Raw genomic sequence first — 115343 nt, forward strand, 5'->3', positions numbered from 1 at the left:
CTCCCTGGCCGAGCTGGCCGCCCTCGCGGAGACCGCGGGTGCGCTCGTGCTCGACGGAGTGATCCAGCGCCGCGACAAGCCGGACGCGGCCACCTACATCGGTTCCGGCAAGGCCAACGAGCTGCGGGACATCGTCCTCGACTCGGGCGCCGACACGGTCATCTGCGACGGTGAGCTGAGCCCGGGGCAGCTCATCCACCTCGAGGACGTCGTCAAGGTCAAGGTCATCGACCGTACGGCCCTGATCCTCGACATCTTCGCTCAGCACGCCAAGTCCCGAGAGGGCAAGGCGCAGGTCGCGCTCGCGCAGATGCAGTACATGCTGCCGAGGCTGCGAGGCTGGGGTCAGTCGCTGTCCCGCCAGATGGGCGGCGGCAAGGGCGGCGGCCTCGCCACCCGTGGTCCCGGTGAGACCAAGATCGAGACGGACCGGCGTCGGATCCGCGAGAAGATGGCGAAGATGCGCCGGGAGATCGCGGACATGAAGACCGGCCGCGAGATCAAGCGCCAGGAGCGCCGCAGGAACAAGGTGCCCTCGGTCGCCATCGCCGGCTACACCAACGCGGGCAAGTCCTCCCTGCTCAACCGGCTCACGGGCGCGGGTGTCCTGGTCGAGAACGCCCTGTTCGCGACCCTCGACCCGACCGTGCGCCGGGCCGAGACCCCGAGCGGGCGGCTGTACACGCTGGCGGACACCGTCGGCTTCGTACGCCACCTGCCGCACCACCTGGTCGAGGCGTTCCGCTCCACGATGGAGGAGGTCGGCGACTCCGACCTGATCCTGCACGTGGTCGACGGTTCGCACCCCGACCCGGAGGAGCAGCTGGCCGCCGTGCGCGAGGTCATCCGTGACGTGGGCGCGACGAACGTCCCCGAGATCGTGGTGATCAACAAGGCGGACGCGGCCGACCCGCTGACGCTCCAGCGGCTGCTGCGGATCGAGAAGCGCTCCATCGCGGTCTCGGCCCGCTCCGGCCAGGGCATCGAGGAACTGCTCGCGCTCATCGACGACGAACTGCCGCGCCCCTCGGTCGAGATCGAGGCGCTCGTGCCGTACACCCACGGCAAGCTCGTCGCCCGCGCCCACACCGAGGGCGAGGTGATCTCCGAGGAGCACACCCCGGAGGGCACCCTGCTCAAGGCCCGGGTGCACGAGGAACTGGCGTCCGACCTGGCGCCGTACGTCCCGTCGGCCACGACTGCCTGACCGTCCGGCAGCGCGCGCCCGTCCAGCCATGCCCGAAGGCCCGCCCCCTCCGCCTTCCGTTCTAGTGGTCGTCGCAACACCCCAGCTCAGGGGATGCGATGGACTTCAAGATCCGTGAGGACCGTACGCTGCGAGGCCGCCGGATCGTCGGGATCAACCCGAAGACCGGCAGGCGGTGGCGGAACGGACGCAACGCCTCCGGCAGGGACACGGCGGCACCACCAGTTCGACCGGTGGTGCCGTCTTCCGGTCCGTCCCGATATCTGTGTGAGGATGACCGGATCTACATCGCGGACCGACTGCGGGAGAAGGCCACAGTCCGGGCGATAGCCGCCGAACTGGGCCGCAGCCCATCGCCTGTCAGCCGGGAGATCCGACGCAACTGCACCGTCGTTCCCCGTGGCACCCGGCACAACCGCCCACACGCCGCCCAGACTCGCGCGAATGCCCGTCGGCCCCGCCCGAAGCCGGGGAAGATCAGCCAGAACCCGGAGCCACGGGACTTCCTCCAGGACCACCTGGACCTACGGTGGAGCCCGGAGCAGATCTGCCAGGCCCTGCGGGCCCGCTTCCCCGACCGGCCGGAGATGCACGTGGTCCACGAAACGGTCTACCAAGCCCTCTACGTCCAGGGCCGCGGCGAACTCCGCCGCGAGCTGGCCCGAGCCCTGCGCACCGGCCGTGCCCGGCGCAAACCCCGCCGACAGGCCCAGCAGCGCCAGCCCCGATACCGCGACCCCATGGTGATGATCAGCGATCGCCCCGCGGAGGCTGCCGACCGTGCAATTCCCGGCCACTGGGAGGCCGACCTCATCATCGGCAAAGACGGTGCCTCCGCCATCGGCACCCTCGTCGAACGCTCCACCCGCTACGTGCTGCTCTTGCACCTGCCCAATGGCCGGGGCACCGAGATGCTCTAGGGCGTGTTTCGGAAGTCCCTTCGTCGCCCGAAGGGCGGCTCTGCGGCGTCCGGTGCGTGCTCTCGGCGCGCCGGACGAAATGCCTCGTACTGGGTGTACTTGGCCTTTCGTCCGGTGCGGCGGTGGGGGTACCTCCCGGTCGAGCGCCAGCCGAGACCGGGGGAGCGTGCCGGGCGTCGCAGAGCAGAAGGGACTTCCGAAACACGCCCTAGTGGAGACCGTGCAGACCCTGCCGGCCCACCTGAAGCGGTCGTTGACCTGGGACCAGGGCAGCGAGATGGGACGGCACCGGGAGTTCACTCTCGCCACCGACATCCCGGTCTACTTCTGCGACCCGGCCAGCCCCTGGCAGCGCGGCTCCAACGAGAACACCAACGGCCTGCTGCGGCAGTACTTTCCCAAGGGCACCGACCTGTCCGCCCACACCCGCCAGGCCCTGGACGCAGTGGCCGCCGAGCTGAACGGCCGCCCACGCAAAACGCTCGGCTGGGAAACCCCAGCCGAGCGCCTGCTTGAACTGCTCGCGGCCTGATCAACCGACCACGTGTTGCAACGACCGCTAGAAAGCGCCCATATGGACGGCCCGGCGTCACTGCGAAGCGAACTTGCCGCTCACCGCCTTGTACACGCCCTCGGCCTCCTTGCCCAACCGCGGCCCCGCCAGCCAGCCGGCGCTCACCGGACCGATGGAGGTGTTGGACACCAGCGCGGGCTCACCGTCCGAACCGGTCGCCACCCAGCCCCCACCGGACGAACCGCCGGTCATCGAGCAGCCGATGCGGTACATCGTCGGGTCGGCCTCGACGAGCGAGAGCCGCCCCGGCTTGTCCGTGCACTGGTACATCGTCTCGCCGTCGTACGGAGCCCCTGCCGGGTAGCCGGTCGCGGTGATGCTCTGCACCTGCGGCACGGCAGGCGCGTCGAAGTCCACCGGCAACGCCGAACCGACCATCTCCTCCAGCGACTTGCCCCCGCTGCCCTCCTCCGGCGTCACATGGATCACCGCGAAGTCGTACGTCGCCCCGTCACCGCCCGTCTGCCCGCCCTGCTCGATCCACTGGTCCGAGGTCTGCGCCCAGTCCCCCCACCAGACGCCGTACGGAGCGACCTCCTCCTTCGTCGCCGTCTTCAGTTCCGAGGCCCCCATGGCACTGTCGTTGTACGAGGGCACGAAGGCGATGTTCCGGTACCAGCCGCCCGCCTTACCGGCGTGCACACAGTGACCGGCCGTCCACACGAGGTTGGACTTGCCCGGGTTGGCCGGGTCCTGCACCACCGTCGCCGAGCAGACCATCGTGCCCTCGGGCGCGTCGAAGAAGACTTTGCCCGCCTCGGGCACGTTCGCGTGGTACTGAGCCGCCACCGCCTTCGCGTCGACGGACTCCGGCGTCGGGTCGGTCACACCCTGGTCACCGGTGAGGTCGCCCTCGTCGACCTCCTTCTCCGGCTCCTCGGCGTCCCGCATCCGGTCCGGGTCCCACAGGTCCTTGATGATCGGGTTGACGTAGTCCTCGGCCTCGCGCAGCCAGTCGTCCTTGTCCCAGTTCTTCCAGGCCCCGCCCCGCCACTTGTCGAGGTCGATCCCGTGTTCCTTCAGCTTGTCCTTGATGTCGTCCGGGATCCGGATCTTGCCGTCGCCCCCGCTGCCGCTGTCCTGCGCGGACGCCGACGCCTCGGCGTTCGCCGTGGTGTCCCCCGAGCCGCATGCGGTGGCCGTCAACGACAGAACCGTGGCGAGGCCGACCACGGCCAGAACGGGGGAGGTTCTGCGGCGCGTGCTCCTCCCACGACGAGCGGCCAAGAGCGGTCGTATGGGTCGCATGGTCTGAACTCCCCCTGGGGCGTTGAGAATCTGTGGTGCCGAGACGGACAGCGCACGACTCTTCCGTGCGCCGGCCGCCTTCTTGTACGTGGCCGACACGACATTCGCGCGGTTCCGCACCCTTGTTTCTTCGTACCTACTACGTACGGAGTCCTCGTCCGCGTGGCCCGGCGACATCCACCGACCCGCGTCCTTCGGAACGGCACCACACACTATGCGGTCGGTGTGGGGGACATCCGATGGAACGGCAACGGTTTGGCTACGAGCCCCCCCGACCAGGCGATCGACCAGGCGCAGCCGACCAACCGCCCTGGTCAAATGCCTTTTCTCCTACGGTAGTTGAGCGAGTGAATCTAGGTTGGGGAAGAACTCGCCGCTATCTGGCCGAGGAAGCCGGTGTCCGGCAGTTCCTGGCATCGGCACCGGCCTGCCCACCGCGGACAACACCCACGAGGTGGCCCAGCGCGTCAACCCCTCCTGCAAGATCGTCTACGTCGACAACGACCCCATCGTCCTCGCGCACGCCCACGCACTGCTCAACAGCACCGCCGAGGGTGCCACCGACTACATAGACGCCGACGCCCACGATCCCGACACGATCCTGAGGGGCGTCGCGGGCACCCTGGACTTCCGGCAGCCGATCGCGATCCCCATGCTGGGCGTCCTGAACTTCGTCATGGACACCGACGAAGCGGCCGCTGTGGTACGGCGGTTGGTGGATGCCGTACCGCCCGGCAGCCATCTCGTGATCTCCCATCCCACCACCGAGGTCGACGGCGAAGCGATGACGCAGGCCGTGGAGTACTGGAACGGACAGGGTTCGGCGCCGATGACACTGCGCAGCCATGCCGACCTCGTACGCCTCTTCGGCGACGTCGAACTCCTTCCCCCGGGCATCGTCTCCTGTTCCCGCTGGCGCCCCGGAGACGACGACGAGGACATCGACGTCACCCACTTCGGCGGCTCGGACTGAAGCGGTAACCCACCACCGGAACCCGGCCGCACCGCTCCGGCCGTCCGGGCCCGACCGTAGGGACACGGGTCGAAGACCCGGTCGGCGGCACCCGAACGGACCGGACCGAACGGGCCAAGCATCCGCCGCGGCACATATTTTCGTCCGACCCGCTTCCCCGTACCGGTCTCGTCGTTGGTACGTGCGGGGGACCCGCCGGTGTTCGGTGACCCCTGCCGACTCGCCTCTGATGAACCGTGGGAGGAAGTGCAGCAGTGGCGGTGACCGAGTCCGCGGTGGCGCCGGTGGGACGTGACCCCGAGCGAGCGGGTCAGAGACCCGTGGGCGAACCGGCCCGCCCACGACGGGAGCACGACGGGGTACGTGCCGTGCGGTCGGGGCACGGAAGGATTCCGTGGCCGCAGGCCGCCCGAGACTCGGCGGCGCGCACCTACGCGCGCTCCCTGCCCGTCGTTCCCGTGCGCGCGCGCGGGCTGACCGTCGAGGACGCCGACGGTCGCCGCTACCTCGACTGTCTGTCCGGCGCCGGAACCCTCGCCCTCGGCCACAACCACCCGGTCGTCCTCGAAGCCATCCGCAAGGCGGTCGCCTCGGGTGCTCCGCTGCACGTCCTCGACCTGGCCACCCCCGCCAAGGACGCCTTCACCACCGAACTGCTCCGCACCCTGCCACCAGAGCTCGCGGACCGCGCCCGCGTCCGGTTCTGCGGCCCCTCCGGCACGGACGCGGTCGAGGTCGCCTGCAGACTGGTCCGGGCCGCCACCGGACGCTCCGGCCTGCTCACCTTCACCGGCGCCCACGCCGACCTGGACACCGGGGCCCTCGAAGCACCCGCGACCGCCCGCGACATCCGGGCGCCACGCCTGCCCTCCCCGCAGGACTACCGCTGCCCGTTCGGTATCGGCGGCGAACGCGGCGCCGAACTCGCCGCCCGCTGGACCGAGTCCGTCCTCGACGACGCCGAGCCCGGAGCACCGCTGCCCGCCGGCATGCTCCTCGAACCCGTCCAGGGCGAGGGAGGAGTCCTCCCCGCCCCGGACGGCTGGCTGCGCCGCATGCGGGAGATCACCGCCGCCCGCTCGATCCCGCTGATCGCCGACGAGGTCCGGACGGGTGTGGGCCGCACCGGCCGCTTCTGGGCCGTCGAGCACAGCGGCGTCGTCCCCGACGTCATGGTCCTCTCCCAGGCCATCGGCGGCAGCCTGCCGCTGGCCGTCGTGGTCCACCGCGACGACCTCGACGTCTGGCGGCCCGGCACCCACGCCACCCCCTTCCGCGGCAACCAGCTCGCCATGGCCGCGGGCGCCGCCACCCTCGCCCACGTCCGCGAGAACGGCCTCGCCGAACGCGCCGCCATCCTGGGCGCCCGCATCCTCGCTCAACTCCGCCCCCTCACCGAGCGGTTCGCCTGTGTCGGTGACGTACGAGGACGGGGGCTGATGATCGGCATCGAGATGGTCACCCCGGACGCGCCCCTGGACCCGACGAGACCGGTCCGCGCCCACCCGCCCCTTCCCTCGCCACCGCCGTACAGCGCGAGTGCCTCCGCCGCGGGCTGATCGTCGATCTCGGTGGCCGCCATGCGGCGTCGTACGCCTCCTGCCGCCCCTCACGATCACCGACGATCAGACAAACGCAGTGCTCGACCGCCTGACGGACGCGATCGCCTCGGTGGCGGCCACCGCGGCGACACGATTCCCGGCGCACCCGGCCCCGCGCGAGCCGGAGTCCTCGCCCGCACGCCGGGCGGCTGAACACCACCCACGACCGCCCACCCTGCCACGCCCCAGCCAACCAGCCACCCACCCACGGCACGGCCCCACCACCGCTTCCCACGCCTGCTCCCTCCAGCACCCGCCTCACCTCCGCTCGCCAGTACGAACCCGCGACTGCCCTCCCGCACGAGCAACCCCAGGAACCGCCGTGAACCCGCTGCCCGCCCCGGGGCCCGCATCCACCACCGCTCCCCGGAAGCCCACGTTCCTCAGCCCTCCGGCCCCTTGAACGCTGAACCACCGCTGCCAGGCCGTTCCGAACCGTCGCCCGGCCAGACCGAGCCGGGACAGCGGCGACCCGCACACGTCGAGCCGAGTGAGCCCGGGCCCACCCAGGCCGAGCCGAGGCAGCACAGGCCCAGCCAGGTCGAGCCGGGTGAACTTGGGCCCAGTCAAGTCGAGCGGGACAGCTACCTGACGGAACCGGGGCCCAGCCTGCTGGACCCACCGCGGTGTCAAGCCGGCCCCCCCCCGGAGTGCCCGCGCAGGTACCGTGCCCCGCCCAGCCAGTCCCTCGCCGACCCGTGCTTCCCGACCACCCGACGGGGCCGAGCCACGAGCGCGGCTGCCCGGCCCCACGCCAGGACACGGACAGCGGCCGGGCCCTCAGGACCTCGCCCGACCCCGACCTCGGTACTGACGCCGACCTCCTGCACCACCCCGACCCGCACACCGCCGCACAGGCGGCAGCGGCCGAGAACCTCTTGCGCTGCTGGGTACGCGAACACGACCTCACACCTGCCCAAGACCACGGCGGCGTCCTCCACATCCCTCTCCCTGCCACCGGCACGACCCTCCTCGCGCCGGTGCGCTACTGGTCTCCCACCGGCTGGCACCGCTTCGGCCGCCCCCACCTCGCTTGCCCCCGACACTGCACCCCTGTCGACGCGGTCACGCTCGCGGCCCTGCTGACCCGCGAGGCGACCGCACGAGGCACACAGGGCACGACCCCCGGCCCCGCCCCCGACCCACGGCCGCGCCCACCCCGCACATCCAGCCCACCCCGCACATCGAGCGCGGCCAATTGGACCTGGTGGGGAGGGTCGCCGACTCCGCCCGCCAGGTCGCTCTGTCCATCACCGAGCGCCGAGCTCAACCCGCCGACGACCCCGCCCGGTTCCTGGCCGCCGAGCAGGCCCTCCTCCTCGGCCATCCCTCCACCCCACCCCGAAGAGCAGGGAAGGGCTCTCCGAGGCCGAAGCGCGCCTGTACTCACCTGAACTGCGTGGCTCCTTCCCCCTGCACTGGATGGCGGTCGCACCCTCCGTCCTGTCGACCGACTCGGCGTGGACCGAGCGCGGCCGTGTCATCCCCGCCGGCCGTCTGACCGCGCGGCTGGCCGGGCCGGACCTGCCACTCCCCGACGGCTTCACCGCCCTGCCCCTGCACCCCTGGCAGCTCCGCGAGGTCCGCCACCGCCCGGCCGTCGCCGCGCTGCTCGACGCCGGCCTGCTGCGCGACCTGGGCCCGCACGGCGCTCCCTGGCACCCCACCTCCTCCGTCCGCACCGTTCACCGCACCGGTGCCCCCGCGATGCTGAAACTCTCTCTGGGCCTGCGCATCACCAACTCCCGCCGCGAGAACCTCCGCAAGGAACTCCATCGCGGTGTCGAGGTGCACCGCTTGCTGCGCACCGGCCTGGCCGAGCGGTGGCAGGCGGCCCATCCCGGGTTCGACATCGTCCGCGACCCGGCCTGGCTGGCGGTCACCGCACCGGACGGCGACCCCCTGGTGGGCCTGGACGTGGTCATCCGGCACAACCCGTTCGGCCCGGCGGACGACGCGTCCTGCGTCGCCGGCCTCGTGGCGCCCCGGCCGTACCCCGATGGCGAAGGCCATCCCGACGAGCGCCTCCTCATGCGGTCGCGGCTCGAGGAGGTCGTCAACCGTCTCGCCGGGCGGACCGGGCGTTCCCGGGGAGCCGTAGCCGTCGAGTGGTTCCTGCGCTACCTGGAACACGTCGTGCGGCCCGTGCTGTGGCTCGACAGTGAGGCCGGGATCGCCCTCGAAGCGCACCAACAGAACACGCTCGTCCTACTGGACCCCGACGGCTGGCCTATCGGCGGAAGGTTCCGCGACAACCAGGGCTACTACTTCCGTGAGTCCCGCCGTGCGGACCTCCGATCCCGGCTGCCCGGCATCGGCGAGCGCAGCGACACGTTCGTCTCCGACGAGGTCACCGACGAGCGGTTCGCCTACTACCTCGGCATCAACAACGTGTTCGGTCTCATCGGTGCTTTCGGCTCCCAGCGCCTCGGCGACGAGCGGCTCCTGCTCGCCGCCTTCCGCCGCTTCCTCACGGATGTGGCCACCGGTCCCGCCCGGCTGAACACCACCCTGCCCGCCCGACTGCTCGACTCACCCGTCCTGCGCTGCAAGGCCAATCTGCTGACCCGCCTCCACGGCCTCGATGAACTCGTCGGTCCCGTCGACACCCAGTCCGTCTACGTCACTCTCACCAACCCCCTCCTTCCATGACCGGCCACTCCTCCTCCGTACTGCGGTCCAGCCCACTCGTCCGTGTAGTCCGACTCCCTTCAGTTCCGAGGAACATGACCCACCCGATCTCCTGAGAGGAGCATCGCCGTGCCTCCCACCGACGCGAGCACCCATGCGACCACCGACACCGGCACCGCCTCGGCCCCCGGCAACGAGGACACCCTCGAACTGCGCCTGACCGACGACTTCCTCGCGCTCCTGTCCGAGGACACCGGCTCCGAGGACACCTTCGGCTCCAAGGACACCGACCCGTGCGACGGCGGTACCGACGCGGGGCAGAGGGGACGCCCGGCCAACGGCGAGTTGCTCGACCACCTCGCGGACTGGGGGCCGGTCGCCACCCCGGCAGGCACGCTGCACCTCGTCCCCGTGCGCCTCGGACGGGACATCCCGCTGATCTCCCGCTGGATGAACGACTCGGCCGTGGACTCCTACTGGAAGCTCGGCGGAGCCGAGGACGTGACCGCGAACCACCTACGTGCCCAGCTCGACGGAGACGGCCGCAGCATGCCCTGTCTCGGACTGCTGAACGGAACCCCGGTGAGCTATTGGGAGATCTACCGGGCGGATCTCGACCCCCTCGCCCGCCATTACCCCGCCCGTCCCCACGACACCGGGATCCATCTGCTCATCGGACCCGTGGCCCAGCGGGGGCGCGGTCTCGGCTCCACCCTGCTCCGCGCCGTCGCCGATCTCGTCCTCGACAGAAGACCTTCCTGTGCCCGCGTCGTCGCGGAACCCGACCTGCGCAACTTTCCCTCCGTCTCCGCTTTCCTCAGCGCGGGCTTCCGGTACTCCACCGAGGTCGACCTGCCCGACAAGCGGGCCGCCCTCATGTGCAGGGACCGGCTGCTGCGCGATCTGATGTAGATCCGATGTGGATCTGCTGTGACGCCGTCATTTCTGGTACACCGCCCGAGCCGCTCCGGTTCCCGGTCCGATCGCCCCGCCCTTCCCCGCCCCGACTCGTCTCGACTCGATGTCCGGGCGCCGAGACCGTCCCGTCGAAGAGAAGACGTCTTGATCCCGCCTCCCAGGCCCCACGCGTCCGCCGCGATCACCCGTTTGTCAGTGGTGACCCGTAGGGTGGTCGCGCTATGACGAAGCCCTCACTCCACGAACTCCTGCACGCAGCCGTCACCGCTGTCGGCGGCACGGAGCGCCCCGGCCAGGTGACCATGGCCGAAGCCGTCGCGGAGGCGATCGACGACGGCTCCCATCTGCTGGTCCAGGCAGGCACCGGCACCGGCAAGTCCCTCGGGTATCTGGTGCCCGCGCTCGCTCAGGGAGAGCGCGTCGTCGTCGCCACGGCGACCCTCGCCCTCCAGCGGCAGCTCGTGGAGCGGGACCTGCCGAGAACGGTCGACGCGCTGCACCCCCTCCTGCGCCGCCGCCCGGAGTTCGCGATGCTCAAGGGCCGGTCGAACTATCTGTGCCTGCACCGGCTGAACGAAGGCGTGCCGCAGGACGAGGAGGAGGGCCTCTTCGACCAGTTCGAGGCGGCCGCCCCCAGCAGCAAGCTGGGCCAGGACCTGCTGAGGCTGCGGGACTGGTCGCAGGAGACCGAGACCGGCGACCGGGACGACCTCACCCCAGGAGTGTCCGACCGCGCCTGGGCACAGATCTCGGTGTCGTCCAGGGAATGCCTGGGTGCCACGAAGTGCGCGTACGGCGCCGAGTGCTTCGCCGAGATGGCCCGGGAGCGGGCCAAGCTCTCCGAGGTCGTCGTCACCAACCACGCGCTGCTCGCGATCGACGCCATCGAGGGTGCTCCGGTTCTCCCGCAGCACGAGGTGTTGATCGTGGACGAGGCGCACGAACTCGTCTCCCGGGTGACCGGCGTGGCGACCGGCGAACTCACTCCGGGCCAGGTCAACCGCGCCGTGAAGCGGGCGGCGAAGCTCGTGAACGAGAAGGTCGCCGACCAGCTCCAGACCGCCGCCGAGGGGTTCGAGCGGATCATGGAGCTCGCTCTGCCGGGCCGGCTGGAAGAGATTCCAGAGGATCTGGCGTACGTCCTGATGGCGCTGCGCGATGCCGCTCGCGCGGTGATCTCGGCGATCGGCAGCACCCGCGACAAGTCCGTCCAGGACGAGGACGCCGTGCGCAAGCAAGCTCTGGCGGCCGTGGAGAGCGTGCACGACGTGGCGGAGCGGATCAGCAACGGCTCGGAGTGGGACGTCGTCTGGTACGAACGCCATGACCGTTTCGGCGCGTCCCTGCGCGTCGCCCCGATGTCCGTCTCGGGTCTGCTTCGGGAGAAACTCTTCGCGGACCGCTCCGTCACCCTGACCTCCGCCACGCTCAAGCTGGGCGGCGATTTCAACGGGGTCGGGGCTTCGCTGGGACTGGCCCCCGAGGGCGCCCAGGGCGACGCCCTTCCACAGTGGAAGGGCGTGGACGTCGGATCGCCGTTCGACTACCCGAGGCAGGGCATCCTCTACGTCGCCAAGCATCTTTCACGTCCCGCGCGGGACGGCGACCGGGCGGACATGCTGGACGAGCTCACGGAACTGATCCAGGCGGCCGGCGGCCGGACGCTCGGACTGTTCTCGTCGATGCGGGCCGCCCAGCTGGCGGCGGAGGAGCTGCGCGTCCGCATCCCCGAGTACCCGATCCTGCTGCAGGGGGAAGAGACGCTCGGTGAGCTGATCAAGGGCTTCGCGGCCGACCCGAAGACCTGTCTCTTCGGCACGCTCTCGCTCTGGCAGGGCGTGGACGTGCCCGGTCCCAGCTGCCAGCTGGTCGTGATGGACAAGATCCCGTTCCCCCGGCCCGACGACCCGCTGATGAGCGCTCGCCAGAAGGCCGTCGAGGAGGCGGGCGGCAACGGCTTCATGGCGGTCGCCGCCACACACGCGGCTCTGCTGATGGCGCAGGGCGCCGGCCGTCTCGTGAGAGCGCAGGGGGACCGTGGTGTGGTCGCGGTACTGGACCAACGGCTCGCGACCGCGCGGTACGGCAGCTATCTGAAGGCCTCACTGCCCGACTTCTGGTACACGACGGACCGTAACCAGGTCCGCAGGTCGCTCGCCGCGATCGACACCGCCGCGAAGGACCGGGAAGAGGCGGAGCAGCGGGAAGGAACGGTGAAGGCGGAGGCGTGACGAACGGCCGGTGACCTGTCCCCATGGCGAAGGGGCAGGTCACCGGCCGTCGCGCGCGGGCTCAGCCTCGGGCCGTGGCGTCCGGGTGGGCCCTGGACAGCCCAGGGCCCCGGAACCGGCGCAGTGGATTCCGGGGCCCGGATCAGGGGCGGGGACGGGCACGGGCAACCGTCCGCCGCTGGGTGTCAGACGCGGCGCAGAACGGCCACCACCTTGCCGAGGATGGTCGCGTCGTCACCCGGGATGGGCTCGTAGGCGGCGTTGTGCGGGAGCAGCCAGACGTGGCCGTCCTCGCGCTTGAAGCGCTTGACAGTGGCCTCGCCGTCCAGCATGGCGGCCACGATGTCCCCGTTCTCCGCGACGGGCTGGCGGCGGACCGTCACCCAGTCGCCGTCGCAGATCGCCGCCTCGATCATGGAGTCGCCGACGACCTTCAGGACGAAGAGCTCGCCGTCGCCCACCAGTTGGCGGGGAAGCGGGAACACGTCCTCGACGGACTCCTCGGCAAGGATCGGGCCACCGGCGGCGATCCGGCCGACGAGCGGCACGTACGAAGCGGCCGGCTTGCCCGCCGTGTCCGTCGGCTGCGCCGAGGCCTGGTCGGAGCCCCGGACCTCGTACGCACGCGGACGGTGCGGGTCGCGGCGCAGGAAGCCCTTGCGCTCCAGTGCCATCAGCTGGTGCGCCACGGAGGATGTACTGGACAGGCCGACCGCCTGGCCGATCTCCCGCATCGACGGCGGGTATCCGCGCCGTTGCACCGAGTCCCTGATCACCTCGATGACCCGGCGCTGCCGGTCGGTGAGCCCGGAGCTGTCCGCCCTGATGCCTGGAGGTCGGCCGGGCAGGGCGCGCTTGGGCCCTTCATGGTTCGTGGCTTCGTTCATCGCATGCACCGGCTCGAGTCGGCTCTGGGAGCGGTCCTGGGCAGTGATGGTGGCACTGTCAGCGGTGGTGGTCACGTCGGCCCCTCTCGATGGTCTCCCGTGCAGCACAACGGTAGTTGCTTTCGAAAGGTTGCGCCAAACACACGTTCGAGTGAAAAACCGTGGATTACCTGACGTGACCATGTGTCCGGGTGTAGAGCGGGCGGCTCCGACGGACAAAAGCGTTGATTGCTGTACTCTTCACCGCCGGGGCGAGGGGCCTTGTGGGCCGCTGTCGCCGCGTGGCCCAGTCTGCCATCCGGTACTCCGTCGACCGGGTACCGACCCCTTTCTCGTGGCGCCCCCGCCCTGCCTGCGTCCGTTCCGCGACGGCGCGGACGCGCTCCGCGACGGACTGCTCGTCCGGCACATGCCCATACGTGCGCGACACGCGCGCCGTGGGGGGATTTACGTGCCAAGCCCTACATCTAGTGCTTGGATTGCTGCAACGGCCCAGAAGTTGTGGTCCCCCGGGTCCTCGGGCTCATGGTCATCCCCTATGCTTGGGGCTGCTTCCGCGGGGCCCAAGTGGCTCGTGGGGCTTATTGAGTCGTGCTGTGAGGAGGGTTGGAGTTATGCACTGTCCCTTCTGCAGGCACCCCGACAGCCGCGTCGTCGACAGTCGTACGACGGACGACGGCACGTCGATCCGCAGGCGCCGCCAGTGTCCCGACTGCTCCCGTCGTTTCACGACGGTGGAGACGTGCTCGCTGATGGTGGTCAAGAGGTCCGGCGTGACCGAGCCCTTCAGTCGTACCAAGGTCATCAATGGCGTCCGCAAGGCGTGCCAGGGCAGGCCTGTCACCGAGGACGCGCTCGCCCAGCTCGGCCAGCGGGTCGAGGAGGCGGTGCGCGCGACCGGAAGCGCCGAGCTGACCACCCATGACGTGGGGCTGGCCATACTCGGCCCGTTGCAGGAACTCGACCTCGTCGCCTACCTGCGGTTCGCGAGCGTCTACCGGGCGTTCGACTCGCTGGAGGACTTCGAGGCCGCGATCGCGGAACTCAGGGAAGAGCAGGGGAAGCGCCCCGACGCGCACGACGAGGACGTCGAGAGCGCGGCCGGGGGGCGGGTGGAGAGCGACCGCGGGTCCGGAGGGACTGTTCAGGTCCCGGTGCCCGCCAACGCCGCCGACTGACGGCGGGCCGCACCGCCGGACCAGTGGGTGGTCCGGACGACCGGCGGCGATCCAGGCCTGTCGCGAACGGCTGTGTCAGTCGGGTCGCGACACAAGACAGAACACCGTGTCACGGGAACAGCGTGGCACTTCAGGGCGTTTTCGCCCGTACAGGGAGGCGGCATGACAGAGACGGCGAGCGGTCCGGCACGGAGTTCCCGCGCCAAGGGCACCAAGGCGAGCAAGGGCCTGCGTATCGAGCGCATCCACACCACCCCCGGCGTGCACCCGTACGACGAGGTGGTCTGGGAGCGGCGTGACGTCGTCATGACCAACTGGCGCGACGGCTCGGTCAACTTCGAGCAGCGCGGCGTCGAGTTCCCCGACTTCTGGTCGGTGAACGCGGTCAACATCGTCACCAGCAAGTACTTCCGCGGTGCCGTGGGTACCCCGCAGCGCGAGACCGGCCTGAAGCAGCTGATCGACCGCATCGTGAAGACGTACACGAAGGCCGGCGAGGAGAACAAGTACTTCGCCTCGCCCGCCGACGCCGAGATCTTCGAGCACGAACTGGCGTACGCCCTCCTGCACCAGGTCTTCAGCTTCAACAGCCCCGTGTGGTTCAACGTGGGCACGCCGCAGCCCCAGCAGGTCTCCGCCTGTTTCATCCTGGCCGTCGACGACTCCATGGAGTCGATCCTCGACTGGTACAAGGAAGAGGGCATGATCTTCAAGGGCGGCTCCGGCGCCGGCCTGAACCTCTCCCGCATCCGTTCCTCCAAGGAACTGCTCTCCTCCGGCGGCAACGCCTCCGGTCCGGTCTCCTTCATGCGCGGTGCCGACGCCTCCGCAGGCACGATCAAGTCGGGCGGTGCCACCCGTCGCGCCGCCAAGATGGTCGTCCTGGACGTGGACCACCCGGACGTCGAGGACTTCATCGCCACCAAGGTGAAGGAGGAAGAGAAGATCCGCGCCCTGCGCGACGCGGGCTTCGACATGGACCTGGGCGGCGACGACATCACGTCCGTCCAGTACCAGAACGCCAACAACTCGGTCCGCGTGAACGACGAGTTCATGACGGCCGTGGAGAACGGCACCGAGTTCGGCCTCCGCGCCCGTATGACCGGCGAGGTCATCGAGAAGGTCGACGCCAAGGCGCTGTTCCGCAAGCTCGCCGAGGCCGCGTGGGCCTGCGCCGACCCGGGCATCCAGTACGACGGTGTGATCAACAACTGGCACACCTGCCCCGAGTCCGGCCGCATCACCGCCTCCAACCCGTGCAGCGAGTACATGCACCTGGACAACACGTCCTGCAACCTCGCCTCGCTGAACCTGATGAAGTTCCTCAAGGACGACGGCCTCGGCCACCAGTCCTTCGAGGTCGAGCGCTTCGCCAAGGTCGTCGAGCTGGTCATCACGGCGATGGACATCTCCATCTGCTTCGCCGACTTCCCGACCCAGAAGATCGGCGAGAACACCCGCGCCTTCCGCCAGCTCGGCATCGGCTACGCCAACCTCGGCGCCCTGCTGATGGCGACCGGGCACGCGTACGACTCCGACGGCGGCCGCGCCCTCGCCGGCGCCATCACCTCGCTGATGACCGGCACGGCGTACAAGCGCTCCGCCGAACTGGCCGCGGTCGTCGGCCCGTACGACGGCTACGCCCGCAACGCGGACGCCCACAACCGCGTGATGAAGCAGCACTCCGACGCCAATGGCACGGCCGTCCGCATGGACGATCTGGACACCCCGGTGTGGGCCGCCGCCACCGAGGCATGGCAGGACGTTCTCCGCCTCGGCGAGAAGAACGGCTTCCGCAACTCGCAGGCGTCCGTGCTCGCGCCGACCGGCACCATCGGCCTCGCCATGTCCTGCGACACCACCGGTGTCGAGCCCGACCTGGCGCTGGTCAAGTTCAAGAAGCTGGTCGGCGGCGGCTCGATGCAGATCGTCAACGGCACGGTCCCGCAGGCCCTGCGCCGCCTGGGCTACCAGGAGGAGCAGATCGAGGCGATCGTCGCCCACATCGCCGACCACGGCAATGTGATCGATGCCCCGGGTCTCAAGCAGGGGCACTACGAGGTCTTCGACTGTGCCATGGGCGAGCGTGCCATCTCTCCGATGGGTCACGTCCGCATGATGGCCGCGATCCAGCCGTGGATCTCCGGCGCCATCTCCAAGACGGTCAACATGCCGGAGACGGCGACCGTCGAGGAGGTCGAGGAGATCTACTTCGAGGCCTGGAAGCTGGGCGTCAAGGCGCTCGCGATCTACCGCGACAACTGCAAGGTCGGCCAGCCGCTCTCCGCGAAGACCAAGGACTCGGAGAAGGCCGAGATCACGGCGAAGGCCGAGGACACGATCCGTACCGCGGTCGAGAAGGTCGTCGAGTACCGTCCGGTCCGTAAGCGCCTCCCGAAGGGCCGTCCCGGCATCACGACCTCCTTCACGGTCGGCGGCGCCGAGGGCTACATGACCGCCAACTCCTACCCTGACGACGGTCTCGGCGAGGTCTTCCTGAAGATGTCGAAGCAGGGGTCGACCCTCGCGGGCATGATGGACGCCTTCTCCATCGCGGTCTCCGTCGGCCTCCAGTACGGCGTTCCGCTGGAGACGTACGTCTCGAAGTTCACCAATATGCGCTTCGAGCCGGCCGGCATGACGGACGACCCGGACGTGCGGATGGCGCAGTCGATCGTCGACTACATCTTCCGCCGCCTGGCGCTCGATTTCCTGCCCTTCGAGACGCGCTCAGCGCTCGGCATCCACTCCGCCGAGGAGCGCCAGCGCCACCTGGAGACCGGCTCGTACGAGCCCACCGAGGAGGACGTCGACGTCGAGGGTCTGGCGCAGTCGGCCCCGCGGCAGACGGACCTGAAGGCCGTCGCCACCCCGAAGGCCGGAGCCGAGGTGGCCGTGCCCGCCCCGAAGCAGGCCCACACCAGCGCCGAACTGGTGGAGATGCAGCTGGGCATCCATGCGGACGCCCCGCTGTGCTTCTCCTGCGGTACGAAGATGCAGCGGGCCGGCTCCTGCTACATCTGCGAGGGCTGCGGTTCGACGAGCGGCTGCAGCTGAACGTGAGCGCCTTCCGGGCGTGAAGTGACTGCCGGAAGGGGGGAGTCGGCGACAGGCCGGCTCCCCCCTTCCGCTGTCGTGGCGATCAAGCTGACATGTCGCCCCCGGTGCCCGAGTGGGGGTGAGGGTCAGGCCTCGCGCGGGCCGCCCATGACGCGGGCGAAGGTCGCCGGGTCCTCGTCGAAGCCGGTGATGCCCGGGTGGAAGGTCCATTCGCCGGTGGTGTCGCGGACGAACTCGGCGACGGTCGCGGCCGTCGAGCCGAGGACGCCGCCGAAGTCGTCCTCCGCCAGGACGGTGTAGTCCTCACGGATACGCAGAGCGGGCTTGGTGACCTCGGCGAAGGTCCTCGGGCCCGATCCCTGCTGTATGGCGACACCGATCACGACCCGGCCGTACCGGCTGTCGAGGCGGTTCAGTTCGACCGTCAAGACCTCGTCCCAGCCGAAGCCCTGGCCGGTCTTGCTGTCACGGTTGAGGGTGATGGTGCCGTCGGGTGAGCGGCTGTCGAAGTGCACGACGTAGGCGGGGCTGCCGGTCGGATCGGTCGTCAGATAGGGGGCCGCGACGATGTCGAGATCCGTCGGCGGCTGTCCGGCAGGACTCGGGTCCCACTTGAGCGACACTTCTACCTTGCGGATGCCCTTGTTGAGGCCGTTCAACAGAACTCCCTCCCCCTCTTCTGTGCGTGCGGGCCGAACTGCCTGGCGGTCCAGGCCAGTTGTCCATCCTCGCATGCGCGCCGGGGCGCTCGCCCGGGTGCAACCGGCCGGAGAGTGACCGCCGCCACGTTCCGTGGCCTTACCATGGCGCGGTGCTGGTCAAGTGGATTCGCTGCACCGTGGTGGACCGCCGCGGTTTCGAACGGGGGCAGCGAAAGTGGGCGGGGCTACTGGGGAGCCGGGATTCCGTGGACAGGGCGGGGTTGGAGCCGGGGCGGGCTGGTGTGGCGCACATCTTCTCCTTCTGGGAGAGCCGTGCCTTCTACGACTCCTTCATGGCGCGCTCTCACGACCGGCTCGCCGCGTCGCAGTCGGGCACCTTCAAGGACATGCAGGCGAAGCTCTTCGACCACCGGTTCGACGTGAAGACCGGATTCGAGCCGCGCTTCACGGACGCCGATCTGGTGCGGGTGGCGCACTGCCGTGTCCACGAGGAGCGGGCCGAGCACTTCGCGCTGATGCAGGAGAAGGTCTGGAACCCCGCGATGGCCGGCTCTCCGGGCATGGTGCGCGGCCTCTTCGGTGAGGCACCCGCTCACGAGTTCATGATCCTCTCCATGTGGCAGTCGGCGGCCGAGCACGGCAAGTACCGCGTCGAACGCATCGAGCGCCTCGCCCTTCGGGCCCAGATCGAGGCCGACGTCGCCGCCATGACCGGTGACATTGTGGAGCTGGAGCCGAGCTGGACGGTTTGAGATTCCAACTCCGGCGAGTTTGATCTTCAAACCTTGGAGGTCGGCGGGCGGGAGCCGTGTGACCTACGCCGTATGGCACCCGGACGAGTGCTCGATCCGCCCTCGTCCCCCTTAGGGTCTTGGCATGGCACGACCACGGCGCATCATCCTTGTCCGACACGGCGAGTCAACGGGCAATGTTGATGACACCGTGTACGAGCGCGAGCCCGATCACGCCCTCGCGCTCACCGACCTCGGCTGGCAGCAGGCGGAGGAGACCGGCAAACACATCCGCGACGTCGTCGGCCGCGAGCGCGTCAGCGTCTACGTCTCCCCCTATCGCCGAACGCACGAGACGTTCCAGGCGTTTCACCTGAACCCCGAGCAGGTGCGGGTGCGCGAGGAGCCACGGCTGCGCGAGCAGGACTGGGGCAACTGGCAGGACCCGGACGACGTCCGCCTCCAGAAGGCCTACCGGGACGCCTACGGCCACTTCTTCTACCGCTTCGTGCAGGGGGAGTCCGGCGCCGACGTCTACGACCGGGTCGGTGGCTTCCTGGAGAGCCTCTTCCGCAGTTTCGAGGACCCCGACCACCCGCCGAACGTCCTGCTGGTCACCCACGGGCTCGCCATGCGTCTGTTCTGCATGCGCTGGTTCCACTGGACGGTCGCGGAGTTCGAGTCGCTGTCGAACCCCGGGAACGCGGAGATGCGGATGCTCGTTCTCGGGGAGGACGGCAAGTACGCGCTCGACCGGCCGTTCGACCGCTGGCGGGACCCGGAGTCGTACGGGGCCACCAGTTAGAGTGGCAGGGCGATGACCGCTGACTCCTCTCCTCACGGCCCCCTCGAACGGGCCCTGTCCAGCCTGCGCGGACTCGCGGTGGGGGACGCGCTGGGCTCGCAGTACTTCGTGCCCGTGAACTACCCGCTGCTCAAGCGTCGCGAGACCCCGCCCGGCCCCTGGCAGTGGACCGACGACACCGAGATGGCCTGCTCCGTGGTGGCCGTCCTCGCGGCCCACCACCGGATCGACCAGGACGAACTCGCCCGCTCCTTCGCCGTGCACCATGACTTCGACCGGGGCTACGGGCCCGCGGTCAACCGCCTACTGAGGCTGGTCCGCGAAGGCGGTGACTGGCGTGAGCTGGCCTCCGCGCTCTTCAACGGGCAGGGATCCTGGGGCAACGGCGCGGCCATGCGGATCGCCCCGCTGGGCGCCTGGTACGCCGACGACCCCGAGCAGGCCACCCACCAGGCGGAGATCTCGGCCTACCCCACGCACCAGCACCGTGAGGCCGTCGTCGGCGCCATGGCCGTCGCCGCTGCCGCGGCCCTCGCGGCCGATCCCGCCGGACCGCCGGGCCCCGGCGATCTGCTGGACGGTGTCATCGCCCTCGTCCCGAAGAGCGCCGTCGGCGCGGGCCTGCGGCGCGCGCGGGACATGCTCGACTACGCCGACGCGGACACCGTCGCCGCCGTCCTGGGCTGCGGACGGCGTACGACGGCGCACGACACCGTGCCGTTCGCGCTCTGGTCGGCGGCACGCGCCCTCGGTGACTACGAGGGGGGCTTCTGGACGACGGCCCAGGTGGGCGGTGACGTCGACACGACCTGTGCCATCGTCGGCGGAGTGGTGGCCTCTGGTAAGGCCGGGGCACCCCCCGAGGCCTGGACGCGGCAGACGGAGGCGTTCCCGGACTGGCTCCAGGTGGGATGAGCGACCGGGGACCACAGGGGCCGACCGCGGCTTGAGAGGCGTCGGGAGGCAGCGGATGCGCTTCCCCGGTCTCTTCGATCCCAAGCGCCTCGACTGTCACAGGAGTGACACAGTGCGCTCCCGGGCCGACCCCGTGCGCTCACCTGCGGCATACCCTGTCCGCCACGCTGCCTGTTGATCATGACGAGACGCGGCGATGAGCTACCGGTCACGAACCTTCTGCCGCAGCCGCGCGCTGCGTACGGTGGCGACGAGGGCCGGTCGGGGGAGGGGGTCCCATGTCCGAGACACCGTCAGCACCAGCCACGCCAGAACCCGAAGGCCCGCCGCAGAGGGCCCGCGCGGGAACCGGGAAGGACCGCAGCCGGCCGGCCGCCTTCGCGGACGCCACACCGGAGGGCAAGGCGGACAGGCCCGAACCCATACCGGGCGGGCCGGCGCGCACACCGTCCCGACCAGCGCCCTCACCGCCCGGACCACCGCCCTCACCGCCACTGAGAGACTTCGGCCCCGGTGAGCCCGCGCCGATCCGCACCGCGACCCTGTGGGCGGCCCTGGCCACCGGCCTGCTCAGCATGGTGCTGCTGGGCGACGGGCTGGCGGTCAACCTGGTCCTCGTCGCCGTGCCCGCCACGCTCGCCGTGTACGCCGCGGGCCGTCGGGCGGGGCGACGTCCGCGTCCCTGGGCCCTCGTCTGGGGCGCCGGAGGACTCGCCCTGCTGGCCGTGCCCGCACTGCGCGCCGCGGAGTGGCCCTCGTTCCTCGCCGTCGTCACCGCGTTCGCGGCGGGCTCACTGGCCCTGCACGGCGGCCGCACCTGGCCGGCCGTCCTGCTCGGACCCGTCGGAGTCTTCACCTCGCTGGTCACCGGACCGGCCTGGGCCTGGCAGGGTCTGCGCGAGCGGATGGGCGGCAATCGCGGCCGCCTGGCGCCTCTGCTGAGGGCGTTCGGCGTCGCCGCGGTCCTCCTCTTCGTCTTCGGTGCGCTGTTCGCCGGTGCCGACGCCGCCTTCGCCGATCTGCTCGGCGCCCTGGTGCCCGACGTCTCCGTGACCGACGGCCCCTGGAGGTTCCTGCTTCTCGCGCTGGGGCTGTTCGGCACCCTCGCGGCGGCCCGTACGGCGGCCGCACCCGCCCGTTGGGACCGCCTCCAGGTGCCGGTCGGCCGCGCCCGCGGCCGTGTCGAGTGGGCGCTGCCCCTGGTCGGACTGGCCGGGCTCTTCGCCGTCTTCAACGCCGTTCAGCTCGCCGTGCTCTTCGGCGGCTACGACGCCGTCCTGAAGGAGACCGGCCAGACCTACGCGCAGTACGCGCGCCAGGGCTTCTGGCAGTTGCTCATGGCCACGCTGCTCACCCTGCTGGTCATCGTGATCGCCCTGCGCTGGGCCCCGCGCACCCGCCCGAGCGACCGGTCGCTCGTGCGCGGGGTCCTGGGAACGCTGTGCGTACTGGCCCTCGTCGTCGTGGCCTCCGCGGTGCGGCGCATGGACATGTACGTGGAGGCGTATGGGCTGACGCGACTGAGGATCTCGGTGCTGACCGTGGAGCTCTGGCTCGGCCTGGTCATCGTGCTCATCATGGCCGCCGGTGTGTGGGGTGCCCGATGGCTGCCGCGCGCCGTCGCGGCCAGTGCGGTCGCCGTGGTGCTCGCGTTCGGGCTGGTGTCGCCGGACGGGCTGATCGCCGAGCGCAACGTCGAGCGGTACGAGACCACGGGTCGCTTCGACCTCCCCTACGCCAGAGGCCTGTCCGCAGACGCGGTGCCCGCCCTGGACCGGCTGGAGGAGCCCATGCGGTCGTGCGCGCTGTGGAACGTCAAGGAGGAACTGGACGAGCGGCGCCACGTTCCCTGGTACGCCACGGGCTGGGGCGAGGCCGAGGCCAGGCGCATCCTGGAGGAGCGTCCGCCGACGGGGGGCGCGAGCGGACCGGCCTGCGATGAGCTGGGACCGGAGTACTACCGCTGACAGTCGTCGCGGGCCCGCACACGGCCGGACCACGCCCGGGTCCACGGTTCCCCGGGCGTGGTCCGGCTGGTGGGCTTCCGGGGATACGGTCCCACGGGCGTGGTCCGGCCGTGTGCGGTCGGCTCCACGCTCTCCCGTGCGTATCCGGCTGGTGTGCGGCCGCTTCCTTGACCGTCCCGTCAGCCGGCGGTGGGTCCGGCCGCGCCGGAGAGGGCTTCCAGGTCGCTCTTGCGGACCCTGATCACCACCAGGGCGGTGGCCAGGGCGAGGACGGCCATCGCGACAGCGGGTACGAAAGCCGTCGAGATGCCCTGCGAGAGCACCTCGTGGCTCCAGGGAGCCGGCAGCTGTTGGGTCTTTGCGAACTCGGCCTTCTGCGCGTCCGTTGCCTGGGACATGAAGAGCTGGACCTGCTTCTCCGCCTCGTCGCGGCTGGCCGTACCGAAGACCGTCGTGAGGATGGACAGGCCGAGCGAACCGCCCACCTGCTGCGTGACGTTGAGCAGCCCGGACGCCGCGCCCGCCTCGTGCGGGGCCACCCCCGAGACCGCGGTCAGGGTGAGGGTCACGAAGTTCAGGCCCATGCCGAAGCCGAACACCACCATCGGACCGAGCACGCCACCGACGTAGGAACTGTCGGGGCTGATGAAAGTCTGCCAGGTCAGACCGAGCACCACGAGCGTGGAGCCGACCACCATGAACGGCTTGGGGCCGAGCACCGGCAGGAACCGCTGGGACAGACCGGCACCGGTGACGATCGCGACGGTCACCGGGAGGAAGACCAGACCGGCCTCGATCGGGGTGTAGCGCAGCACGTTCTGCACGAACAGCACGATGAAGCAGAACATCCCGAACATCGCCGCCGCGAGGCTCAGCATGATCACGTACGTGCCCGAGCGATTGCGGTCGGTGAACATCCGCAGCGGGGTGATGGGCTCCTTGGCGCGCCTCTCGATCAGGCCGAACAGCAGCAGGACCACCGCGGCCGTGAAGGAACCGATGGTCAGGCCGTCGCGCCAACCGTCCTCCGCCGCGCGGATGAACCCGTAGACCAGCGAGGCCATACCTGCGGTCGAGGTGAGCGCGCCCGCGATGTCGAACCGTCCCGGGTGCCGCTCGGACTCGCTGATGTACATCGGGGTGAGGACGGCGATCAGCACACCGATGGGCACGTTGACGAACAGCACCCACCTCCAGTCGAGCCACTCGGTGAGCATGCCGCCCGCGAGCAGGCCGATGGCGCCGCCACCGGCGGAGACCGCGGCGAAGACGCCGAACGCCCGGTTCCGTTCGGGTCCTTCGGGGAACGTCGTCGTGATGAGCGCCAACGAGGTCGGCGAGGCGATCGCCCCACCGACGCCCTGCAGCGCGCGGGCCGCGAGCAGCTGCCAGGGTTCCTGGGCGAGGCCGCCGAGCAGCGAGGCGAGGGTGAAGACGAGGATTCCGGTCATGAACACCCGGCGGCGGCCGAGGATGTCACCGGCCCGGCCGCCCAGGAGGAGCAGACCGCCGAAGGTCAGTGTGTAGGCGCTGACCACCCATGTCAGGTCGGTGGTGCTGAATTTGAGCGCGTCTTGAATGTGCGGGAGCGCGATGTTCACAATCGTCGCGTCGAGTACCACCATGAGTTGGCAGGCCGCGATGACGGTGAGCGCGATGCCGGGACGCCCCTCCCGGCGGGCGGCTCCCGGCTTCTGATCCTGAGTCAACGGAGAGGTTGTCACTATGGGTCCCCCACAAGTGCCTTAGTGAACGCTCGCGTTCACTGGCGCGTCCACGGTGATGAGTCCCCCTTAGTGAACGCAAGCGTTCATTGCAGTCGCCGCCGTGGTGCTCGTCGTCCGTCCGCTTCCGCTTCCGCTTTCGGTATCCCCGCCCCCTGGCTCAACGGAGAAACACAGATGGTCACTTCGCGCTGGACGGCCGCTCCTGCCCCGACGGTCTCCCCGCGTCGGCGCGGCGCCGTGCTCGAGCGCGCCATCCTCGACGCGGCGCTGGAGCAGCTCAGCACGGTCGGCTGGAGCGGCCTCACCATGGAGGGGGTCGCCGCGGGCGCCCAGACGGGCAAGGCGGCGGTCTATCGTCGCTGGCCCTCCAAGGAGGACCTCGTCGCCGACGCCCTGCAGGCCGGGCTGCCGCGTTTCGAGGAGGCGCCCGACCTCGGGAACGTGCGCGAGGATCTGTTGGCGCTGTGCCGTCAGGCCCGTGAGGCGATGTTCTCGCGTCCCGGGTTCGCTCTGCGGTCGGTGATTCACGAATGCGACACCATCCAGGCCGAACGCTTCCATGGTGTGATCATCGAGGGTGTCGTGGAGCCGACGGTCAAGCTGCTGCGCGAGGTCGTGGAGCGTGGAATCAGGCGGGGTGAGGTACGCCCCGACGCGGCCAACGGCTATGTCTTCGACGCGATTCCGGCCATGATGATGTACCGCTCGAAGATGTGCGGGAGCGAATGGAGTGAGCAGGACATCGAGGAGATGATCGACCAGTTGATGGTTCCGCTGCTCTGCCGGTGAGGCGCCCGGGCGGACTCGGCGAAGGGGCTCAGGTTGCCCCGGGAAACCTGGGTGTCGCGCGGGGGCGCGGGCGGCGTAGGCTAAGGGCGCCATGCCGTACGAACCACCAACCCACACCGTCGAGCGCTCTCTGCGTGCCACGACCGGAGCGAAGGTCATCGCCGGTGTCGACGAGGTGGGGCGCGGAGCCTGGGCCGGTCCAGTCACCGTCTGTGCGGCGGTCACCGGACTACGTCGACCACCCGAGGGCCTCACCGACTCCAAGCTCCTGACGATCAAGCGACGCGAGTCGCTCGCCGAGGAACTGCTGAAGTGGGTCACCTCGCACGCCCTCGGTCACGCCTCTCCGGAGGAGATCGACGACCTGGGTATGACGGCCGCGCTGCGGCTGGCCGCCGTGCGGGCCCTGGAGGCCCTTCCGGTGCGGCCCGACGCGGTCATCCTCGACGGCAAGCACGACTACCTGGGGTCACCCTGGCGGGTTCGGACGGTGATCAAGGGCGATCAGTCCTGTGTCGCCGTCGCGGCCGCCTCGGTGATCGCCAAGGTTCAGCGCGACAAAATGATGGCCGAACTGGGTGTCGACCATGCAGACTTCGGTTTCGCGGCCAACGCCGGGTATCCGTCGCCTGTCCACAAGGCCGCGCTGGCGGAGCGGGGCCCCACCCCGTACCACCGGTTGTCGTGGGCGTATCTTGATGCGCTGCCCCAGTGGCGGCACCTCAAGAAGGCCCGCACCTGGGCGGACGGAAGCGTTCCGGAGATCGAGGGTCAGCTCGGCTTCGATTTCTGACGGATTCGTTCGCACTCATGTGCCACCCGCCGACGCGAGTCGCGCCAGCGTTTGATAAATATCAGCTCATGCCTCTCATTCCCGAGGAGCCTCAGATTCACGAGAGTGCCCAGGGCCCGCGTGCCACTCCGGCCAGCGGCCGGGTCGCGCCGACCCCCCGTCCCGTACCCGGTCCCCGTCCCGCGGCTCCGCCGCGTCCTGGTCGTCCGGGTCCTGCCCGGCCGGTGCCGGCTCAGCGCGCGGCTCACGCCGCGGCCAAGCCCGGGCCGTCCGCCCCTGCCGCAACCCCGCAGATCCAACTGATCCCGGCCTCGACCGAGGGCGCGCTGGACGCCGCCGAGGAAGCCGTCGACCTGCTGTTGGAGTCGGGCCGCGCCCCCGGTGACGTGCTGGTGATCACCACCGGCGAGTCGCACCCGTGGGCCGACCACGAGCTCTCCTTCGGCGAGGCCGCCTACTGGGCGCAGCACGACGCGGGCGACGACGTCTTCTACGCCGATGCCTCGGCCACCGACCGGGCCGCGCCGCGTCCGGTCGTCGTGGTCGCCGTCAACGGCGGAACCGATGCCGTCACCGCCCAGGCGCTCCCCAAGGCCCTCGGCCGGGCCCGGGCCCTGTTGATCGTGTGCGGCGACCCGCAGACGATCAACTCGGTGCTGGGCGCCGGAGTCTGAGCGACTGGGGACCTGGCCCCGGTCGGCCCGCGAGGGCCCGCCGGGGAGCCGTGCCTGCCCGCGAACGATCCGGGCGGCACTGCGGCCACACCCCGTGACGGGGCGCTTCGGCGTGCCTGCGGGGTGTTTCGGCGTGTCCGGGGGGCGCTGCGTCGGACGTCGGCGGCCGGTTCCGCCGCGTTGCCGCGGCTCTGCTTGTCGGTGCGGTGCGGTGCGGTGCCGTGCCGTGCGGCGAGGGCGGGCTGCCCCACCCCGTGGCTTCGCGGGGTGGGGGCGGGCGTTCGCGGTGTCCGGGCCGGGCGTGCCGAAGCAACCCGGGGCTGCGGCTCAGCGCGCCGCGGCTCGGCGCAGTACCTCCGACGCGACGCCACCGGTGCGGGGCATGGGCGGCGGCGCGACGGCCGTGGCGAAGGGCTCGGCCGGTGAGTCCGCGTGCGGTCGACGGCCACCCCGGCCCTCGCCGAGGACCTGCCAGCCGTCACGTGTCAGCGTGATGTACGCCCCGCAGCGCAGCCCGTGCAGGGTGCAGGCGTCCCGCAGCCCCCACATCCACGCCCCGTCCTCCTCTGTCCAACGCGCGTCGCCGTCACGGCAGTAGAGCAGCACGGCCGTACGCACCGGGGTGCGCCGGCGCAGATCATGCGGAATGACCCTGCGCAGCTGCGCGAGGAGGGCGTTGCGGAACATCCACCCGTCGGCCGGGGCCGGGCGCCGGACGAACGAGGCGCTCGCCATCAACCGCTCGTCCGGATCCAGGACGGCGATGACCGCCGTCGCGGGCCGGGGCTGATGCCGCGCGTGCAGCCCGCTGACGACCTCCCGGGGATTGCGCAGCAGCGGAATCCCGGCGGCGGCCCATTCCGCGGGCTCGAGCAACCGGTTGGCGGAAGTGGCGGAGAGGTCGGCAGAGGTCGACACGGAGGCCGCCGAGGACGGAGCGAATCCGAAGGTCACGATCCTCCCTTCGGCTACGCGCCCACACAGCGGGGCGGGGGTCGGACTGGGGGAGCGCACGCCGCAGCAGAAGCCCTACCGATGAACGAGTGGGCCGTACGGGGAGCGGACTCCAATTCTTCCTGGCGAAGTTGGTTGCGGCAACGAGCAATTGGGGCCACTGACAGTTTTGTGGTGATCCACCGCTTATATCCCTGCGCATGGGACGCGTTCGCAACGCCCAAGCGGCACGGGGCTCACGCGCGGTTGACGGTCGGTCACCCCCGGACGGCGAGAACGAGCGGCAGCACCCCCTGCGCGCCCGCGCGCCGGAGCACGCGCGTGGCGACCGCGAGCGTCCAGCCGGTCTCCGTGGCGTCGTCGACCAGCAGCACGGGCCCGTCCGCCTCCGCGAGAGCGGCGGCCAGTTCAGGGGGCACGGTCAGCGCCCCGTCGAGCGCCTTGAGGCGTTGTGCGCTGTTGCTCCGGGTGACCTGGGAGACCGCGCCGGTGTACGCCACCGAGCCCAGCAGGGGCAGGCGGCCGATCTCGGCGATCCGCGCGCCGAGGGAACCGATCAACTGCGGCCGCGTACGGGACGCCATGGTGACGACACCCACCGGACGGGGCGGTGCGTCCGCCTGGCCGGAGGCCCAGCCGCCGGGGCCCTTCGCCCAGTCGGCCAGTACGGCCACCACCGCCTTCGCCACGTCGTCCGGCACCGGCCCGTCCGGGGCCTGGGGGGCGAGCATCGGCCGCAGTCGGTTGCCCCAGCCGATGTCAGACAACCGCCCCAACGCTCGTCCTGGAGCGGCCTGTTCACCGGCCGGAATGCGTCCCTTCAGATTGACGCCGACCGCCGGCAGCCCGGTCGGCCACATCTTGCGGGGCTCCACCTCGACCCCGGCCCGCCCCAACTCGCCGCGCGCCGCGTCCAGCGCGGCCGAGGAGACGGTCTCCGCGAACCGGGGCTTCGCGCAGGTGTCGCAGCGCCCGCACGGCGCGGCCTCCTCGTCGTCCAACTGCCGCCGCAGGAACTCCATCCGGCAGCCCGTCGTCGTCACGTAGTCACGCATCGCCTGCTGCTCGGCCGCGCGCTGCTTGGCGACCCACGCGTAGCGCTCGGTGTCGTAGGTCCAGGGGACGCCGGTTGCGACCCAACCGCCCTGGACGCGGCGGACCGCGCCGTCCACGTCGAGGACCTTCAGCATCGTCTCCAACCGGGAGCGGCGCAGTTCCACCAGAGGCTCGAGAGCGGGCAGGGAGAGCGGTCGCTCCGCGTGTGCCAGGACGTCCAGGGTCCGCCGCACCTGCTCCTCCGGAGGGAAGGCGACCGAGGCGAAGTACTCCCAGATCGCCTGGTCCTCCTTGCCGGGCAGCAGCAGCACCTCGGCGTGCTCGACGCCCCGGCCCGCGCGGCCCACCTGCTGGTAGTAGGCGATGGGGGAGGACGGTGAACCGAGGTGCACCACGAAGCCGAGGTCGGGCTTGTCGAAGCCCATCCCCAGGGCGGAGGTGGCGACCAGCGCCTTGACCCGGTTGGCGAGCAGGTCCTCCTCGGCCTGCTGCCGGTCGGCGTTCTCCGTCTTGCCGGTGTACGACGTCACGGTGTGCCCACACTGGCGGAGGAACGCGGTGACCTCCTCGGCGGCGGCCACGGTGAGCGTGTAGATGATCCCGGAGCCCGGCAACTCGTCCAGGTGGTCGGCGAGCCAGGCCATCCGGTGGGCGGCGTCCGGCAGTTCGAGCACGCCGAGGCTCAGGCTCTCGCGGTCCAGCGGCCCACGCAGGACCAAGGCGTCCGTGCCGCCGCCCGTGCCCAGCTGCTCCGCCACGTCGGCCGTCACGCGCGCGTTGGCCGTCGCGGTCGTGGCCAGCACGGGGACACCCGACGGCAGATCGGCCAGCATGGTGCGCAGCCGGCGGTAGTCGGGGCGGAAGTCATGACCCCAGTCCGAGATGCAGTGCGCCTCGTCGACCACGAGCAACCCGGTCGCGGCGGCCAGCTCGGGCAGGACCTGGTCACGGAAGTCCGGGTTGTTGAGCCGCTCCGGGCTGACCAGGAGCACGTCCACCGCGCCCGCCGTGACCTCCTGGCGGATGGTGTCCCACTCCTCTGTGTTCGACGAGTTGATGGTCCGGGCGTGGATGCCGGCGCGGGCGGCCGCCTCCACCTGGTTGCGCATGAGGGCGAGGAGCGGGGAGACGATGACGGTGGGGCCCGCGCCCCGCTGGCGCAGGAGCGCGGTCGCGACGAAGTAGACCGCGGACTTGCCCCAGCCCGTGCGCTGCACCACCAGGGCTCTGCGCTGCTCGGCGACGAGCGCCTCGATGGCGTGCCACTGGTCCTCGCGCAGCCGCGCGGAGCCCGCGGGGGCGCCGACGAGGCGGGCGAGCACGGTGTCGGCGGCCGTGCGTAGATCTTGGCGGTCCGTGGAGGGCAGGTCTTCGTCGCTCATGGCCCCATGCAACCCGATGCCTCGGACATCGCGCGAACGAGCGGGGCGAACTGTGGACAGCTTCTGACGTGATCATGGTCGGACTTATCCACAGGGCAAAGCGGAATCTCAAGATCCGCGAGATGGTCACCGCATGACGAATCACAGCGAAGCGGCCGGGAGCTCCGGCAACAGTGGCATCGGTGGGCAGAACGGATGCGGGCGCAGGAGCGAGCCCTCCGCCTACCCGGGACACGGCACGGCCAACGGACCCACCGACGGACAGCAGGTGACCCTCCGCACCCCGGCCGAACTCGCCGACGCCCTGCCCTACCTCCTCGGATATCGACCGGAAGACAGCATCGTCCTCGTCGCTCTGCACGACCGGGACGCACGGGGACGCTTCGGCGGACGCGCACGGCTGGGCATTCCGGCCCAGACCGACGACTGGCCGTCCGTGGCCCAGCAGCTGGCCCATGGACTGGTGACCGGAAGTGAGCGTCGAGGAGCCAGGCCGGAGAGCATGGTCGCCTTCCTCTGCCAGGACCCGGCGAGCGGTGAGTCGCCACACGACGTCATGGAACGCCTGCGGCCCCTCGCCCAACTGCTGCGCAGGGCCTGCGGCGCCCTGGACGTCCCGGTGGTCGAGGCCCTGTGCATCTCGGACGGCCGCTTCTGGTCCTACTGCTGCCCCGGCAACGGATGCTGTTCTTCCGACGGAGAGCCGATGGGGCTGCCGGGTACCTCCGTGCTGGCCGCCGCGGCGACCTACGCGGGCCTCCAGGTGCGCGGCACGCTGAAGGAGATGCGGGCCAGGCTGCTGCCCTGGGAGACCGCTGCCACGCTGCAGCAGGAGGCCGCCCTCGACGCCGCGCAGTCCGCGCTCGTCCCTCGCATTCTGCACGCGGAGAGCCGCGCGGACGTGGCCGAGGAGACCCTCGCCGTGGCACAGCGCGTCATCGGGCGACTGACCGCCGCTCCGGCCGTGCCCGGCACGCTGGACGCGGACCTGCACGACGACGAACTCGTCGGCCACGAGGACGCGGCCACGCTGATCCTCGGACTCCAGGACCGTGCCACCCGCGACCGCGCCGCCGAATGGATGGAAGGCGACGAAGCCGGCCCGGCTCTCCGGCTCTGGCGGGCCCTCGCCCGCCGCTGCGTCGGTCCCTACGGCGAGCACGCCGCCGCCCCGCTCACGCTCGCGGGCTGGGTCGCCTGGTCCTCGGGGGACGAACTGGAGGCACGCGAGGCCTTGGCCATGGCCCTCGCCGCAGACCCCGACTACCTTTTCGCCCGTCTCCTGCACCAGGCCTGCAACGAAGGCCTCGATCCCGAATCCGTTCGCCGCTGCCTGCGCGCCGAACGCAGGGGACGCGACCTGACACCTGACCCTGCCAGTGCCAGTGCCAGTGCCAGTGCCAGTGCCAGTGCCAACGGTGAGGAGGGCCCTTCCGAGCAGCGTCCGGTCCCGCAGTCGGCCTCGGCCGAACCCTGCATCGCGACCGGCCCTCGACGCCGACGCAGGTCCCACCTGGCAGGGAACGCAGACGGCCGCCCCGTTCGGCGGTCACCCGGCGCCGCTCCAACCCGTCGATCGCGCTCCGCCATCGGCAACGCACCCGCAGGCCGTCGACCGGGCAGCACGGCCGACGGAGCGAGCGCTCGGGCGCGGGCCCGCCGCGGTGGTGGGCAGCCCACGGAGGGGGAAACGTGAGCACGCCGATGCGGCACTGGGCGTGGAGCGTGGCGCTGTTCTGGTTCGGAGTGTGCCTGAGCGCGCTGCTGTCCTTCAGGTACGTCGCGGTCATGTCGCCACCCCGCTGGTCGCTCGGCTTCCCGGGCCAGGGGCGTGACCCGGAGCGGAGCCGCTCCGTTCACCTGAGTGGCGGTACCCGTGGCCTGGCCCCGCGGCCGTCGCCCCCCGTCCCTCTCCGGCTCCCCACCTGGTGCCGAGCGCACCCCACGCGCGCCGAAGACAGAAGAAGCCACCCCATGCCCCTGCCCTCCATGTCCGATGCCGACGACGTCCCGTCCTTCCTCATGCCGACCCAGCCCTCCGCCCGGGCCCGTGGCGAGAGAACGGGCGTTCCTTCGGACATACGCAGTCCGCTGCCCCGCGTCCCAGGCTCGCGTCCTGCGGTCGGGAGCGGCCCGGTGCCCGCCGTGCCCGGGGCGGGCGTCTCGACCGGGCTGCCGCACCCGGCCACCGGAAGCCCGTCGCCCTCGCAGGCGCCGCACCCCGGTCCCCGCCGTCCCACGGAGCTGCCACCGGCCCACACGACCCTGATCTGTGTCGCCCTGCCGGGCCTCGCGATCTCGTCGGAGCAGGGCCAGTTGAACGGCCGAGGACTGGAGGGCTTCTACCGTGCCGGACGGCGCATGCTCTCCCGCTGCCAGGTGAGGGTGGCCGGACGGGAACCGCTCGCCGTGCAGGCGCGGATGCTCTCCGCCGACCGAGCCCGGTTCATGGCGACACTGCGCATGTCGACCGTGGCCGGACCGGACCCGGACGTCATGGTCGAGCGCACGCGTCATGCGGACGGCACCGAGCGGATCACCCTGCACAGCACGGCCCGCCGCCCACTGCGCCTGCCCGTCGAGGTGTCGCTGGGAACGGATCTCGCTGAACTGGGCGCCGTCGCCTCCGGCAGAGCCGGCCCGGAACTGTCGGCGAGTGTGTACGACTCCGGCCTCCGCTGGTCGAGCGCGCACGGGCACTCCACGGTCACCGCGCATCCGCCGCCGGCCGACGCCCTGGCCTCCGCCGGTCTGCTGCGCTGGGAGCTGGAGCTGCCGCCCGGCGGCACACGGAGCGTGGAGCTGCGAGTGCGCCCGAACGGCGCGGGCCCCATCAGGCCGGTGGGGCGCGGGGCCACGAGCCCTCTTTCCCAGGCCGGTGCGGCGGGCGACGACCCGACGGCGCAGCCCTTGCTGCACACCTGCCTGGAGGACCTCGAAGCCCTGCTGCTGCGCGATCCGAAGAATCCCTCGGACGCACACCTGGCGGCGGGCGCGCCCTGGCGCTGCGGCATGGCCCCGGCCGACGCGCTGGTCGCTGCCAGGATGACCCTGCCGCTCGGGACCCGCCTCGCCGCGGGCACACTGCGTACCCTCGCCCGCACCCAACTCGTGGGCCGGGAGGCACAGTCCGGCATGATCCCGGGCCCGCGGCGGGACGCGGGCCCGCATCTGCCGCCGGGCTGCACCGGCACCGAGGCGACCCTCCTGTTCCCCGTGCTCCTCGCGGAGGCCAGGAGATGGGGACTCCCCGAGCAGGAGACGGAGGAACTGTTGCCGGCGGCCGAGCGCTGCCTGCGGTGGCTGCGGGGGGCCGCCGGAAGGGGTGTCTGTCTGCCCGACCCGCGCCCCGGGGGACCGCTGCGTTGCGAGACCCAGGCGCACGCCCACCGCGCCGCGCTGCTGGGCGCCGACCTCCTCGACGCCTACGGCCGACCGGGCGGGGCCGAGCTGCGGGACTGGGCCGCAGACCTGCGGGCCCGGTTCGCGGCGGATTTCTGGGTCGAGGACCGGGGCGGCGGAAGACCCGCGGCCGCCCGCACCCCGGACGGGCGGGTCGTGCCGCACCTGGGAGCCGGTGCCGCCCACCTCCTCGACACCGGCCTGCTCGGTGCCGGGGAGCAGGCCCCGGGACTTCTCGACAAGGTGCGGATCGAACAGCTCGCGCGGCTGCTCGGAGGGCCCGCCATGGACTCGGGGTGGGGACTGCGGAGCCTGGGGGCGAAGGAGGCGGGGTACAACCCCTTCGGCCATCGCAGCGGTGCCGTGCGCGTACAGGAGACGGCGATCGCGGTCGCGGGGCTCGCGGCGGCCGGGTACGAGAAGGAGGCGAGCGCGCTTCTGCGGGGGGTGCTGGCGGCGGCGGAGAGCTTCGGCCGTCGGCTGCCCGAGATGTACGCGGGGGAGCAGCGGACGGCGGGGAGTGCTCCGCTGCCTCACCCCGCCGCCTGCAGACCGGCCGCGACGGCGGCGGCCGCGGGCGTGCTGCTGCTCACCACCCTCGTCGGCATCCGGCCCGACGCTCCCGCTGGGACGGTGACCCTGCGGCCGGTGCGCAGCGCGCCGCTGGGAGAGGTCTGCATGACGGGACTGCGCGTCGCGGGCGCACCCTTCGCCGTACGTGTCAGCAGGCTGGGGCTCGCGATGGTCGAGGAGGCGGCGGACGGGCTGCAGTTGGGAGTGTGACCTCCTGTGACGAGCTGGGAACGGCCGGCGGAGCGCGGTGCACGGGGTGGGCGGCCGATCAGCGAAGACCGGTAACGGACAGAAGTGGATCAAGTGGGGAAGTGACCAGCGAAGGGAGTGTTTATCGTCAGGCAGACGACTATGATCGCGGCATGCCCTACGACCCGTCGGACTACCCGCCCTTCGCCGTCACAGTGGACCTGGTCGTGCTGACCGTCCGTCGCCATGCGCTCTGCGCGCTGACGGTACGGCGGGGCGAACAGCCGTTCCAGGGGCGGTGGGCGTTGCCCGGTGGCTTCGTCCGGCCGGACGAGGATCTGTCACAGGCGGCGGCGAGGGAACTCGCGGAGGAGACCGGGCTGACTGCCCACGAACCGTCCGAGCCCGCGCAGGACAACGGCGCGCACCTGGAGCAGTTGGCGACCTACGGTGACCCGAAGCGCGACCCGAGGATGAGGGTCGTCAGCGTCGCCCATCTCGCCCTCGCCCCGGACCTGCCCGCCCCCCGGCCGGGTGGGGACGCCAACAGTGCGCGCTGGGCACCCGTGGAGGAGCTGTTGGAGCAGGGCGGTTACGGACGTGACGGCGAGCCGGTGGCGCCCTTGGCCTTCGATCACGCGCAGATCCTCGCGGACGGGGTGGAGCGCGCTCGCTCCAAGATCGAGTACTCCTCGCTGGCCACGGCCTTCTGTCCGCCGGAGTTCACGGTCGGTGAGCTGCGGCGTGTCTACGAGGCGGTGTGGGGAGTGGCCCTCGATCCGCGCAACTTCCATCGCAAGGTGACGGGTACGCCGGGCTTCCTCGTGCCCACCGGCGGCACCACCACGCGGCAGGGTGGCCGTCCCGCCCAGCTCTTCCGGGCCGGCGGCGCCACCCTCCTCAACCCGCCGATGCTGCGCCCCGAGGTCTGAGCACGCGCGTGACCGGAGTCCTCTCCGCCGCGTTCGGCTGTCTTGGCCGTGCGGTGCGCCTCGAGGTGCCCGAAAAAACGGACATACCGCGCTATCTTGCCTAGGGTGATCCAGGCCATCGGATTGACCAGCAATCCTCGCAAGGAGCTTCCGCCCGCCATCGACGATGTGTCCTTCGAGGCGCACTCCGGTCGCGTCACCGCACTCCTCGGGGCTCCCAGAGTGGGCAAGTCGACAGCGCTGAGACTCATGCTCGAACTCCAACAGGGTCGTGGCATCGCCTACTTCAGGGGGCGCCCCCTGCACCGCATCGCCCACCCCTCGCGTGAGGTGGGGGTGCTCCTCGGCGATGTGCCGGGCCACCCGGCCCGCACGGTCCGAGGGCATCTGCGCATGCTGTGCGCGGCCGCGGGGCTGCCCACGCGGCGGGCCGACGAGGTCCTGGAGGTCGTGGGTCTGGTCAGTCTGTGCGAGGCGCGGCTCGGCACCCTCTCGCGGGGCATGGACCGCCGCCTCGGTCTGGCCTGCGCGTTGCTGTCCGACCCGCACACCCTCGTGCTGGACGAGCCTGCCGACGGGCTGGCGGTCCGTGAAGGCCGGTGGCTGCACGGGATCATGCGGGCGCACGCGGAGCAGGGCGGCACGGTCCTGTTCACCACCGGCGACCCCAAGGAGGCCGCACGGAACGCCGACCGGGTCCTCACCCTCGAACAGGGGAGGCTCATCGCCGACCAGGAGGTCGCCGACTTCTCCCGGACCCGGCTGCGGCCCAGGGTCGCCGTCCGCACCCCGTACGCCGCCCGACTCGAGGCCCTGCTCACCAAGGAGGCCCGCACCGCACGGCGTTCCGTGGAGATCGTGTCGGAGGGAGGCAACCGGCTGTCGGTGTACGGCAGTACGTGCGCGGAGGTCGGTGAGGCCGCGTTTCGGCACGGCATCCTCGTGCACCAACTCGCGGACGAGGTAGGGGACATGGGTCCTGTGCCGACGATGCCACCGGCGGCGGTCGAGGACGCTCAGGCGTGGGCCGACGGCGCGACCGACCCGGAGGAGGCCCGATGGTTCGAGGCACACCGGATGGCCGCCGAGGGGCCTCGAACGAGCGCGTTCGCGCCCCCGACCGTGACCGAGCCGCGAGCCCCGGCGTTCGCCCACGGCTCGGCGGAGGGCGACGCCGAGCCCGGAGCCGTCCGCACCACCCTCGCGACCGATGCCGATGCCGATCCCTCCGACCCCGCGCCACTGCCCTCGGCGCCGCCGTCCGAGGCCCACCCGTCCGAGGTCGACTCGGCGCCGTTCTCCCCGGCCCACCCGTCCGACGCCGACTCGGCGCCGTTCCACCCTGCCCACCCGTCCGACGTCGATGCCGACCCGGCGCCGCTCTCCCCCGACCACCTGTCCGGGACGGGCCCGCTGCCGCCGTCGCCGTCCCTGCCGGCGCTTCCGCCGCCCATCACCGTGCGGTCGGCGCCGAGCCCGCTGCGTCCGCTGCGGTACGAGCTGCGGCGGGCGGGCGGCGTCAGCACCACGTACGTCACCGCCGCGGCCGTGCTCGTCACCTCCGCCCTCGTGGCGGTGATCCTCGCCAGGGTCGGGCACACCCCCCAGCCACGACTGCTGGCCGCGTGGCCGCGGGAACTGCCGCTGCCGCCCGCCGCCATCGGCGCGGGGCTGCTCGGGGCCATCGCCTTCGGTGACGAGTTCCGCCACCCCGCCCTGGCCGCGGACCGTGGCACCGTGCCGCGCCGCCTCGGACTGCTGGTCGCGAAACTCCTCGTGGCGGCGGGCACCGCACTGCTCCTGGCGGTCCTCGCCGTGGGCTGCGACCTGGAAGTGCTCTACCTCGTCTACGGGCCGGAGCTCATCTCCGTCCCCGCAGACTGGCTGCCACTCGGCGCGAGTTGGGTCGGGCTCGTCGTGGGATGCGCCTGGGCGGGGGTGCTCGCGGCGGGGGTCTTCCGGTCCACGTCGGCGGGGCTCGCCGCCGTGGTCGCCGTGCCCCTCCTCGTCGTACCCCTGGTGCAGAAGGTGCTGGAGGGGTCGTCCGTGCGCAGTGCGATCGGGTTTCCGATGCGGCTGCGCGAGCTCGTGATGGTGCAGTGGCCGTTCGGGGGTGAGCGCTATCTGGAGGCGGTGGCGCGGGCCGTCGTCCAACCCGTGGGTGGGGCGCTGCTGTTGTCGCTGACCGTTTTGCTGGGTGCCTACGTCCTCACGAACCTGCGTGCGCGGGTCCGCGGATGATCGTCGTCATCCTTTCGTGCTCACCGTCCGTGCTCTTCCGCCGACGCAATGCACGCAACTCCTCGTAGAACGCCCATTTCTTTCCGATAAGGCGTCAATTGCGACGGGGTGAGCGATCACCCTTTCGTGTGCTTTTCACCAAAGACCTCAAGGGAGTTGAGAACGCAGCCGACAAAGGATGCGTGAGTACCCTTGCGCACACCATGATGACCGCCGCCCGCTCCGCCGACTCCGGCCTCGCCGGACCGGGCGAACTCGACCGCTACCCCTACGCCGAGCGCCCCGGTGTCGACCGCGTGGGCCTCCCCGCCTGGGACGGCGCGGACCCCGAGCTGGGACGCGTGGGCCGACGCGCCGCCGGGAGTCGCGGCCGCGGACTGCACGGCCAACTCGTCCAGCAGCTCGGCCAGATGATCGTCTCCGGGGACCTGGGCGCGGATCGCCCGCTCGTGCCCGAGGAGATCGGCCAGCGATTCGAGGTCTCCCGCACCGTCGTCCGTGAATCCCTGCGCGTCCTGGAGGCCAAGGGCCTGGTCAGCGCCCGGCCGAACGTCGGCACGCGCGTCCGCCCCGTCAGCGACTGGAACCTGCTCGACCCGGACATCATCGAGTGGCGGGCCTTCGGTCCGCAGCGTGACGACCAGCGGCGCGAGCTCAGTGAACTGCGCTGGACGATCGAGCCGCTCGCCGCGCGCCTCGCCGCCGGGCACGGTCGCGACGACGTCCAGCAGCGCCTCGGGGACATGGTCGAGCTCATGGGCCATGCCATGGCCCAGGGCGACCCGCTGACCTTCTCGCGCGCGGACGCCGAGTTCCACTCGCTGCTCATCCAGGTCGCGGGCAACCGCATGCTGGAGCACCTCTCCGGGATCGTCTCCGCCGCCCTCCAGGTCTCCGGCGGGCCGGTCACCGGATGCGACCGGCCGACCGAGTCGACGCTGGCGCACCACGGCCGCATCGTCGACGCGCTCGCCGCAGGCGACGGAGGGGCGGCCGAGGGGGCCATGCGGCAACTGCTCACCGTCCACCCCGAGGTGGAGCGTGTGGTGCCCGCGCCGCGCGAGCACTGACGGCGCCCGGAGCGGGACAAGGGCGCCGCGGTCGGGGTGTAGTTCCCCTCCGGGGCGTCGTTCCACCGGCGGACCGTGCCGCCGGGCCCCATCGGATCCCCCTGGGATTCGGCGGGTCCGGCGGCGCGACGCCGGAGCCATGAGGCGGCCCGTCGTGCCGGGGCGCCTCGTCTCGTCGTGGCCGGGCGGTGGGTCGGCCGGGAGCGGTGTGGCCCGGCGCGACGGGTGTTCCCGTAGGGGCCCGCGGATCCCGCCGAGGGCGGTGATCCACATTGAGGAGTTCATTCGGGAATCGTTCGGGTACCTGTCTGAATAGAACCGATTGTGGCCTTGATCGATTACCTCTGGCAGTGTCTGACCGCTTTTGAGTGCTTACGGGGTGTGACTCGGGCCACGCAGATTGGGCGTAACGCTCGTGGGAACAGCGCGATGACCTAAGAGGTGACAGCCGCGGAGGGAATACGGACGCCGTTCACGGCGCTGTGCCTCTTCCCGGCCCCCGCCCGCACCGTCGGCCCACTCCCAAGCCGGTGGTCGGCTCCTGTCCGCAGTGGACGGGGCCGGAAGCCGTTTTCCAACGTTCCGAGAGGTTGTTCGTGTCGGCCAGCACATCCCGTACGCTCCCGCCGGAGATCGCCGAGTCCGTCTCTGTCATGGCGCTCATTGAGCGGGGAAAGGCTGAGGGGCAGATCGCCGGCGACGATGTGCGTCGGGCCTTCGAAGCTGACCAGATTCCGGCCACTCAGTGGAAGAACGTACTGCGCAGCCTCAACCAGATCCTCGAGGAAGAGGGTGTGACGCTGATGGTCAGTGCCGCGGAGCCCAAGCGCACCCGAAAGAGCGTCGCAGCGAAGAGTCCGGCCAAGCGCACCGCCACCAAGACGGTCGCGGCGAAGACGGTGACCACCAAGAAGGCCACCGCGACAGCCGCCCCCGCGGTGCCTGCGGCCGATGCCTCCGCCGAGGACGCCGCACCCGCCAAGAAGGCCGCCGCCAAGAAGGCGGTCGCCAAGAAGGCGGCCCCCGCCAAGAAGACCGTCGCCGCCAAGAAGACGGCGGCCAAGAAGACCACCGCAAAGAAGGACGACGTCGAGCTGATCGACGAAGAGGTCCTGGAGGAGACCCCGGGCGCCAAGCCGGGCGAGGAGCCCGAGGGCACCGAGAGCGCCGGCTTCGTCCTGTCCGACGAGGACGAGGACGACGCGCCCGCCCAGCAGGTCGCGGCCGCCGGTGCCACCGCCGACCCGGTCAAGGACTACCTCAAGCAGATCGGTAAGGTCCCGCTGCTCAACGCCGAGCAGGAGGTCGAGCTCGCCAAGCGTATCGAGGCCGGTCTGTTCGCCGAGGACAAGCTGGCCAACGCCGACAAGCTCGCCCCCAAGCTCAAGCGTGAGCTGGAGATCATCGCCGAGGACGGCCGCCGCGCCAAGAACCACCTCCTGGAGGCCAACCTCCGTCTGGTGGTCTCCCTGGCCAAGCGCTACACCGGCCGCGGCATGCTCTTCCTGGACCTGATCCAGGAAGGCAACCTCGGTCTGATCCGCGCGGTCGAGAAGTTCGACTACACCAAGGGCTACAAGTTCTCCACGTACGCCACCTGGTGGATCCGTCAGGCGATCACCCGCGCCATGGCCGACCAGGCCCGCACCATCCGTATCCCGGTGCACATGGTCGAGGTCATCAACAAGCTGGCGCGTGTGCAGCGTCAGATGCTCCAGGACCTGGGCCGCGAGCCCACCCCGGAGGAGCTGGCCAAGGAACTCGACATGACCCCGGAGAAGGTCATCGAGGTCCAGAAGTACGGCCGCGAGCCCATCTCCCTGCACACCCCGCTGGGCGAGGACGGCGACAGCGAGTTCGGTGACCTCATCGAGGACTCCGAGGCCGTCGTCCCGGCCGACGCGGTCAGCTTCACGCTTCTGCAGGAGCAGCTCCACTCGGTGCTGGACACCCTGTCCGAGCGCGAGGCGGGCGTCGTCTCCATGCGCTTCGGCCTCACCGACGGTCAGCCGAAGACCCTCGACGAGATCGGCAAGGTCTACGGCGTGACGCGTGAGCGGATCCGCCAGATCGAGTCCAAGACGATGTCGAAGCTGCGTCACCCGTCCCGCTCGCAGGTGCTGCGCGACTACCTCGACTAGGGGGTGTTTCGAAAGTCCTGTGCGGTGCCCGCGGTGTCCGGTGCGTGCTCTCGGCGTGCCGGACGAAAGCCCTCGTACTGGACGTACTTGGGGTTTCGGCCGGTGCGGCGAGAGTGCGTGCCGGGCGCCGTGGGTGCTGTGCGGGACTTTCGAAACACCCCCTAGGCTTGTTCTTTTTCTTTCGGTCTCGAACGGTGTCTCGAACTGGGTCGCTCACCTGGGGATTCGCCGGACGTGGGGGCGGCCTTCGTCTGATCCTGTGCTCCGACCAAGGTGCACGTGACCACGACGAAGGCCGTGAGGGTGAGTCTGCTGCGTGATGCTGTCCGGAGTGAAGCGTTCGCGGAAGCGTCACGCTTCCGGGGCGAGTTCTACGAGTGTCTGACGGCTCGGCGCGACGAGTTGTTCGAACTCACCGACGCGGTGCTGTGTGCGGAGGGGGCGGTGAAGTCCCCGGTGGATCTGACGCTGCTGCCCGAGCATCGTCGTGGGCACGGCGCGATGTACGGCGGACTGAACCACGGACGGATCGATGTCGGCCGGCTGCGGACCGTGCTGGCCGGGCTGTCGCTGCCGCGTTTCGACGGCGGGCGCCTGGTCCTGGCGGTCGACGTGTCGCCGTGGCTTCGCTCGGACGCGCCGTGCTCGGCCGAGCGGCTGTTCTGCCACGTATACGGCCGCGCGAAGACGGCGTCACAGTTCATTCCGGGCTGGCCCTATTCCTTCGTGGCCGTGCTGGAGCCGGGCGCCACGTCCTGGACCGCGATCCTGGACGCGGTCCGGCTCGGCCCGGCGGACGACGCGACCGCCATCACCGCCGCCCAGCTGCGGGGCGTCGTGGAGCGGCTCGTCACCGCTGGCCAGTGGCAGACCGGGGACCCGCATATCGTGATCGTCAGCGACGCCGGCTATGACGTCACCCGCCTGGCGTGGGTCCTGCGTGACCTGCCCGTCGAGCTGGTCGGCAGGGTCCGGTCCGACCGCGTCATGCGGTTGCCGAAGCCGTCCCGCCGGCCGGGGACGAATGGCCGGCCGCCCAAGCACGGCCCGGAGTTCCGCTTCACCAGGCCGGAGACCTGGCCCGAGCCCGCGATCACCACCGTCACCGACACCAGCAACTACGGCAAGGCCGAGACTCAGGCATGGGACCGAGTCCACCCAAGGCTCACCCACCGCTCGTCCTGGCTCGACCACGACGGTGAACTACCCCTGGTTGAGGGCACGTTGATTCGACTGAAGGTCGAGCACCTGTCAAAGGAACGAGACGCGCCGCCGGTGTGGTTATGGTCCTCGAAGACCGGCGCCACCCCGGACGATGTGGACCGTTTCTGGCAGGCATTTCTCCGTCGATTCGATCTGGAGCACACCTTCCGCTTCGCAAAACAGACCCTCGGCTGGACCACCCCGAAGCTCCGTACTCCCGAGGCGGCGGACCGCTGGACCTGGATCCTGATCGTCGCTCACACCCAGCTCCGGCTCGCCCGACCGCTCGCTACGGACCTCCGCCGGCCCTGGGAGAAACCCACCACCCCGGACCGGCTCAGCCCGGCCCGGGTCCGCCGGGGGTTCAGGAACATCCGCGCTCACCTCGCCTGCCCGGCCCGCGTTCCCAAACCCCAAGGCGCCGGCCCCGGACGCCCACCCGGCGCCAAGAACAGACACCGGGCACCCCGCTACGACGTCGGCAAGACCGTCAAACGCCCCGAGACCCTCAAGGCCATCGGCAAGCCCGGAAGATCTTGGTAGATAAAGAACAAGCTAGGCGCGCGCCACCGGCTCGCGCGGTCGGTCCGAAGGCCCGGTTCCCTCGAAGGGGCCGGGCCTTCGGCGTGTGTGCGGCATGCGAAAGCCGGTCCTGTGGATCACTCTGGGTGTGCCACCCAAAGACCCGGAGTGAGGAGCGCGCATGCGTCGATCGTTCGCCCGACTGCTGGCCGTCGCGGCCACCACGGCCGTCATACCGCTGGTGTCACCGCCACCGGCGACGGCCGAGGTCGTCATCGGCGGTCATCCGGTCGAGATCTCCCAGGCGCCCTGGACGGTGGCGCTCTCCAGCCGTGACCGGTTCGGAGGTACGCGGGCCGGACAGTTCTGCGGCGGTGTCCTGGTCGGCCCCACGACGGTGCTGACGGCCGCGCACTGCCTCAGCGAGGGCGTCCTGGGGGGACCGCCGGAACGCGTCCCCGACCTGCGGGTCATCTCCGGTCGCGCCGAGCTGCAGTCAGCCGAGGGCGCGGAGATCCCGGTGAGCGGCGCCTGGGTCAATCCCGAGTACGACCCCTATACGAACGCGGGGGACTTCGCGGTGGTCACCCTCGCCGCGCCGCTGCCCGAGAGCTCCGTCATCGCACTGGCGGGCGCGGGGGACGCGGCGTACGCGCCGGGCACGCCGGCGGCGGTCTACGGCTGGGGGGACACCACGGGCGCCGGGGACTACACACAGGGTCTGCGGGCCGCCTCGGTGCAGGTACTGGCCGACGCCGTCTGCGAGCGGGCCTATCCCGGCAGCGCCGAGGGCCGGTACCAGTCCGACTCCATGGTGTGTGCCGGGGAGCAGAACGGCGGCCGGGACGCCTGCCAGGGGGACAGCGGAGGGCCGCTGGTCGCCCGGGGGAAGCTGATCGGCCTCGTGTCGTGGGGCAGCGGCTGTGGGCTCGCCGGGAATCCCGGCGTCTACACCAGGGGCTCGTACGTGGCCCGGGTGCTGGCGGTAAGCCGCTGAGACGGCGCTGAGGCGCCGTACGCGGTCACGCGCCCCCGCGAGGGCGGGACGAGAGCGGGCGGCCACCCCGTGGGTACGGGAGTGGCCGCCCGGTCACCGGCCTCAAGCCGGTGGCGGCTCGTCGTCAGGTGCGAAGCGTCAGCGCTCGTCCTCTTCTGCGGTCGCGGGAACGGCCGTGAGCCGCTCCGTCTCGTCCTGTATCTCCGCGGCGATCTTCTTGAGCTCCGGCTCGAACTTGCGGCCGTGGTGGGCGCAGAACAGCAGCTCTCCACCGCTCAGCAGGACGACGCGCAGATAGGCCTGGGCGCCGCAGCGGTCGCATCGGTCAGCGGCCGTCAGCGGGGTCGCGGGGGTCAGAACAGTAGTCACGTCGCCTCTTCTCTAGCTCGACGAGCTGTCGTACCAGGGTCAACATCCAACCAGGCCGAAAACGTTCCCGCTCGCGGCTTTAACTCGAAAAAATCTTTCCGGGCCGGCTGTCTGCTGCCGGTTGGCGGCGAATGGGCCGTAGTGCGTGTCTTCGTGTCGTACGGGTTCGCGCTGTCTGTCAGTCGTTCTTCGGTGGTTCTGGCGGTTGTTCTTTCGGTTGTACGGTCCTCCCGGCTGGGTTGCCGGTTGTTCATGAGGACGTGCCCGGAGCCTAAATGGTTCATGCCTGGAAGGGAACGTGATATGTACTTCACCCCATCGAGGGATCGAACGCGTATGCGACTCTGGACTACTCTGAGTTTCGGACGAGGGTTGCGTTACAACGGCTCTACCAGGCCTCGGTACCCTCGGAGCGGCAACAGAGCCCGGCCCCTTACCCAAAAGGGCCTCACCTGAAATTCAGCGAGGAGCGAACCGCGTGACCGCCGATACGTCCGTGCCGTCCACAGCGCTGCTGACCGGAGCAGACCGGGACGGTTCCAACTACACCGCGCGGCACCTGCTCGTCCTCGAGGGGCTCGAGGCCGTGCGGAAGCGCCCCGGCATGTACATCGGCTCGACCGACAGTCGAGGCCTGATGCACTGCCTGTGGGAAATCATCGACAACTCCGTGGACGAGGCCCTCGGAGGCTACTGCGACCACATCGAGGTGATCCTCCACGACGACGCCTCCGTGGAGGTGCGGGACAACGGCCGTGGCATCCCGGTCGACGTCGAGCCCAAGACCGGCCTGTCCGGTGTCGAGGTCGTCATGACCAAGCTGCACGCCGGCGGCAAGTTCGGCGGCGGCTCGTACGCGGCCTCGGGTGGTCTGCACGGCGTGGGCGCCTCCGTGGTGAACGCGCTCTCCGCCCGCCTGGACGTCGAGGTCGACCGCAACGGCGGCACCCACGCCATCAGCTTCCGGCGCGGCGTCCCCGGCGCCTTCGCGGGCAACGGACCGGACGCCAAGTTCGAGGCGACCGGAGGTCTGCGCAAGGGCAAGCGGATCCCGAAGACGCGCACCGGCACGCGCGTGCGCTACTGGGCCGACCGCCAGATCTTCCTCAAGGACGCCAAGCTCTCACTGGAGAACCTGCACCAGCGCGCCCGCCAGACCGCCTTTCTCGTGCCCGGTCTGACGATCGTCGTCCGGGACGAGTTCGGCCTCGGCGAGGGCGGGAGCAAGGGCGAGGAGTCGTTCCGCTTCGACGGCGGCATCAGCGAGTTCTGCGAGTACCTGGCCTCCGACAAGCCGGTCTGCGACGTCCTCCGCTTCTCCGGGCAGGGCACCTTCAGGGAGACCGTGCCCGTCCTGGACGAGCACGGTCAGATGACGCCCACGCAGGTCACCCGCGAACTCGGCGTCGATGTCGCCATGCGCTGGGGCACCGGCTACGACACGACCCTCAAGTCGTTCGTGAACATCATCGCCACCCCCAAGGGCGGCACCCACGTCGCGGGCTTCGAGCAGGCCGTGGCCGCCACGATGAACGAGGTGCTGCGCGCCAAGAAGATGCTGCGCGTGGCCGAGGACGACATCGTCAAGGACGACGCCCTCGAAGGCCTGACCGCCGTCGTCACCGTGCGGCTCGCCGAGCCGCAGTTCGAGGGCCAGACCAAGGAGGTCCTGGGCACCTCGGCGGCCCGGCGCATCGTGACGCAGGTGGTCGCCAAGGAGCTCAAGGCGTTCCTGACCTCCGCCAAGCGGGACGCCGCCGCCCAGGCGCGGGTCGTCATGGAGAAGGCCGTCGCCGCCGCTCGGACGCGCATCGCCGCACGTCAGCACAAGGACGCGCAGCGTCGGAAGACCGCGCTGGAATCGTCCTCGCTACCGGCCAAGCTGGCCGACTGCCGCAGCGACGACGTGGAGCGCAGCGAGCTGTTCATCGTCGAGGGTGACTCGGCGCTCGGTACGGCCAAGCTCGCCCGGAACTCCGAGTTCCAGGCGCTGCTGCCGATCCGGGGCAAGATCCTCAACGTCCAGAAGTCGTCCGTGACCGACATGCTCAAGAACGCCGAGTGCGGCGCGATCATCCAGGTCATAGGGGCGGGCTCGGGGCGGACCTTCGACATCGACGCCGCCCGCTACGGCAAGATCATCATGATGACCGACGCCGATGTGGACGGGTCGCACATCCGGTGTCTGCTGTTGACGCTCTTCCAGCGGTACATGCGGCCGATGGTCGAGGCGGGACGCGTCTTCGCGGCGGTGCCCCCGCTGCACCGGATCGAGCTGGTCCAGCCGAAGAAGGGCCAGGACAAGTACGTCTACACGTACTCGGACCGTGAGCTGCGCGACAAGCTGCTGGAGTTCCAGAGCAAGGGCGTCCGGTACAAGGACTCCATCCAGCGCTACAAGGGTCTCGGCGAGATGGACGCGGACCAGCTGGCGGAGACCACGATGGACCCGCGCCACCGCACGCTGCGGCGGATCAACCTGTCGGACCTGGAGGCGGCGGAGCAGGTCTTCGACCTGCTGATGGGCAACGACGTCGCACCGCGCAAGGAGTTCATCTCCAGCTCCGCGGCGACGCTGGACCGGTCGCGCATCGACGCGTAGCCGCCGCGCCGCGCCGGACCCGGGGCACCTGTCCCGGCCCGGCGGGCGCGTCGGGGGCGCGCTCCCTCGGCCCGTACGTGAACCCGGTGGGCCTCCTGCGTCGCAAGTGCGGGAGGCCCACCGGGGTTTCACCTGATGGGGTGAACAATCGGGAAGAGGTACGTCAGGGGTCCTTCCGTTCTGTCCATGCTTGGGCATGCAGTCAAGCACCGGCCGTCCCCGTCGAAGCGGGGGTGGTTCTGAGAGCCCGGTTGAGCAGCACGAGGGGCACGGCCTCGCCAGCGCGGACGTGCGGTTCGACGATCCCTGGTACGACGCGCTGGCCTCCGGCTGGGGGGAGTTGGACGGCGCAGGCGGACCGGCCGCGGTCACGGCCGACGCGCGGGAGAGCCGCGGCGAGGGCACGGCGGACGTCTATCTGGAGGTCCAGCGGAGCGCGGCCTTCCAGGAGGTGCGCAGTCGCTACCGCAGGTTCGTGATCCCGGGTGTCGCCGTCTTCTTCACCTGGTACGTGGCCTACGTCGTGGCGGCGACCACCGCCCCGGAGCTGATGGCACGCCCGGTGGCGGGAGCGGTGAACGTGGCGATGCTGGCGGGGCTCGGGCAGTTCCTCACCACGTTCCTGTTCACCTGGGCCTACGCGCGCCACGCGAGGCTGCGCCGGGACCGGGCGGCGCTCGATCTGCGCTGGGACACCCAGGAGTTGACGCGCGGTGTCCGAGGGGGTGCGCGGTGACCGCTGATCATCAGACGCTGGCACTGGTGCTGTTCAGCGCGTTCGTGGCGGTCACGTTGGGCATCACCACGTGGGTGAGCCGCCATCGGCATGGCTCCGCCGAGGAGTTCTACGCCGGCGGGCGGCTCTTCTCGCCCATGGAGAATGGTTTTGCCATCGCGGGCGACTACATGTCCGCCGCTTCCTTCCTCGGCATCTCCGGGCTCATCGCGCTCTTCGGGTACGACGGGCTGCTCTACTCCGTGGGCTTCCTGGTGGCCTGGCTCGTGGTGCTGTTCCTGGTGGCCGAACTGGTGCGCAACTGCGGGCGGTTCACACTCGCCGACGTCGTCGCGGCGCGGATGAACGAGCGGCCGGTGCGGATCGCCGCGGGGACCTCCTCGGTTGCCGTGTCCGTTCTGTACCTGGTGGCGCAGATGGTGGGCGCGGGCACCCTTGTCGCGCTGCTGCTGGGGGGAGAGGGTGAGGCGGCGCAGACCTGGACGGTCATCGGGGTCGGCGCGCTCATGGTCGTCTACGTGTCGTTGGGCGGAATGCGGGCCACCACCTGGATTCAGATCGTGAAAGCGGTCCTGCTGATGGGCGGGGCGATCGCCCTGACCGTGCTCGTACTGGTGCGGTTCCACGGCGACTTCGACCAGTTGCTGCGGACGGCGGCCGAGCGCAGCGGACACGGCGACGCGTTCCTCGCACCCGGGCTGCGGTACGGCGGGGACTGGACCGCGCGGTTCGACTTCATCAGCCTCGGGCTCGCCCTGGTGCTGGGCACCGCCGGGCTGCCGCACATCCTGTCCCGCTTCTACACGGTGCCCACGGCGCGAGCCGCACGCCGCTCGGTCGTCTGGTCGATCGGTCTCATCGGCGGCTTCTATCTGATGACGATCGTGCTGGGCTTCGGCGCGGCCGCCATCGTCGGCCCGGAGGCCGTGCGGGGCTCCAACGCCGCCGGGAACACCGCGGTTCCGCTGCTGGCCCTGGACCTGGGCGGCGGTGCCGACTCCACCGGTGGAACGGTTCTGTTCGCGATCGTCGCGGCCATCGCCTTCGCCACGATCCTCGCGGTCGTCGCCGGGATCACCCTTGCGTCGTCGGCGTCCGTCGCCCATGACCTGTACGCCTCGTTGCGGCGCAGGCGTTCGAAGCCGCGCAGTGAGGTCGCGGTGGCACGGACGGCCGCCGTCGGTATCGGCGTGGTCGCGATCGGGCTGGGGCTGCTGGCCAAGGATCTGAACGTGGCCTTCCTCGTCGGCCTGGCCTTCGCGGTCGCCGCCTCCGCCAACCTGCCCGTCCTGCTGTACTCGCTGTTCTGGCGGAGGTTCACCACACGGGGGGCGGTGTGGTCCGTCTACGGCGGACTGATCCCCTCCGTGGTCCTCGTGCTGCTGTCGCCGGTGGCTTCCGGAGGCGCCGACTCGTTGTTCCCCGGTCTCGACTTCCAGTACTTCCCCCTGCAGAACCCCGGGATCGTCTCCATCCCGCTGGGCTTCCTCGCCGGCTGGCTCGGCACGGTCACCTCCGCCGAGCCGCCCGACGCGGCGAAGCACGCGGAGACGGAGGTGCGGTCGCTCACGGGCGCGGGGGCGGTGTGAGCGCTCCGGAGACCACGCCCGTTCCTCAGGCGCGCGTCGCCCACTCGTAGCGGTGTTCCGGGCGGCCGGCGTCACCGTACTTGAGGGTCAGCCGGGCCCGGCCGGTGCGTTCCAGGAGCTTCAGATAGCGCTGGGCGGTCTGGCGGCTCAAGCCCGTCCGCTCGGCGATCTCCTGGGCGGACAGCGCGCCCTCGGCGCTCATCAGGGCACGGCGCACGAGCTCGGTGGTGGTGGGGGAGTGCCCCTTGGGCAGGTCCGGTTCGCCGCTTGCCGAGAGTGCGCCGAAGATCCGGTCGACCTCGGCCTGTTCGGCCTCCCCGCCGCCGTCCAGGGTGCGCCGCAGCTCCGCGTAGGCCTCCAGCTTCGCCCGCAGCCCGGCGAACGCGAACGGTTTCACCAGGTACTGCAGCGCGCCCTGGCGCATCGCGGCCTGGACGGTCGAGACGTCACGGGCCGCCGTCACCATGATCACGTCGGTCTCGTGGCCCCGACGGCGCATCTCCTGCACGACCACGAGGCCCGTGCCGTCCGGCAGATAGTGGTCCAGGAGGACCAGATCCACGTGCGGCGACGTCTCCAGCAGGTGCAACGCCTCCGCCGCGCTGTGGGCCACACCGGCGACGTGGAAACCGGCGACCTTCTCCACGTAGGCGGCGTTGACGCGGGCGACCCTGGCGTCGTCGTCCACGATCAGGACCTCGATCATCGCGACTCCTTGTCGGCGACAGTGACGGCGGCTTCGGTTTCCTGCTGCGGGCCCGGCTCGGCGAGTGCGTCCGGCAGGACGACGGTGAACTCGGCGCCGCCGCCCTCCGCCTCGCCGACCCGGGCGCTGCCCCCCTGCCGTTCGGCGAGCCGGCGGACCAGGGAGAGCCCGATGCCGCGTTCGCGATGGGTCGGCCGCGTCTTGGTGGACCAGCCGTCCGCGAAGATCAACTCCCGTTTGTCGGGCGGGACCCCGGGGCCCGTGTCCCGTATCCGGAGGATCGCCGTGCGGCCCTCGGCGCGCAGATCGACCTCCACGCGTGCGTGCGGTGTGCCCGCGACGGCGTCCAGGGCGTTGTCGACGAGGTTGCCGACGACGGTGACCAGCCCTCGGGGGTCGATCAGCCGGTCCGGAAGCATCGTGCCGCCCGCGATCGACAGGGCCACCCCGCGCTCGGCCGCGACGGTCGCCTTGCCGACCAGCACCGCTGCCAGCAGCGGATCGTGAATCTTCTCGGTGACCTGCTCGGCGGTCGCACGGTGGTCGCCGACCACCTCGCCGACGAACTCCACCGCCTCGTCGTACATCTCCAGTTCGAGCAGGCCGAGGAGCGTGTGCATCCGGTTGGCGTGTTCGTGGTCCTGGGCACGCAGGGCGTCCGTCAGGCCGCGCGTGGAGTCGAGTTCACGGCCCAGCTGCTCCAACTCGGTGCGGTCGCGCAGGGTGGCGACGGCGCCCCCGTCGTCCGTGGGCATGCGGTTGGCGACCAGCACGCGGTGGCCCCGCACGGTCAGCAGATCGGTGCCCGTGACCCGGCCCGCCAGCACGTCGGTCGTACGGCCGGGCCCGAGCGCGTCGTCGAGCGACCTGCCGACCGCCTCGTCACCGATCCCGAGCAGCCGTCGAGCCTCGTCGTTGAGGAGGCGCACGCGTCCGGCGCGGTCCAGCGCGACCACGCCCTCCCGGATGCCGTGCAGCATCGCCTCGCGCTCCGCCAGCAGCCCCGCGATGTCGGAGAAGGCCAGGTCACGGGTCTGGCGGTGAACTCGCCGGGAGATCAGATACGCGGCCAGCGCCCCGACCGCCATGGCCCCGCCGGCGTACGCCAGGAGCCCGGGGATCGCGTGGATCAGCCGGGCGCGCACACTGTCGTACTCGATCCCCACCGAGACGGCGCCGACGATCGTCCCGTCGGTGTCGCGCAGCGGCACCTTGCCCCGGGCCGAGCGCCCGAGGGTCCCCGAGTCGATCTCCATGACCTCGTTCCCTGCCAGGGCCCGGCGCGGGTCGGTGGAGACGAGCCCGCCGATCTCCGCGGGGTCGGGGTGGGACCAGCGCACCCCGTCCCGGTCCATCACGACCACGTACTCGGCCCCGCTCGCCTTCCGGATCCGCTCCGCCTCGACCTGCACGGGACCGTTCACGGACGGTTTCGTCGAGAGCAGGTCCTCCGCGATCTGCGGTTGGGCCGCCGTGGTCTGGGCTATGGCGAGGGCCCGGCGCATCGCCTGGTCGTCCAGCTGGTCGCTGAGCGGTGCGAGGAACAGCCCGGTCGCGAGGACGGCGACACCGGCGGCGATCGCCACCTGCATCAGCAGGACCTGCGAGAACACCCGCCGCGGCATACCGAGACGCAGACGACGCGCGGGTGGAGGGGGGCTCATACCCATGACGGTACGTGGACGGGGTGCGCCGGACGTAGTGGGGTGTGGCGCGGATCTCATCCGCCCGGTGTTTGCGCGACGACGTGACCTGGAACGGTTCGCCGGGGAGGGGCCGGGTTCTGCGGATGGACCGTGCCGCGGGCTGGCCGTGCGCCGGTCGGCTAGCAGAGGGCGCCCGCCGGTGTCAGCTCGCTCACGGTCAGCACGTCCATGCGCGCCGGGGAGCCCAGCGCGGAACCGCAGCTCTCCTGGCGGGGCGGCTCGGCGGTGCCCCGGGCGACGGTCACGGTCCAGCGGCGGCCGTCGGTGTGGGCGACGACGACGTCCCAGCGGGGAGCCGCGCCGTCCGTGCGCACGACGGTCAGCGCGCCGGCGGTCTCCTCGCCGACCTCCGTGCGCACCGCGAGTTCGGCGGCCTGCCCGGGGCGTCCCCAGGCGGAACTGCCGCGGCACCCCTCGGTGACGACGCGGCCTTCCCGCACGCCTTGGAGGACCTCCTTGACGTGATGGGCCTCGGCGCGGCCGTACACGTATCCGAAAGGCAGTACGAGCAGGGTCGGGGAGAAGCGGTGACCACCCAGATGAGTGACTTCCCAGGTGCCCTCGACCCCGGAGGCGGCCAGTTCGGCGGCGAGCGGTCGGCCGAGGACCGCGCAGCAGCGGTCGCGCTTGCCGTTGGTGCAGACGAGTGCGAGAGGGTCGCCCGTGTGGGGCCGGCCGCGCAGAACCGTCCCGACGGTGTGGTGGTCCCCCCGGCCGAGTGCGGCGAGATCGAGGTCGAGCAGCCGCTCGGGGGCGGACGTCGTGGCGCTGTGCAGCCAGATGTTTCCGGGTGCGGTGTGGGCCACGAACACCTGGCGCTCACGGACCTCGCGGCAGTCCGCGTGGCGGCCGGGGCGCCGGATGAGCGCCACGCGTACGCCGGTGCCCTCCGCCGCGGCTTCGAGGGCGCGGCCGAGCACGGGGTCGAGATGGCTGGAGGTGAGCGCCTTGGCGCCCCAGGGACCAGGCTGTTCCAGCAGCAGCCATGTCCTCGCCGTGGCGGCGGTCCCCGCGAGAGGCTCGTCGAGGTGTCGGGACGCGGATGTGCACGTACTCACAGAGGTGAGCCTAACCTGACTTGCTCGCGGCCGAACTCCGGCTGGGCCGAAGGGGGAATGCATGGCGTCCGCAAGGGTTCGCGAGGGGCGGCGGCCCGAGGGGCCCGCGCTGTAGTGCAGGCGAGCCCCCGTTCAGGATCAGGCGTCGGGGATGTCCGACTTTGCCCGGATGAGAGTCTCGCGGCTGATGACCACGATCCTCTCGTGGTCAGCGCGCGAGGCGTCGGCAGGGAGCTCGGGGTCGAGTTTCTCTGTCCGATCTGTCCCGATTACTGCGAAGTTACCGTCCTGCAGTTCGAAGATGTCTGGGCACGTCTGCCCCGCGGCACTGCCCCTCTCGCGGGGCGACGCACCGATGCGGCGCACGATTTTCAACGGGTCGATCCTTGGGTCGTTGGTAGTGATACGAGCGGGGTTAACTCTGCCCCAAGAACCCGGTTGTTGCGCATGCATCGAAGGTGCGATGGAGTGAAGTCGGGGGTGGGGGTCGCGCTGTGTGACGCGAGCGCCGTGCGAGGTGAAGTGCCTTACTCGGCGGGAGGTTCGCCCACGACCCACCACTCGTCCGTGCTCGCTTCCTCCAGGTCGTTGATCAGCGTGTCGACCATCCTGCCGATCTCCGACTCCTCCGAGTCCTCCTTCAGGCTCGACCGGTGGTGGCGCGTGGCGGCCCAGTAGTCGCGCATCAGCGTGCTCTGGAAGATGCCGCGGAGGTGCCCGTACAGCTCGGCCCGGCTGAAGACGCCCACCCGGTAGCCCTGGAGGACGTGGGTGTACAGGAGATTGGCGAAGAGGTACTGCCGTTGCCGGTCCGTGGACAACTCCTCCTCGTAGGCGTTCAGGACGGGTAACAAGGTCGGATCCGCGGCAGCCTTCATGACCAGGTCGAAGTTGTGCCGCTGGTAGGCGATCAGTGCCGCGCGCTGGTCCGTCTCGCGTTCCAGCCGTTCCAAGCGCCGAAGCAGGGTGCCGATGCGCCGCTCCACGACGAACGCGCTCAGCGCTCCCGCCGCGAAGGCGAGACCCGCGGCCGCGGCGGGGCCGAGTCCCTGCGCCCCATGATTCTGTGTGGTCATGTCAATCCCCGATTCAGGCGGCCGTCCGCCGGTCGTCGGGTGTGGGTCGACAGGTTGGGGACCGGCGAGCGGTGGGCGGCGCTTGCCGTCTCCCAGTGTCGCCGAGAGGTGCTCGTCCACCGGGAGGCGGAGAGGAGGCGCACGGAAGGATGCGTGGGTCGCGCGACCCGGCGCCATGCCCATCGTGTGCCCCACGGGCGCCGCTGACAACCGCTCACTCGGCGAGGTGCGCGGGCCCCCTCGTATCCTGGTGCGGCATTCGATCGACCCCTGAGGGCAACGGTGTGGGAGAGGGCGCGTGTTGAGCCAGTCGTCGTGCCGGGAGGGCGCGTGTTGAGTCCGTCGTCGAGCCGGGTTCAGGGGCCGAGGTCACAGCCGCGGCAGATCCCCGTGGTCGTCCTCGCCGGGTTCCTCGGTTCCGGTAAGACCACCCTGCTCAACCACCTCCTCCACCGCAGCGGAGGCAGCCGTATCGGCGCCGTGGTCAACGACTTCGGCGCGATCGAGATCGACGCGATGGCCGTGGCCGGGGCGCTCGGGGACTCCACCGTGTCCCTGGGCAACGGGTGTCTGTGCTGTGCCGTCGACGTCAGTGAGCTGGACGTGTATCTGGAGCGGCTCGCCCACCCCTCCGCCGGGATCGACGTCATCGTCATCGAGGCGAGCGGGCTCGCCGAGCCGCAGGAACTCGTGCGGATGGTGCTGGCCAGCGAGAACCCCCGAGTGGTGTACGGCGGGCTCGTCGAGGTCGTCGACGCGGCCGAGTTCACGCGGACGCGGCAGCGGCATCCGGAGATCGACCGCCATCTCGCCATCGCCGACCTCGTCGTCGTCAACAAGCTCGACCGGGCCGAGGACGGGGAGGGGGCCCTGGCGCTCGTCCGCTCGCTCAGCGAGCGTGCGGCGGTCGTGCCCGCCACCTACGGGCGCGTCGATCCCGAGTTCCTGTTCGACTGCAGGCCCTCCGAGGAGCGCATCGGCCAGCTCTCCTTCGACGACCTGCACCGGCACGACCACGACGGGCAGCACCAGGACGGGGCCGACCACGCCGGGCATCTGCACACCGGCTACGACAGCGTCTCCTTCGTCTCCGACGTGCCGCTCGACCCCCGACGGCTCATGGAGTTCCTGGACGGGCGTGCCGACGGGCTCTACCGCATCAAGGGGTACGTCGACTTCGGGCCGTACGACCCGCGCAACCGCTACGCCGTGCACGCCGTCGGGCGGTTTCTGCGGTTCTATCCCGAGCCGTGGGCGAGCGGTGAGCGGAGCCGTCTCAGTCGGCTCGTGCTCATCGGCGCCGGAATCGACACCTCGGCCCTGACCAAGGAGTTGGAGGAGTGCAGAGGCGAGAAGGACGCCCCGCACGCCGACGAGCACGGCATGTGGGGCGTCCTTCGCTACGTCCGGGAGGCAGAGGCCGACGAACCCGAAGCCTCCTACGAACCCGAAGCCTCCTACGAACCCGAAGCCTCCTACGAACCCGAGGCCCCCTACGCTCCCGAGGCCTCATACGAACCCGACGCGTCTTACGACGGCGTCTGAGGCATCGGCCTCACACCGGCCCCGCCACCGAGGCCACCGTCTTGCCCAGGGAGACACCCGAGCCGTCTCGGCGCGGGTCCATCTCCGGGAGGTCCGCCGGGGTGCCGTTCTTCTGCGCGGCACGGGCCGGGGCCGGGCCCGCCCAGGCGACGGACAGGCAGTCCTCGCCCTTGAGGAACCGCTGGCAGCGGACACCGCCCGTGGCGCGTCCCTTGCGGGGGTACTGGTCGAACGGAGTCAGCTTGGCCGTGGTCTGGACGGAGTCGTCCAGGGTGCCCCGGGAACCGGCGACGGTGAACACCACCGCGTCCACGGCCGGGTCGACGGCCGTGAAGGAGATGACCTTCGCACCCTCGGTGAGCTTGATGCCCGCCATACCGCCGGCCGGGCGGCCCTGCGGGCGGACCTGGGCGGCCTGGTAGCGCAGCAACTGGGCATCGTCCGTGATGAAGACCAGATCCTCCTCGCCGGTGCGCAGTTCGATCGCGCCGACGATCCGGTCGCCCTCCTTGAGGGTGATGACCTCCAGCTCCTCCTTGTTGGACGGGTAGTCGGGGACCACGCGCTTGACGACACCCTGCTCGGTGCCGATGGCCAGCCCGGGCGAGGACTCGTCGAGCGTCATCAGACAGATGACCGTCTCGCCGTCCTGGAGGGAGAGGAACTCCGCGAGCGGCGCGCCGCCCGAGAGGTTGGGGGCCGCCGCCGTGTCCGGCAGCTGCGGCAGGTCCACCACGTTCAGGCGCAGCAGACGGCCGGTGGAGGTCACCGCGCCCACCTCGCCCCGGGCCGTCGCCGGGACCGCCGAGACGATGACGTCGTGCTTGGTGCGCTTGCCGTCCTCGTCCGCCGCGAAGGGCTCACCGCTGGCCGTACGGGCCAGCAGCCCCGTCGACGACAGCAGCACCCGGCACGGGTCGTCCGCCACCTGGAGCGGAACCGCGGCCACCTGGGTGCCCGAGGACTCCAGCAGCACCGTACGGCGCTCGGTGCCGAACTTCTTCGCCACCGCGGCCAGTTCGCCGGAGACCAGCTTGCGCAGCTCCGCGTCCGACTCCAGGATCCGGGTCAGCTCGGCGATCTCGGCGTTGAGCCGCTCCTTCTCGGACTCCAGCTCGATGCGGTCGAACCGGGTGAGACGGCGCAGCGGGGTGTCGAGGATGTACTGCGTCTGGATGTCCGACAGCGCGAAGCGCTCCATCAGGCGCTCCTTGGCCTGCGCGGAGTTGTCGCTGGAGCGGATCAGCCGGATGACCTCGTCGATGTCCAGCAGCGCGGTGAGCAGACCCTCGACCAGGTGCAGACGGTCGCGCTTCTTGCCGCGGCGGAACTCCGAGCGGCGCCGGACGACCTCGAAACGGTGGTCGAGGTAGACCTCCAGCAGTTCCTTCAGGCCCAGGGTGAGGGGCTGGCCGTCGACCAGGGCCACGTTGTTGATGCCGAAGGACTCCTCCATCGGCGTGAGCTTGTACAGCTGCTCCAGGACGGCCTCCGGCACGAAGCCGTTCTTGATCTCGATGACGAGACGCAGACCGTGGGCGCGGTCGGTGAGGTCCTTGACATCGGCGATGCCCTGCAACTTCTTCGCGCCGACCAGGTCCTTGATCTTGGCGATCACCTTCTCCGGGCCGACGGTGAACGGCAGTTCGGTGACGATCAGGCCCTTGCGGCGTGCCGTGACGTTGTCCACCGTCACCGTGGCACGGATCTTGAAGGTGCCGCGGCCCGTCGCGTACGCGTCCTTGATGCCGGAGAGGCCGACGATCCGGCCGCCGGTGGGCAGGTCCGGGCCCGGGACGTGCTTCATCAGCGTGTCCAGGTCGGCGTTCGGGTACCGGATGAGGTGGCGGGCGGCCGCGATGACCTCGCCCAGGTTGTGCGGCGGCATGTTGGTGGCCATACCGACGGCGATCCCGGACGCGCCGTTGACCAGCAGGTTCGGGAAGGCGGCGGGCAGCGCCACCGGCTCCTGCTCCTGGCCGTCGTAGTTGGGCGCGAAGTCGACCGTGTTCTCCTCGATCGACTCCGTCATCAGGCTCGTCGCGTCGGCCATCCGGCACTCGGTGTACCGCATGGCGGCCGGCGGGTCGTCGTTGCCCAGGGAGCCGAAGTTCCCGTGGCCGTCGACCAGGGGGAGCCGCATGGAGAAGGGCTGGGCGAGGCGCACCAGGGCGTCGTAGATCGAGGAGTCGCCGTGTGGGTGCAACTTACCCATGACCTCGCCGACGACGCGGGCGCACTTCACATAGCCGCGGTCGGGGCGCAGGCCCATCTCGTTCATCTGGTAGACGATCCGGCGGTGCACCGGCTTCAGGCCGTCGCGGGCGTCGGGCAGGGCTCGGGAGTAGATGACCGAGTACGCGTACTCCAGGAAGGAGCCCTGCATCTCGTCGACGACGTCGATGTCGAGGATCCGCTCCTCGAACGCGTCGTCGGGCGGCGGGGTCTTCGTGCTGCGGCGGGCCATCGCTGCCGGCTCCTCTTTTTCTGGTCGCTCACCTACGGGGCGCTCACGTCTCCAGTTCACTCTCACCGAGAGGTGAACGGGATCTGACGCGCACCATTGTGGACTGCCGCACTGACAAGCCCGACACGACCCGGCGCCGACCGCCGGGCACGCCCTCCCGAGCCGCCGCTTCAACAGCGTGGGCCGACTTTAACCAGTGACCGTCGCCCGCAACCCCCGTCTCGCTCTCGGCGTACCGGCCCCGGGAACTTCTCCAGGCCTCCGCGCGCTTGCATACAGTGGCAGGACCGGCAGGAGAACAGCGGATTCCGCGACGATTCCACGACGGACAGACCACGGATTCCGCGACCACAGCACAGCGATCGAAGGGACGTACCGCCCATGGGTCACACGGCCACAGCCGAGGCCGGCTCCGAAGGCCTGACAGTGAGGGAGCACCGCCTGGACAACGGCCTGCGCGTGGTGCTCTCCGAGGACCACCTGACCCCGGTCGCCGCGGTGTGCCTCTGGTACGACGTCGGATCGCGCCACGAGGTCGCGGGCCGCACGGGCCTCGCCCACCTCTTCGAGCACCTGATGTTCCAGGGCTCCGGCCAGGTCAAGGACAACGGCCACTTCGAGCTGGTCCAGGGCGCGGGCGGTTCGCTGAACGGCACCACCAGCTGGGAGCGCACCAACTACTTCGAGACCATGCCCACCCACCAGCTGGAGCTCGCGCTGTGGCTGGAGGCCGACCGCATGGGCAGTCTGCTGCTCGCGCTCGACCAGAAGAATCTGGACAACCAGCGGGCCGTCGTCAAGAACGAGCGCCGCCAGCGGTACGACAACGTGCCCTACGGCACCGCCTTCGAGAAGATCTTCCGCCTGGCCTACCCCGAGGGCCACCCCTACCGGCACACGCCGATCGGTTCGATGGAGGACCTGGAGGCGGCCAGCCTGGAGGACGCCCAGCAGTTCTTCCGGACCTACTACGCGCCCAACAACGCGGTCCTGTCGGTCGTCGGCGACATCGACCCCGAGCAGACGCTCGCGTGGATCGAGAAGTACTTCGGCTCCATCCCGTCCTACGACGGCAAGCCCGCGCCCCGTGACGGCGCGCTGCCCGACGTCATGGGCGAGCAGCAGCGCGAGGTGGTCGAGGAGAACGTGCCCGCGCGCGCGTTGATGGCCGCCTACCGGCTGCCGGAGGACGGCACGCGCGCGTGCGACGCGGCGGACCTGGCCCTCACCATCCTCGGCGGCGGAGAGTCCTCCCGCCTCTACAACCGGCTCGTACGCCGTGACCGCACGGCCGTGACGGCCGGCTTCGGGCTGCTGCGGCTCGCCGGAGCGCCCTCCATGGCGTGGATGGACGTGAAGACCTCCGGCGACGTCGAGGTGCCCGTCATCGAGGCCGCCGTCGACGAGGAGCTCGCCCGGTTCGCGGCCGAGGGTCCCACGGCCGAGGAGATGGAGCGCGCCCAGGCCCAGTTGGAGCGCGAGTGGCTGGACCGGCTCGGCACGGTCGCGGGCCGCGCCGACGAACTGTGCCGCTACGCGGTCCTGTTCGGCGACCCGAAGCTCGCCCTGACGGCCGTCGACCGGGTCCTGGAGGTGACGGCCGACGAGGTCCAGAAGATCGCCAAGGCCCGCCTGAGGCCCGACAACCGCGCGGTGCTCGTCTACGAGCCCGTCGCGGGCGACGAGGGAGCCGAAGAGGAGACCGCCGCGGCCGAGGCCGCCGAAACCACCGACGAGACCGAGGAGTCGGCGAAGTGACCGAGCTCGCGACCATGGACTTCCACCCGCAGCCCCAGGCCGGCGAGGCCAGGCCCTGGGCGTTCCCGGCGCCCGAGCGCGGCGCCCTGGACAACGGCATGACCGTGCTGCGCTGTCACCGCCCCGGCCAGCAGGTCGTCGCCGTGGAGGTGCTCCTCGACGCTCCCCTGGACGCCGAGCCTGCCGGCATCGAGGGCGTCGCCACCATCATGACCAGGGCCTTCTCCGAGGGCACCGACAAGCACACGGCGGAGGAGTTCGCCGCCGAGCTGGAGCGGTGCGGCGCCACTCTGGACTCGCACGCCGACCACCCCGGTGTACGGCTGTCCCTCGAAGTGCCGGTGTCGCGGCTGGAGAAGGCCCTCGGCCTGCTCGCCGACGCCCTGCGGGCCCCCGCCTTCGAGGACGCCGAGATCGAGCGGCTGGTGGCCAACCGGCTCGACGAGATCCCGCACGAGACGGCCAACCCGGGCCGGCGGGCCGCCAAGGAGCTCTCCAAGCAGCTGTTCCCGGCCACCTCCCGGATGTCACGGCCCCGCCAGGGCACCGAGGAGACCGTCGAGGGCATCGACTCCGCGGCCGTACGCGCCTTCTACGAGCGCCACGTGCGCCCCGCGACGGCCACCGCCGTGGTCGTCGGCGACCTCACGGGCGTCGACCTCGACGCTCTGCTCGCCGACACCCTGGGCGCCTGGACCGGCTCCCCGGGTGCGCCGCGACCCGTGCCGTCGGTGACCGCCGACGACACCGGGCGCGTGATCATCGTGGACCGCCCCGGTTCCGTGCAGACCCAGTTGCTCATCGGCCGCGTGGGCGCCGACCGGCACGACCGCGTGTGGCCGGCGCAGGTGCTCGGCACCTACTGCCTAGGCGGCACCCTCACCTCCCGCCTGGACCGCGTCCTGCGCGAGGAGAAGGGCTACACGTACGGCGTGCGGGCGTTCGGCCAGGTGCTGCGGGCCGCGCCCGACGGTTCGGGCATCGCGATGCTCGCCATCAGCGGCTCCGTCGACACCCCCAACACCGGTCCGGCTCTCGACGACCTGTGGACGGTGCTGCGCACCCTCGCCGCCGAGGGCCTGACCGACGCCGAGCGCGACGTCGCCGTGCAGAACCTCGTCGGTGTGGCCCCCCTCAAGTTCGAGACGGCCGCGGCCGTGGCGAGCACGCTGGCCGACCAGGTCGAGCAGTACCTGCCGGACGACTACCAGTCGACGCTGTACCGCCAACTCGCCGCCACCGGCACCGTGGAGGCCACCGCGGCGGCCGTGAGCGCCTTCCCGGTGGACCGTCTGGTGACCGTCCTCGTCGGGGACGCCGCGCAGATCGAGGAGCCCGTCAGGGCCCTCGGAATCGGCGAAGTCACCGTCGTCCCGGCCGAGTAGAGGGCGACCGGACGGACGCGTGTCAGTGGGGCCCTGGTGACGGAAGAGTCACCAGGGCCCCTGTTTGTCCGTATTGATGGCGGAGGTTGTGTGTCTGCCCTGTGGCGTAGTTAACAAATCCTGTGATCCGTTTGTTATTTCGAAGACGGCCCACTTAGCGTCAGTCCGGCTGTTCGTCAGAAGTTCGCCGCAGCCGCGGCACCGGACAGTCATCGCCGAGTCCCCGCGTGGCGCGAGCCAGGGGAGCCGGGGACCCATCACAGTCCCTGGGGTGAATCGGGTGCCCTTCGCGGAGCGACGCGAAACGGGGGGTAGCCGTAGGAGACCTTCCTGCTCCGAACCCGTCAGCTAACCCGGTAGGCGAGAAGGAAGGAAAGGATCAGCCACTTCATGGCGTTCACCCGCGCCCCCGGGAAGCACCGCCGTCCCAGCCGTGTGCAGCGCACGACCACGCGAAACGTGGGCGTGGCCGCTCTCACCACCACCGGCGTCTTCGGCACCCTGGCCGGCCCCGCGCTCGCCGCGGAGGAGCCCGCGGTCGAGCAGACCGGCCTGAACCAGATCATCACCCTCGGCGACACGGTCGCCGACCAGGTCGACGCGCAGGCCGCCGCCCAGGAGCAGGCCGCCGAGGTGGCCGCCGTCAAGAAGAAGGCGCAGGAGGAGGCCAGGAAGGCCGCCGCCGAGAAGGCCGAGCGGGAACGTGCCGCCGCCAAGGAGCGCGAGGAGATCAAGGCCCGCGCCGCCCGCGCGGCCGAGCGTGAGCGCCTCAACGCCTACGTCGCGCCCATCAGCGGCTCCTACATCTCCACCGGCTACAAGACCGGCGGTGCCGTCTGGTCCTCCGGCAGCCACACCGGTGTCGACTTCCACGCCGCGTCCGGTACGGCCGTCCTCGCGGTCGGCTCCGGCACCGTCGTCGAGGCGGGCTGGGGCGGTGCCTACGGCAACAACATCGTCATCAGGATGAACGACGGCACCTACACCCAGTACGGCCACCTGTCGTCCATCGGCGTCTCCGTCGGCCAGACGGTCACCCCCGGCCAGCAGATAGGCCTCTCCGGGGCGACCGGCAACGTCACCGGGGCGCACCTGCACTTCGAGGCCCGGACGACGGCCGAGTACGGCTCGGACATCGACCCCGCCGCGTACCTGCGCTCGCACGGCGTGAACGTCTGACGCGTCCCCGACGCTTCCAGGAGGCCCCGGCTCACCGAGCCGGGGCTTTCCTCGTTCATGCATACCCACTGTGTGACGCAGCTCCTGTCCAAAAAATATCCTCGGATTCCGGTCCGTCATCGGAAATTCCCGCTCGCTGCAATAGAGTCGCTGGAACACGCGTCAATCATCGACGTTTCACGGGGATTAAGGCGGAGGTCGGTCATGCGTATTCCGGCGCACTCGGTATGCACGGCGATCCGTGATGACATCGTCGCGGGTGTCTACGAGCGCGGCAGCCGGCTCACCGAGGAACTGCTCGCCCGCCGGTACGGCGTCAGCCGGGTGCCCGTGCGCGAGGCCCTGCGCACGCTGGAGGCCGAGGGGTTCGTGGTGACCCGTCGGCACGCGGGCGCGTGCGTTGCCGAGCCGACCGAGCAGGAGGCGGCCGACCTGCTGGAGATGCGCATGCTGCTGGAGCCCCTGGGGGCCGCCCGCGCAGCGCAGCGCCGTACGGAGGCGCACCTCAAGGTGTTGCGCGGCCTGGTCAGGCTGGGCCAGGAGCGGGCCAGGAGGGGCAACAGCGAGGATCTGCGCTCCCTGGGCGGCTGGTTCCACGAGACGCTCGCACAGGCGTCCGGCAGCCCCGCCCTGACCTCGACACTCGCCCAGCTGCGGCACAAGATCGCCTGGATGTACGCGGTCGAGGCGCCGTCCGACCCCGTGGAGTCCTGGGCGGAGCACGGCGGCATCGTGGACGCGGTCGCGCGCGGCGACAGCGACCGGGCCCGGACGATCACGTCCCTGCACACCGAGCGGGCCACCGCCGCGCACCGGCTCCGATTTCCGGCCGGGGCCGGCGGGGCGGAGCGCCCGGAGCGTGTGAGGACTTCGCAACATCCCGTAAACACGCCGAGCCTGCGGCATTAACACGCACGCCGTATACAAAGAGGGAAGAATTCCGAGGGGCATTATTTCTGCTGCCCGCAGGCCGGGAGTATGAGGTAAATGCGAAGGGCTCGTCCGATAAATCGGACGAGCCCTTCGGTGTGTGTGCGGGCGGCTTTTCAGGCCTTTCCGCTTCGGTTACCCGGTCGCTCAGACCGTCTCGGGGAGTTCTTCGAGTCCCTCGGCGACGAGCTTCGCCAGACGGTCGAGCGCGACGTCCGCGCCCTCGGCGTCGGAGGCGAGCACGATCTCCTCGCCGCCCTGGGCGCCGAGGCCCAGGACCGCGAGCATGGAGGCCGCGTTGACGGGGTTGCCGTCGGCCTTGGCGATCGTCACGGGGATACCGGAGGCCGTGGTGGCCCGGACGAAGATGGATGCGGGTCGGGCGTGGAGGCCCTCGGCCCAGCCGACGTTGACGCGGCGCTCAGCCATGTGATGCTGCCCTTCAGGTGTCTCGGGTGCTGCAGAGAGGTCTAGACCGGGTTGTCTAGACCAGTTTCCCATATGGGGCGACGTACCGGAACGGGCCCACGGCCTGACCACGAACCAGCTGTCGCGCTTGTGTTGTTCTTCTGTCGTGCCACCCCAGACTGCCCCGCGCCGTTGTCGGACGCGAGCCGTACTCTGGGGCCCATGCAGACCTCGTCGGACCGGCACGAGTACCCCGCCCACTGGGAGGCCGACGTGGTGCTGCGCGACGGCGGCACCGCACGCATCAGGCCCATCACCGTTGATGACGCCGAGCGTCTCGTCAGCTTCTACGAGCAGGTCTCGGACGAGTCGAAGTACTACCGCTTCTTCGCGCCGTACCCTCGCCTGTCCGCCAAGGACGTCCACCGCTTCACGCACCACGACTTCGTGGACCGGGTGGGGCTCGCCGCCACCGTCGGCGGCGAGTTCATCGCCACCGTACGCTACGACCGCATCGGCGCCGATGGCATGCCCGCGTCCGCACCCGCCGACGAGGCCGAGGTCGCCTTCCTCGTGCAGGACGCCCACCAGGGCCGCGGCGTCGCCTCCGCCCTGCTCGAACACATCGCCGCCGTGGCCCGCGAGCGGGGCATCAGACGCTTCGCCGCCGAGGTGCTGCCGGCCAACAGCAAGATGATCAAGGTGTTCACCGACGCCGGGTACCAGCAGCAGCGCAGCTTTGAGGACGGCGTCGTCCGGCTGGAGTTCGACCTGGAACCCACCGACCGCTCGGTGGCCGTCCAGCGCGCCCGGGAGCAGCGCGCCGAGGCCCGGTCCGTCCAGCGGCTGCTCGCCCCCGGCTCGGTCGCCGTCGTCGGCGCCGGGCGCACACCGGGCGGAGTGGGCCGCAGCGTGCTCGCCAACCTCCGGGAGGCGGGGTTCACCGGGCGGCTGTACGCGGTGAACAAGGCGCTCGGGGAGGACGAGAAGGAACTCGCGGGGGTCCCCGCGCACAGGTCCGTCACCGACATCGAGGGGCCCGTCGACCTCGCGGTCGTCGCCGTCCCCGCCGCCCACGTCCCCCAGGTCGTCGCCGAGTGCGGGGAGCACGGTGTGCAGGGCCTCGTGGTCGTCTCCGCCGGATACGCCGAGAGCGGGCCCGAAGGGCGCGAACGCCAGCGCGAACTGGTGCGCCAGGCCCGCACGTACGGCATGCGCATCATCGGGCCGAACGCGTTCGGGATCATCAACACCGCCCCCGACGTCCGGCTCAACGCCTCGCTCGCCCCCCAGACCCCGCGCTCCGGGCGCATCGGTCTGTTCGCCCAGTCCGGCGCCATCGGGATCGCGCTGCTCTCCCGGCTGCACCGGCGCGGGGGAGGGGTCACCGGGGTCACGGGCGTCTCCACGTTCGTCTCGTCCGGCAACCGCGCGGACGTCTCCGGGAACGACGTCCTGCAGTACTGGTACGAGGACCCGGACACCGATGTCGTCCTGATGTATCTGGAGTCCATCGGCAACCCGCGCAAGTTCGCCCGACTCGCCCGGCGCACGGCCGCGGCCAAGCCGCTCGTGGTGGTGCAGGGGGCGCGCCACGGCTCAGCGCCCCTGGGCCACGCCGTGCGCGCCACCCAGCTGCCGCACACCACCGTGTCCGCGCTGCTGCGCCAGGCCGGGGTGATCCGGGTCGACACGATCACGGAACTGGTCGACGCGGGGTTGCTGCTGGCCCGGCAACCGCTGCCGGCGGGGCCGCGGGTGGCGATCCTGGGGAACTCCGAGTCGCTCGGGATGCTCACGTACGACGCGTGCCTCTCCGAAGGGCTGCGGCCGTTGCCGCCGCTGGACCTGACGACCGGGGCCTCGGCACAGGACTTCCACGCGGCGCTGTCGCGGGCCCTGGCCGACGACTCGTGCGACGCGGTGGTGGTGACGGCGATTCCCGCGCTGGGGGAGACCTCGCCGGGGGACGCGGCCCTGGCGGAGGCCCTGCGGTCGGCCGCCGCCGCGAACCCCTCGAAGCCGGTGCTGGTCGTCCACGTGGAGCTGGGCGGCCTCGCGGAAGCACTGTCGGCCGCGGCCAGCACGGCCCCCCAGTCCATCGACAAGCCCGCCGGCGCCACAGCAGCCCCGCTCCACGGATCGCCCACCGATGAGGCCGCGGGGGCGACGCGGGGGGAAACGGCCGTGAGGCCGGAGGGAACCGGTGAGGCGACCGGGACGGCGAGCCCGCCGGGAGCCGCAGCGGCGGACGGGGCCCAGCGCGCGGTGACGACGCGGCAGACGCCAGGAGCGGGCGCAGCCACGCCCGCGCCCGGTGGCGCCGCACACCCCGCCGACTCCAGCACAGCGGGGCCGGGCGTGACAGGCCCGGGCTCGGCCGGCTCGGATGTGCCCGGCCCCGGCCCGAGCGACCGCGGCCCGGCCGACCCGGGTGGGCCACACCCGGACCAGCCGGGTCCTGGCGCCGCTCGCTCCGGCGTGACAGGAGGTCCAGGCGTCGCGGCCCAAGGCCCGGCAGGCGTCCCGGGCGGGCCGGCGACGGCCGTTGCGGGTGTGGAGCCCGGGGCGGCGACGTCCGTGGAGTCGGGCGGGGCTCGGCTCATCCCCGCCTATCCCGCCGCCGAGCGGGCCGTGCGGGCGTTGTCCGAAGCCGTGAACTACGCCCAGTGGCGACGGGAGGCGGCGGAGCCGGGGCGGGTGCCCGAGTACGAGGACATCGACGAGAAGGGCGCGGCCGAACAGATCGACGCGCTGCTCGCCAGGGGCGAGGGACTCACCCTCGGCGAGGACGAGACGAGCGCGCTGCTCGCGCGGTACGGCATCCGTCTGCGGCAGGCGCGCCCCGCGCCGACGCCCGACGAGGCCGCGAGGGCGGCGCGGCTCATCGGCTACCCCGTCGCGCTCAAGACGACCGCCCCCCACCTGCGGCACCGCGCCGACCTCGGCGGCGTACGGCTCGACCTCGCGGACGAGGAGCAACTGCGGCGGGCATACGCGGAGTTGACGGAGCTCTTCGGAGGCCCCGACGAGCTGCGTCCGGTCGTGCAGGGCATGGCTCCGCGCGGCGTCGACACGATCGTGCGGACGGTGGTGGACCCGGCGGCCGGAGCGGTGCTCTCGTTCGGTCTCGCCGGTCCCGCGTCGCAGCTGCTCGGCGACATGGCGCACCGCCTGATCCCGGCCACCGAACGGGACGCGGCCGCACTGGTCCGCTCGATCCGGACCGCACCCCTCCTCTTCGGCTGGAGGGGTTCGGCCCCCGTGGACACCGAGGCCCTGGAAGAGCTGCTGCTGCGGGTGTCGCGGCTGGTCGACGACCACCCCGAGGTCGTGGCGGTCTCCCTGGAACCCGTCGTCGTCGCCCCGCAGGGCCTCAGCGTGCTGGGCGCCACCGTCCGGCTCGCGCGCCCGCCCGTCCGCGACGACCTCGGCCCGAGGACCCTGCCGGTGTACTGAGAGCGCGTCGCGCCGCCCCCGCATTGATCCGTCCACGACAGAACGGAGACGGCAGAGCGGTCCCTCGCAGTCAGTGCGCCACCGTAGGATGGACGTCATGGCCAAGACCAGTACGACGACCCAGGGGCTGCGTGCGGCGATCGAGCGCAGCGGCTACTACCCGGCCCTCGTGGCCGAGGCGGTGGAGGCCGCTGTCGGCGGAGAGGCCATCAAGTCGTACCTGGTCCATCAGGAGACGACGTTCGACGCGAACGAGGTGCGGCGCCACGTCACCGTCCTCGTCCTCACGGGCAACCGCTTCATCGTGAGCCACACCGACGAGCAGGCCGCGGACAGCACGTCACCGACGCCGTACGCCACGACGTCGACCGAGTCGGTGAAGATCGGCCGGATCTCGTCGGTCGTGCTCAGCCGGGTCGTCGCCAACCCCGAGTCGTACACGCCGGGCACCCTGCCCCGCGAGGTCGTCCTGACCATCGGCTGGGGCGCCGTCTCCCGCATCGACCTGGAGCCCGCCGCCTGCGGCGACCCCAACTGCGAGGCGGACCACGGGTACACGGGCAGCTCGACGGCGGACGACCTCAGCCTGCGCGTCAGCGAGGCCGGGGACGGCCCGGAGACCGTGCGCCAGGCCCTCGCCTTCGCGCAGTCCCTCTCCGAGGCAACCGCGGACACCGCCCGCTGATGGCGCTGCCCACCTGGGACCACCCGGAACCCCTTGCCCTCGGCTCCGCCCCCGTCCCCGAGTACGGCGCCGGTTCGCTCGCCGACCTCCTGCCCACCCTCGCGGCGGGCATGGGGGTCCCCGGCACGACCGCCTCGATACCGGAACTGACGGCGGCCGACCGGGTCTGTGTCTTCCTGGTGGACGGCCTGGGCTGGGAGCAGCTGAAGGCGCACCCCGACGAGGCGCCCTACCTGACGGCCCTGCTGGCGTCCTCGCGCGGCGGCACCGGCCGCCCCATCACCGCGGGATACCCGGCCACCACCGCGACCTCCCTCGCCTCCGTGGGCACCGGCCTCCCCCCGGGCGCGCACGGACTGCCCGGCTACACGGTCCGCAACCCGCAGACCGAGGAGCTGATGAACCAGCTCCGCTGGCAGCCGTGGACCTCGCCGAAGGCCTGGCAGCCGTATCCCACGATCTTCCAGCTCGCCGACCGGGCGGGTGTGCACACCGCCCAGGTCACCTCCCCGGCCTTCCAGAACACGCCCCTCACACAGATCGCGCTGAGCGGCGGCACCTTCCACGGCCGCCTCTCCGGCGAGGACCGCATGGACCTGGCCGCCGAGCAACTGGCCGCCGGGGACCGCGCCTTGATCTACACGTACTACTCCGAGCTGGACGGCGCGGGGCACCGCTTCGGTGTCGACTCCGACGCCTGGCGCGGCCAGCTCATGCACGTCGACCGACTGGTCCAGCGTCTGGCCGAGCAACTCCCGCCGCGCACCGCCCTGTACGTCACCGCCGACCACGGCATGATCGACATCCCGTTCGACGAGCGGCACCGCATCGACTTCGACGAGGACTGGGAGCTGCGCGCCGGGGTCGCCCTGCTGGGTGGCGAGGGCCGGGCCCGCCATGTCTACGCGGTGCCGGGCGCTCAGTCGGACGTCCTGACCTGCTGGCGTGAGGTGCTCGGCGAGCAGTTCTGGATCGCCTCGCGCGACGAGGCCATCGCGGCGGGCTGGTTCGGCCCGCACATCGACGAACGTGTGTACGCCCGCATCGGGGACGTGGTCGCGGCGGCCCACGACGACGTCCTGATCGTCGCCTCCGAGCGGGAGCCCAAGGAGTCGGCGATGGTCGGCAACCACGGTTCGATGACCCCCGTCGAACAGCTGGTCCCGCTCCTCGAAGTACGCTCCTGAGGCCCTGCCGCCACCCAGCACACCCGCCCGCCGGATCTGCCCGACCCGCCGCCCCCTCGCCCTCCTCGCCGAAAGGTGCTCAACTCACCATGCCCGAGCTGGTGTTCTTCTCCGGAACCATGGACTGCGGGAAGTCGACGCTGGCCCTCCAGATAGAGCACAACCGCTCGGCGCGCGGCCTCCAGGGCATGATCTTCACGCGTGACGACCGCGCGGGCGAGGGCAAGCTGTCGTCACGGCTGGGCCTGGTCACGGACGCCGTGGAGGTCGAGGACGGCCAGGACCTCTACGCCTATCTCGTCGACCACCTCTCCCAGGGCCGCCGCGCGGACTATGTGATCGCCGACGAGGCCCAGTTCCTCGCCCCTGGGCAGATCGACCAACTCGCCCGCGTCGTGGACGACCTGGGCCTGGACGTGTACGCCTTCGGCATCACCACCGACTTCCGTTCCAAGCTCTTCCCCGGCTCCCAGCGTCTGGTCGAGCTGGCCGACCGCGTCGAGGTCCTCCAGGTCGAGGCCCTGTGCTGGTGCGGTGCCCGCGCCACCCACAACGCCCGCACCATAGGCGGTCAGATGGTCGTCGAGGGCGCCCAGGTCGTCGTCGGCGACGTCAACCAGCCCGACGACATCGGCTACGAGGTCCTCTGCCGCCGTCACCACCGCCGCCGGATGACGGCCGCCACGGCCCGCGCGGGCGCCCTCTCCCCGGACGTCCTCCCGGTCGAGACGGTCTGACCCGACGGCGGTCCGGCGCGGGCCGCCCCCGGTTCACTCGACCGTGCGACCGTCCCCGTCGGCGGCCCGGTGTTCCGTGCGCACCACCGCGAACTTCGCGCCCTCCGGGTCGGCCAGGGTGGCCACCGGGCCGTGCGGGGTGTCATGGGCCGGTTCGAGGACATGGCCGCCGAGTTCGACGACGCGGTCGGCGGCCTCGCCGGGGTCGGTCACCTCGAAGTAGGTCAGCCAGTGGGGCCCCCGGTCCCGGGGGAGTGCGCTGCCGACACCGTGGATGCCGGCCACCGGGCGGCCCCCCACGCGCAGGGTGACGTAGTCGAGGTCGGCGGAGACCACCGGCTCCTCCTCGTAGCCGAAGACCGTCTCGTAGAACTTGGCCACCAGCGAGCTGTCGACGGTGCGGAGTTCGTCCCACGCGGGCGTGCCGGGGACGCCGGTGATGTCCGCGCCGAGGTGTCCCGCCGCCTGCCAGATGCCGAAGACGGCGCCCGCCGGGTCGGAGACGATCACCAGCCGGCCCGCGTCACCGGCGTCCAGCGGGCCCACGCCCACGGTGCCGCCGCAGTGCCGCACGGTCTCCGCCGTCCGGTCCGCGTCGGCCGAGGCGAAGTAGGGCGTCCAGGCGATGGGGAGATGTCGGTCCGGCGGCAGCTGGCCGATCCCCGCCACCTGCCGCCCGTCGAGCAGGGCTCGCACGTACGGGCCGAGCTGCTGGGGGCCGGGCTGGAACTCCCAGCCGAACAGCGCCCCGTAGAACTCCTGGGTCGTGGCCGTGCCGTGCACCATCAGACTCACCCAGCAGGGTGTGCCCGGTGGATACACGGTGCCGTTCAGGCCGGTCGACCCCCGTGCCTCGGTCATCGTCACTCTCTCCTCGGCCCCTGGCGGTGGCCGTGTCCGTCGCCCTCGGTACGCGTGTACCGCGTCCATGCGCGATCACGCCCCGTGCCGATGCTCGCACCACCCGTAGCGCCACAGGTCCGCGCCGCACCGCCGCTCGACGCGCGGGTACGCGACGGTGACCGGCTCGCCGGTCCCGGCTCTCGTTCCCGCCGCCGCCGTGTGGTGTCCGTCAGCTGTACAGCTCGTGCCTGATCCCGTACGCCCGGTGATCGGCACCGCTCGGCGGGCAGAGTAGCGGGCGCCGGGCGAGGCGGCCACCCCGTGCGCGAGGATGGGGCCATGAACGCCATCATCTCGGCCCCCGAACTCGCCAACGAGCTGGCGGGAGCCCGTCCGCCGGTGATCCTGGACGTCCGCTGGCAGTTGGGCGGCCCCAACCTGCGCCCCGAGTACGAGAAGGCGCACATCCCGACAGCCGTCTTCGTCGACCTGGACGCCGAACTCGCCGGTCCGGCCGGTGCCGGCGGCCGCCATCCGCTGCCCGACCTGGACGGTTTCGGTACGGCGATGCGAGCGGCCGGCGTCTCGGCCGACCGTGCCGTCGTCGTGTACGACGGCGGGCTCAACTGGGCCGCCGCGCGCGCGTGGTGGCTGCTCCGCTGGGCCGGCCACCCCTCGGTGCGGGTTCTGGATGGCGGCCTGGCGGCCTGGACGGGCGCGCTGACGGCGGAGATCCCGGACCCCGCCCCGGGGACCTTCGAGCCCGTCCCCGGCGCGCTGCCGCTGCTCGACGCGGACGGCGCGGCGGCGCTGGCCCGCACCGGGCTGCTCCTTGACGCGCGGGCCGCCGAACGCTACCGGGGCGATGTGGAACCCATCGACCCGGTCGGCGGGCACATCCCGGGCGCGGTGTCGGCCCCGACCACGGAGAACGTGGCCGAATCCGGCCTCTTCCGGACCGCCGCCGAACTCTCCGACCGCTTCAAGGGACTCGGCGCGACCGCCGACTCCGAGGTCGGCGTGTACTGCGGCTCCGGTGTCTCCGGCGCCCACCAGGTGCTGGCGCTGGCCGTGGCGGGCATCCCGGCGGCCCTCTACGTGGGCTCGTGGTCGGAGTGGTCCCGGGACGGCGACCGCCCGGTGGCGACCGGACCCGACCCCCAGTGACCCGGTGACGGCATGCGTGGGGCCCACATCTGAACGACGTGGGCCCCACACACGTATGAATGACCGATCCCGCACCCGAGATGGCATCGGAGACCGCACCCGAGAGAAACGGATCTGCTGGAAGGAGTGACCGCTCCGCCCCCCACCGCCGTAGTCCCGCTACTCCTGTTTCTTGCGTCTCGTACCGAAGACGATCTCGTCCCAGCTCGGCACCGCGGCGCGCCGACCCGGTCGGACGCCGTCCGCCTCGGCCTGGCGGTCGGTGGCACCGATCAGCCGGTCGCGGTGGCCGCCCACCGACCGCGGCATGAGGACGTCCGCGTAGGCGGAGCCTGCCGAGGCCGCGGGAGCCGCGGACTCCTCCTCCGCCACTTCCTCGACGGAGACGGAGTCCTCCTGCGGTTCGGCGGAGGGCAGTTCGGGCACCACCAGGTCGCCCCGGTAGCTGGGGACGGCCTCCAGGATGCTGGTGAGCGAGTCGCGCTCGCTCACGATCTCCTCGTCGGCCTCGGGCGGCGCGGGCAGGACGGGACGTTCCGCCTGGCGGTCCAGGGGTCGGTCACGGGGCAGCCGCGCGATCCTCGGCACGAACGGGAAACTCGGCTCGGGCGTCCCGAGGTCGTCGGACTCGCCGATCAGCGACCGCGCTTCGTCGTCGACGGCCTGGACGAGCCGCCGGGGCGGGTCGTAGGTCCAGCTCGCCGAGTGCGGTTCGCCCGCGACGCAGTACACCAGCAGCACTTCCCAGGTGCCGTCGTCGCGGCGCCACGAGTCCCACTGGACGGTGTCCTTCTCTGCGCCGCGCAGCAGCAGTCGCTCCTGGACGGCTTCGCCGAGCTGGGGTCCCGCGGCGTTCTCGCCGGGGCGGCGGACCGGGGTCTTGCGCGCCCGCTCGGCCATGAAGGCACGCTCGGCCAGGACGGGACCCTCGAAGCGTCGGACCCGGTCGACGGGGATGCCGGCGAGCTGCGCGACCTCTTCGGCCGTGGCCCCCGCGCGTATCCGCGCCTGGATGTCACGGGGGCGGAGATGGCTCTCCACCTCGATCTCGATCTGGCCGAGGCGGGGTCGGTCGCCGCGCACGGCGGCACGCAGCCGTTCGTCGATCGGAAGCGTGTACTCCGTGGAATCGGCAGCCTTCAGCACCAGCCGTGTGCCGTCATTGGAGACGGCCACGACACGCAGTTCGGGCATGGGGACCTCCCGGGTGGTGCCTGCCGACGTCACGTGCGTCGCTGCTTCCGCTAGTCGAGTGTGGCCTGCCCGGGTGCAGCCTGCCACAACCTTGCCGAGTTGCCCGGCGTGTCGGGCGTGAGCCCGAGACCGCCGTTATGGCACGGTTATCAATTCGCAACGCTAAGTGACGAACCTCATCACCCTGTGCAACGATCCCCCTCCCGGCGGTCCTCGAAGGCCCCGGACACCCTGGCGGGAGTCCGGACCCAGGGCTCGCAACAGTACTCCATTCGGGCCACTTGCGTGGATCGGCACGCCGCTCAACTTCTCATGGGAGACGTCAATGCGCCGCCGGAACAGACCTTTTCGTGACCCCGGGAGGGACGTGCTTCACATGATCGCCAGAACCGTCCGTCCGGCTACGCCCCGAGCACGCGGCGCAAGTAGTCGTTCTGGAAACGCCGTTCGGGGTCGAGCCGGTCACGCAGCGCCGTGAACTCGCCGAAGCGGGGATAGACCTTGGCGAAGTAGTCCGTGTCCCGCGTGTGCACCTTGCCCCAGTGCGGCCGTCCCTCGTGTGCGGTGAAGATCCGCTCGGCGGCGGTGAAGTAGGCCTGATAGGGCGTCCCCCTGAACATGTGCACGGCGACGTAGGCGCTCTCGCGGCCGGAGGCGGTGGAGAGCGTGATGTCGTCGGCCGGTGCGGTGCGCACCTCGACGGGGAAGCTGACGCGCAGGTTCGAACGGTCGACCATCGCCTTGAGTTCACGCAGCGTGTCCACGACGGCCTCGCGCGGAACGGCGAACTCCATCTCCACGAACCGCACTCGGCGCGGAGAAGTGAAGACCTTGTAGGGGATGTCGGTGTAGGTCCGCGCGGACAGGGCGCGGCTGGAGATCTGCGCGATCGTCGGGATGGTCGCGGGAACCGCCTGTCCGACCCAGTTGGCCACCTGGAAGACGCCGTTGGAGAGGAACTCGTCCTCGAACCAGCTGTTCAGCTGTGGTATCGGCTTCTCGGGGCCCGCGCTGCGGTTGTTGCGCTTGGTGTTGGTGTTGCCGGTGTGCGGGAACCAGTAGAACTCGAAGTGCTCGTTCTCGGCGTGCAGTTCGTCGAACTCGGCCAGCACCCGCTCGAACGGCATCGGTTCCTCGCGCGCCGTGAGCAGGAAGATCGGCTCCACGGCGAAGGTGATCTCGGTGACGATGCCGAGGGCGCCGATGCCGACGCGGGCGGCGGCGAACACATCGGGGTTCTCCGTCGCGGAGCAGGTCAGCACCGACCCGTCGGCGGTGACCAGTTCGAGCCCCCGGATCTGGGCGGCGATCGAGGCCGAGTCACGGCCGGTGCCGTGGGTGCCGGTGCTGGTCGCGCCGGACACGGTCTGCTCCATGATGTCGCCCATGTTCGTGAGCGAGAGCCCCTCGCGCGCGAGAGCCAGGTTGAGCCTCTTGAGCGGAGTGCCGGCGGCGACCGTGACGGTCATGGCCTCACGGTCGATCTTGCGTATGCCCGTCAGCAGTTGGGGGCGGATCAACACGCCGTCGGTCGCGGCCGCGGCGGTGAACGAGTGGCCCGTGCCGACGGCCTTGACCCGGAGGTCCTCCTCGGCCGCCTGCCGTACGGCCGCGGCGAGTTCCTCGACGGTGGCCGGGGTGACCTCCCGTACGGGGCGGGAGGCGACATTCCCCGCCCAGTTACGCCACGTGCCGTTCTTGCCGATCACTGTGGTGCTCATGGGGCCCTCCCCGCCTTGGAGCCGGCCTGCGCAGCCGGCGGTACCCGAGAAAACCGACCGCGACCGCGACGGCCCCGGAGGCCGCCGGAACCACGTACCCCGCCTTCGCCCCGGCCGCGTCGATCACCCAGCCGGAGACCGAGGATCCGAGCGCCACCCCGACCGCGAGCCCGGTGCCCACCCAGGTCATGCCCTCGGTCAGTTGCGTGCGTGGTACGTGCTCTTCGATGAGGGACATCGTCGTGATCATCGTGGGTGCGATGGACAGACCCGCAACGAAGAGCGCCACGGCCAGAAACGGCAAGTTTCCGACCAGTAGGAGGGGGATCATACTCACGGCCATGCCGCACACGCCCAGCAACCATCGACGTTCCGCCGCCGCGGAGAAGCGCAGCAGCCCGAAGACGATGCCCGCGGCGCAGGAACCGGCCGCGTAGAGGGCCAGGACCACGCTCGCGGCGGCCTTGTGGCCCCGCTCCTCGGCGAAGGCCACGGTGACCACGTCGACGGCCCCGAAGATCGCTCCGGTGGCCACGAACGTCGCCACCAGGACCTGCAGTCCGGGCGAACGCAGCGCCGAACGCCCCTTGTCGTGCCGCTCGCGCGGATGCGGCGCCGGCTCCGTGGCGCGCTGGGCCGTCAGCCAGAAGACCCCGGCCGCGAGGAAGCAGGCGGCGAGCAGCGGTCCGGCCTCCGGGAACCACGCCGTGGACAGCCCGATGGAGATGATCGGCCCGAAGATGAAGCACACCTCGTCGACGACCGACTCGAAGGAGTAGGCGGTGTGCAGTTGCGGGGTGTCCCGGTACAGGGCCGCCCAGCGCGCCCGGGTCATCGCCCCGAGGCTCGGCACACAGCCGATGCCGGCCGAGCAGAGGTACAGCACCCAGTCCGGCCAGCCGTAGTGCGCGGCGACCAGGAGCCCCGCGGCGGCGGCCAGGGCCACGAGGGTCGCCGGACGCAGCACCCGCCGCTGCCCGTACTGGTCCACCAGACGGGAGATCTGTGGGCCGAGCACGGCGGCGGACAGCGCGATGGTCGCCGAGAGCGCGCCGGCCAGGCCGTACCGGCCGGTGAGCTGGGAGATCATGGTGACCACGCCGATGCCCATCATGGACAGCGGCATCCGGCCGAGGAGTCCCGCGGCGGTGAAGCCCTTGGTGCCGGGTGTGGCGAACAGGGCGGTGTAGGGGCTGGGCACGGGGGCTCCGGTCGTTCCGGGAAGCGGAGGGATGAGTTCCTCGTAAGGTGCGAACTCCGTCGATACAGCTTACGAGTGAGGTCACCCTAAGTCATCCTCGGGATGGGCCGGGATCCCGTCCGTCGGTGCCGGGTGGCAGGATCGGAGACATGCCACACGCGCACGACGCCACCCCCTACGACGCCCTGCTCCTGCTCTCCTTCGGCGGCCCGGAAGGCCCGGACGACGTGGTCCCGTTCCTGGAGAACGTGACACGGGGTCGAGGCATCCCCAAGGAGCGCCTGAAGGAAGTCGGGCAGCACTACTTCCTGTTCGGCGGGGTCAGCCCCATCAACGACCAGAACCGCGCCCTGCTGGACGCCCTACGCAAGGACTTCGCCGAGCACGGCCTGGACCTGCCGGTCTACTGGGGCAACCGCAACTGGGCGCCCTATCTGACCGACACCCTGCGCGAGATGGTCGCCGACGGCCGCCGCCGCATCCTGGTCCTCGCCACCAGCGCGTACGCCTCGTACTCGGGCTGCCGCCAGTACCGCGAGAACCTGGCCGACTCGCTCGCCACCCTGGAGGCCGAGGGCCTGGAGCTGCCGAGGATCGACAAGATCCGGCACTACTTCAACCACCCCGGCTTCCTGGAACCCATGATCGACGGAGTCCTGGAGTCGCTCTCCGCCCTCCCCGACGACGTCCGCGACGGCGCCCACCTCGCCTTCTGCACGCACTCCATCCCCAACGCCTCGGCGGACACCTCCGGCCCGGTCGAGGACCACGGGGACGGTGGCGCGTACGTCGCGGAGCACCTGGACGTCTCGAAGCTCATCGCCGACGCGGTCCGCGAGCGGACCGGTGTCGAACACCCGTGGCAGCTCGTCTACCAGTCCCGTTCCGGCGCCCCGCACATCCCGTGGCTGGAGCCGGACATCTGCGACCACCTGGAGGAGCGCCACGCGGCCGGCGTCCCGGCCGTCGTCATGGCACCCATCGGGTTCGTCTCGGACCACATGGAGGTCCTGTACGACCTCGACACCGAGGCCATGGCCAAGGGCGAGGAACTGGGCCTGCCCGTCCGCCGCTCGGCCACGGTGGGCGCCGACCCCCGGTTCGCCGCCGCCGTCCGCGACCTGGTCCTGGAGCGAGCGGCGACCGAGCGCGGCCAGGACGAGGTCACCCCGTGCGCCCTCGGCACGCTCGGCGCGAGCCACAACCTGTGCCCGGTCGGCTGCTGCCCGGCCAGGACCCCGCAGCCCGCCGCCGCGGGCGTCGACAGCCCGTACGCGTGAGGAGCACCGTGACCGACCAGCCCGAGCGTCCGGACGGCCTGAAGGCCGAACTGCTGGAGATCGCCCTGGACGCCGCCCGCCGAGCGGGGGACTTCCTGCGCGACGGCCGACCCGCCGATCTCGGCGTCGCCGCCACCAAGTCCAGCGCGGTCGACGTCGTGACCGAGATGGACATCGCCTCCGAGAAACTGATCACCGGTCTGCTGGCCGAGCGCAGGCCCGATGACGGCGTGCTCGGCGAGGAGGGCGCCAGCGTCGCGGGCACCAGCGGCGTCCAGTGGGTGATCGACCCCCTCGACGGCACCGTCAACTACCTGTACGGACTGCCCAGTTGGGCCGTCTCCATCGCCGTCCGGGTGGACGGCGAGACGGTCGTGGGCGTGGTCCACGCCCCGGTGCGCGGCGAGACCTTCCGGGCCGTCCTCGGCGAGGGCGCGTTCCTGAACGACCGTCCCGCGCGCGTGCGACCCGCCCCGGAGCCGGAGCTGGCCCTCGTCGGCACCGGCTTCGGCTACCTGGCCGAGCGCCGGGCCAAGCAGGCCGACGTACTGCGCGAGCTGATCCCGCACGTCCGGGACATCCGGCGCGGCGGCTCGGCGGCGATCGACCTCTGCGACGTGGCCGTGGGCCGCCTCGACGCGTACTACGAGCGCGGTCTGAACCCCTGGGACTACGCGGCGGGCGACGTCATCGCCCGGGAGGCGGGCGCCCTGACCGGTGGCCGCCCCGGAGAGCCCCTCTCGACCGACCTGACCATCGCGGCCCCACCGGTCCTCTTCGAGGCCCTCCAGACCCGCCTGGACGCCTTGGGCGCCTGGCACGACTGAGGCCCACACCGGAGCCACACCAGAAAAGGGCGCCCTACGGCGAGTGAGCCGAAGGGGCGCGCCTGTGTCGAGACGGCGATCGCGCGCAGCGCCCGACGAAGGAGGGCCGAGCACGATCGCCGACTCGACACAGGCTGAGGCGCCCCGGAGGCGAACCGAGCCCCAAAAAAACCAGCAATCCCCCCGGTCTGGATCTGCCGGGGGGATTGCTGTCGTGCGCGTGGGCCGTGGATCAGACGCTCTGCGCGCCGACCTCCACACCGTGGTCGGCGGCGAGGCGGCGCAGGTCGTCGAGCTCGCCCTGCTCCACCTCGACGAGGAAGTCGTCGCCCTCGTCGCGAGCCCTGGTCAGGTCGGACTCGGTCGCCCTTATGCGCTGCAGAAGTCCTGCGGTGAATGCGTCCATGCTGCGCCCCCTCGTCCTGGGTCGTGGGTCGTTGGCACGGGGGTGTGCCGTTCGGAAGGGGCGATCACGTCTCCTGTGGATGCCCAGCGCCGCCCTGGCCGGGCGGCGACGGTGCCGGACACCCACGCCCACTCTGCGGAAAAGCGGATGTGTGCCGCATGGTGGTGCGGCACAAGCAGAGCGTGATCGCGGGGTGTAAAGCCGTCCTCCCCTCGGTCTCTCGGACGGAAACCTCAACCGGACGAAAAAGTCCCGCGTTCCCGGTCGAGCGCCCCCGCTCTTCCCGCCCGAGGTCGTCTTACAGCCGACTTACGGCCGAAAAAGGCAGGATGGAGGTCACACACCCACGAACACCCTGCCCGTGCGCGCCTGTGACGCGCTACGCGGGTGGACAGAGGAAGGACAAGCGACGTGCGCGTACTCGTCGTCGAGGACGAGCAGCTGCTCGCCGATGCGGTGGCCACCGGACTGCGCCGGGAGGCCATGGCCGTCGACGTCGTGTACGACGGTGCGGCCGCCCTGGAACGCATCGGCGTCAACGACTACGACGTGGTCGTCCTCGACCGCGACCTCCCCCTCGTCCACGGCGACGACGTCTGCCGCAAGCTCGTCGAGCTCGGGCTGCCCACACGCGTGCTGATGCTCACCGCGTCCGGCGACGTCAGCGACCGTGTCGAGGGCCTGGAGATCGGCGCCGACGACTATCTGCCCAAGCCCTTCGCGTTCAGCGAGCTCATCGCACGCGTGCGTGCCCTCGGTCGGCGGACGAGCGTGCCGCTGCCGCCCGTCCTGGAACGCGCCGGCATCAAGCTGGACCCGAACCGTCGCGAGGTCTTCCGCGACGGCAAGGAGGTCCAGCTCGCGCCGAAGGAGTTCGCGGTCCTGGAGGTGCTGATGCGCAGCGAGGGCGCCGTCGTCTCGGCGGAACAGCTCCTGGAGAAGGCCTGGGACGAGAACACCGACCCGTTCACCAACGTCGTCCGCGTGACGGTCATGACGCTGCGCCGCAAGCTCGGCGAACCGCCGGTCATCGTCACCGTTCCCGGTTCCGGTTACCGGATCTGATCCGCCATGGCCACGACCCCGCGCCCCGCTGGCGCCCCTGAAACCCACCTGGGACCCCAGGCGGCCCCAGAACCCGCTCCCGTGGCTGCGCCCGACCATCCGGATACGGCTCACGCTGCTGTACGGCGGCATGTTCCTGATCGCCGGGATCCTGCTGCTGTCGATCATCTATCTGCTGGCCGCCCAGGCGGTGAACACGGGAAACGCGCCGCTGTTCAAGATCGTGGGCGGCACGGACATCAGTGTCACCAGCGAGAAGTGTCCCGCGGTGGACGCCGGCTCGACCAATGTGCGGCTCGCGGACTTCAACGCCGCGATCTCGGCCTGTATCGACGCCCAGCGCCAGGTGGCCCTGGACACCCTGCTGAGCCGGTCCCTGCTGGCGCTGCTCGGGCTCGCCGTGATCGCCTTCGCCTTCGGGTACGCGATGGCGGGCCGGGTCCTCGCGCCGCTCGGCCGGATCACCCGCACCGCGCGCGCGGTGGCCGGCTCCGACCTGTCCCGCCGTATCGAGCTGGACGGCCCGGACGACGAGCTGAAGGAGCTGGCGGACACCTTCGACGAGATGCTGGAGCGGCTCCAGCGGGCCTTCACGGCCCAGCAGCGGTTCGTCGGGAACGCCTCGCACGAGCTGCGGACACCCCTCGCGATCAACCGCACCCTCCTCGAAGTGCACCTCTCCGACCCGAACGCGCCGACCGAACTGCAACAGCTGGGCAAGACGCTGCTGGCCACCAACGAGCGCAGCGAGCAGCTCGTCGAGGGTCTGCTGCTGCTCGCCCGCAGCGACAACCAGATCGTCGAGCGCAAGCCGGTGGACCTCGCCGAGGTCGCCTCCCGGGCCATCGACCAGGTGCGCTCCGAGGCGGAGGCCAAGAAGGTGGAGATCCGCGGTGAACGGGCCCCCGCGGTGGTGCAGGGCAACGGCGTCCTGCTGGAGCGGATCGCCCTGAACCTCGTCCAGAACGCCGTCCGGTACAACGTGCAGGGCGCGGACGGCTGGGTGGAGGTCACCACCGAGCTCCAGCACGGACAGGCCCTGCTGGTGGTCACGAACACCGGGCCCGTGGTCCCGGCGTACGAGATCGACAACCTTTTCGAGCCGTTCCGGCGGCTGCGTACGGAGCGCACGGGGAGCGACAAGGGGGTGGGCCTCGGCTTGTCGATCGTCCGCTCCGTGGCCCGCGCGCACGGCGGCCACATCGCCGCCCGGCCACGTGAAGGAGGCGGGCTCGTGATGCGTGTGACCCTTCCGGTCTGAGAAAATGACCCCCGGTTCCGGGACGTGTTCGCTTTGCGCGGAATTTCCCGGGCACCTGATCGAAACGGTCGTGCACGACCGATGTGTGATCGATCACAAGGGCGATTTCCCAGCCATCTACCGAGCGTGATCATGAGGCTGTCGTAAAGCCGGGAAAATCCGGGTTTTCGGGGGTTGAGATCACGGGAAGTACATGCTGAGGCGCCTTTGAAATGCAGCCTCAGGACCGTGTACGGTCCCGTTCGCCATCCAAGCCGATCACTCTTGAGGAGTCCGGTTGGGTGTCGATTGAGTAACAGACCTTGATGTGAGGCAAAATCTCCGCCTCAGGTCGGGCACAAGTCCGGCCTCTCACGCGTTACGTGCGCTGGAGACACCGCAGACACCCAGAGGGGGAGAGCGCGACATGGCAACGGATTACGACACCCCACGCAAGACCGACGACGACGTCGACTCGGACAGCCTGGAAGAGCTCAAGGCTCGCCGGAACGACAAGTCCACGTCCGCCGTGGATGTAGATGAGTTCGAGGCCGCCGAAGGCCTGGAACTGCCCGGGGCCGACCTCTCGAACGAGGAGCTGGCCGTCCGGGTGCTGCCCAAGCAGCAGGACGAGTTCACCTGCATGAGCTGCTTCCTGGTGCACCACCGCAGCCAGCTGGCCCGCGAGAAGAACGGTCAGCCGATCTGCCGCGATTGCGACTGAGGCAGGGTCGGCCGTGACTGGCTCGACCCCTCCTTGGAAGCGCCGCTCCCGCAAGGGGGCGGACCAGGAGCCGTACGACGGCTCCGACGGCGTGCGTGACGACGAGCGGGGCTCCTCCGAAGAGGGAGCGGCCTCGCTCGAACGTGCGTCCGGCACGGCGTCGGGGAAGGCCACGGACGAGCAGGGACGCCTGCCTGTTCCGGTGGAGAATCCGGCGCCGGTCGCCAGACGGCGCGCGGCCGCCGTCGCCGCCGTCCGGGACAGAGTGAAACAGGGCCTCAAGGTCGGGGCCCGCAAGAGCGGTGACCGGGCCCGAGCGGGGCTCGCGTACATCACCGACCGTGTCATCGAGATCGCCCCGCGGATCCCCGTGCGCGATCTCGCGACCCTGCGCGCCCAGTTCCCGGGGCTGGGGCCCGAGCAGATCGCCGACAAGCTCGTCGCGGGGGCGGCCAACGCGTCCTCCACGGTGGGGGCGGGTGTCGGGGCCGCGGCGATGCTGCCGGCGCCGCCCGCCATGCCCGCGGAGCTGGCCGCCGAGATCACCGGCGTCGCCGCGATCGAGCTGAAGCTCATCGCCGAGCTGCACGAGGTGTACGGGGTGCGGCCGCCGGGGAATCTGCGGCAGCGCAGCACCGCCTATCTGGACTCGTGGTCCGGTGAGCGCGGGATCGACGTGACCAGGCCGTCGACGATCAACTCGGCGCTCGGTGGACAGATGAAGCGGCAGCTGCGGCAGCAGATCATGAAACGGATGGTGCGCAATCTGCCGAACCTGATGCCGTTCCTGGTCGGTGCCGCGGTGGGGGCGGTCATGAACCGCCGGGACACCAAGCACCTGGCCGAGCGGATCCGCAAGGACCTGCGGCGCATGCAGGTGCCGTGGGAGGCGTTGCCGGAACTTCCTCCGCTGGAGAAGCCGGTGGATCCTGTGAGGGTGGGGGAACTGCCGGAGGAACTCGGCGGCGGCTGACGCGTGACGCCGCCGCTCCGCCGGTCGGCTGCGGGTGGCGCCGATCGAGGGGGCGCCCCGGTCCGGCACCGCCGGGGGCCGCCGTCGTGGCTCATGGGCGTTGTGGGGGGGGGAAGAGCGTGGCTGTGCCCGGACCGGATCGTAGGGCCTGGACCGGTCGAGGGGCGGCTCGGTGGGAGGGCGCGGCGGCTGGGGCTTCTCGGCGGTAGGAGTTCAGTAGGGAACACCGGGCGCTCTCGCACGGCTGTGCGGGTCGGCGGTGGGTCCGCTCCGCCGTCGCGAGGCTGTTTCGCGCCGGGTGACCCGGCCGCGCGTTGCGCGCCGCCACATGTCGTCCGCCGCCAAGCGCCCCGCCGCCGAGCAGCCCGCCGCCTCGCCGTGCGTTGCCTCGCCGGCCGACGAGCCGGTTGTCGTGCTGCCATGGGTCGCCGCCCGCGAGGCGGGTGCTGTGTCGCCGCGAATGGCTGGGTGACCGACCGTGGGCCGCGTCGGGCTGTGGGTGGCCGACAGCTCGCGCGCTGCGTCGCCCGCGGCGTCGGTCCGGGAGCCGTGCGGCGCCGTGTGTCAGCGGTCAGCAGGTCGCGTGCGGGGCTGCCGTGCCGGTCGGACCGCTGGACGCTCGCTACGCCGTCGTTCTCCTCGCCGCTGCCAGGGCCGCGACGACGGCGTCGGGGTTTCGGGTGGACAGGTAGACGTAGGGGGTCGGGTCGTTCGGGTCGGTGATCGGGATGCGGAGGGCCGTCGGGATGTAGGCGCGCAGGAGCATGAAGGCGTGCGGGTTGGCCTTGTGCGTGCGCCAGGCCTGCGCCTCCTCCCGGTCCAGGATCTCCGGTTCGCCGAGGGCGCTCACCGGAATCTTCGCCTCGCCCGCGATCAGGGAGTCGCCGACGACACGGATGCGGATCGAGCCGTAGGAACTGGTGACGACCGCGGCGATCGCGGTCCCGCCCACGAGGCCGCCCAGCAGGGGGAGCGTGCCGAACGGCAGCATGATCAGGGCCATCGAGAGTCCGACCAGGAGGCAGACGAGCCACCAGGTGCGGGGAGCCGTGAGCCGTTCTTCGTACGGCGGGACGGAGAGCTGCATGGCGTCAAGCTTGGCACGCGGACCCTCCGGCCCCGGACGTAGGGGCGTCCGAGGGGAAACCCTGCCCGCAGGGGCGATGGCCGGACGCTGACGGGCGGGTAAGGTCTGCGGCTGTGAGAGGTACTTCCGCGGCCCTGCGGCCCCCGGCGGACGCCACGGCGCCCGTACGCCATCCCGAGGCACCCGCCCCCGGTGAGCTGCTCGGCGCGCACTACGGGCAGTGTTTCGGCTGTGGTGGCGAGCAGCCCCACGGGCTGCACCTGGAGGCCAGGGCCGGCGAAGGTGTCACTCTCACCGCCGAGTTCACCGTGCGGCCCGCGCACCAAGGCGCTCCGGGACTGGCCCACGGCGGGGTCCTGGCCAGCGCCCTGGACGAGACCCTCGGCTCCCTCACCTGGCTGCTGCGCACCATCGCGGTGACCGGACGCCTGGAGACCGACTTCCTGCAGCCCGTCCCCGTGGGGGCCGTGCTGCATCTGAGGGCCGAGGTCACGGCCGTGGCCGGACGGAAGATCTTCGCGCGGGCCGAGGGACGCGTCGGCGGTCCCGACGGACCGCTGGCCGTCCGCGCCGATGCGCTCTTCGTCGAGGTCAAGGTCGACCACTTCATCGACCACGGCCGCGAGGAGGAGATCCAGGCGGCCATGAAGGACCCGGACCAGGTACGGCGGGCCCGAGCCTTCGAGGTGAACCCGTGAGCGGCGGCCGTCCCCCTCTCGAGGTCCTCGTCCGGCGCGTCGACCCCGACGTGCCGCTGCCGGACTACGCGCGGCCCGGTGACGCGGGCGCCGATCTGCGCACCACGGAGAGCCGGGAGTTGAAGCCCGGCGAGCGGGCCGTACTGCCCACAGGGGTGGCCATCGCGCTCCCCGAGGGGTACGCGGCCTTCGTGCACCCACGCTCCGGTCTCGCCGCCCGCTGCGGCGTCGCCCTGGTGAATGCCCCGGGGACGGTTGATGCCGGGTACCGTGGGGAGATCAAGGTGATCGTGGTGAATCTCGACCCGTATGAAGCCGTACGGTTCGAGCGCTTCGACCGGATTGCCCAACTGGTCGTCCAGCAGGTCGAGAAGGTGCGCTTCCAGGAGGTGGCGGAGCTTCCCGACTCGGCGCGGGCCGAGGGGGGCTTCGGGTCCACCGGCGGTCATGCCGCCGTGGACGGAGCAAGCGGCACAAGCAGCACAAGCGGCACAACGGGTGGGAATCGATACGCTTCGGTCGTATCCGACCGGGAAGGACAGTGACGTGTTCGGACGTCGCAAGAAGAAGGGTTCCGCTGAGGACGCGGCGGACGCGGCGAGCGAGGCCGAGCAGGTCGACGGCGTTGCCGGGGAAGCCGACGCTGAGGCGGACGTCGAGCGGGAGCGCGTGCGGCTGGAGCCCGAGCCCCGGCCGGACGGGCCGTGGGACAGCTCCGAGGTGCGCGAGCCCGGCGAGGGCCGGGTCGACCTCGGTGGCATCTTCGTGCCCGGAGTCGACGGCATGGAGCTGCGGGTGGAGGTCGCCGGTGACGCGATCGTCGCCGCGACCGTCGTGCTGCGCGACAGCGCGGTCCAGCTGCAGGCCTTCGCCGCGCCCAAGCGCGAGGGCATCTGGGGCGAGGTCCGCGAGGAGATCGCCTCCGGCATCACCCAGCAGGGCGGGGTCATCGACGAGGTCGAGGGCCCGCTGGGCTGGGAGCTCCGCGCTCAGGTGCCGGTGCAGCTGCCGGACGGCACGGGTGGCTTCCAGGTGGTCCGCTTCGTCGGTGTGGACGGGCCCCGCTGGTTCCTGCGCGGAGTGATCTCCGGGCGGGGCGCGGTGGAGCCGCAGACCGCCGGGCTGCTGGAGCAGATCTTCCGGGACACGGTCGTCGTCCGCGGTGAGGGCCCCATGGCTCCGCGTGACCCGATCGTCCTGAAGCTGCCGAACGACGCGCAGATGGTCCCCGAGGGGGTCCAGCAGGAGGAGCAGGCCGGTTCCCGCTTCTCCGGCGGCATGGGACAGCTGCAGCGCGGGCCGGAGATCACCGAGGTCCGCTAGCCGTTCCGGCCGAGGCCGTCAGGGAACTGCGGGTCCGCGCGACCGGTCGCGCAGTTCCCCGCGCCCCTCGGGGCGCCGGCGTCAGAGTTGCGTCAAAGAGGCGGCCCCCGGCCGCCTCTGTCCTTTTTGCCGTGATTATTGGCCGTAAGGTCGACGCTGCGTGGGCAGTGGTCACGGGAAGACAATGGGGACATGGGACGCGGAAAGCTTCGGATCTACCTCGGTGCGGCACCGGGCGTCGGCAAGACGTACGCCATGCTGTCCGAAGCGCACCGCCGGATCGAGCGCGGCACCGACTGCGTGGTGGCCGTCGTGGAGCACCACGGTCGGCCGCGCACCGAGGTGATGCTGCACGGGTTGGAGCAGGTTCCGCGCCGGACGCTGGAGTACCGCGACACGGTCTTCACCGAGATGGACGTGGACGCCGTGCTCGCCCGGCGGCCCCGGGTCGCCCTCGTGGACGAGCTGGCCCACACCAATGTGCCCGGTTCCCGCAACGACAAGCGCTGGCAGGACGTCGAGGATCTGCTCGCCGCCGGTGTCGACGTGGTCTCGACCGTCAACATCCAGCACCTGGAGTCGCTCGGTGACGTCGTCGAGTCCATCACCGGCGTACGGCAGCGCGAGACCGTGCCCGACGAGGTGGTGCGACGGGCTGACCAGATCGAGCTGGTCGACATGTCGCCGCAGGCGCTCCGGCGACGGATGGCGCACGGCAACGTCTACCAGCCGGACAAGGTCGACGCAGCGCTGTCGAACTACTTCCGCCCCGGGAACCTGACCGCTCTGCGGGAGTTGGCGCTGCTGTGGGTGGCGGACCGGGTCGACGAGTACCTCAACGCCTACCGCAGCGAGCACCAGGTGTCGCGGATATGGGGCTCCCGCGAGCGGATCGTGGTCGGGCTGACCGGCGGCCCCGAAGGGCGGACCCTGCTGCGAAGAGCCGCCCGGCTCGCCGAGAAGGGCGCGGGCGGCGAGGTCATGGCCGTCTACATCGCCCGCAGCGACGGGCTGACCTCCGCCTCGCCCAAGGAACTCGCCGTCCAGCGCACCCTCGTCGAAGACCTCGGCGGCACCTTCCACCACGTCGTCGGCGACGACATCCCCGCCGCCCTGCTGGCCTTCGCGCGCGGGGTGAACGCCACCCAGATCGTGCTCGGCGTCTCGCGCCGCAAGAGCTGGCAGTACGTCTTCGGGCCGGGCGTCGGCGCCACCGTCGCCCGGGACTCCGGACCCGACCTGGACGTCCACCTGATCACGCACGACGAGGCGGGCAAGGGGCGCGGGCTGCCCGTCGCCCGGGGCGCACGGCTCGGCCGGGCACGGACGATCTGGGGGTGGCTGGTGGGGACGGCCGGGCCGGTGCTGCTCGCGCCGCTGCTGGCCAACTACGAGACCGACCTCGGTCTCGCCAACGACATGCTGCTCTTCCTGACGCTCACGGTGGCCGCGGCCCTGCTCGGCGGTCTGCTGCCCGCCCTGGCCGCGGCGGTGCTGGGCTCGCTGCTGCTCAACTGGTTCTTCACCCAGCCGGTGCACACGCTGACGATCGACGACCCGACGAACATCGTCGCCATCGTGGTCTTCGTAGGGGTCGCGGTGGCGGTGGCCTCCGTGGTGGACCTCGCGGCCCGGCGCACGCACCAGGCGGCCAGGCTGCGCGCCGAGTCGGAGATCCTGTCCTTCCTCGCGGGCAGTGTGCTGCGCGGGGAGACCAGCCTGGAGGCACTCCTCGAACGGGTGCGCGAAACCTTCGGTATGGAGTCGGTGGCTCTGCTGGAGCGCGAGAGCGAGGTCGACCCGTGGACCTGCGCGGGCAGCGTGGGCCCCCGGCAGATGGACCGACCCGAGGCCGCGGACGTGGACATGCCGGTCGGCGACCACATGGCGCTCGCCCTCTCCGGCCGCGTCCTGCCCGCCGAGGACCGCCGGGTGCTGGCCGCGTTCGCCGCCCAGGCCGTGGTCGTCCTGGACCGCCGGCGTCTCCAGCAGGAGGCCGACCAGGCCAAGGCGCTGGCCGAGGGCAACCGCATCCGCACCGCGCTGCTCGCCGCCGTCAGCCACGACCTGCGCACCCCGCTGGCCGGCATCAAGGCCGCCGTGTCCTCCCTGCGCTCCGACGACGTGGCCTGGTCGGAGGAGGACGAGGCCGAACTGCTCGAAGGGATCGAGGACGGCGCCGACCGGCTCGACCACCTCGTGGGCAACCTCCTCGACATGTCCCGCCTGCAGACCGGCACGGTCACCACCCTGATCCGCGAGATCGACCTCGACGAGGTGGTGCCCATGGCGCTCGGCGGCGTCCCCGAGGGCAGCGTCGGGCTGGAGATACCCGAGAGTCTGCCCATGGTCGCCGTCGACCCCGGCCTGCTGGAGCGCTCCGTGGCCAACATCGTCGAGAACGCCGTCAAGTACAGCCCGCCCGGCACGCCCGTCCAGGTCTCCGCGAGCGTCCTCGGTGGCCGCGTCGAGGTCCGGGTCACCGACCGCGGCCCCGGCGTTCCCGACGAGGCCAAGGACCGTATCTTCGCCCCCTTCCAGCGGCACGGCGACGCCCCGCGCGGGACCGGCGTCGGCCTGGGTCTCGCGGTCGCCCGGGGCTTCGCCGAGGCCATGGGCGGCACGCTCGACGCCGAGGACACCCCCGGCGGCGGACTCACCATGGTGCTGACCGTAAGGGCCGCACAGAACGGCTCCGGGCCCGTCACGGCCTTCTCGTCGGGCACCGACCAGGCCGCGGGCTCGTCCACATCGGCGGACGCCGTCCCGTCGGCGGACCGGACCGCCGACGCACCGGTCGGCACGGCCACATCGGCAGAGAGGCGAACCACATGAGGTGGCAGCTGAGAGGGCACGTGAGGCGGCCCATGATGCGGCACCTGAGGCGGGCCGTATGACCAGAGTGCTCGTGGTCGACGACGAGCCGCAGATCGTGCGGGCGCTCGTGATCAACCTGAAGGCCCGCAAGTACGAGGCCGACGCCGCCCACGACGGGGCGAGCGCGCTCGCCCTCGCCGCGGCCCGGCACCCCGACGTCGTCGTCCTCGACCTCGGACTGCCCGACATGGACGGCGTCGAGGTGATCAAGGGACTCCGCGGCTGGACCCGGGTGCCGATCATCGTGCTCTCCGCCCGGCACACATCCGACGAGAAGGTCGAGGCCCTCGACGCGGGCGCCGACGACTACGTCACCAAGCCCTTCGGCATGGACGAGCTGCTCGCCCGGCTGCGGGCCGCCGTCCGCCGCGCGGAGCCCGTGGGCGGCGAGGACGGCGACGTGATCGTGGAGACGGACGACTTCACCGTCGACCTGGCCGCGAAGAAGGTGAACCGGGACGGCAGGGACGTCCGGCTCACCCCCACCGAGTGGCACCTGCTGGAGGTGCTGGTCCGCAACACCGGGCGGCTGGTCAGCCAGAAGCAGCTGCTCCAGGAGGTGTGGGGGCCCTCGTACGGCACCGAGACCAACTATCTGCGGGTCTACATGGCGCAGCTGCGGCGCAAGCTGGAGGGCGACCCCTCCCGGCCCAGGCACTTCATCACCGAGGCGGGGATGGGCTACCGCTTCGAGAAGTGAGACCGGGAGAGCCGGCGGAGGTCCGCCCCGCACGGGGTGCTGGACTGTCGGCGGGCCCCGGTACGCTTTTTGTCATGAGTGCTGTTCCTCGTTCCGAGAAGCCGGCGGGCCGGTTCCGGCGCATGCTCGACCGGCTCTCCTCGTCCCAGACGGACCTGGAGTCGGAGGAGCTGCGCGAGGACGCGGACACCGCCGGCTGCACACGCATATGTGACTGTCACGACCGACAGATAGTGACCGTTACTGGTACCTTGCGCACGGTCACGCTGCGCCCCCGGGCCGGCGTCCCGGCACTGGAGGCCGAGCTCTTCGACGGTTCGGCCGCCCTGGACGTCGTGTGGCTCGGCAGACGCTCCATCGTCGGGATAGAGCCGGGGCGCAAGCTGATCGCATCCGGCCGGATCTCGATGAGCCGGGGCCGTAGAGTGCTGTTCAATCCGAAGTACGAACTCAGACCGCTCGGACGGGAGTAGCCGGTGACGTCGCTCGACAAGCCGACGGAAGACGCCCAGCGCGGCGTCCAGGACGCCGAGGGCGGACAGGACGGCTCGCACGACTCCAGGGCGGTGACGGAGGCCGCGCTGTTCGAGGCGTTCGGTGGCGTGCGCGGCATGGTCGAGACCGTGCTCCCGGGCCTGCTCTTCGTCTCCATCTACACGATCAACAAGGACCTGCACTCGGCGGCCCTCGCGGCCCTCGGCGTCTCCGTCCTGCTGGTCGTGGTGCGGCTGGTCATGAAGGACACCGTCAAGCACGCCTTCAGCGGTGTCTTCGGGGTCGCCTTCGGTGTGGTCTTCGCGATGATGACCGGCAACGCCAAGGACTTCTATCTCCCGGGCATGCTCTACACGCTGGGCCTCGGCTGCGCGTACATCATCACGACGCTGGCCGGTGTGCCGCTGATCGGCCTGATGCTCGGCCCGGTCTTCAAGGAGAACCTGTCCTGGCGGACCCGCAACCCCGGGCGCAAGAAGGCGTACGCGAAGGCGAGTTACGCCTGGGGCGCGATCCTGCTCGGCAAGTGCGCCATCCTCTTCCCGCTGTACTGGTGGGCCGACACCACACAGCTGGGCTGGGTCCTCATCGCCCTGAAGATCCCGCCGTTCCTGCTCGCGGTCTGGCTCACCTGGATCTTCCTGGCCAAGGCGCCGGCCCCGATCGACGTGTTCGCCGAGATGGAGGCGGAGGAGCGGGCGGCAGAGGAGCGCAAGGCTGCCGCTCGGGCGGGGGACTAGGCACCCGATGCTGGTGCGGGCCTCGCAAGGGCTGCGTCCCCGGGCCCGGCTTGTCGGCCTGCACGGCCTCGGCCTCGAACGCCGGACGGGCTGAAGGTGCCTGGATCAGGTTGAACGGGCGCAGGGGTTGAAGGCGACGAAGACTTGGGGCGCCCGGTCGCCCGGTATGTGAAGGGGCGCCCGGAAACTTCCGGGCGCCCCGTCGTCGTCGCATACCCCGCGTCAGCTCGTCGCGTCCTCGCGCCGTACCGACAGCAGGTCCTCCAGCTGCTCCTCACGCGCCTGCGCGGCCACGAAGAGGAGTTCGTCGCCTGCCTCCAGGGAGTCGTCCGAGGTCGGGGTGAGGACCCGGGTGCCGCGGATGATGGTGACCAGGGAGGTGTCCTCCGGCCACTCGACCTCACCGACCTGGGTGCCGGCCAGGGCCGACTCGGGCGGCAGCGTCAGCTCGACCAGGTTGGCGTCGCCGTGGCTGAAGCGGAGCAGCCGGACCAGGTCGCCGACGCTCACGGCCTCCTCGACCAGCGCCGACATCAGCCGGGGGGTCGACACGGCCACGTCCACGCCCCAGGACTCGTTGAACAGCCACTCGTTCTTGGGGTTGTTGACGCGGGCGACGACCCGCGGAACGCCGTACTCCGTCTTCGCCAGCAGGGAGACGACCAGGTTGACCTTGTCGTCTCCGGTCGCGGCGATGACGACGTTGCAGCGCTGGAGCGCCGCCTCGTCCAGGGACGTGATCTCGCAGGCGTCGGCCAGCAGCCACTCCGCCAGAGGCACGCGCTCGACCGAGATGGCGGTCGGCGCCTTGTCGACGAGAAGGACCTCGTGGCCGTTCTCCAGCAGTTCGCCCGCGATCGAGCGGCCGACCGCTCCGGCTCCGGCAATGGCGACCCTCATCAGTGACCGCCCTCCTCGTCGGGGCCCTCGGCGAAGGACGCCTCGACCTTCTCCACGTCGTCCGTCCGCATCATCACATGCACGAGGTCGCCCTCCTGCAGCACCGTCTGCGAGGTCGGCAGAATCGCCTCGCCCAGGCGGGTCAGGAAGGCGACGCGGACCCCGGTCTCCTCCTGCATCTTGCTGATCTTGTGGCCCACCCACGCCGACGAGGCGTGCACCTCGGCGAGCTGGACGCCGCCGGTGGGATCGCGCCACAGCGGTTCGGCCCCGGACGGCAGCAGCCGACGGAGCATCTGGTCGGCGGTCCAGCGGACCGTGGCGACCGTCGGAATGCCCAGGCGCTGGTAGACCTCGGCCCGGCGCGGGTCGTAGATCCGTGCCGCCACGTTCTCGATGCCGAACATCTCGCGGGCGACACGGGCGGCGATGATGTTGGAGTTGTCGCCGCTGGAGACGGCGGCGAACGCGCCCGCCTCCTCGATGCCCGCCTCGCGCAGGGTGTCGCGGTCGAAGCCGACCCCGGTGACGCGCCGGCCGCCGAAACCCGAGCCCAGACGACGGAAGGCCGTGGGGTCCTGGTCGATCACGGCGACCGTGTGCCCCTGTTGCTCCAGGGTCTGGGCGAGGGTGGAACCCACTCGCCCGCAGCCCATGATGACGATGTGCACGACCGTCCTTCCGGTGTCAATAGCTACTGTTCAGCCGAAACGTCGAAAACAGGGTCTCAGACCGTCGCCCAAGCTACACACGCGCGGCCCGCCGGGGGCACCCCCGTGCACCCACGGGTCACATCGTGGGACGTCGCCGGCTGATCCGCCGGACGCTGGCCCTCGTCAACAAGCCGAGTCCGACGAGGGAGGCGAGAGCGCCGATCAGCTCAGCGGTCGCGGCCTGCATGGGGCCTCCAGGGAGCAGAGGGGGCGAGAACGTCACGGGTTCCATCGGATGCCCGATACGCACACGGCACGCGGGCACGTACACGGGATGAACGGGATTCCTCGGGGCGACGGGGTCCCTCATCTCGACGGGATTCGTCATATGGACGTAAGGACGCAGCCCATCACACCGGAGGATGCGTGACGTGACGCACTTCGCAGTCGTCGGCGGTCCGATTTCACCCCGGGGCCCGCCGGGATTTCACCCGGATGTGCCCAGAACCAGCCGGGGCGCTTACGATCCTCTGCGTGTCCAAACTGACCGACGTGCCCAAACGGATTCTGATCGGGCGCGCTCTGCGCAGCGACCGGCTGGGCGAGACGCTCCTGCCGAAGCGCATCGCACTCCCCGTCTTCGCATCCGACCCGCTCTCGTCCGTGGCGTACGCACCCGGCGAGGTGCTGCTGGTCCTCTCCATCGCGGGCGTGTCGGCCTACCACTTCAGCCCCTGGATCGCCGCCGCGGTCGTCGTGCTGATGTTCACCGTCGTGGCGTCCTACCGGCAGAACGTGCACGCCTACCCGAGCGGTGGCGGCGACTACGAGGTGGCGAACACCAACCTCGGCCCCAAGGCCGGCCTCACCGTCGCCAGCGCGCTCCTCGTCGACTACGTCCTCACCGTCGCGGTGTCCATCTCCTCCGGCGTCGAGAACCTCGGCTCGGCCGTCCCCTTCTTCGTCGAGCACAAGGTCCTCTGCGCGATCGGCATCATCGTGCTGCTCACGCTGATGAACCTGCGTGGGGTGAAGGAGTCCGGGAAGCTCTTCGCGATCCCGACGTACGTCTTCGTCGTCGGCGTCTTCACGATGATCGCCTGGGGCGCGTTCCGCGGGCTGGTCCTCGACGACACGATGCGGGCGCCCACCGCCGACCTGGAGATCAAGGCCGAGCACCAGGGGCTCGCCGGCTTCGCGCTGGTCTTCCTGCTGCTGCGTGCCTTCTCCTCCGGCTGTGCCGCGCTCACCGGTGTCGAGGCGATCTCCAACGGCGTCCCCGCCTTCCGCAAGCCCAAGTCGAGGAACGCGGCCACCACTCTGGCCCTGATGGGCTTCTTCGCCGTCACCATGTTCTGCGGCATCATCGGCCTCGCCATGGCCACCCATGTGCGGATGGCCGAGAACCCGGCGGCCGACCTGCTGCGCGACGGCACCCCGGTCGGCGACTCCTACGTCCAGAACCCGGTGATCTCCCAGGTCGCGGCGGCCGTCTTCGGCGACGGTACCTTCTTCTTCGTCGTCCTGGCCGCCGCCACCGCCCTGGTCCTCTTCCTGGCCGCGAACACCGCGTACAACGGCTTCCCGCTGCTGGGCTCGATCCTCGCTCAGGACCGCTACCTCCCGCGCCAGTTGCACACCCGCGGCGACCGCCTCGCCTTCTCCAACGGCATCGTGCTCCTCGCGGGCGCCGCCGTCCTCCTGGTGTGGATCTACGGCGCCGACTCCACGCGTCTGATCCAGCTCTACATCGTGGGCGTCTTCGTCTCCTTCACGCTCAGCCAGACGGGCATGGTCCGGCACTGGAACCGCCATCTGCGCACCGAGAAGGACCCGGCCAAGCGGCGCCACATGGTCCGCTCCCGCGCGATCAACACCTTCGGTGCCTTCTTCACCGGGCTGGTCCTGATCGTCGTGCTCGGCACCAAGTTCACGCACGGCGCCTGGGTGGCCCTGCTCGGCATGGTGATCTTCTACGCGACGATGACGGCCATCCGCAAGCACTACGACCGGGTCGCCGCGGAGATCGCGGCGCCGGACGGCCCGAGCGACGACGTCGTCCGGCCGTCGCGGGTGCACTCCGTGGTGCTGGTCTCCCGGATCCACCGCCCCACCCTGCGCGCCCTCGCCTACGCCAAGCTGATGCGCTCGCACACGCTGGAGGCGCTCAGCGTCAACGTCGACCCGGCGGAGACCAAGGCGCTCCAGGAGGAGTGGACGCGGCGGGGCATCGACGTGCCGCTGAAGGTCCTCGACTCGCCGTACCGCGAGGTCACGCGGCCTGTGATCGAGTACGTCAAGGGGCTGCGCAAGGAGTCCCCGCGCGACGCGGTGTCGGTGATCATCCCCGAGTACGTGGTCGGCCACTGGTACGAGCACCTCCTGCACAACCAGAGCGCGCTCCGGCTCAAGGGCCGGTTGCTCTTCACGCCGGGTGTCATGGTGACCTCCGTGCCCTATCAGCTGGAGTCCTCCGAGGTCGCCAAGCGCCGGGCGCGCAAGCGGCAGGACTGGAGTGCGCCGGGGTCGGTACGGCGCGGTCCGGCGAACGAGCGCCCCAGGGAGTCACCGGCCAAGACTTCGGGCAAGTCCTCGGGCAAGTCCTCGGCCGACAAGAGCTGACCCCGGCGAAGCCGAGGCTCGCCCGCGAGCCGCTGCTCGTGGTCAACGGCGGGACAGCACCCACGTAGACTGGTGGGCTGTTGTCCGGCCGTTTTCGCTTTCCTCTCTTCTGGAGTCACCCCACCATGCAGGCAGAACCGAAGAAATCGCTGGTGGGAGAGGAGTACGAGGTCGAGGTGGGCCCCGTCGCCCACGGCGGCCACTGCATCGCCCGTACCGCCGAGGGACAGGTCCTCTTCGTCCGGCACGCGCTGCCCGGTGAGCGGGTCGTGGCGCGGGTGACCGACGGCGAGGAGGGCGCGCGCTTCCTGCGGGCGGACGCGGTCTCGATCCTGTCGCCCTCCAAGGACCGCGTCGAGGCGCCCTGTCCCTACGCCGGCCCCGGCCGCTGCGGCGGCTGCGACTGGCAGCACGCCAAGCCGGGCGCCCAGCGCCGCTTCAAGGGCGAGGTCATCGCCGAGCAACTGCGGCGCCTCGCGGGTCTCACCCCCGAGGAGGCGGGCTGGGACGGCACGGTGATGCCGGCCGAGGGCGACAAGGTCCCGGCGGGCGAGGTCCCCGCGTGGCGTACGCGGGTGCAGTACGCGGTGGACGAGTCGGGGCACGCCGGTCTGCGCCGTCACCGCTCGCACGAGGTCGAGCCGATCGACCACTGCATGATCGCGGCACCGGGAGTGTCCGAGCTGGGCATCGAGAAGCGCGACTGGACGGGCATGGCGTCGATCGACGCGATCGCCGCGACGGGTTCGCAGGACCGTCAGGTCATCCTCGAACCGCGGCCGGGGGCGCGTCTGCCGATCGTGGAGCTGGACAGGCCGGTGTCCGTGATGCGGGTCGAGGAGAAGGACGGGGGCGTGCACCGCGTCCACGGGCGCCCCTTCGTCCGTGAGCGCGCCGACGACCGTACGTACCGGGTGGGCAGCGGCGGCTTCTGGCAGGTCCATCCCAAGGCCGCGGACACCCTCGTCAAGGCCGTCATGCAGGGCCTGCTGCCCCGCAAGGGTGACATGGCGCTGGACCTCTACTGCGGTGTCGGGCTGTTCGCGGGCGCCCTCGCCGACCGCGTCGGCGACAAGGGTGCGGTCCTCGGCATCGAGTCCGGCAAGCGGGCGGTCGAGGACGCGCGGCACAACCTCGCCGAGTTCGAGCGGGTGCGGATCGAACAGGGCAAGGTCGAGGCGGTGTTGCCGCGTACGGGGATCACGGAGGTGGACCTCATCGTCCTGGATCCGCCGCGTGCGGGGGCGGGCCGCAAGACCGTCCAGCACCTCGCGTCCCTGGCGGCCCGCCGCATCGCGTACGTGGCCTGCGATCCGGCCGCGCTGGCACGCGACCTGGGGTACTTCCGGGAGAGCGGGTACCGGGTGCGGACGCTCAGGGCGTTCGATCTGTTTCCGATGACATCGCACGTGGAGTGCGTGGCAATCTTGGAGCCTGCATCAAAGGGGATCTGACCTGCTGTTTCTCTGGATTGCAGAGGATTGCCGGTGGTTCCTTGACCTGTTCTCCAAGGTGCATGGTGAGGAGTCTTGCCGTATGTCCGGGAGGACTTCCGACCTGCGGGTTCGACAGCTGCCAGGAGGGCCCCGGGCTCCGGATCGCGATATCGCAGGGACGGCGGTGCCACTCGTGACGCTCACCTGACGCTCGTCCTGATGGCATGTCAGGACCTTCCGGGTGACGTCAAGGACTGCGTTCTGGCCCCGCTCACCGGTGGGGCAGTGCGGGGCCCGCAGCGCGCGAAGTCCTCGCGTGGCGGAGAGAGGCGTTCGAAGCCTCAGCCCACCGGCTCAGGAGCTTCGACCGTCTCCTGTTCCGCCCACTTGATCTGCCTCACGCGCGGGTCAGGCGGGACGTACGGGAGGGAGCGTGCGCAGTGCGATCATGGCGACGTCGTCATCGTTGTCGCTGGGGCGGACCTGATCCGGCACCAAGTCGCAGAAGGAGTCGAGGGGGCGGTGGGCGAGGGAGGCCGCGTGTCGGCGCAGGCGGTCAAGCCCGTGATCGATGGAGTGGTGCGGGGATTCGACCAGTCCGTCGGTGTAGAGCAGGAGCGTGGCCCGGGGTGGCAGGGCGGTGACGGCGTCGGGGCGAGGTCTGGTGACTCCGGTTCCGAGGAGTATGCCGTGAGCCTCGTCGAGGTAGCGGGTCTGGCCGTCGTGGGTGATAAGCAGGGGCGGCGGGTGGCCGGCGTTCGTCCAGCGTAGGCGCCACAGTCTGTCCTTCCCGAAGATGAGCCTGGCGAGGATCATGGTGGCCATGGGTACCTCGGCTATGTGCATCACGGCATCGTCGAGCCCTGTGACGACGGCGCTGGGTGCGGCCTCGGGGTAGGACCAGGCGAAGGCGCGCAGCATGTTGCGGACCCGCGCCATACTGGCTGCGGCGTCGAGATCGTGTCCGACGACGTCACCGATGGCCAGTGCGTGGGCGTGGGCGGCCAGAGCGAAGGCGTCGTACCCGTCACCACCCACGGAGGAGGCGTCCGGAGCGGGTACGTAGCGCGCGGTCATCTCCAGTCCGGGCCGGACGGGCGGTTGGGGCAGCAGGTGGCGTTGCATGGTCTCGGCGACTTTGCGCCGGCGCTGGTACAGGCGCGCGTTGTCCAGCGCCAGGCCCGCCCGGCGGGTGAGGTCCTCCAGCAGCGGCAGGTCGGCAGGGGTGAAGGCGTCGTGACGCCGGGCGCGGCCCAGAGTCAGGGCGCACCGGCCGCCGGGTCCTGGTCATCGGCCCAGGAGGACAGGGACTGTGTCGCCGTAGGCGCGATGCCATCCACTCGCCCTGCGGGGGACGCCGCCGAAGGCCCGAGCTACCGAGGCCCCGTCAGCTCGAAGCGTGCCCTCTGCGGAGTGTGTCGGTCGTGCGGTCGCCCACGCGGGTGGAGGGAAGGGGGACTCGCACCGCCTCGCGCCGTAACGCGTGCGCGATGGCGTGCGCTTCGATGCCGGCCTGACGAAGGACACCCGTGAGTGGATTGGTGTATCCGGTGAAGTACAGGCGCGCGGCTTCGGGACGGGTCAGTGCCCCTACGGCGAGAGGTTGCCCGTCCTCGTTGAGTACGCCCAGGGACCCGACCAGGTCGTGCAGGTTGGGCTGGTACCCGGTGGCGGCGATGACCGTGTCGGGTCGCAGTCGGGTGCCGTCGGCCAGTAACACGTCGGGGCCGTCGAACGCCTGGACGGCTGCGACCGGCTCGACCCGCCCTGACCGGACGGCGTCCACGAAGCCGTGGTCGAGCACCGGGTTGACTCCTTCGCGGGCATTGCGGGTGTACAGGCCCGTGCGGGGCCGCGGCAGTCCGCAGGAGGTCAGATCGGGCACCGCGAGACGTTGCGTGAGCAGGGAGGTGCGGTCGCGCCACGTGAGCGGGAGGATCTCCGTCAGCCGGCCGACCGCGTGCCATCGGGCGCTGGAGCGGGGAAGGATGTTGGGTGGGGTACGGACTGCGATCCGTACCCGTTCGGCTCCCGCCCCGGCGAGGACGCCGGCGATCTCGGTACCGCTGTTACCGGCGCCGACCACCAGGACGTGCTGCCCGCGGTAGGGGGCCGGAGAGCGGTAGTGGGCCGAGTGGAGCAGCGTGCCGGTGAAGGTCGAACGTCCGGTCCAGTGCGGGACGTTGGGGGTGTGGCAGCGGCCGGTGGCCACCACGACCGCATCAGCAGTCATGGGGCCGTCGTGGGTGTGAACCAGCCACTGTGCTCCTGAACCCGGCTCGGCCCGTTCGATGCGCTGCACCAGGGTGGTCACCCGGACGTCGAGTCGGTGATGGGCAACGTAGCTCTCCAGGTATCGCACATAGTCGTCCCGGCTCACCCACGGGCCTGCTTGGCGCGGCACCGGCAGGCCGGGGAGGCTAGAGGTACCGGGAGTGGTGTGCAGGCGTAGATGGTCGTAGCGCTGCGCCCAGCTCGCTCCCACCCGGGCCGATCGTTCAAGGATCACGGTCGGCACCCCGGAGCGGCGCAGTACTGCGGCGGCCGCCAGGCCGTGAGGGCCCGCTCCGATCACGATCGTGGGAGCGCTGAGGTTTTGCTGCGGTGTCGAGGGCATCGACTCCTACAACGGCGGACCGCGGAGCGGGTCACGCTCGACGGGGAGGCGCCGAGCCTGTCAAGTGGTGATGTCGGCTGCTCAACGGAACAGCGGATGGCTGCCGTTACACCAGCGGTACGGACTCGTTGGACACCGGGCAGCAGCGCGCCGCCTCGCGCGGCGGATCGGTCCGCCGAGGGCCGGACCGTCCGAGCTGTCCGGGCTGTCCGGGCCGGGGGCAAATGAGCGTTCATGAGCCGCGCAGGCCAGGGGACATGAGCCTGCGCGGCCTCGACCTCTGCGGCGGGCTCCGGGTCGGCTCGCTCCACCTGTCCGATCATTCGAGGGGCTCATGTGCAGGCAGTAACGACGCGCCACCGGCCACGGCTGCGGATCAGCGGAGTCTGCAAGGCATACGGCGGCAGGCAGATCCTTCGCGATGTGGATCTCGACGTGCCTGCCGGGACGTTGGTGGGAGTCGTCGGCGAGAACGGCGCGGGCAAAAGCACTCTGCTGCAGATCGCCGTAGGAAACCTTGCGCCCGATCGCGGAACGGTGACACGGACCGGGGCGGTCGGGTACTGCCCGCAACGGGCGGTACTGAACGACGCGTTCACCGTCGGACAGCATCTGCGGTTGTTCCAGATGGCCTACCGGCTGCCGACCCTGGAGCGCGCCGACGAGCTGATGGAGCTGCTGGCGCTGACCGGTTGCCGTCGACAGCAGGTCGGCGAGCTCAGTGGCGGAACGCGACAGAAGCTGAACCTGCTGATCGCTCTCATGCAGGATCCGCAGTTGCTGGTCCTGGACGAGCCCTACCAGGGCTTCGACTGGGACACCCATCAGCGGTTCTGGGCCCTGGCCGCCGAGCTGCGTGATCAGGGCCGGTCGATCATCGTGGTTTCGCACCTGCTGCACGACCTGCACCACTTCGATGCGATCGCTCATCTGCGCCAGGGGCGTCTGCACTTCGAGGAGTCGAACCGTTGAGGCTTTCCTGGACGGCATTCACCGAACTGCTGCGCTGCACCCTTCGGGGCCACCTGCGCAACCGGCTGGCCCTGGTTCTGGCGGTCGCGTTCATCCCCGTCTGGATTTTCGTGGCGCGCTTGTGCACCTCCGACCAAGTGGTGCGTATCCGGCTGGACGCCATCAGCGCCCCGGTCTCCGCCCCGGCCAGCCAGGTGGGCCAGGTGGCCAGCGCGCTGGGCGCCATCACCATGGTCGCCGGCTTCATCGCCTTCACCGAGACCTTCCAATCGCGGGAGGTGGACCGCCGTCTGCTGCTGGCCGGCTACCCCCGGCTGCCGATGCTGCTGGCGAAGCTTGCCGCCGTCGCCCTCACTGCCGCGCTGCTGGCCCTCTACACGACGATCCTGCTGTGGATCTCCCTGCCCGTACGCCACGCAGCACCCCTGGCGCTGGCCCTTGCGGGCGCCGGCCTCGTCTACGGCGGCATCGGCCTTCTGCTCGGCTCTCTGGTCCGCGGCGAGCTGGAGGGCTTCTTCCTCATCATCATGCTCAGCCTGGTCGACACCGGCCTGCAGAATCCCGTCTTCAACACGCTCATGGATGTGGCGGGGGTGTCCGCGCTTCCTCTGTACGGCGTGAACCAGCTGGCGCTGAGCTCAGCCCTCACCTCGCAGAGTGCCTGGTCTCACGGTCTGCTCTCCCTCACCTGGTCCGCAGCGACCGGTGCCCTGGCGCTGCTCGTCCTCCACACCCACCGCCCTTCCCGCTCCTCGTGGTCCCGCAGAACAAGAGTCCGGACAGGGCGATCACGGTGAGGGGGTCTTCCTCCAGGGCCCCTGATCGCTGGCAGGTTCCGCGCGATGGCGCCAGGACCTCAGGTTGACGGTGCGGGCGTCCAGGGCGGTGGCCTTCACGCAGTGGTCGGTGGCGATACCGACAACGTCCACGGTGGTGACGCCGTGCTCGCGCAGCCACGCGGTCAACCCCGTCCCGCCTTCGTCGGCGCCTTCGAAACCGCTGTAGGCGGCCTCGTAGGCACCCTTGTAGAAGACAGCGTCAAGTGCTCCGGCGTGTACGGCGGGGAGGAAGTCCGGGTGGAAGTCGGAGCCTTGCGTGCCGGCCACGCAGTGCACGGGCCAGGAGGTCTTGAAGTTGGGGGTGTCGGAGAAATGGTCCCCGGGGTCGATGTGGTGGTCGCGGGTCGCCACGACGTACTGATACCCGGCTTCTGCCGCGCGTCCGACCAGGTCGCGGGATTTGACGGCGACCAGGGCGCCGCCTGCCACGGGAACACTGCCGCCTTCGCAGAAGTCGTTCTGCACGTCCACCACGATCAGTGCTCGTCCCATGTTCCTGTCCTCCGGTTCGGCGTTCACGTCGTTCATGGATCTACTGCCCGCCGTCGGCATCTGGCCTCGGCGTCTCGTAGGCGTAGGCGAGGGCGGTGTCGAGGAGGTGGCGCAGCTGGGCCGGTGTCGGGGCGACGGCGGTGGCGATGAGGGCCTGGGGGGCGGCGAGAGGGGTCACTACCGCGTGTCCCTCGGCCGGGTCGGCGCCGATGACATGCGGCTCCTGGGGCGTGCCCAGCCCAGGATCGACCAGGAGGAGCTGCCCCGTCGCCCGGTGGGCTCCGAGGACGGCCGGGCCGTCCCACGCCGGCGCCGGGTAGCCGTAGGCGGCCTGCTGGTCGAGGAGCGGTCGTCCGCCGCGGCGTACGGCCAGGCGGGTAGTGAGGTGGCCCGGCACCTCGCCCGAGCGGCCCAGGAGTTGTTCCTCCCGCATGACCAGACGGGAGGTGGGGGCGAGGTCGACGGTGAACGTCTGGTGCAGGGTGCTGCCCCGGGTACTGATCAAGGGTTCGGGCAGCCAGTGCAGGGTCGCGTCGTCGTCCACCCTGATCCGTACGTCATACGTGGCGGCGATGGTGGTGGGGCCTCGCAGGGCGATGGTGGCGGCGGCCGTGGTCACCTCCAGTCGGGCCCGTGTCCCGGCGGTGATGTCGAGGGCGAGCCGGTCTCCGCCGAGCGGTGCGCTCATCGCGCCGAGCACACAGACACGTGCCTGCTCTCCGCGGGCCCGTAGCCGGCGCAGGTGGAAAGGACCGTCACTGTGCAGGAGCGGAACCGTCGTGGTGCGGCCGTTGTGGGCGGCTCGGATCTGGGCGGTCGCGGTGACGCCGGACGGGTCCGCCGGGGCGGATTCGGTGGAGTGCCGACCGTGGGGGCCACCGACGGCTCGCAGCGGTTCGTCGGCCGGCGCTGGAATCACGGCCGGCGTCTTTGCGGCGGTGATGTTCACCGGGCGGATCCGGTGGCGTGCCAGGCGGCGAGGCAGTTGGTGACCCAGTCGGTGATTGGTTGGATGCCGTCGGGGGTGGTGAGGCTGGTGAAGGCGTACGGCAGGTCCCCCCGCTGCCTGCGGGTGTCGGCCCTCATGGTGTCCAGGTCGGCTCCCACGTACGGTGCCAGGTCGGTCTTGTTGACCACGAGGAGGTCGGCGGTGGTGATGCCGGGGCCGCCCTTGCGGGGGATGTCGTCGCCACTGGCCACGTCGATGACGAAGACCTGGCTGTCGACGAGCCCGCGGGAGAAGGTCGCGGTGAGGTTGTCTCCCCCGGACTCGATGAGGATCAGGTCGAGCGGGCCCAGGTCCTGTTCGAGCTGCTCGACGGCTTCGAGGTTGGCGGAGATGTCGTCGCGGATGGCGGTGTGCGGGCAGGCTCCGGTCTCCACGGCGGTGATGCGCTCCGGTGGCAGCACGGCCTCACGGCGCAGGAAGACCGCGTCCTCCTGGGTGTAGATGTCGTTGGTGACGACGGCGATGGACAGCCGGTCGCGCAGGGCGCGGCACAGGGCGGCCACCGTCGCGGTCTTGCCCGAGCCGACGGGCCCGCCGAAGCCGATGCGCAGGGCGCGGTGGCCGCCGTCAGCGAGCAGCGGTTCGGCGCTGTGGGTGTGGCGGTGCGGCATCGTCACGGGGTGGTCGAGGTGCACGAGGAGGCTCCATGCGTCGGTCGGGGCTGGTCAGGAGGCGAAGAGCCGGACGGTCCAGGCGGCGTGCTGCTCGCTGGTGATGTCCAGCAGGGGAGCGGAGGCGGCGGGCAGGACGCCGACGCCCTCGGCGGTGACGCGGCGCGCCGCGGCGTCCGCGGCGTCCGCGACGGTGTCGAGTTCGCTGGCGAGCCGCGCCAGGACGGCTGTGGCGTCGAGCGGGTCCAGGCTCAGCAGGCGTACCGCGGCGGTCGCCGGGCCGCCGACGCTGTCGTAGGCGGCGGCCCGGGCGGCGTCGAGCGGGGCGAGTCCGGCGGCGCGGGCGGTGACGCCGAGCACGACCGGCTGGTGGGCGCCCTGGGGCCGGTGTCGGGCGAGGTGGTCGAGGTCGGTGCTGGGCCAGGTGGCCCGGGCCGCGCGCATCAGTTGCCGGCCCAGACGGCGTGCGATGCGGCGCAGCGCCGGTACGGGGGTGCGGGTGTCGGCGGCCTCGTCCAGGGCGAGGGCGTCGCAGCCGTCGGCGGCGGCTGCGGCGAGGCCGGCGGCGACCAGTCCGGCGGTATGCAGCCGGCCCCGGCAGAACGCCTCCAGGCTCGCGGTGTCGTGGACCCGGCCGGAAGCGACGGCGGCCTCCATTCCGCCGGAGTGGGCGTGCCCGCCGGCGGGGAAACGGCCGTCGGCCAGGACGAGCAGGGCAGTGCGGCTCATGGGGCGGCGGGACCGCCTTTCGCGAGGAGGTGCCGGAATCGGTCGCGAGGGCGTGACCGATTCCGGCCGTGGTGGTCAGAATCAGAAGCTGTGGTGGTCAGAAGAGGAAGTACCGCTGTGCCAGGGGAAGTTCGGTGGCGTAGTTGCGTCCGATTTCCTGCCCGTCGACCGTGGTGCGGACGTCGGACGTGGTGGCGCCGCCGATGGTGACGTCGAAGGTGTCGGGGTCGATGTCGATCTTCGGGACGCCGTCGTTGTGGACCATGTCGGCCTTGGTGACCTCCCGGGTGGAGCGGATCGGGCGCAGGGGCTTGAGCAGCCCGATCCGGGAGAGTTCGCCGTCCAGGGCTGCCTCGGCCACGAAGTTGAAGGAGTTGGCCGCCGGAGCGCGGCCCTTGAAGCCCCAGACGGGGCGCGGGAGGTAGGGCTGCGGGGTGGGGATGGAGGCGTTGGCGTCGCCGATCTGGGCGTAGGAGATCTGGCCGCCCTTGATGACCATGTGCGGCTTGACGCCGAAGAACTTCGGTTCCCACAGCACCAGATCGGCGAGTTTGCCGGTCTCGACGGAGCCGACCTCGTGGTCGATGCCGTGGGTGATGGCCGGGTTGATCGTGTACTTGGCGACGTAGCGGCGGGCACGGAAGTTGTCCGCGCACGCGTCGTCCTCGCGCAGGTGACCGTAGCGGGACTTCATGACGTGCGCCGTCTGCCAGGTCCTCATGATCATCTCGCCGATGCGGCCCATGGCCTGGGCGTCGGAGGACATCATCGAGATGGCGCCCATGTCGTGCAGCAGGTCCTCGGCGGCCATGGTGGAGGGCCGGATCCGGGAGTCGGCGAACTTCATGTCCGCCTCGACCTCCGGGTTGAGGTGGTGGCACACGATCATCATGTCGACGTGCTCCTTGACGGTGTTGACCGTGAAGGGCCGGGTGGGATTCGTCGACGCGGGCAGCACGTTCGGCCGGCTCGCGAGGCTGATCATGTCGGGGGCGTGGCCGCCGCCGGCGCCCTCGATGTGGAAGATGTGCAGGCTCCTGTACTTGGCGTCCTTCGTCCTGCGGTCCTTCTTGGTCGCGGCGAAGGTGTGGTGCACGAAGCCGGACTCGTTCAGGGAGTCGGCGTGCAGGGCGACCTGGACCCCGGTCTCCTCGCACACGTTCAGCGCCGCGTCGATCACGGCCGGCGTCGCGCCCCAGTCCTCGTGGATCTTGAAGCCCAGGGCACCGGCCGCGACCTGGTCGTGCAGCGCCTTCTCGGAGACGGTGCTGCCCTTGGCGAGCAGGCCGATGTTGACCGGGAAGGCGTCGAGCGCCTCGAACATGCGCTGGATGTGCCACTTGCCTGGTGTAACGGTCGTGGCCGTGCTGCCCTCGGCGGGCCCGGTGCCCCCGCCGATCAGCGTCGTCACCCCCGAGGCGACGGCCTCGTGGATTTGCTCCGGGCACAGGAAGTGCACATGGGTATCCACGCCGCCCGCGGTCAGAATGCGGTCCTTGCCGGAGATCACCTCTGTCTCGGGCCCCACGACGAAGGCCGACGCGCGCGGGTCGAGACTGGCCGGCGGCGTCATGGTCTCTGGGTTGTACGCCTTGCCGATGGCCCGGATGCGGCCGTCGCGCAGCCCGACGTCGGCCTTGACCACGCCCCAGTGGTCCAGGATCAGAGCGCCGGTGATCACGGTGTCCACCGGTTCGCGGGGGTCGTCGCGGGGGATGTGTGACTGGCCCATCGACTCGCGGATCACCTTGCCGCCGCCGAAGACCATCTCATCCCCGCTGATCCCCGGGCCGCCGCACCAGTCGGCGTCGATGCGCAGGACGAGATTGGTGTCGGCGAGCCGGACCCGGTCGCCGGCGGTCGGCCCGTACAGGTCGGCGTAGCGGGAACGCAGCAGTGGGTCCCAGGGCTTGTCCTTCTTGGCCTTGTTCTTCTCAGTCCTGTCCGGCATCGAGGTGCTTCTCCTCTTCGCTCTTGTCGGCCTGCAGCCCGTGGACGATCCGCTCACCGGCGATCGGCACCAGCATCACGGTGCGCTTGTCGCCGGGCTCGAACCGTTCGGATGTACCGGAAGGGATGTGCAGCCGCATTCCGTGGGCGGCCTCACGGCGGAACTTGAGTCCCTCGTTGGCCTCGGCGAAGTGAAAGTGGGAGCCCACCTGGATCGGACGGTCCTTGGGGTTGCGCACCACCAGCGGCACGGGCGTCGCGCCTTCGTTGAAGACCACCCGGTGTTCGTCCTCGTCCGGCAGCAGTTCCGGCTTGCCGGGATGAATGTCCACCTTGGTGGACGCCTCATCGAACGGATCGTGGATGGTCACCAGCTTCGTGCCGTCCGGGAACGTCGCCTCGACCTGGACGTTGTCGATCATCTCCGGCACGCCGTCCATGACCTCGCTGCGCTGCAGCACATGGCGCCCGGACTCCATCACCGCATCAACCGTTGCCCCGGCCCGTGCCGCCTCATAGACGTGCGCCGTCAACAGCGCCATGACCTCGGGATAGTTCAACAGCAGACCGCGTTCACGCCGCCGCTGGGCGACATCGGCCGCCACGTGGATCAACAGACGTTCCTGCTCATGCGGAGTCAGATGCACTCCGGTCCCCCTTCTCCTGTCCGTCGCTTCGCCCGCGCGGCAGGCATCACAAAACGGAATAAAGGGATGCCATCGGTCGCGCCTGTCGTAGACCGATCCTGGAAGAGGGAGGGAACCCATGGACAGTGAAACGGTCTGGTTGGCCCGGATGGAGTGAACCGGGGTCAAAGGGGGCATGCGGGGCGCAACACCCGCGTGCGGGGCGGAGAGGCATCGGCTGATCTCGTGAGTAAGCCCACTGTCTTCCGTGCGGTGAAAACTGCCGGCTGTCCGGCACACGTGCGAGCAGTGCTGTCGAGGGAGAGGCGTCACCCATGTGAGCGGTCCGCTTCACGCCAGTACGGGCTTCGGCGAAGCCTTCCGGAAGCGGGCGCCAGAGCACACCTGCTGCAAACGAAACGCGGCCTTCCCGGAGCTGCGGCGCAGCGGCCGGTGTGCACGCGCTGCTGGAACAAGTTCACGGGCGACCGCTGGCAGTCGCTCTGGCAGCCCTCGTGGCGCAGCGAGGGAGGCGACCTGTGAGGGCCGAAGAGGCGGCCGCGTGCGACGCGGCCGAGGCAGAAGGCGAGGAAGAACTGCGGCCTGATCGGACGCCGCCGGTAGCCACTACCTGAGCATGCCCGACGCGGACCGCGTGGAACCACAGTGCGTCGCCCAGCAGTTCCATGACGAAGTGACGTCGTCGAACCCAGAGCCGACCGGTTGCGGGGCAGTTCACGACCTGGGTCACGGCCGTGCTGGCGGACGGCTGGACGACGGCCGCTGCTCAGGTCAGCATTCAGATGCCGTAACAGGCCCTGAGCCCGCTCGTGTAGAGCGCCATGGGATCAGGGCTGGGGCCCCGGGACGCCAGTAGTGACGTTTCGGGGTTCCGACCACGAGGGGTGCCACGCCGCTCGGGGATCGTCTCCGAGTCGGTCACCGACCACGTCGCTCCGGGCACCCGGCACCACGGCGGAGCCGGAGGGCGCGGCACGTACCGCACAACCCAGCCGACGAATCGGTACCCGGGCGGGGCGTGGTCGCCTACCGTGAGGCGGCGCGTTCTCGAACGCGCCCACCGTCTCGTCGTGGGTGGCCGTGGCCCCCGACAACCCGTGCGCTTCCCCCGGGTGTGTTCGGTGATCGTCTCGTTCGGTGCGGTCCCGTTGCGCCGGTCGTCCTCAATCCCGTCGTCAGTGTCTACTGGCGGGGATGATCGACTGACTGGGCGTTCCTTATGCCCGTCGGATACATGTGAAACCAGGGAATGGATGTCGGAGTACCGGTCGACAGTGCGGACAGCGATCTTCGTGGGCGGCAGCGTCGGCGGTGGCAGGGGATCGATGATCCGCCGGGGCTCCGCATCGCGATCCGCTTCGGCCTGTTTGCGCAGGCAGGAGCGGTGTTGATGGCATGTCTTCTCGACCGCGGAGGAGAGGTTGTGGAGCAAATGCCAGCGATCGGCAACCTCCTGGGCTCCTGGTGCGGCTTCGCGGACGGCGCTGGAGTAGGCGCTGGCCCGGTCCCGGCAGATGATCTCCGCGCCGGGATGTTCGCGCAGCCAGCCAGCGAAGGTGGCTGCGTCCCGGTCGGGCAGGACATCGACCACGCGGGCCGCTTCGACGTCGACCAGGACGGTTCCGTAGCGCCAGCCCTTGCGGAAGGCGAACTCGTCGACACCCAGCACCCGCGGCGCGCGCTCGGGCACCACCGGGGTCGTGAGCAGGCCCAGCAGATGAGTTCGGCCGGCAGGTAACTGCAGGAACCGGCATAGGCGTTCACCGGGACGACCGCCCAGGAACGTAGCGACGGTCTGCATCCATCGCCGCAGCCCAACGCTGTGACGGCGATACCGCTCGCTCGGATCCGGGACCTGCTCGACGAACGTTCTCCGACGGCACGAGGCCCGCTCGCCGGAAGAAGCGGCGCACACTCAGCCGGATCACCAACGCTTGCCCCACCAGGGGGCGTTCGGCCACGAGGCGCACATACCGGGAGTGCACGCGAAGTCCCGGTCAGCCGCAGTCCGGGCAGGCCGGCGGCTGCCCACACGACGACGCCTCCACAGCGACTCTCTCCTCTGTGGCGTGCACCGCCGTGACACGGACATCGATCCCGGGAAACAGCACATCCTCGATCGCGGCAGCCCCCATACCAGGGCAATCCCCACGAGAAACGTTCCCGCAGTCGTACGCCGACCTGGGGATTCACGGAATCGCGGCCAGAACCTTCCGTACCGAACCACGGATACCTGGTGGCTTGTGGCGTGGGCGTTTCGTGTGAGATGTGGATCACAGTGATGAGGAAAACCCGTTGTTCTGGGCGGGCGTCTGGAGGGTGTGGGTTCCGTGGGAGCAGTGCTGCACCAGGTGCGGTGAAGCTCCTGTTGTGAAAGCCGAGAGAAGGCAGAGGAAGTTGAACATGGTTGACATGCGGAGGCGGGACGTGAGGCGGGCAGACAGCGCACAGGCCGTCAGCCGGGCTTCGGCTGGAGGGCTGCTCTCGCGTCGTTTGAGGGCTGGGGTGCTGGCGCTGGGTCTGTCCGCCGGTTTGGCTTTCACGAGTGCCGCTCCCGCATCTGCTGCGCGCTCCATCGGCACGGACTTCCTGCGCAACTGGGCAACCGGGCTGTGTCTGGACAGCAGTGACGGCGGGGAGAGCGGCCGGGGCTTCGTCTACACGAACCCCTGTACGCAGGGGAATGACTACCAGACCTGGAGCGTGGAGTTCCAGGGCCACGACACCTACGACCAGGTCAAGATCCGGAACAAGGCGACCGGGCTGTGCCTGTCCAGGACCTTCGGTCTGTCCACGCTGTCCTGCGGCGACCCGAACACCGAATGGGATGGTGTCGGATCGGACTGGAGCAGGGTCGAGCTCAGGGCGCCCGGAGCCGGCCAGTGCCTGGACAGCGACAGCAACGGGAGCGCGTATGTTCTGGGCTGCAATGGCGGCGGTAACCAGAAGTGGAAGCTGGGCTACTGACCCAGAGGGCTGCTGACGTTGTGGTAGGCGGGCCGGTCCTGCGGGCTGTGGGCCAGCATGGCGGTGAGCAGCGGGACGAGTTCGTCCGGGGTCCCGGACAGGTCGGGCGCGCACCGGGGTCGGCGACCTGGTGGAACAGCAGGTGGATGTGGTCCGCGCGGTAGGGGGCGTGGCCCGAGGCGGCGAACAGCAGGACGGCGCCCAGCGCGTACACGTCGACCGCCGGGGTCAGGGGCTTCTCACCGTTCGCCTGCTCGGGCGGCATGCACGAGGGGGTGCCGACGACCATGTGCGGCGCGGTCAGCGACACGCTCGACTCGGCGAACACCGCGAGCCCGAAGTCGATCACCTTCGGTCCGTTCGGTCCGAGCAGCACGTTGGCCGGCTTCAGGTCACGGTGCAGCAGACCCTGCCGGTGCACGCCGGCCAGTGCCTCGGCCAGCGTCGCGCCCAGCGCCGCCGTCAACAGCGCGGGGAGCGGGCCGTGGGCGGCCACGTGCCGACTCAGGTCGAGCCCTTCGACGTACTCGGTGGCCAGCCAGGGGCGCTCGGCGTCCGGATCGGCGTCCAGGAGAGCGGCGATCCGGGCACCCCAGATCGTCTTGAGGATCTCCACCTCCTGCGCGAACCGCGTCCGCGTCTCGGAGTCGACCACGGACGGCTTGATCACCTTGACGGCGACCGGTTCCCCGCCGGGCGACTCGCCCAGGTACACCTGGCCCATCCCGCCCTGCCGATCTGGCCGAGCAGTTCGTATCCGCCCAGCTCGCAGGGGTCGTCGGGGCTGAGGGGCGCGATGTGCACGAAGGGCCTCACAATCGGGCGGAACCGGTGTCCACGGTCACGCTAGACCACCGTCCGTGCCCGCGGGAGGCCGGTCACCGCCCATTCCCCGGCAGACCGGGGCGCACGCCCCTCTTCCCGGACACGGCCCGTGATGTCGGTGCCGCCCTCTACGGTGGAGATCACCGATGCCGCCGGGGCGGTGGGGAGGGACGACAGGCGTGCGCAGGGTGCCACCGGAGATGTTCCGGTTCACGACCGGAGAGAAGGCCGATCTGAACGGGGCGGTGCTGGACGCCTTCGGCGTGGCCGGCGAGCACCTCGAAACCACGCTGGGGGTCGACGCGGTACGCGAACGACTGCGCATGGTGGGCTGGGTGGCGGACGTCGACGACGGGGAACTGCACGACGCGCTCGCCCGGCTCGTGAAGTGGGAACTCCTCGACGTCGTGCACAACCACGCGCAGAGCTACCGCACGGCCGAGGAGTACGAGCGGCGCAACCTCCAGTACTCGCTGACCCGCCGGGGTGAGGCGGCTCTCGCCGGAGTGCGGCACGCGCTCGATGTGCTGGCTTCCACAGGGGCGTTGCAGACGGCCGTGCTGGAGGCCATCGCCGACCGCCTGGACGACCTGTGCCTGCTGTCCGGCGAACCCGCCTCCGCCGACCGGCGGATCTTCAGCACGCTGCGCGAGCTGGAGGCGCATTCGGATGCCCTGGTGGAGAACACCAAGGCGTTCAACGGCGAACTGCAGCGCCTCCTGCGTGCCGAGGGCGCGGACCTGGAGGTCTTCCGCGAGGTCAAGGCCGCCACCGTCGCCTATCTGCAGGAGTTCCTGGTCAACCTCGACCGGCGCGGACAGGCGGTCGCCGCCGCCGTGGCCCGGGTGGAGGAGCGGGGGACAGCCGTGCTGCGCGAGCGCGCCCTGCGCGGGGCCGAACTGCCCCCGGTCGCCGGTGAGGACCCCGCGGCCGGCTGGCTGGAGAGCAGGCGGGCGCGCTGGGCGGGCCTGCGGGCGTGGTTCCTGCCGGACGACGGGGCACGGCCCCGGATCGAGCAGCTGCACGACATCGCCCGGCGCGCCATCGTCTCCCTGCTGCAGGTCCTGGAGCGGATCAACGAGTCACGGCGCCGCTCCTCCAGCGCCGTACAGGACTTCCGGGAGCTGGCGCGTTGGTTCGCCGCCGCCCCCGCGGAGGAGGACCTGCACCGCCTGTGGTCGGCGGCCTTCGGACTCGGCCCGGCGCGCCACGCCCACCTCGCCCATCCGGACCCGGAGTTGATCCCGTCGTCCCGTTCCTGGTCCGAGGCCCCGCCCGTGGAGGTGTCGGCGCTGCTGCGGACCAGCGGACGGACGGAGCGCTTCACCCGCACGGCCAGGGTGCGGGACGTCACGGCGGTCAGGGCCGAGCGCGCGGAGCGGGCCCGCGCGGAGCGGGCTGAACTCGCGCGTGCCTGGCAGGCGTTGCAGACGGACGGCCCGGTGCGCCTGTCCTCCTTCGGCACACTCGATCCCGCCGTTTTCGAGCGGCTGCTCGACCTGGTGGGCCGGGCCCTGGCCGCCCGGCCGGACACGACCGGCTCACGGCGCGCCTCTACGGGGGACGGCCGGGTGGAGATCGCGCTGTTCCCGCCGCCCGACGAGCGCACCGCCGTCCTGCGCACGACGAAGGGCACACTCGCCGGACCGGACTACGTCGTCCTCATCACAGCGGCCGGCGAAGCGAGCCCCCTCCCACGGCCGGGCGCCGCGCGGCGGGAGGCAGCCGGATGAGCACCCTCGCCAACCAACTCGCCGCCGCGGAACGGGAGCAGGTCGCCCGCGCCATCCGTCTCCTGCTGGCCAGGCCCCTGCTGACCGAGGCCACCGACCCGGCCGGCTTCGAACTGGTACGCCGCCGTCGCGAGCCGCTGGCCCAGTGGTTCGACTACACCTGCGGCTGGAGCCTGGTGGTGGAACCGCGCCGCGGCTACGCCCGCCTCACCAAGGTCCGCGCCGACCCGGACGGCACCCGGCCGGCCCGCAGGGCCCGTTCCGGCCGGGCCCCGTTCGACCGCCGGCGTTACGTACTGCTGTGCGTGACCGCCGCAGAGCTGCTGTCCATGCCGATGACGACCATCGGCATGCTCGCCGACCGTGTCGTGCAGGCCACGTCGGCCGACCGGGCGCTGCCCGCGTTCGACCCGGTGCACAAGCCGGAGCGAATGGCGTTCGTCGACGTCCTGAAACTGCTGGAGTCGTACGACGTGCTGCGCGCGGTCGACGGGACCACCGAGGCGTACGTCGAGTCGGCCGAGGCGAAGGTCCTCTACCGGGTGGACACCACGCTGCTGATGCGGCTGCCCGCCGCGCCCGTCGGCGCCTCCCGGCTCGCCGTACCCCCGGACGAGGTGCCCGCGCGGTTCGGGGAACTCCTCACCGGTCTGGTGCGCGAGCGCCGTTACGGCGGCGCGGTCACCGACGGCGCGGTGGACGAGGCGCACGGCGAGCGGGCCGCCACGGACGCGCAACGCAACCTGAGGCTGCGCCACTCGGTGCTGCGCCGCCTCTTCGACGACCCCGTGCTGTACCGGACGGACCTGACCGACGACGAGCTGGCGTACGTCACCTCCCTGACCGGTCGCCAGATCCTGCGCCGCTCGGTCGAGCAGGCCGGTTTCCTGCTGGAGGAACGAGCCGAGGGCTTCCTGCTCGTGGACCCGGACGGGCTGGCCACCGATGTCCGCTTCCCCGACGACACGTCCACCGCCCGGGTCGCCGCGCTGCTCCTCCTGGAGCCGCTGTGCGCCGCGCCCGCCGGGCTGCTGCCCGAGCAGCTCGCCGAGGCCGGAGCGGATCTGCTGCGGCGCTTCCCGCGGTGGGCCAGGGCGTACCAGTCCGAGGACGGCGCGGCCCGGCTGTCCGACGACGCCGTACGCGTCCTTCGTGACGTCGGCCTGGCCCGCCTGGCCGGGGGGCGGGCCGTCGCGTGCCCGGCCGCATACCGCTACCGCCTGACACGGACGACGAGTCCGGGCCGGGACGACGAACCCGGACCGGCGTGGGACGCCACCTCCCCCCGGGCGGCAGTCGGCACGGCTGCCGAGGGCGTCGCCGCAGAAGGAGACGAGCAGTGAGCGTGACCGAGCTTCCCTTCCCCCGGAGGTCGGAGCCCACCGGACCGGCCGTGGCAGGGGCCGCCCGAGCGGCGGACGCCACCGGCAGCCGCTGGCAGCCCCACCGCGCCGGCATTCTCAACGTCTGGCGCTACTACGACGAGACGTTCACCTTCCACCAGGGCCGCCTGCTGCTGCGCGGCCAGAACGGTTCGGGCAAGTCCAAGGCCCTGGAACTGCTGCTGCCGTTCCTCTTCGACGCCAGCCTCCGCCCCAACCGCCTGTCCACGTTCGGCGGTTCGGAACGCACCATGCACTGGAACCTGCTGGGCGAGGGCGCCTCCGGCAAGACCCGCGTCGGATACGTGTGGATGGAGTTCCGCCGCGTCGGCGACGACGGCACCGAGCGGTGGTTCGGCTGCGGGGCGCGCCTGCAGGCGAGCGTGCACACCAGCGCGGTACACGCCGACTACTTCACCACCGGCTCCAGGATCGCCCGTCCCGGCGGTGTGCTCCTCGTCAACGAGGCGGGACAGCCACTGACCCGGGCCGCCCTCGCCGAAGCCCTGCGCGACCGCGGCGACGTCCATGCCTCGGCCACCGACTACCGCACGGCCGTACGGCGTGAACTCTTCGCGGGGATGGGGGAGCAGCGTTACGAGTCGCTGCTGTCGGCGCTGCTCCAGCTGCGTCAGCCCAAACTGTCGGAGCGGCTCGACCCGTCCCTGCTCTCCACCCTGCTGTCGCGTGCCCTGCCCCCGCTGGGCGAGGGGGAGATCGCCGAACTCGCCGAGGGCTTCGAACGGCTCGACCGGCAGCGCGAACACCTCAGACGGCTCGACGACGAGGTGACGGCCGCCGAGACCGTCGCGTCCCGGCAGCGTGCCTACGCGCGGCGCGTCCTGCGCGCGAGTTCCGCCGCGCTCATCTCGGCCACCACCGAGATGGACGACCTCACCCGCGTCGCCCGGAAGAGCGCCGAGAAACTCCGACAGGCGCTGGCGGAACGCGAGTCGGCCCAGGCCCGGCGCGAGGAACAGGAACTGCGCGCCCATGCCCTGGAGGAGACCGTCGAGGGCCTGCGCGAGAGCGACGCGTACCGGCAGGGCGAGGAACTCGACCGGCTCCGCCGCCGCACCGAAGACGTGGCTGCCGCCGCCGAGCGGCAGCGATCCGCCGCCCGGGCCGCTCAGGCCGGGTCGGAGAAGGACCAGCGGCACGCCGACGAGGCGGCGGACCAGGCCCGCACACTCGGCGAGCACGCGCGCGAAGCCGCCGGGGAAGCACACAGGGCGGCTCGGGCAGCAGGGCTGGAGTCCATCCACCACGAGGTGAGGACGGTCCTCGACGCGGCGGATCCCGCGGTGGCCCTCCCCCACGGCACGGGACGCGACCAGGGCGGCGTCCCGCGCACGACGGCCGAGAACGGCGCGCGACAAGCCCGTCGGCTGCTGCGCGGCGCGGACACCGCCCGACGGCAGCAGGTCACCCTCGTCACCGAGGCGATCGACGAGCATGACCGCGCCGTACGCGACCGAGGCGCCGCCGAGGAACTGCTGGACCAGGCCCGCACCCGCCTCGCGGAGGCGATCGCCCGGCGGGACGAGGCGTCCGCCGCCTGGGACGACGCCCTCGCCGCACAGGTGGAGCGCCTCCTCGCCTGGGCCGAGGACTGCACGGAACTGCGCATCACCGACCTCGACGCACTCGCCGCCGCAGCAGCGGCTCAGGCCGAGGTCACGGCCCTGACCGAAGCCGCCGCGCGCCCGCTGGCACAGGAGATCGCCGAGGCGGAGGCCACCACCCGGGCCGCACGCCAGGGCCTGCGGGACGAGCGGAGCCGGCTGGAGGAGAAGCTACGACGGCTGATCGGTGAGACCGACCTGCCGCCCGTGCCCCCGCCCACCCGCACCGCCGTCCGTACGGCGACGGCGGGCACCCCTGTGGCGCGTGGTCGCCTTCCGCGAAGGCGTCCCGCTCCCCGTCCAGTCCGCGGTGGAGGCCGCACTGGAGGCGTCGGGTCTCCTGGACGCCTGGGTCAGTCCCTACGACGGACTCACGCTGCCGGGTCACGACACCCGCGCCGAGGCCGCCCTGGCCGCGACCGCCCCGGGGCCCAGCCTGCTGGAGGTGCTGAGGCCCGAGGAGGACCTCCCCGTCCCGGTCGACACCGTGACCCGCATCCTCGCCGGCATCGCCTACGGACCCACTCTGCCGGGCGGGCACTCCGCGGCCGTCTCCGCCGACGGCGCCTGGCGACTCGCGCTCGCCACCGGTACCTGGAGCAAGCCGGAGCCGGCCCACATCGGCGCCCTGGCACGTCAGCGTGCCCGGCAGCGCATGATCGGCGAACTGACCGACCGCATCGGCGAGACGAACGCCTCCCTCGCCGCACTCGACGACCGGCTGCGCGGCCTCGCCGCCCGCCGCGCCCGGCTGGACGCCGACCGCGCCGCCCGCCCCGACCACCGGGAACTCGACGTCCGACGGCGTGACCGGGAGCGCGCGGAGGACACCGTGGCGGCTCGGGACGACGCCGTGCGTGACGTCGCCGGACGTCTGGCGCGGTGCGAGAGGGAGGTGGCGGGCGCGCTGCGCACGCTCGACCGCAGAGCCGCCGAACACGGACTGCCCACCGACCGCGCCCGGTTGCGTACGCTCTCCGACGCCATCGACAGGTTCCGGGACACCGCCGACAACTGGGTGGACGCCCGGCTCGCCGCGACCGCCGCCGCCGACCGGGCCCGCCAGCGGGCCGCCCAGGCGGACCGATCGCGCCGGACCGCCGAGGAACGCGCCGAGGACGCGGCCGCCGCCGAAGCGGAGGCAACGGGGCTGAAAGCGCGTCTGGAGGCAGTGGAAGCCACCGTCGGCGCGGACTACCGGCAGATCGTCGCACGCGTCGCAGAGGCGCGCACCGAGCTGCGTCGCTGCCGTGAGGAGGCCGGCCGGGCCGCCGAACTCCTGCTGCGTCTGGAAGGACAGGTCGGAGAACTGCGGGCCACCAGCGGCCAGGACGCCGAACGCCGGGAACAGGCCGTTGCGACCCGGGACTCAGCGGCGCACCGGTTCCGGCACCTGTGCCTGGCCGGGCTGGCCGAGGACGCCGGCATCACACCGGCACTCGACGCCGGGGACGGCACCAAGGCCACCCTGGAGGCCGCCCGCGCCACGGCGGCGAAGTGGCCGGACCTCCCGCACGCCCCACGCAACCTGGGCGACGCCGCGACCCGCCTGTCCGAGGCGGTCCACGAGGCCCGCCAGCGTCTCGGCACCCGCGCCGACCTGGACCTGGAACCGGACGACGACATCCAGCTCTTCACCGCCACCCTGGACGGCGTACGGGTGGGGGCGGCGGGTCTGCTCGGCACGCTCACCGAGGAACGCGACCGCAGCCGGGACGACATCACGACCGCCGAGCGGCGCCTGTTCGACCAGATCCTCACCGGCGACATCCGCCGCCACCTCGCGGCCCGCATCCGCCAGGCCGGTGAACTCGTCGACCGCATGAACGGGCACCTGGAGCGGGTCCGCACCGCCTCCAACGTCGCCGTCCAACTCGTCTGGGACGTCCGCCCGGACCTTCCGGACAGCACCCGCACCGCCCGCCAGCTGCTGCTCAAGGACCCCGGCCGGGTCACCGAGAGCGACCGGGAGGCCCTGCACGTCTTCTTCCGCGCCCGTATCGAGGAGGCCAAGGGCAGTGAGACGGCCGCGAGTTGG

At 71.0% G+C, this 115343-nt stretch carries 84 protein-coding genes, 7 pseudogenes and 1 riboswitch (2 of these 92 cut by a window edge); of the genes and pseudogenes, 59 read left to right on the plus strand and 32 right to left on the minus strand.

Annotated elements, in window-relative coordinates; all coding sequences use genetic code 11:
- The 3 genes and pseudogenes from hflX to E4N62_RS06675 form a co-directional block, all read left to right on the plus strand.
- Positions 1 to 1207, plus strand: partial view of a GTPase HflX gene (gene hflX / locus E4N62_RS06665; RefSeq protein WP_230212763.1) — the 3' portion only. 293 nt of this gene lie to the left of the window's left edge; only the last 1207 of its 1500 coding nucleotides appear in the window; its start codon lies beyond the left edge, outside the window; its stop codon occupies positions 1205 to 1207.
- Positions 1208 to 1305: 98 nt separating this feature from the next.
- A pseudogene (locus tag E4N62_RS06670) lies at positions 1306 to 2128 on the plus strand (IS30 family transposase); the annotation flags it as partial.
- Positions 2129 to 2344: 216 nt separating this feature from the next.
- Positions 2345 to 2659, plus strand: a pseudogene (locus E4N62_RS06675) (IS30 family transposase); the annotation flags it as partial.
- A gap of 57 nt (positions 2660 to 2716) precedes the next feature.
- On the opposite strand, the gene E4N62_RS06680 reads toward E4N62_RS06675, so the two are convergent.
- On the minus strand, positions 2717 to 3949 hold the full coding sequence (locus tag E4N62_RS06680; RefSeq protein ID WP_230212765.1) for a serine protease: 1233 nt from the start codon (positions 3947 to 3949) through the stop codon (positions 2717 to 2719).
- Positions 3950 to 4314: 365 nt separating this feature from the next.
- On the opposite strand from E4N62_RS06680, the pseudogene E4N62_RS06685 reads away from it, so the two are divergent.
- From E4N62_RS06685 to E4N62_RS06705, 5 genes and pseudogenes are all read left to right on the plus strand, one after another.
- A pseudogene (locus tag E4N62_RS06685) lies at positions 4315 to 4922 on the plus strand (SAM-dependent methyltransferase); the annotation flags it as partial.
- Between the two features lie 254 nt (positions 4923 to 5176).
- Positions 5177 to 6676, plus strand: a pseudogene (locus E4N62_RS06690) (diaminobutyrate--2-oxoglutarate transaminase family protein).
- Between the two features lie 545 nt (positions 6677 to 7221).
- A pseudogene (locus E4N62_RS06695) lies at positions 7222 to 9175 on the plus strand (IucA/IucC family siderophore biosynthesis protein).
- A gap of 108 nt (positions 9176 to 9283) precedes the next feature.
- On the plus strand, positions 9284 to 10066 hold the full coding sequence (locus tag E4N62_RS06700) for a GNAT family N-acetyltransferase (RefSeq protein ID WP_230212767.1): 783 nt from the start codon (positions 9284 to 9286) through the stop codon (positions 10064 to 10066).
- 227 nt (positions 10067 to 10293) lie between these two features.
- Positions 10294 to 12303 (plus strand): ATP-dependent DNA helicase, encoded by a 2010-nt coding sequence (locus tag E4N62_RS06705; protein ID WP_230212769.1) that lies wholly within the window; start codon positions 10294 to 10296, stop codon positions 12301 to 12303.
- 185 nt (positions 12304 to 12488) lie between these two features.
- Here the strand turns inward: E4N62_RS06705 and lexA are convergent, their stop codons facing one another.
- Positions 12489 to 13265, minus strand: coding sequence for a transcriptional repressor LexA (lexA, locus tag E4N62_RS06710; RefSeq protein ID WP_045561107.1), 777 nt, complete (start codon positions 13263 to 13265; stop codon positions 12489 to 12491).
- A gap of 539 nt (positions 13266 to 13804) precedes the next feature.
- Between lexA and nrdR the strand changes: the two genes are divergently transcribed.
- On the plus strand, positions 13805 to 14368 hold the full coding sequence (gene nrdR / locus E4N62_RS06715; protein WP_230212771.1) for a transcriptional regulator NrdR: 564 nt from the start codon (positions 13805 to 13807) through the stop codon (positions 14366 to 14368).
- A 162-nt stretch (positions 14369 to 14530) separates the two neighbouring features.
- A complete protein-coding gene (locus E4N62_RS06720) occupies positions 14531 to 17425 on the plus strand; it encodes a vitamin B12-dependent ribonucleotide reductase (RefSeq protein ID WP_230212774.1) in 2895 nt (964 codons plus the stop codon).
- Between the two features lie 128 nt (positions 17426 to 17553).
- On the opposite strand, the gene E4N62_RS06725 is transcribed toward E4N62_RS06720, so the two are convergent.
- On the minus strand, positions 17554 to 18162 hold the full coding sequence (locus E4N62_RS06725) for a TerD family protein (protein ID WP_268269130.1): 609 nt from the start codon (positions 18160 to 18162) through the stop codon (positions 17554 to 17556).
- Between the two features lie 77 nt (positions 18163 to 18239).
- On the opposite strand from E4N62_RS06725, the gene E4N62_RS06730 reads away from it, so the two are divergent.
- The 4 genes from E4N62_RS06730 to E4N62_RS06745 all read left to right on the plus strand — a co-directional run bounded on the left by E4N62_RS06730 (position 18240) and on the right by E4N62_RS06745 (position 22508).
- On the plus strand, positions 18240 to 18842 hold the full coding sequence (locus E4N62_RS06730) for a DUF4937 domain-containing protein (protein WP_230212778.1): 603 nt from the start codon (positions 18240 to 18242) through the stop codon (positions 18840 to 18842).
- Between the two features lie 124 nt (positions 18843 to 18966).
- On the plus strand, positions 18967 to 19626 hold the full coding sequence (locus E4N62_RS06735) for a histidine phosphatase family protein (RefSeq protein ID WP_230212780.1): 660 nt from the start codon (positions 18967 to 18969) through the stop codon (positions 19624 to 19626).
- A 12-nt stretch (positions 19627 to 19638) separates the two neighbouring features.
- The gene (locus E4N62_RS06740) at positions 19639 to 20541 is read left to right on the plus strand and encodes an ADP-ribosylglycohydrolase family protein (protein ID WP_230212782.1); all 903 of its coding nucleotides are present in this window, start codon (positions 19639 to 19641) and stop codon (positions 20539 to 20541) included.
- Between the two features lie 278 nt (positions 20542 to 20819).
- Positions 20820 to 22508 (plus strand): DUF4153 domain-containing protein, encoded by a 1689-nt coding sequence (locus tag E4N62_RS06745; RefSeq protein WP_230212785.1) that lies wholly within the window; start codon positions 20820 to 20822, stop codon positions 22506 to 22508.
- Between the two features lie 179 nt (positions 22509 to 22687).
- Here E4N62_RS06745 and E4N62_RS06750 read toward each other — a convergent pair whose 3' ends face one another.
- Positions 22688 to 24232, minus strand: a complete 1545-nt coding sequence (locus tag E4N62_RS06750; protein WP_230212787.1) for an MFS transporter — start codon at positions 24230 to 24232, stop codon at positions 22688 to 22690.
- Between the two features lie 177 nt (positions 24233 to 24409).
- Here E4N62_RS06750 and E4N62_RS06755 point away from each other — a divergent pair, with 177 nt between their 5' ends.
- The 3 genes from E4N62_RS06755 (at position 24410) to E4N62_RS06765 (ending at position 26491) form a co-directional block, all read left to right on the plus strand.
- On the plus strand, positions 24410 to 25024 hold the full coding sequence (locus E4N62_RS06755) for a TetR/AcrR family transcriptional regulator (RefSeq protein WP_230212789.1): 615 nt from the start codon (positions 24410 to 24412) through the stop codon (positions 25022 to 25024).
- 91 nt (positions 25025 to 25115) lie between these two features.
- Positions 25116 to 25817 (plus strand): ribonuclease HII, encoded by a 702-nt coding sequence (locus tag E4N62_RS06760; RefSeq protein WP_184900137.1) that lies wholly within the window; start codon positions 25116 to 25118, stop codon positions 25815 to 25817.
- Between the two features lie 68 nt (positions 25818 to 25885).
- On the plus strand, positions 25886 to 26491 hold the full coding sequence (locus tag E4N62_RS06765; protein ID WP_230212791.1) for a hypothetical protein: 606 nt from the start codon (positions 25886 to 25888) through the stop codon (positions 26489 to 26491).
- A 327-nt stretch (positions 26492 to 26818) separates the two neighbouring features.
- Here E4N62_RS06765 and E4N62_RS06770 read toward each other — a convergent pair whose 3' ends face one another.
- Entirely contained in the window at positions 26819 to 27445 is a 627-nt protein-coding gene (locus E4N62_RS06770) for a hypothetical protein (protein WP_230212794.1), read from the minus strand.
- A 257-nt stretch (positions 27446 to 27702) separates the two neighbouring features.
- On the minus strand, positions 27703 to 29883 hold the full coding sequence (locus E4N62_RS06775) for a RecQ family ATP-dependent DNA helicase (protein WP_230212796.1): 2181 nt from the start codon (positions 29881 to 29883) through the stop codon (positions 27703 to 27705).
- Positions 29884 to 30016: 133 nt separating this feature from the next.
- Between E4N62_RS06775 and E4N62_RS06780 the strand changes: the two genes are divergently transcribed.
- The 8 genes from E4N62_RS06780 to E4N62_RS06815 all read left to right on the plus strand — a co-directional run bounded on the left by E4N62_RS06780 (position 30017) and on the right by E4N62_RS06815 (position 43153).
- Positions 30017 to 31579: a DUF4192 domain-containing protein gene (locus E4N62_RS06780; RefSeq protein ID WP_230212798.1), complete on the plus strand. Its 1563-nt coding sequence runs from the start codon at positions 30017 to 30019 to the stop codon at positions 31577 to 31579.
- Positions 31580 to 32127: 548 nt separating this feature from the next.
- On the plus strand, positions 32128 to 34068 hold the full coding sequence (locus E4N62_RS06785) for a glycogen debranching N-terminal domain-containing protein (RefSeq protein ID WP_230214045.1): 1941 nt from the start codon (positions 32128 to 32130) through the stop codon (positions 34066 to 34068).
- A 152-nt stretch (positions 34069 to 34220) separates the two neighbouring features.
- Complete coding sequence (locus tag E4N62_RS06790) at positions 34221 to 34979, plus strand: NUDIX domain-containing protein (RefSeq protein ID WP_005481548.1); 759 nt, start codon at positions 34221 to 34223, stop codon at positions 34977 to 34979.
- A 105-nt stretch (positions 34980 to 35084) separates the two neighbouring features.
- Positions 35085 to 37220 (plus strand): ATP-binding cassette domain-containing protein, encoded by a 2136-nt coding sequence (locus tag E4N62_RS06795; protein WP_230212801.1) that lies wholly within the window; start codon positions 35085 to 35087, stop codon positions 37218 to 37220.
- Positions 37221 to 37402: 182 nt separating this feature from the next.
- Complete coding sequence (locus tag E4N62_RS06800; protein ID WP_230212804.1) at positions 37403 to 38290, plus strand: FadR/GntR family transcriptional regulator; 888 nt, start codon at positions 37403 to 37405, stop codon at positions 38288 to 38290.
- A gap of 590 nt (positions 38291 to 38880) precedes the next feature.
- The gene (locus E4N62_RS06805) at positions 38881 to 40431 is read left to right on the plus strand and encodes an RNA polymerase sigma factor (protein WP_230212813.1); all 1551 of its coding nucleotides are present in this window, start codon (positions 38881 to 38883) and stop codon (positions 40429 to 40431) included.
- 303 nt (positions 40432 to 40734) lie between these two features.
- Complete coding sequence (locus E4N62_RS06810; RefSeq protein WP_308184939.1) at positions 40735 to 42177, plus strand: NF041680 family putative transposase; 1443 nt, start codon at positions 40735 to 40737, stop codon at positions 42175 to 42177.
- Between the two features lie 160 nt (positions 42178 to 42337).
- A complete protein-coding gene (locus E4N62_RS06815) occupies positions 42338 to 43153 on the plus strand; it encodes a trypsin-like serine protease (protein ID WP_230212818.1) in 816 nt (271 codons plus the stop codon).
- A 138-nt stretch (positions 43154 to 43291) separates the two neighbouring features.
- Here E4N62_RS06815 and E4N62_RS06820 read toward each other — a convergent pair whose 3' ends face one another.
- Positions 43292 to 43522 carry a hypothetical protein gene (locus E4N62_RS06820; protein ID WP_184900160.1) on the minus strand — a complete coding sequence of 77 codons (231 nt, stop codon included), beginning with the start codon at positions 43520 to 43522 and terminating at the stop codon, positions 43292 to 43294.
- Positions 43523 to 44000: 478 nt separating this feature from the next.
- Between E4N62_RS06820 and E4N62_RS06825 the strand changes: the two genes are divergently transcribed.
- The 3 genes from E4N62_RS06825 (at position 44001) to E4N62_RS06835 (ending at position 48449) form a co-directional block, all read left to right on the plus strand.
- Entirely contained in the window at positions 44001 to 46124 is a 2124-nt protein-coding gene (locus E4N62_RS06825; protein WP_184900162.1) for a type IIA DNA topoisomerase subunit B, read from the plus strand.
- 196 nt (positions 46125 to 46320) lie between these two features.
- Positions 46321 to 46860 (plus strand): DUF485 domain-containing protein, encoded by a 540-nt coding sequence (locus E4N62_RS06830; RefSeq protein ID WP_230212820.1) that lies wholly within the window; start codon positions 46321 to 46323, stop codon positions 46858 to 46860.
- Positions 46857 to 48449, plus strand: coding sequence for a cation acetate symporter (locus tag E4N62_RS06835; RefSeq protein ID WP_230212822.1), 1593 nt, complete (start codon positions 46857 to 46859; stop codon positions 48447 to 48449). Before E4N62_RS06830 ends, E4N62_RS06835 begins: the two co-directional genes overlap by 4 nt.
- A 25-nt stretch (positions 48450 to 48474) precedes the next feature.
- Here the strand turns inward: E4N62_RS06835 and E4N62_RS06840 are convergent, their stop codons facing one another.
- The 5 genes from E4N62_RS06840 to E4N62_RS06860 form a co-directional block, all read right to left on the minus strand.
- On the minus strand, positions 48475 to 49155 hold the full coding sequence (locus E4N62_RS06840) for a response regulator (protein ID WP_230212825.1): 681 nt from the start codon (positions 49153 to 49155) through the stop codon (positions 48475 to 48477).
- Positions 49152 to 50819, minus strand: a complete 1668-nt coding sequence (locus E4N62_RS06845) for a sensor histidine kinase (protein ID WP_230212827.1) — start codon at positions 50817 to 50819, stop codon at positions 49152 to 49154. The genes E4N62_RS06840 and E4N62_RS06845 overlap by 4 nt, the downstream gene beginning before the upstream one ends.
- Positions 50820 to 50980: 161 nt before the next feature.
- Positions 50981 to 51919 carry a sucrase ferredoxin gene (locus E4N62_RS06850; RefSeq protein WP_230212829.1) on the minus strand — a complete coding sequence of 313 codons (939 nt, stop codon included), beginning with the start codon at positions 51917 to 51919 and terminating at the stop codon, positions 50981 to 50983.
- A gap of 138 nt (positions 51920 to 52057) precedes the next feature.
- Positions 52058 to 52294, minus strand: a complete 237-nt coding sequence (locus E4N62_RS06855; RefSeq protein ID WP_230212831.1) for a hypothetical protein — start codon at positions 52292 to 52294, stop codon at positions 52058 to 52060.
- Positions 52295 to 52446: 152 nt separating this feature from the next.
- The gene (locus E4N62_RS06860; RefSeq protein ID WP_230212834.1) at positions 52447 to 52995 is read right to left on the minus strand and encodes a DUF6082 family protein; all 549 of its coding nucleotides are present in this window, start codon (positions 52993 to 52995) and stop codon (positions 52447 to 52449) included.
- 333 nt (positions 52996 to 53328) lie between these two features.
- On the opposite strand from E4N62_RS06860, the gene E4N62_RS06865 reads away from it, so the two are divergent.
- Complete coding sequence (locus tag E4N62_RS06865; protein ID WP_230214046.1) at positions 53329 to 54540, plus strand: GTP-binding protein; 1212 nt, start codon at positions 53329 to 53331, stop codon at positions 54538 to 54540.
- 10 nt (positions 54541 to 54550) lie between these two features.
- On the opposite strand, the gene E4N62_RS06870 is transcribed toward E4N62_RS06865, so the two are convergent.
- The gene (locus E4N62_RS06870; protein WP_230212836.1) at positions 54551 to 57007 is read right to left on the minus strand and encodes a DNA topoisomerase (ATP-hydrolyzing) subunit A; all 2457 of its coding nucleotides are present in this window, start codon (positions 57005 to 57007) and stop codon (positions 54551 to 54553) included.
- A 381-nt stretch (positions 57008 to 57388) separates the two neighbouring features.
- Between E4N62_RS06870 and E4N62_RS06875 the strand changes: the two genes are divergently transcribed.
- The 4 genes from E4N62_RS06875 to E4N62_RS06890 all read left to right on the plus strand — a co-directional run bounded on the left by E4N62_RS06875 (position 57389) and on the right by E4N62_RS06890 (position 62238).
- Positions 57389 to 58765, plus strand: coding sequence for a pitrilysin family protein (locus E4N62_RS06875; protein WP_230212838.1), 1377 nt, complete (start codon positions 57389 to 57391; stop codon positions 58763 to 58765).
- Positions 58762 to 60150: a pitrilysin family protein gene (locus tag E4N62_RS06880; protein ID WP_230212840.1), complete on the plus strand. Its 1389-nt coding sequence runs from the start codon at positions 58762 to 58764 to the stop codon at positions 60148 to 60150. Before E4N62_RS06875 ends, E4N62_RS06880 begins: the two co-directional genes overlap by 4 nt.
- 203 nt (positions 60151 to 60353) lie before the next feature.
- Positions 60354 to 60527: riboswitch (cyclic di-AMP (ydaO/yuaA leader) on the plus strand.
- Positions 60528 to 60540: 13 nt separating this feature from the next.
- Positions 60541 to 61329 (plus strand): M23 family metallopeptidase, encoded by a 789-nt coding sequence (locus E4N62_RS06885; RefSeq protein ID WP_230212843.1) that lies wholly within the window; start codon positions 60541 to 60543, stop codon positions 61327 to 61329.
- Between the two features lie 204 nt (positions 61330 to 61533).
- The gene (locus E4N62_RS06890) at positions 61534 to 62238 is read left to right on the plus strand and encodes a GntR family transcriptional regulator (protein WP_230212845.1); all 705 of its coding nucleotides are present in this window, start codon (positions 61534 to 61536) and stop codon (positions 62236 to 62238) included.
- A gap of 168 nt (positions 62239 to 62406) precedes the next feature.
- On the opposite strand, the gene E4N62_RS06895 is transcribed toward E4N62_RS06890, so the two are convergent.
- Entirely contained in the window at positions 62407 to 62688 is a 282-nt protein-coding gene (locus E4N62_RS06895; protein ID WP_037700813.1) for an HPr family phosphocarrier protein, read from the minus strand.
- A gap of 201 nt (positions 62689 to 62889) precedes the next feature.
- Here E4N62_RS06895 and E4N62_RS06900 point away from each other — a divergent pair, with 201 nt between their 5' ends.
- The 4 genes from E4N62_RS06900 (at position 62890) to E4N62_RS06915 (ending at position 68735) form a co-directional block, all read left to right on the plus strand.
- Entirely contained in the window at positions 62890 to 66126 is a 3237-nt protein-coding gene (locus E4N62_RS06900) for a GNAT family N-acetyltransferase (protein WP_230212848.1), read from the plus strand.
- Between the two features lie 97 nt (positions 66127 to 66223).
- Positions 66224 to 66811, plus strand: coding sequence for a DUF5998 family protein (locus E4N62_RS06905; protein ID WP_184900191.1), 588 nt, complete (start codon positions 66224 to 66226; stop codon positions 66809 to 66811).
- Positions 66811 to 67998 carry an alkaline phosphatase family protein gene (locus tag E4N62_RS06910; protein WP_230212850.1) on the plus strand — a complete coding sequence of 396 codons (1188 nt, stop codon included), beginning with the start codon at positions 66811 to 66813 and terminating at the stop codon, positions 67996 to 67998. The genes E4N62_RS06905 and E4N62_RS06910 overlap by 1 nt, the downstream gene beginning before the upstream one ends.
- Positions 67999 to 68087: 89 nt before the next feature.
- Positions 68088 to 68735: a thymidine kinase gene (locus tag E4N62_RS06915; protein ID WP_230212852.1), complete on the plus strand. Its 648-nt coding sequence runs from the start codon at positions 68088 to 68090 to the stop codon at positions 68733 to 68735.
- 33 nt (positions 68736 to 68768) lie between these two features.
- On the opposite strand, the gene E4N62_RS06920 is transcribed toward E4N62_RS06915, so the two are convergent.
- A complete protein-coding gene (locus E4N62_RS06920) occupies positions 68769 to 69596 on the minus strand; it encodes a VOC family protein (protein WP_230212854.1) in 828 nt (275 codons plus the stop codon).
- Between the two features lie 321 nt (positions 69597 to 69917).
- Between E4N62_RS06920 and E4N62_RS06925 the strand changes: the two genes are divergently transcribed.
- Positions 69918 to 70745, plus strand: a complete 828-nt coding sequence (locus tag E4N62_RS06925) for a sulfurtransferase (protein WP_230212856.1) — start codon at positions 69918 to 69920, stop codon at positions 70743 to 70745.
- 159 nt (positions 70746 to 70904) lie between these two features.
- Here E4N62_RS06925 and sepH read toward each other — a convergent pair whose 3' ends face one another.
- From sepH to E4N62_RS06940, 3 genes are all read right to left on the minus strand, one after another.
- Complete coding sequence (sepH, locus tag E4N62_RS06930; RefSeq protein WP_230212859.1) at positions 70905 to 71939, minus strand: septation protein SepH; 1035 nt, start codon at positions 71937 to 71939, stop codon at positions 70905 to 70907.
- A gap of 401 nt (positions 71940 to 72340) precedes the next feature.
- Positions 72341 to 73660 (minus strand): D-arabinono-1,4-lactone oxidase, encoded by a 1320-nt coding sequence (locus tag E4N62_RS06935; RefSeq protein WP_230212862.1) that lies wholly within the window; start codon positions 73658 to 73660, stop codon positions 72341 to 72343.
- Positions 73620 to 74861, minus strand: coding sequence for an MFS transporter (locus E4N62_RS06940; RefSeq protein ID WP_230212864.1), 1242 nt, complete (start codon positions 74859 to 74861; stop codon positions 73620 to 73622). Before E4N62_RS06940 ends, E4N62_RS06935 begins: the two co-directional genes overlap by 41 nt.
- Positions 74862 to 75010: 149 nt before the next feature.
- Between E4N62_RS06940 and E4N62_RS06945 the strand changes: the two genes are divergently transcribed.
- Positions 75011 to 76141 (plus strand): ferrochelatase, encoded by a 1131-nt coding sequence (locus E4N62_RS06945; RefSeq protein WP_230212866.1) that lies wholly within the window; start codon positions 75011 to 75013, stop codon positions 76139 to 76141.
- A gap of 8 nt (positions 76142 to 76149) precedes the next feature.
- The gene (locus E4N62_RS06950) at positions 76150 to 76968 is read left to right on the plus strand and encodes an inositol monophosphatase family protein (RefSeq protein ID WP_184900209.1); all 819 of its coding nucleotides are present in this window, start codon (positions 76150 to 76152) and stop codon (positions 76966 to 76968) included.
- A gap of 232 nt (positions 76969 to 77200) precedes the next feature.
- On the opposite strand, the gene E4N62_RS06955 is transcribed toward E4N62_RS06950, so the two are convergent.
- Positions 77201 to 77374: a hypothetical protein gene (locus E4N62_RS06955; RefSeq protein WP_184900211.1), complete on the minus strand. Its 174-nt coding sequence runs from the start codon at positions 77372 to 77374 to the stop codon at positions 77201 to 77203.
- A gap of 411 nt (positions 77375 to 77785) precedes the next feature.
- On the opposite strand from E4N62_RS06955, the gene E4N62_RS06960 reads away from it, so the two are divergent.
- The 4 genes from E4N62_RS06960 to E4N62_RS06975 all read left to right on the plus strand — a co-directional run bounded on the left by E4N62_RS06960 (position 77786) and on the right by E4N62_RS06975 (position 81376).
- Positions 77786 to 78439 carry a response regulator transcription factor gene (locus E4N62_RS06960; RefSeq protein WP_009340866.1) on the plus strand — a complete coding sequence of 218 codons (654 nt, stop codon included), beginning with the start codon at positions 77786 to 77788 and terminating at the stop codon, positions 78437 to 78439.
- A gap of 130 nt (positions 78440 to 78569) precedes the next feature.
- Positions 78570 to 79700 carry a HAMP domain-containing sensor histidine kinase gene (locus tag E4N62_RS06965; RefSeq protein WP_230212868.1) on the plus strand — a complete coding sequence of 377 codons (1131 nt, stop codon included), beginning with the start codon at positions 78570 to 78572 and terminating at the stop codon, positions 79698 to 79700.
- A 406-nt stretch (positions 79701 to 80106) separates the two neighbouring features.
- Entirely contained in the window at positions 80107 to 80403 is a 297-nt protein-coding gene (locus tag E4N62_RS06970) for a DUF4193 domain-containing protein (RefSeq protein ID WP_005481602.1), read from the plus strand.
- 13 nt (positions 80404 to 80416) lie between these two features.
- Entirely contained in the window at positions 80417 to 81376 is a 960-nt protein-coding gene (locus tag E4N62_RS06975) for a hypothetical protein (protein ID WP_230212871.1), read from the plus strand.
- A gap of 622 nt (positions 81377 to 81998) precedes the next feature.
- Here E4N62_RS06975 and E4N62_RS06980 read toward each other — a convergent pair.
- Complete coding sequence (locus E4N62_RS06980; protein WP_230212873.1) at positions 81999 to 82463, minus strand: DUF3093 domain-containing protein; 465 nt, start codon at positions 82461 to 82463, stop codon at positions 81999 to 82001.
- A gap of 113 nt (positions 82464 to 82576) precedes the next feature.
- Here E4N62_RS06980 and E4N62_RS06985 point away from each other — a divergent pair, with 113 nt between their 5' ends.
- From E4N62_RS06985 to E4N62_RS07015, 7 genes are all read left to right on the plus strand, one after another.
- A complete protein-coding gene (locus E4N62_RS06985) occupies positions 82577 to 83161 on the plus strand; it encodes a PaaI family thioesterase (RefSeq protein WP_184900218.1) in 585 nt (194 codons plus the stop codon).
- On the plus strand, positions 83158 to 83706 hold the full coding sequence (gene dut / locus E4N62_RS06990) for a dUTP diphosphatase (protein ID WP_230212876.1): 549 nt from the start codon (positions 83158 to 83160) through the stop codon (positions 83704 to 83706). The genes E4N62_RS06985 and dut overlap by 4 nt, the downstream gene beginning before the upstream one ends.
- A 1-nt stretch (position 83707) precedes the next feature.
- The gene (locus E4N62_RS06995; protein WP_033525191.1) at positions 83708 to 84484 is read left to right on the plus strand and encodes a DUF3710 domain-containing protein; all 777 of its coding nucleotides are present in this window, start codon (positions 83708 to 83710) and stop codon (positions 84482 to 84484) included.
- Positions 84485 to 84676: 192 nt separating this feature from the next.
- Positions 84677 to 87319, plus strand: a complete 2643-nt coding sequence (locus E4N62_RS07000) for an ATP-binding protein (protein ID WP_230212879.1) — start codon at positions 84677 to 84679, stop codon at positions 87317 to 87319.
- Positions 87320 to 87377: 58 nt separating this feature from the next.
- A complete protein-coding gene (locus E4N62_RS07005; RefSeq protein WP_184900224.1) occupies positions 87378 to 88061 on the plus strand; it encodes a response regulator in 684 nt (227 codons plus the stop codon).
- 74 nt (positions 88062 to 88135) lie between these two features.
- The gene (locus E4N62_RS07010; protein ID WP_149827837.1) at positions 88136 to 88534 is read left to right on the plus strand and encodes an OB-fold nucleic acid binding domain-containing protein; all 399 of its coding nucleotides are present in this window, start codon (positions 88136 to 88138) and stop codon (positions 88532 to 88534) included.
- 3 nt (positions 88535 to 88537) lie between these two features.
- Entirely contained in the window at positions 88538 to 89296 is a 759-nt protein-coding gene (locus E4N62_RS07015; protein ID WP_184900226.1) for a DUF3159 domain-containing protein, read from the plus strand.
- A 222-nt stretch (positions 89297 to 89518) separates the two neighbouring features.
- Here the strand turns inward: E4N62_RS07015 and E4N62_RS07020 are convergent, their stop codons facing one another.
- Positions 89519 to 90196, minus strand: coding sequence for a TrkA family potassium uptake protein (locus tag E4N62_RS07020; protein ID WP_184900230.1), 678 nt, complete (start codon positions 90194 to 90196; stop codon positions 89519 to 89521).
- Positions 90196 to 90867, minus strand: coding sequence for a TrkA family potassium uptake protein (locus E4N62_RS07025; protein ID WP_184900232.1), 672 nt, complete (start codon positions 90865 to 90867; stop codon positions 90196 to 90198). Before E4N62_RS07025 ends, E4N62_RS07020 begins: the two co-directional genes overlap by 1 nt.
- Before the next feature lie 516 nt (positions 90868 to 91383).
- Here E4N62_RS07025 and E4N62_RS07030 point away from each other — a divergent pair.
- Positions 91384 to 93471 carry an APC family permease gene (locus E4N62_RS07030; RefSeq protein ID WP_230212881.1) on the plus strand — a complete coding sequence of 696 codons (2088 nt, stop codon included), beginning with the start codon at positions 91384 to 91386 and terminating at the stop codon, positions 93469 to 93471.
- A gap of 125 nt (positions 93472 to 93596) precedes the next feature.
- Positions 93597 to 94925: a class I SAM-dependent RNA methyltransferase gene (locus E4N62_RS07035; protein ID WP_230212883.1), complete on the plus strand. Its 1329-nt coding sequence runs from the start codon at positions 93597 to 93599 to the stop codon at positions 94923 to 94925.
- A 390-nt stretch (positions 94926 to 95315) separates the two neighbouring features.
- On the opposite strand, the pseudogene E4N62_RS07040 reads toward E4N62_RS07035, so the two are convergent.
- Both E4N62_RS07040 and E4N62_RS07045 read right to left on the minus strand, forming a co-directional pair.
- Positions 95316 to 96173 (minus strand): annotated as a pseudogene (locus E4N62_RS07040) (PP2C family protein-serine/threonine phosphatase); the annotation flags it as partial.
- A gap of 121 nt (positions 96174 to 96294) precedes the next feature.
- Positions 96295 to 97524: an NAD(P)/FAD-dependent oxidoreductase gene (locus E4N62_RS07045; RefSeq protein ID WP_230212885.1), complete on the minus strand. Its 1230-nt coding sequence runs from the start codon at positions 97522 to 97524 to the stop codon at positions 96295 to 96297.
- 423 nt (positions 97525 to 97947) lie between these two features.
- Here E4N62_RS07045 and E4N62_RS07050 point away from each other — a divergent pair, with 423 nt between their 5' ends.
- Both E4N62_RS07050 and E4N62_RS07055 read left to right on the plus strand, forming a co-directional pair.
- Positions 97948 to 98496, plus strand: coding sequence for an ATP-binding cassette domain-containing protein (locus E4N62_RS07050; RefSeq protein ID WP_230212887.1), 549 nt, complete (start codon positions 97948 to 97950; stop codon positions 98494 to 98496).
- On the plus strand, positions 98493 to 99293 hold the full coding sequence (locus E4N62_RS07055; protein WP_230212889.1) for a hypothetical protein: 801 nt from the start codon (positions 98493 to 98495) through the stop codon (positions 99291 to 99293). Before E4N62_RS07050 ends, E4N62_RS07055 begins: the two co-directional genes overlap by 4 nt.
- Here E4N62_RS07055 and E4N62_RS07060 read toward each other — a convergent pair.
- The 7 genes from E4N62_RS07060 to E4N62_RS07090 form a co-directional block, all read right to left on the minus strand.
- Positions 99285 to 99827 carry an isochorismatase family protein gene (locus E4N62_RS07060; protein WP_308184940.1) on the minus strand — a complete coding sequence of 181 codons (543 nt, stop codon included), beginning with the start codon at positions 99825 to 99827 and terminating at the stop codon, positions 99285 to 99287. The genes E4N62_RS07055 and E4N62_RS07060 overlap by 9 nt on opposite strands.
- A gap of 40 nt (positions 99828 to 99867) precedes the next feature.
- On the minus strand, positions 99868 to 100746 hold the full coding sequence (locus E4N62_RS07065) for an urease accessory protein UreD (protein WP_230212892.1): 879 nt from the start codon (positions 100744 to 100746) through the stop codon (positions 99868 to 99870).
- A 26-nt stretch (positions 100747 to 100772) separates the two neighbouring features.
- Entirely contained in the window at positions 100773 to 101471 is a 699-nt protein-coding gene (ureG, locus tag E4N62_RS07070; protein ID WP_230212895.1) for an urease accessory protein UreG, read from the minus strand.
- 30 nt (positions 101472 to 101501) lie between these two features.
- Entirely contained in the window at positions 101502 to 102176 is a 675-nt protein-coding gene (locus tag E4N62_RS07075; RefSeq protein WP_230212904.1) for an urease accessory protein UreF, read from the minus strand.
- A gap of 97 nt (positions 102177 to 102273) precedes the next feature.
- The gene (locus E4N62_RS07080) at positions 102274 to 104127 is read right to left on the minus strand and encodes an urease subunit alpha (RefSeq protein WP_230212906.1); all 1854 of its coding nucleotides are present in this window, start codon (positions 104125 to 104127) and stop codon (positions 102274 to 102276) included.
- Entirely contained in the window at positions 104111 to 104773 is a 663-nt protein-coding gene (locus E4N62_RS07085) for an urease subunit gamma (protein WP_308184941.1), read from the minus strand. Before E4N62_RS07085 ends, E4N62_RS07080 begins: the two co-directional genes overlap by 17 nt.
- 778 nt (positions 104774 to 105551) lie before the next feature.
- The gene (locus E4N62_RS07090; protein ID WP_230212908.1) at positions 105552 to 106463 is read right to left on the minus strand and encodes a transposase; all 912 of its coding nucleotides are present in this window, start codon (positions 106461 to 106463) and stop codon (positions 105552 to 105554) included.
- A 722-nt stretch (positions 106464 to 107185) separates the two neighbouring features.
- Here E4N62_RS07090 and E4N62_RS49290 point away from each other — a divergent pair.
- Positions 107186 to 107740 carry a ricin-type beta-trefoil lectin domain protein gene (locus tag E4N62_RS49290; protein WP_374116975.1) on the plus strand — a complete coding sequence of 185 codons (555 nt, stop codon included), beginning with the start codon at positions 107186 to 107188 and terminating at the stop codon, positions 107738 to 107740.
- Here the strand turns inward: E4N62_RS49290 and E4N62_RS07095 are convergent.
- Complete coding sequence (locus E4N62_RS07095) at positions 107634 to 108464, minus strand: serine/threonine-protein kinase (protein WP_230212910.1); 831 nt, start codon at positions 108462 to 108464, stop codon at positions 107634 to 107636. The genes E4N62_RS49290 and E4N62_RS07095 overlap by 107 nt on opposite strands.
- Positions 108465 to 108765: 301 nt before the next feature.
- On the opposite strand from E4N62_RS07095, the gene E4N62_RS07100 reads away from it, so the two are divergent.
- The 3 genes and pseudogenes from E4N62_RS07100 to E4N62_RS07110 form a co-directional block, all read left to right on the plus strand.
- On the plus strand, positions 108766 to 110298 hold the full coding sequence (locus E4N62_RS07100) for a TIGR02677 family protein (protein ID WP_230212912.1): 1533 nt from the start codon (positions 108766 to 108768) through the stop codon (positions 110296 to 110298).
- A complete protein-coding gene (locus E4N62_RS07105; RefSeq protein WP_230212914.1) occupies positions 110295 to 111641 on the plus strand; it encodes a TIGR02678 family protein in 1347 nt (448 codons plus the stop codon). Before E4N62_RS07100 ends, E4N62_RS07105 begins: the two co-directional genes overlap by 4 nt.
- Before the next feature lie 50 nt (positions 111642 to 111691).
- Positions 111692 to 115343 (plus strand): annotated as a pseudogene (locus E4N62_RS07110) (TIGR02680 family protein); it runs 435 nt beyond the window's last position.

The organism is Streptomyces sp. MNU76 (genome assembly GCF_020982545.1).
GTDB lineage: Bacteria > Actinomycetota > Actinomycetes > Streptomycetales > Streptomycetaceae > Streptomyces.

Coding starts and splice junctions, on each gene's coding strand:
- E4N62_RS06735 (WP_230212780.1), top strand. CDS start 18,967: ATGGCACGACCACGGCGCATCATCCTTGTCCGACACGGCGAGTCAACG.
- E4N62_RS06755 (WP_230212789.1), top strand. CDS start 24,410: ATGGTCACTTCGCGCTGGACGGCCGCTCCTGCCCCGACGGTCTCCCCG.
- E4N62_RS07105 (WP_230212914.1), top strand. CDS start 110,295: ATGAGCACCCTCGCCAACCAACTCGCCGCCGCGGAACGGGAGCAGGTC.
- E4N62_RS06955 (WP_184900211.1), bottom strand. CDS start 77,374: ATGGACGCATTCACCGCAGGACTTCTGCAGCGCATAAGGGCGACCGAG.
- E4N62_RS06790 (WP_005481548.1), top strand. CDS start 34,221: ATGCCCTACGACCCGTCGGACTACCCGCCCTTCGCCGTCACAGTGGAC.
- E4N62_RS07095 (WP_230212910.1), bottom strand. CDS start 108,464: ATGGGCCAGGTGTACCTGGGCGAGTCGCCCGGCGGGGAACCGGTCGCC.
- E4N62_RS06720 (WP_230212774.1), top strand. CDS start 14,531: ATGACAGAGACGGCGAGCGGTCCGGCACGGAGTTCCCGCGCCAAGGGC.
- E4N62_RS06760 (WP_184900137.1), top strand. CDS start 25,116: ATGCCGTACGAACCACCAACCCACACCGTCGAGCGCTCTCTGCGTGCC.
- E4N62_RS06925 (WP_230212856.1), top strand. CDS start 69,918: ATGAACGCCATCATCTCGGCCCCCGAACTCGCCAACGAGCTGGCGGGA.
- E4N62_RS06725 (WP_268269130.1), bottom strand. CDS start 18,162: ATGCGAGGATGGACAACTGGCCTGGACCGCCAGGCAGTTCGGCCCGCA.
- E4N62_RS06870 (WP_230212836.1), bottom strand. CDS start 57,007: ATGGCCCGCCGCAGCACGAAGACCCCGCCGCCCGACGACGCGTTCGAG.
- E4N62_RS07060 (WP_308184940.1), bottom strand. CDS start 99,827: ATGGGACGAGCACTGATCGTGGTGGACGTGCAGAACGACTTCTGCGAA.
- E4N62_RS06875 (WP_230212838.1), top strand. CDS start 57,389: ATGGGTCACACGGCCACAGCCGAGGCCGGCTCCGAAGGCCTGACAGTG.
- E4N62_RS06895 (WP_037700813.1), bottom strand. CDS start 62,688: ATGGCTGAGCGCCGCGTCAACGTCGGCTGGGCCGAGGGCCTCCACGCC.
- E4N62_RS06815 (WP_230212818.1), top strand. CDS start 42,338: ATGCGTCGATCGTTCGCCCGACTGCTGGCCGTCGCGGCCACCACGGCC.
- E4N62_RS06830 (WP_230212820.1), top strand. CDS start 46,321: ATGCAGTCAAGCACCGGCCGTCCCCGTCGAAGCGGGGGTGGTTCTGAG.
- E4N62_RS07045 (WP_230212885.1), bottom strand. CDS start 97,524: ATGCCCTCGACACCGCAGCAAAACCTCAGCGCTCCCACGATCGTGATC.
- nrdR (WP_230212771.1), top strand. CDS start 13,805: ATGCACTGTCCCTTCTGCAGGCACCCCGACAGCCGCGTCGTCGACAGT.
- E4N62_RS07010 (WP_149827837.1), top strand. CDS start 88,136: ATGAGTGCTGTTCCTCGTTCCGAGAAGCCGGCGGGCCGGTTCCGGCGC.
- E4N62_RS06935 (WP_230212862.1), bottom strand. CDS start 73,660: ATGAGCACCACAGTGATCGGCAAGAACGGCACGTGGCGTAACTGGGCG.
- E4N62_RS06885 (WP_230212843.1), top strand. CDS start 60,541: ATGGCGTTCACCCGCGCCCCCGGGAAGCACCGCCGTCCCAGCCGTGTG.
- E4N62_RS06780 (WP_230212798.1), top strand. CDS start 30,017: ATGACGAATCACAGCGAAGCGGCCGGGAGCTCCGGCAACAGTGGCATC.
- E4N62_RS07080 (WP_230212906.1), bottom strand. CDS start 104,127: ATGCCGGACAGGACTGAGAAGAACAAGGCCAAGAAGGACAAGCCCTGG.
- E4N62_RS07005 (WP_184900224.1), top strand. CDS start 87,378: ATGACCAGAGTGCTCGTGGTCGACGACGAGCCGCAGATCGTGCGGGCG.
- E4N62_RS06705 (WP_230212769.1), top strand. CDS start 10,294: ATGACGAAGCCCTCACTCCACGAACTCCTGCACGCAGCCGTCACCGCT.
- E4N62_RS06965 (WP_230212868.1), top strand. CDS start 78,570: ATGTTCCTGATCGCCGGGATCCTGCTGCTGTCGATCATCTATCTGCTG.
- E4N62_RS07035 (WP_230212883.1), top strand. CDS start 93,597: ATGCAGGCAGAACCGAAGAAATCGCTGGTGGGAGAGGAGTACGAGGTC.
- E4N62_RS06890 (WP_230212845.1), top strand. CDS start 61,534: ATGCGTATTCCGGCGCACTCGGTATGCACGGCGATCCGTGATGACATC.
- E4N62_RS49290 (WP_374116975.1), top strand. CDS start 107,186: ATGCGGAGGCGGGACGTGAGGCGGGCAGACAGCGCACAGGCCGTCAGC.
- E4N62_RS07075 (WP_230212904.1), bottom strand. CDS start 102,176: ATGAGCCGCACTGCCCTGCTCGTCCTGGCCGACGGCCGTTTCCCCGCC.
- E4N62_RS06910 (WP_230212850.1), top strand. CDS start 66,811: ATGGCGCTGCCCACCTGGGACCACCCGGAACCCCTTGCCCTCGGCTCC.
- E4N62_RS06980 (WP_230212873.1), bottom strand. CDS start 82,463: ATGCAGCTCTCCGTCCCGCCGTACGAAGAACGGCTCACGGCTCCCCGC.
- E4N62_RS06845 (WP_230212827.1), bottom strand. CDS start 50,819: ATGAGCCCCCCTCCACCCGCGCGTCGTCTGCGTCTCGGTATGCCGCGG.
- E4N62_RS06915 (WP_230212852.1), top strand. CDS start 68,088: ATGCCCGAGCTGGTGTTCTTCTCCGGAACCATGGACTGCGGGAAGTCG.
- E4N62_RS06740 (WP_230212782.1), top strand. CDS start 19,639: ATGACCGCTGACTCCTCTCCTCACGGCCCCCTCGAACGGGCCCTGTCC.
- E4N62_RS06745 (WP_230212785.1), top strand. CDS start 20,820: ATGTCCGAGACACCGTCAGCACCAGCCACGCCAGAACCCGAAGGCCCG.
- E4N62_RS06680 (WP_230212765.1), bottom strand. CDS start 3,949: ATGCGACCCATACGACCGCTCTTGGCCGCTCGTCGTGGGAGGAGCACG.
- E4N62_RS06765 (WP_230212791.1), top strand. CDS start 25,886: ATGCCTCTCATTCCCGAGGAGCCTCAGATTCACGAGAGTGCCCAGGGC.
- E4N62_RS06900 (WP_230212848.1), top strand. CDS start 62,890: ATGCAGACCTCGTCGGACCGGCACGAGTACCCCGCCCACTGGGAGGCC.
- E4N62_RS06970 (WP_005481602.1), top strand. CDS start 80,107: ATGGCAACGGATTACGACACCCCACGCAAGACCGACGACGACGTCGAC.
- sepH (WP_230212859.1), bottom strand. CDS start 71,939: ATGCCCGAACTGCGTGTCGTGGCCGTCTCCAATGACGGCACACGGCTG.
- E4N62_RS06860 (WP_230212834.1), bottom strand. CDS start 52,995: ATGACCACACAGAATCATGGGGCGCAGGGACTCGGCCCCGCCGCGGCC.
- E4N62_RS07020 (WP_184900230.1), bottom strand. CDS start 90,196: ATGAGGGTCGCCATTGCCGGAGCCGGAGCGGTCGGCCGCTCGATCGCG.
- E4N62_RS06920 (WP_230212854.1), bottom strand. CDS start 69,596: ATGACCGAGGCACGGGGGTCGACCGGCCTGAACGGCACCGTGTATCCA.
- E4N62_RS06775 (WP_230212796.1), bottom strand. CDS start 29,883: ATGAGCGACGAAGACCTGCCCTCCACGGACCGCCAAGATCTACGCACG.
- E4N62_RS06945 (WP_230212866.1), top strand. CDS start 75,011: ATGCCACACGCGCACGACGCCACCCCCTACGACGCCCTGCTCCTGCTC.
- E4N62_RS06905 (WP_184900191.1), top strand. CDS start 66,224: ATGGCCAAGACCAGTACGACGACCCAGGGGCTGCGTGCGGCGATCGAG.
- E4N62_RS07100 (WP_230212912.1), top strand. CDS start 108,766: ATGTTCCGGTTCACGACCGGAGAGAAGGCCGATCTGAACGGGGCGGTG.
- E4N62_RS06840 (WP_230212825.1), bottom strand. CDS start 49,155: ATGATCGAGGTCCTGATCGTGGACGACGACGCCAGGGTCGCCCGCGTC.
- E4N62_RS07000 (WP_230212879.1), top strand. CDS start 84,677: ATGGGACGCGGAAAGCTTCGGATCTACCTCGGTGCGGCACCGGGCGTC.